This window comes from Streptomyces sp. NPDC055749 (assembly GCF_053617235.1).
The window spans coordinates 1-96,163 of record NZ_JBSHFH010000030.1; the positions used below are offsets into that span (position 1 = coordinate 1).

Annotated in this window: 98 protein-coding genes and 4 pseudogenes; 52 read left to right on the forward strand and 50 right to left on the reverse strand. The window is 69.3% G+C overall.

What is annotated here, in order from left to right; all coding sequences use genetic code 11:
- Positions 1-84: 84 nt before the first annotated feature.
- The 11 genes from pstB to mshD form a co-directional block, all read right to left on the reverse strand.
- Positions 85-861 (reverse strand): phosphate ABC transporter ATP-binding protein PstB, encoded by a 777-nt coding sequence (gene pstB, locus ACWGO0_RS22185; protein WP_453537550.1) that lies wholly within the window; start codon positions 859-861, stop codon positions 85-87.
- A 40-nt stretch (positions 862-901) separates the two neighbouring features.
- Positions 902-1,984, reverse strand: coding sequence for a phosphate ABC transporter permease PstA (gene pstA, locus ACWGO0_RS22190; protein ID WP_453537553.1), 1,083 nt, complete (start codon positions 1,982-1,984; stop codon positions 902-904).
- Positions 1,981-2,973, reverse strand: a complete 993-nt coding sequence (pstC, locus tag ACWGO0_RS22195) for a phosphate ABC transporter permease subunit PstC (protein ID WP_453537556.1) — start codon at positions 2,971-2,973, stop codon at positions 1,981-1,983. Before pstC ends, pstA begins: the two co-directional genes overlap by 4 nt.
- A 150-nt stretch (positions 2,974-3,123) precedes the next feature.
- On the reverse strand, positions 3,124-4,260 hold the full coding sequence (gene pstS / locus ACWGO0_RS22200) for a phosphate ABC transporter substrate-binding protein PstS (protein WP_453537559.1): 1,137 nt from the start codon (positions 4,258-4,260) through the stop codon (positions 3,124-3,126).
- A 231-nt stretch (positions 4,261-4,491) separates the two neighbouring features.
- The gene (locus ACWGO0_RS22205; RefSeq protein WP_453537562.1) at positions 4,492-4,902 is read right to left on the reverse strand and encodes an NUDIX hydrolase; all 411 of its coding nucleotides are present in this window, start codon (positions 4,900-4,902) and stop codon (positions 4,492-4,494) included.
- The gene (locus tag ACWGO0_RS22210; RefSeq protein WP_453537565.1) at positions 4,899-5,927 is read right to left on the reverse strand and encodes a CHAD domain-containing protein; all 1,029 of its coding nucleotides are present in this window, start codon (positions 5,925-5,927) and stop codon (positions 4,899-4,901) included. Before ACWGO0_RS22210 ends, ACWGO0_RS22205 begins: the two co-directional genes overlap by 4 nt.
- Positions 5,914-8,166, reverse strand: coding sequence for an RNA degradosome polyphosphate kinase (locus tag ACWGO0_RS22215; protein WP_453537568.1), 2,253 nt, complete (start codon positions 8,164-8,166; stop codon positions 5,914-5,916). The genes ACWGO0_RS22210 and ACWGO0_RS22215 overlap by 14 nt, the downstream gene beginning before the upstream one ends.
- 253 nt (positions 8,167-8,419) lie before the next feature.
- A complete protein-coding gene (locus tag ACWGO0_RS22220) occupies positions 8,420-9,397 on the reverse strand; it encodes a hypothetical protein (protein WP_453537571.1) in 978 nt (325 codons plus the stop codon).
- On the reverse strand, positions 9,394-10,299 hold the full coding sequence (locus ACWGO0_RS22225) for an ABC transporter ATP-binding protein (RefSeq protein WP_453537574.1): 906 nt from the start codon (positions 10,297-10,299) through the stop codon (positions 9,394-9,396). Before ACWGO0_RS22225 ends, ACWGO0_RS22220 begins: the two co-directional genes overlap by 4 nt.
- The gene (locus ACWGO0_RS22230; protein WP_453537577.1) at positions 10,296-10,706 is read right to left on the reverse strand and encodes a GntR family transcriptional regulator; all 411 of its coding nucleotides are present in this window, start codon (positions 10,704-10,706) and stop codon (positions 10,296-10,298) included. Before ACWGO0_RS22230 ends, ACWGO0_RS22225 begins: the two co-directional genes overlap by 4 nt.
- A 96-nt stretch (positions 10,707-10,802) precedes the next feature.
- A complete protein-coding gene (gene mshD, locus ACWGO0_RS22235) occupies positions 10,803-11,738 on the reverse strand; it encodes a mycothiol synthase (protein ID WP_453537580.1) in 936 nt (311 codons plus the stop codon).
- A 297-nt stretch (positions 11,739-12,035) separates the two neighbouring features.
- Between mshD and ACWGO0_RS22240 the strand changes: the two genes are divergently transcribed.
- Positions 12,036-13,841 carry a bifunctional metallophosphatase/5'-nucleotidase gene (locus tag ACWGO0_RS22240; RefSeq protein WP_453537583.1) on the forward strand — a complete coding sequence of 602 codons (1,806 nt, stop codon included), beginning with the start codon at positions 12,036-12,038 and terminating at the stop codon, positions 13,839-13,841.
- Positions 13,842-13,880: 39 nt separating this feature from the next.
- Here ACWGO0_RS22240 and ACWGO0_RS22245 read toward each other — a convergent pair whose 3' ends face one another.
- The 5 genes from ACWGO0_RS22245 to ACWGO0_RS22265 all read right to left on the reverse strand — a co-directional run bounded on the left by ACWGO0_RS22245 (position 13,881) and on the right by ACWGO0_RS22265 (position 19,182).
- Complete coding sequence (locus ACWGO0_RS22245) at positions 13,881-15,332, reverse strand: sensor histidine kinase (RefSeq protein WP_453537586.1); 1,452 nt, start codon at positions 15,330-15,332, stop codon at positions 13,881-13,883.
- Positions 15,329-16,060: a response regulator transcription factor gene (locus tag ACWGO0_RS22250; RefSeq protein WP_453537589.1), complete on the reverse strand. Its 732-nt coding sequence runs from the start codon at positions 16,058-16,060 to the stop codon at positions 15,329-15,331. The genes ACWGO0_RS22245 and ACWGO0_RS22250 overlap by 4 nt, the downstream gene beginning before the upstream one ends.
- Positions 16,061-16,153: 93 nt before the next feature.
- A complete protein-coding gene (locus ACWGO0_RS22255) occupies positions 16,154-17,194 on the reverse strand; it encodes a S1C family serine protease (protein WP_453537592.1) in 1,041 nt (346 codons plus the stop codon).
- Positions 17,195-17,307: 113 nt separating this feature from the next.
- The gene (locus tag ACWGO0_RS22260; protein WP_453537595.1) at positions 17,308-18,351 is read right to left on the reverse strand and encodes a LacI family DNA-binding transcriptional regulator; all 1,044 of its coding nucleotides are present in this window, start codon (positions 18,349-18,351) and stop codon (positions 17,308-17,310) included.
- A gap of 24 nt (positions 18,352-18,375) precedes the next feature.
- The gene (locus ACWGO0_RS22265) at positions 18,376-19,182 is read right to left on the reverse strand and encodes a response regulator transcription factor (protein ID WP_453537598.1); all 807 of its coding nucleotides are present in this window, start codon (positions 19,180-19,182) and stop codon (positions 18,376-18,378) included.
- A 256-nt stretch (positions 19,183-19,438) separates the two neighbouring features.
- On the opposite strand from ACWGO0_RS22265, the gene ACWGO0_RS22270 reads away from it, so the two are divergent.
- The 8 genes from ACWGO0_RS22270 to ACWGO0_RS22305 all read left to right on the forward strand — a co-directional run bounded on the left by ACWGO0_RS22270 (position 19,439) and on the right by ACWGO0_RS22305 (position 24,869).
- Positions 19,439-20,314, forward strand: coding sequence for an alpha/beta hydrolase family protein (locus tag ACWGO0_RS22270; protein WP_453537601.1), 876 nt, complete (start codon positions 19,439-19,441; stop codon positions 20,312-20,314).
- Between the two features lie 54 nt (positions 20,315-20,368).
- Positions 20,369-20,623 carry a MoaD/ThiS family protein gene (locus tag ACWGO0_RS22275; RefSeq protein ID WP_453537604.1) on the forward strand — a complete coding sequence of 85 codons (255 nt, stop codon included), beginning with the start codon at positions 20,369-20,371 and terminating at the stop codon, positions 20,621-20,623.
- A 10-nt stretch (positions 20,624-20,633) separates the two neighbouring features.
- The gene (locus ACWGO0_RS22280) at positions 20,634-21,905 is read left to right on the forward strand and encodes a hypothetical protein (protein WP_453537607.1); all 1,272 of its coding nucleotides are present in this window, start codon (positions 20,634-20,636) and stop codon (positions 21,903-21,905) included.
- 163 nt (positions 21,906-22,068) lie between these two features.
- Positions 22,069-22,758, forward strand: a complete 690-nt coding sequence (locus ACWGO0_RS22285; RefSeq protein WP_453537610.1) for an LmeA family phospholipid-binding protein — start codon at positions 22,069-22,071, stop codon at positions 22,756-22,758.
- Between the two features lie 191 nt (positions 22,759-22,949).
- Positions 22,950-23,030 (forward strand): putative leader peptide, encoded by an 81-nt coding sequence (locus tag ACWGO0_RS22290; RefSeq protein WP_350310325.1) that lies wholly within the window; start codon positions 22,950-22,952, stop codon positions 23,028-23,030.
- A 146-nt stretch (positions 23,031-23,176) separates the two neighbouring features.
- Positions 23,177-24,022 carry a sulfurtransferase gene (locus ACWGO0_RS22295; protein ID WP_453537613.1) on the forward strand — a complete coding sequence of 282 codons (846 nt, stop codon included), beginning with the start codon at positions 23,177-23,179 and terminating at the stop codon, positions 24,020-24,022.
- Positions 24,023-24,055: 33 nt separating this feature from the next.
- On the forward strand, positions 24,056-24,343 hold the full coding sequence (locus tag ACWGO0_RS22300; protein WP_453537616.1) for a DUF1416 domain-containing protein: 288 nt from the start codon (positions 24,056-24,058) through the stop codon (positions 24,341-24,343).
- A gap of 265 nt (positions 24,344-24,608) precedes the next feature.
- A complete protein-coding gene (locus ACWGO0_RS22305; RefSeq protein ID WP_453537619.1) occupies positions 24,609-24,869 on the forward strand; it encodes a DUF3099 domain-containing protein in 261 nt (86 codons plus the stop codon).
- Positions 24,870-24,884: 15 nt separating this feature from the next.
- Here ACWGO0_RS22305 and ACWGO0_RS22310 read toward each other — a convergent pair whose 3' ends face one another.
- On the reverse strand, positions 24,885-25,247 hold the full coding sequence (locus tag ACWGO0_RS22310; RefSeq protein ID WP_453537623.1) for a DsrE family protein: 363 nt from the start codon (positions 25,245-25,247) through the stop codon (positions 24,885-24,887).
- 107 nt (positions 25,248-25,354) lie between these two features.
- On the opposite strand from ACWGO0_RS22310, the gene ACWGO0_RS22315 reads away from it, so the two are divergent.
- The 6 genes from ACWGO0_RS22315 to ygfZ all read left to right on the forward strand — a co-directional run bounded on the left by ACWGO0_RS22315 (position 25,355) and on the right by ygfZ (position 30,422).
- A complete protein-coding gene (locus tag ACWGO0_RS22315; protein ID WP_453537626.1) occupies positions 25,355-26,185 on the forward strand; it encodes a hypothetical protein in 831 nt (276 codons plus the stop codon).
- Positions 26,182-27,054, forward strand: a complete 873-nt coding sequence (locus tag ACWGO0_RS22320; protein ID WP_453537629.1) for a hypothetical protein — start codon at positions 26,182-26,184, stop codon at positions 27,052-27,054. Before ACWGO0_RS22315 ends, ACWGO0_RS22320 begins: the two co-directional genes overlap by 4 nt.
- The gene (locus tag ACWGO0_RS22325) at positions 27,051-27,881 is read left to right on the forward strand and encodes a hypothetical protein (protein ID WP_453537632.1); all 831 of its coding nucleotides are present in this window, start codon (positions 27,051-27,053) and stop codon (positions 27,879-27,881) included. The genes ACWGO0_RS22320 and ACWGO0_RS22325 overlap by 4 nt, the downstream gene beginning before the upstream one ends.
- A 284-nt stretch (positions 27,882-28,165) precedes the next feature.
- On the forward strand, positions 28,166-28,738 hold the full coding sequence (locus ACWGO0_RS22330; RefSeq protein WP_453537635.1) for an FABP family protein: 573 nt from the start codon (positions 28,166-28,168) through the stop codon (positions 28,736-28,738).
- Positions 28,739-28,809: 71 nt separating this feature from the next.
- On the forward strand, positions 28,810-29,250 hold the full coding sequence (locus ACWGO0_RS22335) for a Fur family transcriptional regulator (protein WP_453537638.1): 441 nt from the start codon (positions 28,810-28,812) through the stop codon (positions 29,248-29,250).
- 206 nt (positions 29,251-29,456) lie between these two features.
- Positions 29,457-30,422: a CAF17-like 4Fe-4S cluster assembly/insertion protein YgfZ gene (ygfZ, locus tag ACWGO0_RS22340; RefSeq protein ID WP_453537641.1), complete on the forward strand. Its 966-nt coding sequence runs from the start codon at positions 29,457-29,459 to the stop codon at positions 30,420-30,422.
- Positions 30,423-30,468: 46 nt separating this feature from the next.
- Here ygfZ and dtd read toward each other — a convergent pair whose 3' ends face one another.
- Positions 30,469-30,918: a D-aminoacyl-tRNA deacylase gene (gene dtd / locus ACWGO0_RS22345; protein WP_453537644.1), complete on the reverse strand. Its 450-nt coding sequence runs from the start codon at positions 30,916-30,918 to the stop codon at positions 30,469-30,471.
- A gap of 114 nt (positions 30,919-31,032) precedes the next feature.
- Between dtd and ACWGO0_RS22350 the strand changes: the two genes are divergently transcribed.
- The 6 genes from ACWGO0_RS22350 to ACWGO0_RS22375 all read left to right on the forward strand — a co-directional run bounded on the left by ACWGO0_RS22350 (position 31,033) and on the right by ACWGO0_RS22375 (position 36,878).
- Complete coding sequence (locus ACWGO0_RS22350) at positions 31,033-31,749, forward strand: RsiG family protein (RefSeq protein WP_453537647.1); 717 nt, start codon at positions 31,033-31,035, stop codon at positions 31,747-31,749.
- Between the two features lie 56 nt (positions 31,750-31,805).
- Positions 31,806-32,783: an asparaginase gene (locus ACWGO0_RS22355; protein ID WP_453537649.1), complete on the forward strand. Its 978-nt coding sequence runs from the start codon at positions 31,806-31,808 to the stop codon at positions 32,781-32,783.
- 81 nt (positions 32,784-32,864) lie between these two features.
- Positions 32,865-34,115, forward strand: coding sequence for a GNAT family N-acetyltransferase (locus ACWGO0_RS22360; RefSeq protein WP_453537652.1), 1,251 nt, complete (start codon positions 32,865-32,867; stop codon positions 34,113-34,115).
- Between the two features lie 48 nt (positions 34,116-34,163).
- Positions 34,164-35,036 (forward strand): GntR family transcriptional regulator, encoded by an 873-nt coding sequence (locus tag ACWGO0_RS22365; protein WP_453537656.1) that lies wholly within the window; start codon positions 34,164-34,166, stop codon positions 35,034-35,036.
- A 98-nt stretch (positions 35,037-35,134) separates the two neighbouring features.
- The gene (locus ACWGO0_RS22370; RefSeq protein ID WP_453537659.1) at positions 35,135-35,851 is read left to right on the forward strand and encodes an HAD family hydrolase; all 717 of its coding nucleotides are present in this window, start codon (positions 35,135-35,137) and stop codon (positions 35,849-35,851) included.
- Positions 35,852-36,050: 199 nt separating this feature from the next.
- Complete coding sequence (locus tag ACWGO0_RS22375; RefSeq protein WP_453537662.1) at positions 36,051-36,878, forward strand: hypothetical protein; 828 nt, start codon at positions 36,051-36,053, stop codon at positions 36,876-36,878.
- 72 nt (positions 36,879-36,950) lie between these two features.
- Here ACWGO0_RS22375 and ACWGO0_RS22380 read toward each other — a convergent pair whose 3' ends face one another.
- Together ACWGO0_RS22380 and ACWGO0_RS22385 are read right to left on the reverse strand one after the other, a co-directional pair.
- Positions 36,951-37,724, reverse strand: a complete 774-nt coding sequence (locus ACWGO0_RS22380) for an ABC transporter permease (RefSeq protein WP_453537665.1) — start codon at positions 37,722-37,724, stop codon at positions 36,951-36,953.
- Positions 37,717-38,673, reverse strand: a complete 957-nt coding sequence (locus ACWGO0_RS22385; protein WP_453537667.1) for an ATP-binding cassette domain-containing protein — start codon at positions 38,671-38,673, stop codon at positions 37,717-37,719. The genes ACWGO0_RS22380 and ACWGO0_RS22385 overlap by 8 nt, the downstream gene beginning before the upstream one ends.
- A gap of 97 nt (positions 38,674-38,770) precedes the next feature.
- On the opposite strand from ACWGO0_RS22385, the gene ACWGO0_RS22390 reads away from it, so the two are divergent.
- Complete coding sequence (locus tag ACWGO0_RS22390) at positions 38,771-39,565, forward strand: TetR/AcrR family transcriptional regulator C-terminal domain-containing protein (RefSeq protein ID WP_453537670.1); 795 nt, start codon at positions 38,771-38,773, stop codon at positions 39,563-39,565.
- 237 nt (positions 39,566-39,802) lie between these two features.
- Here the strand turns inward: ACWGO0_RS22390 and ACWGO0_RS22395 are convergent, their stop codons facing one another.
- Positions 39,803-40,789, reverse strand: a complete 987-nt coding sequence (locus tag ACWGO0_RS22395) for a zinc-binding dehydrogenase (protein WP_453537817.1) — start codon at positions 40,787-40,789, stop codon at positions 39,803-39,805.
- A gap of 104 nt (positions 40,790-40,893) precedes the next feature.
- Between ACWGO0_RS22395 and ACWGO0_RS22400 the strand changes: the two genes are divergently transcribed.
- Positions 40,894-41,541 carry a TetR family transcriptional regulator gene (locus ACWGO0_RS22400; protein ID WP_453537673.1) on the forward strand — a complete coding sequence of 216 codons (648 nt, stop codon included), beginning with the start codon at positions 40,894-40,896 and terminating at the stop codon, positions 41,539-41,541.
- Between the two features lie 11 nt (positions 41,542-41,552).
- On the opposite strand, the gene ACWGO0_RS22405 is transcribed toward ACWGO0_RS22400, so the two are convergent.
- The 8 genes and pseudogenes from ACWGO0_RS22405 to ACWGO0_RS22440 all read right to left on the reverse strand — a co-directional run bounded on the left by ACWGO0_RS22405 (position 41,553) and on the right by ACWGO0_RS22440 (position 47,735).
- Positions 41,553-42,173 carry an HAD family hydrolase gene (locus tag ACWGO0_RS22405; protein ID WP_453537820.1) on the reverse strand — a complete coding sequence of 207 codons (621 nt, stop codon included), beginning with the start codon at positions 42,171-42,173 and terminating at the stop codon, positions 41,553-41,555.
- Between the two features lie 111 nt (positions 42,174-42,284).
- Positions 42,285-42,917 (reverse strand): annotated as a pseudogene (locus ACWGO0_RS22410) (HAD-IA family hydrolase); the annotation flags it as partial.
- Between the two features lie 59 nt (positions 42,918-42,976).
- On the reverse strand, positions 42,977-43,465 hold the full coding sequence (locus tag ACWGO0_RS22415; protein WP_453537676.1) for a TIGR03618 family F420-dependent PPOX class oxidoreductase: 489 nt from the start codon (positions 43,463-43,465) through the stop codon (positions 42,977-42,979).
- A 33-nt stretch (positions 43,466-43,498) separates the two neighbouring features.
- Positions 43,499-44,980 carry an MFS transporter gene (locus ACWGO0_RS22420; protein ID WP_453537679.1) on the reverse strand — a complete coding sequence of 494 codons (1,482 nt, stop codon included), beginning with the start codon at positions 44,978-44,980 and terminating at the stop codon, positions 43,499-43,501.
- 114 nt (positions 44,981-45,094) lie between these two features.
- Complete coding sequence (locus ACWGO0_RS22425; RefSeq protein WP_453537682.1) at positions 45,095-45,583, reverse strand: MarR family winged helix-turn-helix transcriptional regulator; 489 nt, start codon at positions 45,581-45,583, stop codon at positions 45,095-45,097.
- Positions 45,584-45,676: 93 nt separating this feature from the next.
- Positions 45,677-46,009, reverse strand: a complete 333-nt coding sequence (locus tag ACWGO0_RS22430) for a deoxyxylulose-5-phosphate synthase (RefSeq protein ID WP_453537685.1) — start codon at positions 46,007-46,009, stop codon at positions 45,677-45,679.
- A gap of 145 nt (positions 46,010-46,154) precedes the next feature.
- A complete protein-coding gene (locus ACWGO0_RS22435) occupies positions 46,155-46,535 on the reverse strand; it encodes a YciI family protein (RefSeq protein ID WP_453537687.1) in 381 nt (126 codons plus the stop codon).
- 210 nt (positions 46,536-46,745) lie between these two features.
- Positions 46,746-47,735, reverse strand: a complete 990-nt coding sequence (locus tag ACWGO0_RS22440) for an esterase/lipase family protein (protein ID WP_453537690.1) — start codon at positions 47,733-47,735, stop codon at positions 46,746-46,748.
- Positions 47,736-48,392: 657 nt separating this feature from the next.
- On the opposite strand from ACWGO0_RS22440, the gene ACWGO0_RS22445 reads away from it, so the two are divergent.
- Together ACWGO0_RS22445 and ACWGO0_RS22450 are read left to right on the forward strand one after the other, a co-directional pair.
- Positions 48,393-48,653 carry a hypothetical protein gene (locus ACWGO0_RS22445; RefSeq protein ID WP_453537693.1) on the forward strand — a complete coding sequence of 87 codons (261 nt, stop codon included), beginning with the start codon at positions 48,393-48,395 and terminating at the stop codon, positions 48,651-48,653.
- The gene (locus tag ACWGO0_RS22450) at positions 48,650-50,239 is read left to right on the forward strand and encodes a sodium/solute symporter (protein WP_453537696.1); all 1,590 of its coding nucleotides are present in this window, start codon (positions 48,650-48,652) and stop codon (positions 50,237-50,239) included. Before ACWGO0_RS22445 ends, ACWGO0_RS22450 begins: the two co-directional genes overlap by 4 nt.
- On the opposite strand, the gene ACWGO0_RS22455 is transcribed toward ACWGO0_RS22450, so the two are convergent.
- Positions 50,217-51,032: a class I SAM-dependent methyltransferase gene (locus ACWGO0_RS22455; RefSeq protein WP_453537823.1), complete on the reverse strand. Its 816-nt coding sequence runs from the start codon at positions 51,030-51,032 to the stop codon at positions 50,217-50,219. The two genes, ACWGO0_RS22450 and ACWGO0_RS22455, sit on opposite strands and share 23 nt — an antisense overlap.
- Positions 51,033-51,167: 135 nt before the next feature.
- A complete protein-coding gene (locus tag ACWGO0_RS22460; protein ID WP_453537699.1) occupies positions 51,168-51,833 on the reverse strand; it encodes a hypothetical protein in 666 nt (221 codons plus the stop codon).
- Positions 51,834-52,047: 214 nt separating this feature from the next.
- Between ACWGO0_RS22460 and ACWGO0_RS22465 the strand changes: the two genes are divergently transcribed.
- The 6 genes and pseudogenes from ACWGO0_RS22465 to ACWGO0_RS22490 all read left to right on the forward strand — a co-directional run.
- Positions 52,048-52,896, forward strand: a complete 849-nt coding sequence (locus ACWGO0_RS22465; RefSeq protein WP_453537702.1) for a TnsA-like heteromeric transposase endonuclease subunit — start codon at positions 52,048-52,050, stop codon at positions 52,894-52,896.
- Positions 52,897-53,120: 224 nt separating this feature from the next.
- The gene (locus tag ACWGO0_RS22470) at positions 53,121-55,121 is read left to right on the forward strand and encodes a transposase (RefSeq protein WP_453537705.1); all 2,001 of its coding nucleotides are present in this window, start codon (positions 53,121-53,123) and stop codon (positions 55,119-55,121) included.
- Between the two features lie 3 nt (positions 55,122-55,124).
- Positions 55,125-56,369, forward strand: coding sequence for an AAA family ATPase (locus ACWGO0_RS22475; protein WP_383072637.1), 1,245 nt, complete (start codon positions 55,125-55,127; stop codon positions 56,367-56,369).
- 8 nt (positions 56,370-56,377) lie between these two features.
- The gene (locus ACWGO0_RS22480; protein WP_453537708.1) at positions 56,378-57,622 is read left to right on the forward strand and encodes a TniQ family protein; all 1,245 of its coding nucleotides are present in this window, start codon (positions 56,378-56,380) and stop codon (positions 57,620-57,622) included.
- A gap of 93 nt (positions 57,623-57,715) precedes the next feature.
- Positions 57,716-58,894: an alpha/beta fold hydrolase gene (locus tag ACWGO0_RS22485; protein ID WP_453537711.1), complete on the forward strand. Its 1,179-nt coding sequence runs from the start codon at positions 57,716-57,718 to the stop codon at positions 58,892-58,894.
- 49 nt (positions 58,895-58,943) lie between these two features.
- Positions 58,944-59,063, forward strand: a pseudogene (locus ACWGO0_RS22490) (IS481 family transposase); the annotation flags it as partial.
- Between the two features lie 84 nt (positions 59,064-59,147).
- Here the strand turns inward: ACWGO0_RS22490 and ACWGO0_RS22495 are convergent.
- From ACWGO0_RS22495 to ACWGO0_RS22510, 4 genes are read right to left on the reverse strand one after another with little or no spacing between them, the layout of a single operon-like run.
- Positions 59,148-60,128 carry a hypothetical protein gene (locus ACWGO0_RS22495; protein ID WP_453537713.1) on the reverse strand — a complete coding sequence of 327 codons (981 nt, stop codon included), beginning with the start codon at positions 60,126-60,128 and terminating at the stop codon, positions 59,148-59,150.
- On the reverse strand, positions 60,125-61,162 hold the full coding sequence (locus ACWGO0_RS22500; protein WP_453537715.1) for a TniB family NTP-binding protein: 1,038 nt from the start codon (positions 61,160-61,162) through the stop codon (positions 60,125-60,127). The genes ACWGO0_RS22495 and ACWGO0_RS22500 overlap by 4 nt, the downstream gene beginning before the upstream one ends.
- On the reverse strand, positions 61,153-63,246 hold the full coding sequence (locus ACWGO0_RS22505) for a Mu transposase C-terminal domain-containing protein (protein WP_453537718.1): 2,094 nt from the start codon (positions 63,244-63,246) through the stop codon (positions 61,153-61,155). Before ACWGO0_RS22505 ends, ACWGO0_RS22500 begins: the two co-directional genes overlap by 10 nt.
- A complete protein-coding gene (locus tag ACWGO0_RS22510; protein ID WP_453537721.1) occupies positions 63,212-64,003 on the reverse strand; it encodes a TnsA-like heteromeric transposase endonuclease subunit in 792 nt (263 codons plus the stop codon). The genes ACWGO0_RS22505 and ACWGO0_RS22510 overlap by 35 nt, the downstream gene beginning before the upstream one ends.
- Before the next feature lie 266 nt (positions 64,004-64,269).
- Here ACWGO0_RS22510 and ACWGO0_RS22515 point away from each other — a divergent pair, with 266 nt between their 5' ends.
- From ACWGO0_RS22515 to ACWGO0_RS22525, 3 genes are all read left to right on the forward strand, one after another.
- Positions 64,270-64,782: a helix-turn-helix domain-containing protein gene (locus ACWGO0_RS22515; protein ID WP_453537724.1), complete on the forward strand. Its 513-nt coding sequence runs from the start codon at positions 64,270-64,272 to the stop codon at positions 64,780-64,782.
- Between the two features lie 28 nt (positions 64,783-64,810).
- Positions 64,811-65,413: a hypothetical protein gene (locus ACWGO0_RS22520; RefSeq protein WP_453537727.1), complete on the forward strand. Its 603-nt coding sequence runs from the start codon at positions 64,811-64,813 to the stop codon at positions 65,411-65,413.
- Between the two features lie 156 nt (positions 65,414-65,569).
- Positions 65,570-65,908: a DUF2516 family protein gene (locus tag ACWGO0_RS22525; RefSeq protein WP_453537826.1), complete on the forward strand. Its 339-nt coding sequence runs from the start codon at positions 65,570-65,572 to the stop codon at positions 65,906-65,908.
- 81 nt (positions 65,909-65,989) lie between these two features.
- Here the strand turns inward: ACWGO0_RS22525 and ACWGO0_RS22530 are convergent, their stop codons facing one another.
- From ACWGO0_RS22530 to ACWGO0_RS22540, 3 genes are all read right to left on the reverse strand, one after another.
- Entirely contained in the window at positions 65,990-67,363 is a 1,374-nt protein-coding gene (locus ACWGO0_RS22530) for a PP2C family protein-serine/threonine phosphatase (protein WP_453537730.1), read from the reverse strand.
- A gap of 326 nt (positions 67,364-67,689) precedes the next feature.
- Positions 67,690-68,751: a C40 family peptidase gene (locus ACWGO0_RS22535; protein ID WP_453537733.1), complete on the reverse strand. Its 1,062-nt coding sequence runs from the start codon at positions 68,749-68,751 to the stop codon at positions 67,690-67,692.
- Between the two features lie 246 nt (positions 68,752-68,997).
- Positions 68,998-69,825, reverse strand: a complete 828-nt coding sequence (locus ACWGO0_RS22540; RefSeq protein WP_453537736.1) for a class I SAM-dependent methyltransferase — start codon at positions 69,823-69,825, stop codon at positions 68,998-69,000.
- 259 nt (positions 69,826-70,084) lie between these two features.
- Between ACWGO0_RS22540 and mshA the strand changes: the two genes are divergently transcribed.
- The 3 genes from mshA to ACWGO0_RS22555 all read left to right on the forward strand — a co-directional run bounded on the left by mshA (position 70,085) and on the right by ACWGO0_RS22555 (position 72,938).
- Positions 70,085-71,437, forward strand: coding sequence for a D-inositol-3-phosphate glycosyltransferase (gene mshA / locus ACWGO0_RS22545; RefSeq protein WP_453537739.1), 1,353 nt, complete (start codon positions 70,085-70,087; stop codon positions 71,435-71,437).
- Positions 71,430-71,939, forward strand: coding sequence for a YbjN domain-containing protein (locus ACWGO0_RS22550; RefSeq protein WP_453537742.1), 510 nt, complete (start codon positions 71,430-71,432; stop codon positions 71,937-71,939). Before mshA ends, ACWGO0_RS22550 begins: the two co-directional genes overlap by 8 nt.
- A 213-nt stretch (positions 71,940-72,152) precedes the next feature.
- Positions 72,153-72,938, forward strand: coding sequence for a hypothetical protein (locus ACWGO0_RS22555; RefSeq protein ID WP_453537745.1), 786 nt, complete (start codon positions 72,153-72,155; stop codon positions 72,936-72,938).
- A gap of 42 nt (positions 72,939-72,980) precedes the next feature.
- Here ACWGO0_RS22555 and ACWGO0_RS22560 read toward each other — a convergent pair whose 3' ends face one another.
- The 3 genes from ACWGO0_RS22560 to ACWGO0_RS22570 all read right to left on the reverse strand — a co-directional run bounded on the left by ACWGO0_RS22560 (position 72,981) and on the right by ACWGO0_RS22570 (position 74,503).
- Positions 72,981-73,172 carry a hypothetical protein gene (locus tag ACWGO0_RS22560; RefSeq protein ID WP_453537828.1) on the reverse strand — a complete coding sequence of 64 codons (192 nt, stop codon included), beginning with the start codon at positions 73,170-73,172 and terminating at the stop codon, positions 72,981-72,983.
- An 86-nt stretch (positions 73,173-73,258) separates the two neighbouring features.
- Positions 73,259-73,507: a hypothetical protein gene (locus ACWGO0_RS22565; RefSeq protein WP_453537748.1), complete on the reverse strand. Its 249-nt coding sequence runs from the start codon at positions 73,505-73,507 to the stop codon at positions 73,259-73,261.
- Between the two features lie 84 nt (positions 73,508-73,591).
- The gene (locus tag ACWGO0_RS22570; RefSeq protein WP_453537751.1) at positions 73,592-74,503 is read right to left on the reverse strand and encodes a TetR/AcrR family transcriptional regulator C-terminal domain-containing protein; all 912 of its coding nucleotides are present in this window, start codon (positions 74,501-74,503) and stop codon (positions 73,592-73,594) included.
- Between the two features lie 117 nt (positions 74,504-74,620).
- On the opposite strand from ACWGO0_RS22570, the gene ACWGO0_RS22575 reads away from it, so the two are divergent.
- Together ACWGO0_RS22575 and ACWGO0_RS22580 are read left to right on the forward strand one after the other, a co-directional pair.
- Positions 74,621-76,267, forward strand: a complete 1,647-nt coding sequence (locus tag ACWGO0_RS22575; protein WP_453537754.1) for an MFS transporter — start codon at positions 74,621-74,623, stop codon at positions 76,265-76,267.
- A 169-nt stretch (positions 76,268-76,436) separates the two neighbouring features.
- A complete protein-coding gene (locus ACWGO0_RS22580; RefSeq protein ID WP_453537757.1) occupies positions 76,437-76,847 on the forward strand; it encodes a hypothetical protein in 411 nt (136 codons plus the stop codon).
- A 3-nt stretch (positions 76,848-76,850) separates the two neighbouring features.
- On the opposite strand, the gene ACWGO0_RS22585 is transcribed toward ACWGO0_RS22580, so the two are convergent.
- Positions 76,851-77,411: a dihydrofolate reductase family protein gene (locus tag ACWGO0_RS22585; protein WP_453537760.1), complete on the reverse strand. Its 561-nt coding sequence runs from the start codon at positions 77,409-77,411 to the stop codon at positions 76,851-76,853.
- Positions 77,412-77,630: 219 nt separating this feature from the next.
- Here ACWGO0_RS22585 and ACWGO0_RS22590 point away from each other — a divergent pair, with 219 nt between their 5' ends.
- Positions 77,631-78,392: a MerR family transcriptional regulator gene (locus tag ACWGO0_RS22590; RefSeq protein WP_453537831.1), complete on the forward strand. Its 762-nt coding sequence runs from the start codon at positions 77,631-77,633 to the stop codon at positions 78,390-78,392.
- 789 nt (positions 78,393-79,181) lie between these two features.
- Here the strand turns inward: ACWGO0_RS22590 and ACWGO0_RS22595 are convergent.
- Positions 79,182-79,385 carry a hypothetical protein gene (locus ACWGO0_RS22595; protein WP_453537763.1) on the reverse strand — a complete coding sequence of 68 codons (204 nt, stop codon included), beginning with the start codon at positions 79,383-79,385 and terminating at the stop codon, positions 79,182-79,184.
- A gap of 236 nt (positions 79,386-79,621) precedes the next feature.
- Positions 79,622-79,990 (reverse strand): annotated as a pseudogene (locus tag ACWGO0_RS22600) (helix-turn-helix domain-containing protein); the annotation flags it as partial.
- A 43-nt stretch (positions 79,991-80,033) separates the two neighbouring features.
- Between ACWGO0_RS22600 and ACWGO0_RS22605 the strand changes: the two are divergent.
- Positions 80,034-80,351, forward strand: a complete 318-nt coding sequence (locus ACWGO0_RS22605; protein ID WP_453537766.1) for a DUF6221 family protein — start codon at positions 80,034-80,036, stop codon at positions 80,349-80,351.
- A gap of 172 nt (positions 80,352-80,523) precedes the next feature.
- Here the strand turns inward: ACWGO0_RS22605 and ACWGO0_RS22610 are convergent, their stop codons facing one another.
- Positions 80,524-80,826, reverse strand: coding sequence for an Imm32 family immunity protein (locus ACWGO0_RS22610; protein WP_453537769.1), 303 nt, complete (start codon positions 80,824-80,826; stop codon positions 80,524-80,526).
- A gap of 229 nt (positions 80,827-81,055) precedes the next feature.
- Here ACWGO0_RS22610 and ACWGO0_RS22615 point away from each other — a divergent pair, with 229 nt between their 5' ends.
- Positions 81,056-81,325: a barstar family protein gene (locus tag ACWGO0_RS22615; RefSeq protein WP_453537772.1), complete on the forward strand. Its 270-nt coding sequence runs from the start codon at positions 81,056-81,058 to the stop codon at positions 81,323-81,325.
- A gap of 49 nt (positions 81,326-81,374) precedes the next feature.
- Here ACWGO0_RS22615 and ACWGO0_RS22620 read toward each other — a convergent pair whose 3' ends face one another.
- Positions 81,375-81,824, reverse strand: coding sequence for a hypothetical protein (locus ACWGO0_RS22620; protein ID WP_453537775.1), 450 nt, complete (start codon positions 81,822-81,824; stop codon positions 81,375-81,377).
- Positions 81,825-82,079: 255 nt separating this feature from the next.
- On the opposite strand from ACWGO0_RS22620, the gene ACWGO0_RS22625 reads away from it, so the two are divergent.
- Positions 82,080-82,346, forward strand: coding sequence for a DUF6959 family protein (locus ACWGO0_RS22625; RefSeq protein WP_453537778.1), 267 nt, complete (start codon positions 82,080-82,082; stop codon positions 82,344-82,346).
- 956 nt (positions 82,347-83,302) lie between these two features.
- Here ACWGO0_RS22625 and ACWGO0_RS22630 read toward each other — a convergent pair.
- Complete coding sequence (locus ACWGO0_RS22630) at positions 83,303-83,692, reverse strand: NUDIX hydrolase (protein ID WP_453537781.1); 390 nt, start codon at positions 83,690-83,692, stop codon at positions 83,303-83,305.
- A 22-nt stretch (positions 83,693-83,714) separates the two neighbouring features.
- Between ACWGO0_RS22630 and ACWGO0_RS22635 the strand changes: the two are divergent.
- The 3 genes and pseudogenes from ACWGO0_RS22635 to ACWGO0_RS22645 form a co-directional block, all read left to right on the forward strand.
- A pseudogene (locus tag ACWGO0_RS22635) lies at positions 83,715-83,942 on the forward strand (tyrosine-type recombinase/integrase); the annotation flags it as partial.
- Positions 83,943-84,382: 440 nt separating this feature from the next.
- A complete protein-coding gene (locus ACWGO0_RS22640) occupies positions 84,383-84,562 on the forward strand; it encodes a hypothetical protein (RefSeq protein ID WP_453537784.1) in 180 nt (59 codons plus the stop codon).
- A 1,561-nt stretch (positions 84,563-86,123) separates the two neighbouring features.
- Positions 86,124-86,741 (forward strand): NYN domain-containing protein, encoded by a 618-nt coding sequence (locus tag ACWGO0_RS22645; protein WP_453537787.1) that lies wholly within the window; start codon positions 86,124-86,126, stop codon positions 86,739-86,741.
- A 271-nt stretch (positions 86,742-87,012) separates the two neighbouring features.
- Here the strand turns inward: ACWGO0_RS22645 and ACWGO0_RS22650 are convergent, their stop codons facing one another.
- Both ACWGO0_RS22650 and ACWGO0_RS22655 read right to left on the reverse strand, forming a co-directional pair.
- The gene (locus tag ACWGO0_RS22650; protein WP_453537790.1) at positions 87,013-87,576 is read right to left on the reverse strand and encodes an AAA family ATPase; all 564 of its coding nucleotides are present in this window, start codon (positions 87,574-87,576) and stop codon (positions 87,013-87,015) included.
- Positions 87,573-88,331 (reverse strand): GntR family transcriptional regulator, encoded by a 759-nt coding sequence (locus tag ACWGO0_RS22655; RefSeq protein WP_453537793.1) that lies wholly within the window; start codon positions 88,329-88,331, stop codon positions 87,573-87,575. The genes ACWGO0_RS22650 and ACWGO0_RS22655 overlap by 4 nt, the downstream gene beginning before the upstream one ends.
- Before the next feature lie 234 nt (positions 88,332-88,565).
- Here ACWGO0_RS22655 and ACWGO0_RS22660 point away from each other — a divergent pair, with 234 nt between their 5' ends.
- The 5 genes from ACWGO0_RS22660 to ACWGO0_RS22680 all read left to right on the forward strand — a co-directional run bounded on the left by ACWGO0_RS22660 (position 88,566) and on the right by ACWGO0_RS22680 (position 93,707).
- Positions 88,566-89,162: a hypothetical protein gene (locus tag ACWGO0_RS22660; protein WP_453537796.1), complete on the forward strand. Its 597-nt coding sequence runs from the start codon at positions 88,566-88,568 to the stop codon at positions 89,160-89,162.
- Positions 89,159-89,830: an HNH endonuclease gene (locus ACWGO0_RS22665; protein ID WP_453537799.1), complete on the forward strand. Its 672-nt coding sequence runs from the start codon at positions 89,159-89,161 to the stop codon at positions 89,828-89,830. The genes ACWGO0_RS22660 and ACWGO0_RS22665 overlap by 4 nt, the downstream gene beginning before the upstream one ends.
- Positions 89,827-91,470 carry an ATP-binding protein gene (locus tag ACWGO0_RS22670; protein ID WP_453537802.1) on the forward strand — a complete coding sequence of 548 codons (1,644 nt, stop codon included), beginning with the start codon at positions 89,827-89,829 and terminating at the stop codon, positions 91,468-91,470. Before ACWGO0_RS22665 ends, ACWGO0_RS22670 begins: the two co-directional genes overlap by 4 nt.
- A gap of 250 nt (positions 91,471-91,720) precedes the next feature.
- The gene (locus ACWGO0_RS22675) at positions 91,721-91,942 is read left to right on the forward strand and encodes a helix-turn-helix domain-containing protein (RefSeq protein ID WP_453537805.1); all 222 of its coding nucleotides are present in this window, start codon (positions 91,721-91,723) and stop codon (positions 91,940-91,942) included.
- A 529-nt stretch (positions 91,943-92,471) separates the two neighbouring features.
- On the forward strand, positions 92,472-93,707 hold the full coding sequence (locus ACWGO0_RS22680) for a tyrosine-type recombinase/integrase (RefSeq protein ID WP_453537808.1): 1,236 nt from the start codon (positions 92,472-92,474) through the stop codon (positions 93,705-93,707).
- A gap of 78 nt (positions 93,708-93,785) precedes the next feature.
- Here ACWGO0_RS22680 and ACWGO0_RS22685 read toward each other — a convergent pair whose 3' ends face one another.
- Positions 93,786-94,547 (reverse strand): phosphoglyceromutase, encoded by a 762-nt coding sequence (locus tag ACWGO0_RS22685; protein ID WP_453537811.1) that lies wholly within the window; start codon positions 94,545-94,547, stop codon positions 93,786-93,788.
- Between the two features lie 206 nt (positions 94,548-94,753).
- On the opposite strand from ACWGO0_RS22685, the gene ACWGO0_RS22690 reads away from it, so the two are divergent.
- Entirely contained in the window at positions 94,754-96,088 is a 1,335-nt protein-coding gene (locus tag ACWGO0_RS22690; protein ID WP_453537814.1) for an MDR family MFS transporter, read from the forward strand.
- Positions 96,089-96,163 lie beyond the last annotated feature (75 nt).

Genomic DNA, 96,163 nt, shown 5'->3' on the forward strand with positions numbered 1-96,163 from the left:
GCCCCGCTCTCCGTGAGGAGAGCGGGGCGGACCCTTTGCCGTATGGGTGGCACCGCCATGCAGCACCCACAAGGCGTTCAGGGGTTATCCGAAGCGGCCGGAGATGTAGTCCTCGGTGGCCTGGACCGACGGGTTGGAGAAGATCCGTTCCGTCTCGTCTATCTCGATGAGGCGGCCGGGCTTGCCCACCGCCGAGAGGTTGAAGAACGCCGTACGGTCCGAGACACGGGCCGCCTGCTGCATGTTGTGCGTCACGATGACGATCGTGAAGCGCTCCTTCAGCTCACCGATCAGGTCCTCGATCGCGAGGGTCGAGATCGGGTCCAGGGCCGAGCAGGGCTCGTCCATGAGGAGGACCTGCGGCTCGACCGCGATCGCGCGGGCGATGCACAGGCGCTGCTGCTGGCCGCCGGAGAGCCCGGAGCCGGGCTTGTTCAGGCGGTCCTTGACCTCGTTCCAGAGGTTGGCGCCGCGCAGCGACTTCTCGACCGTGTCGTTCAGCTCGCTCTTGCGGTACTTGCCGTTCAGGCGCAGCCCCGCCGCGACGTTGTCGAAGATCGACATGGTCGGGAACGGGTTCGGGCGCTGGAACACCATGCCGACCGTGCGGCGCACGGTGACCGGGTCGACGCCCGGGCCGTACAGGTTCTCGTCGTCCAGCAGCACCTTGCCCTCGACGCGGCCACCGGGGGTGACCTCGTGCATGCGGTTCAGGGTGCGCAGGAAGGTGGACTTGCCGCAGCCGGACGGGCCGATGAAGGCGGTCACGGAGCGGGGCTCCACGGTCATCGAGATGTCCTCGATCGCCTTGTGGCTGCCGTAGTAGGCGGTGAGACCGCCGATGTCGATTCGCTTGGCCATGTGGATCACTGCTTCTTTCGGGAGGTCGCTGATGGCCGCGTCAGCGACCGGTCTTGGGGGCCTTCCAGCGGGCGATGCCGCGGGCCACCAGATTGAGGATCATGACGAAGGCGATCAGGACCAGTGCAGCGGCCCAGGCGCGGTCGTACGACGCCTCGCTGCCGATCTTGTACTGCTCCCAGATGTAGAAGGGGAGCGACGACTGGGCGCCTTCGAAGGGGTTCGGGTTGATCAGCTGGGCACCGAAGACCAGCAGCATGATCGGTGCGGTCTCACCGGCGATACGGGCGATGGCGAGCATGACGCCCGTCGTGATGCCGCCGATCGCGGTCGGGATGACCACCTTCAGGATGGTGCGCCACTTCGGGATGCCGAGTGCGAGGGATGCCTCGCGGAGCTCGTTCGGTACGAGCTTCAGCATTTCCTCGGTGGAGCGGACCACGACCGGGATCATCAGGATCGTCAGGGCCAGTGAGCCCATCAGGCCGGACGGCTGGAGTCCCGCCATCAGCATGATCGAGAGGATGAAGAGGCCGGCGACGATCGAGGGGATGCCCGTCATCACGTCGACGAAGAAGGTGACGGCCTTGGCCAGCGCACCCTTGCCGTACTCGACCAGGTACACGGCGGTCAGCAGACCGAGCGGGGCGGAGATCACCGTGGCGATTCCGACCTGCTCCAGGGTGCCGATCAGCGCGTGGTAGACGCCGCCGCCCGGCTCCGTACCGAGCACACCGGCCATGGAGTGGGTCAGGAAGTAGCCGTCCAGCACCTTCATGCCGCGGCTCACCGTCGTCCAGATCAGGGACGCGAGCGGGACGATGGCGAGGAGGAAACAGACCCAGACGATGCTGGTGGCGAGACGGTCCCTGGCCTGGCGCTGGTTCTCGACGACCGTCGTGGCGACGTACGAGATGGCCACGAACAGCAGCGCGGAGACCAGGCCCCACTGGATGCGGCTCTGCCAGCCGGCCGCCGAGCCGATCCCGATGCCGAGCGCGACCGAGACGAGGGCGAAGGCGGCCGGGGCCCAGCGGGGGAGAGTCCGGCTGCGCAGTGTGTTCTCGCCCGTGGGCGGAGTGGGCGTCGGGAGTTCCTGGACGCTCGTGTGTGTGGTGCTCATGCGTTGGCCCCCGAGTACTCCTTGCGGCGGGCGATGATGAGCCGCGCGGCGCCGTTGACCAGCAGGGTGAGAACGAAGAGGACCAGGCCGGAGGCGATCAGGGCGTCACGCCCGAGCTGGTTGGCCTCGTCGAACTTCGCGGCGATGTTCTGGGCGAACGTGCCGCCGCCCGGGTTGAGCACATGCAGCGAGATGAGGAAGCTCGGCGACAGGACCGTGGCTACGGCCATCGTCTCACCGAGCGCGCGCCCGAGTCCCAGCATCGACGCGGAGATCACGCCGGAGCGGCCGAACGGCAGCACGGAGAGGCGGATGACCTCCCAGCGGGTGGCGCCCAGGGCGAGCGCGGCTTCCTCGTTCATCTTCGGGACCTGGAGGAAGACCTCGCGGCTGACGCTCGTCACGATCGGCAGGATCATGATCGCGAGCAGGATGCCGACGGTGAAGAGCGAGCGGGCGACGCCGACCTCGGTCTTCTCGAAGATGTACGTCCAGCCGAAGAACTGGTCGAGCCAGAGGTTCAGGCCCTCCAGGTACGGCACGAGGAACAGGGCGCCCCAGATGCCGTAGATGATGCTCGGCACTGCGGCCAGCAGATCGACGACGTACGCGAGGGGCGCGGCCAGCCTGCGGGGCGCGTAGTGCGAGATGAAGAGGGCGATGCCGACAGCGATCGGAACCGCGATGGCCATCGCGATGATCGAGCTGACGACGGTGCCGAAGAGAAGGACCGCGATGCCGAAGACCGGCGGATCACCGGCCGGGTTCCAGTCGAAGGTGGTGAAGAAGTTGGCTTCGTCCTTCGAGACGGCGAGTACGGCGCGGTAGCTCAGGAACACGGCGATGGACGCCATGAGCACGAGCAGCAGAATGCCTGAACCCTGTGAGAGGCCCAGGAAGATCTTGTCGCCTGCGCGCCCGGTGGACCTGGCGCGCTTCTGTGGGGCCGGCGGGGCCGGTGGTGTGTCTATCGGTGTGATGGTTGCCATGCGTCTTTCCGGTCTGTGTGGGGGAGCGAGTGGCTCCCCTGGCGGCGGTGCACCGGATGGGTTGTGTAGGGCGGGCGGCGGGCCGGTCCGGAGAGGTGCGCCGGACCGGCCTGCCAGGTGTCGCTAGGTGTTGCCGGGTGCTGCGAGGTGTTACGAGAGACCGGCGACGGTCTCGCGGACCTTGGCGTTGATCTCGGTCGGGATCGGGGCGTAACCGGCGTCGGTCAGGACCTTCTGGCCCTCGTCCGATGCGGTGTAGGTCAGGAAGGACTTGACCGTGGAGAGGGTCTCGGCCTTGTTGCCGCTGTCGCAGACGACCTCGTACGTCACCAGGACCAGCGGGTAGGCACCCTCGGCCTTGGTGGTGTAGTCCAGGTCGAGCGCCAGGTCCTTGCCGGTGCCCTTGACCTTGGCGGCGGCGATGGCCTTGGACGCGTTCTCCGAGGTGGCCTTCACCGGGGCGGCGCCGCCGGTGTTGATGTCCACGGTGGTGATGGACTGCGAGGAGGCGTACGAGAGCTCGAAGTAACCGATCGAGCCGTCGACCTGCTTCACCTGGGCGGCGACGCCGGAGGAGCCGGACGCGGCCTGGCCACCGGGGGCCGGCCACTTCTTCTCGGCCTCGTACTTCCAGTCACTCGGCGCCGCGGCACCGAGGTACTTGCCGAGGTTCTGCGTGGTGCCGGAGTCCTCGGAGCGGTGGAACGCCTGGATCGCCTTGTCCGGCAGCTTGACGCCGTCGTTGAGCTTGGCGATCGCCGGGTCGTTCCACTTCTTGATCTTGTTGTCGAAGATCTTGGCGAGCGTGGAGGCGTCCAGCGTGAGGCTGTCGACACCCTCCAGGTGGAAACCGACGGCGATCGGGCCGCCGACCATCGGGAGGTTGATGCCCTGGCCGGTCTTGCAGATCTTCTTCGACTCGGCGACCTCTTCGGGCTTGAGCGCCGAGTCGGAGCCGGCGAAGCCGACGGTGCCCTGGTTGAAGGCGATGATGCCTTCGCCGGAGGAGGAGGACTTGTAGTTGATCTCCACGCCGGAGCAGGCGGCCATGTAGTTCTTGACCCAGAGGTCCATGGCGTTCTTCTGCGCACTGGAGCCGGAGGCCAGGAGCTGACCCTTGGCGCCGTCACACTTGATGTTCGACGCGGCGCTGGTCTTCTCGCCGGTGCCGCCGGTCTCGCTGCCAGTGTTGTTGTCCGAACCGCACGCCGTGAGGACCAGGGCGCCGGAGACGGCGAGGGCACCGAGCGCGGTGGCACGAAGCCGGTTCTTGCGCTGAAGCTTCACTTCGGGTGTTTCCTTCCAGGAGCCGCCGTGGTCGTTTCGTTCTACGACGGCGTGCGATGAGGAATGGTGCTGTGGCTTGGCGCCGCGCACCGTGTACGTCCGAAATTAGGCAGAACAGGTGAAGCCGCCTACGGGTCAGAGTGAACGGAAGGTGAACCGTGTCGGACGGGCTGGTTCTGCCGCCCGGATCACCGGCGAGTCACCGGCGGGACCCGGACTCGGACACTGTCCTCAGACGCGGGACAGGAAGGCTGTCAGCTGGGTTCGGTCACGGAGGTGGGTCAGCCGGTTGCGGGCTGCCACCGGGGAGAGCCACAGCACCCGGTCCACTTCGTCGTTCGGCGTGAAAGTGCCGCCCGTCGCCTCCGCCGCCCAGTACGCGACCTCTTTCGGGCGGCCGTTCACCTCGTACCGGGACGTGGGCAGGCCGGGACCCGGGGTGCAGTGGTGGCCGGTTTCCTCCAGGACCTCGCGCAGCGCGCCCGCCAGCGCCGTCTCGCCGCGCTTCAGCTTGCCCTTGGGGAACGACCAGTCGTCGTAACGGGGCCGGTGCACCAGGCAGATCTCCAGCCCCCCGTCGTACGGCGAGCGGCGCCACAGCACGCAGCCCGCCGCCAGCACGGGGCCGGCCGGCTCGCTCATGGGCCCGTCACGGCCGCCGTGTACGGCCAGGTCTCCCGGAACACACTGCGGGCCGCCTCCACCTCGTGCCGCTGGTCGGCGTGGAGCACCCCGAGTGCGTACGCCGTAGCCGGGGCGATCCGCGGTGTCCGGGCCGCCGCAGCCGCGGCCGAGGCCGCCTCCGCCGCGTCCCGGTGCAGGTCGAGCGCCTTCCCCGCCCCCGCCAGGACCGGATCGGGCGTGCCCCGCACGACCTCGTCGGCGTACCGGTGCAGCCGCAGCAGCAGACGGGCCTGATGCCAGGGCGCGTCCTGAGCCTCGTTGTACGGCTCCACCGCCTCGTCGGGCGGCAGGGCCGCCACCGCGACGAGCAGCCGCTTCTCGGTGCGTTCCGCCGGGTCGTACAGCGTCTCGGCGGCCGGAGCGGCGGCCGAGGCGGCCAGCGGTACGTCGGAGGCGAGCAGCGCGACGGCGTCGGCGACCGCGTGGAAGCGGGAGGAGCCGAGCGCCTGGAGGGCCGCGGAGTGGGCGCGCGTCCGGGCGAGGGTCAGCTGCCGTTCGAGGAGCGCCCCGGCCCGTGCCGCACCGACGCCGAGCGCGGCGCGCTCCTTGTCGGAGGCGGCGGAGGCGGTATCAGGGTTCCCGGTGGCGGAACGGGCCGCCGGCAGCGTCGTCCCCGACAGCCCGTGCAGCGCTTCGAGGAGCCGGGTCAGCCGCGTGGCGTACGCGTGTTCACGGGCCAGCGTGCCGGAGAGCCAGGCCAGTTCCGTACGGAGCTGGTCGGCCCAGCTCGCGTCGAGCACCCCCCGGAACGTGTGCAGCGACCCGCCGATCCGGCGGGCCGAGCGGCGCAGCGCACCGGCGGCCTCTTCCGCGCCGCGGCTGCCGCCGTCGGTCGGCGCGCTGTGCTCGCGGTGCAGCCGCAGGCTGCGCAGGAAGTCTCCGGCCTGCGTCTGGAGATACGGTCCGAGGACCGCTCCCGCGGAGAGTTCCGCGGGGAGTTCCGCGGTCTCCCGCGTCGTCGTCTGATGATCAGGGCGTCGCACGCCGGCGCCTCCGGGCGTCAATGAGCATCTCTTGTACGTGTCGCAACGGCTGCCCGTCCCCGTCGGTGGCGTGCCGCGTCCAGTTCCCGTCGGGACCGAGGTGCCAGGAGGAGGTGGTGTCCGCCATACCTGTTTCCAGGAGCCGGCTGAGGGCCGCGCGGTGGGCGGGGTCGGTGACCCTGACCAGTGCTTCGATCCGGCGGTCGAGATTGCGGTGCATCATGTCGGCGCTGCCGAACCAGACCTCGGGCTCGCCTCCGTTGCCGAAGGAGAAGACCCGGGAGTGTTCCAGGAAGCGGCCGAGTATCGAGCGGACCCGGATGTTCTCGGAGAGGCCGGTGACGCCGGGGCGTATCGCGCAGATACCGCGTACCCAGATGTCGACGGGCACGCCCGCCTGCGCGGCCCGGTAGCAGGCGTCGATGATCGCTTCGTCGACCATCGAGTTGACCTTGAAGCGGACGTACGCGGGGCGGCCCGCGCGGTGGTGGGCGGCCTCCTTGTTGATCCGGGCGACCAGCCCGTCGCGCAGGGACTTCGGGGCGACCAGCAGCCGGCGGTACGTCTCGCGGCGCGAGTAGCCGGAGAGCCGGTTGAAGAGGTCCGAGAGGTCCGCGCCGACCTGCGGGTCCGCCGTGAGCAGGCCGAGGTCCTCGTACAGGCGGGCGGTCTTGGGGTGGTAGTTGCCGGTGCCGACGTGCGAGTAGCGCCGCAGGGTGTCGCCCTCCTGGCGGACGACGAGCGACAGCTTGCAGTGGGTCTTCAGCCCGACGAGGCCGTAGACGACGTGGCAGCCGGCCTCCTCCAGCTTGCGGGCCCACTTGATGTTGGCCTGCTCGTCGAAGCGGGCCTTGATCTCGACGAGTACGAGGACCTGCTTGCCGGACTCGGCGGCGTCGATCAGGGCGTCCACTATCGGCGAGTCACCGGAGGTGCGGTACAGCGTCTGCTTGATCGCGAGGACGTCCGGGTCGCCCGCCGCCTGCTCAAGGAACGCCTGGACGGAGGTGGAGAACGAGTCGTACGGGTGGTGCAGCAGGACGTCCCGCTCGCGCAGCGCGGCGAAGATGTCGGGCGCGGATGCGGACTCCACCTCGGCCAGGTCCCGGTGGGTGCCCGCGATGAACTTGGGGTACTTCAGCTCCGGCCGGTCCAGCGACGCTATGCCGAAGAGGCCGGTGAGGTCGAGCGGTCCCGGCAGCGGGTAGAGCTCGGTCTCGGAGATCTTCAGCTCGCGTACCAGCAGGTCAAGTACGTACGGGTCGATGGACTCCTCGACCTCCAGGCGGACCGGCGGGCCGAACCGGCGCCGCATGAGCTCCTTCTCCAGGGCCTGGAGCAGATTCTCGGCGTCGTCCTCCTCGACCTCCAGGTCCTCGTTCCTGGTGACCCGGAACATGTGGTGGGCGAGGACCTCCATGCCGGGGAAGAGCTCTTCGAGGTGGGCCGCGATGACGTCCTCGATGGGGACGTACCGCTGCGGCGACGCCTCCAGGAACCGGGTCAGCAGCGGCGGCACCTTCACCCGGGCGAAGTGCCGGTGGCCGCTGACCGGATTGCGTACGACGACGGCGAGGTTGAGCGAGAGCCCCGAGATGTACGGGAAGGGGTGCGCCGGGTCGACGGCGAGGGGGGTCAGGACCGGAAAGACCCGCTGCCGGAAGAAGGTGAACAGGCGGGCCTGCTCCTTCTCGGTCAGCTCGGGCCAGCGGATCAGCTGGATGCCCTCGTCGGACAGCGCGGGGGCGATGTCCTGCTGGTAGCAGGCGGCGTGCCGGGCCATGAGTTCGCGCGAGCGCGTCCAGATGAGGTCGAGGACCTCGCGCGGCTGGAGGCCGGACGCGGAGCGGGTGGCGACGCCGGTGGCGATACGGCGCTTGAGACCGGCGACGCGGACCATGAAGAACTCGTCCAGGTTCGACGCGAAGATGGCGAGGAAGTTAGCCCGTTCGAGGAGGGGGGTCGCCGGGTCCTCGGCCAGTTCGAGGACCCGCTCGTTGAACGCGAGCCAGCTGCGCTCCCGGTCGAGGAAGCGTCCCTGGGGCAGTTCGTCGCCGTCCCGGTCGGGTTCGTACGCATCCGCGTCGGCGTCGAGATCGGGGTCCAGATCGGCTGCTGTGGAGAATCCGACGCCGTTGGAACCCGTGCCGGCGACGGCGCGGGGCCGGTGCGCGGCGAGTGAGCCGACCGACGGCTGGGCGGGCTGGACCGGGACCTCGGAGCTGGGCTGCTGGCTCATGGACCTATTGTTCCGCGTGGACGGCTCCTGGGGCGCGTCGGAGCCCGGAAAGATCGCGGAAGGCCCGTCGGACCCACGGGGTCTGCCGTTGCGGGGGGTGGGCACAGCTGGCTGCATCCCGTGAGGGTCGCAAGCGCTTCTGAATGGCTGGTAACGGCGACATGACATGCAGGCTGCGGTGTGCGGGTTTGGTGGGGCCGGGGTGGGGGCCCACCGTACGCCTCGCCCGGCCGGGCGAGGCGTACGGCCCTGATCAGCTGTGCAGGCGGCGCAGGGCGCGGAAGGCGAGGGCTACGGCGAGGGCGGCGAGGGCGAGCAGGATGCCGGTCTCCACGAGCTGGAGGGGCCAGAAGTGCGAGGTGGGGTGGTAGTCGAGGTAGCGCGATGTGACGTCGTTGCGGGCCAGGCACTCCTTGAGTTCGCTGGTCGGCTCCCAGCAGAGGTCGGGTGGCAGCCGAGTCCCACTGCTGGTCAGCCAGCCGTTCTCGACGACATATGCGTCGCGGGGGAATCCGTGGAAGCTCCTCAGCAGGTAGGCGTCCGTACGAACCGGCCAGAGACTGCTGCGTACGGTGCTCAGGGCGAAGACCACCAGGCCTGTGGCGAGCACGGTCACCGACATGGCGGCGACGGTGCGCCGCACCAGCAGCCCGGCGAGTGCGCCGAGAGCGAGCCCGAGCAGGGCGTATGCAACGGGTACGGTGCCGAGCGAGCCGTACACGAAGCGGTCGTACCAGGGGGCCTCCCGGTAGTAGCCGTTCTCGTTCTGCCACCAGAACCACGCGCAGGCGGCGGAGAGCACGGACGTCGCGGCCAGCGTCAGCACGGCAGGCGCGGCAAGTTTGGCGGCCAGCCAGCGGGCGGGCGAAACGGACTGGGTCCACGCCAGTTTGTGGGTGCCGCTCTCCAGCTCACGGGCGATCAGCGGGCCGGCTGCGAAGGCCCCTACGAGCGCGGGCAGGACGACCATCAGGAGCCCGGCCCATGAATGGGAGTCGTTCAGCCACAACTGGTTGTCGACGAAGTCGCGGACCGTCTGGTCGCACCCCGAGACTCTTTTCTCGACCGAGCAGCCCGTCGCGGCGAAGGTGTCAGCCGCATGATCGGTCCACAGCAGGACGCCGACCAGGGCAGCGATCGCCAGGAGCACCACCGCGCCCAGTGCCTGGAATGCCCGCCGGTGCTGCCGTACGACCACGCGGGCGGGCCCGCTCGGTATGAGGGTCTTCATGCGGACGCCACCGCCTCACGGCTCTCGCGCTGCGCGCTCGGCGTGAGCAGCGGCGGCGCGTCCGGGGAGCGGAGGTGGGCGAGGAGCAGTTCCTCCAGCGATGGTTCCGTCACGTCCCAGGCGATGTCGTCCACCGGGCCCTCCGTCCGTACGAGCGCGGTCAGCTGACGTCCCGTCGTGCGGGACTCGACAACCGTGTGCGGGGCGAGATCGCGGACCTGTCCGGTCAGGACCGCGTGCGCGGCGACGATGTCGTCCGTCTCGCCGCCGAGCCGGACCCGGCCGCCGTCGACCAGGAGGACGTAGTCGCACGCGCCCTCCAGCTCGGTGAGGATGTGCGAGGACATCACGATGGTGGTGGCGTGCTCGGCGGCCTCCGCCATCAGGACGCCCATCAGCTGGTGGCGGGCGAGCGGGTCGAGGTCGGCCATCGGCTCGTCCAGCAGCATCAGCGCGGGCCGCTTGCCCAGCGCCAGCGCGAGCGCGAGCCGGGTGCGCTGACCGCCGGAGAGGGAGCGGACCTTGGCGTCCTGCGGGAGGGACGAGGTGATGCGGCCGGCCGTGGGCGGATCCCAGCTCGCCGGGTTGAGCTCCTGGCCCGCCCAGAGCGTGTCGGCCACCGTGAGCTGCGGGTACAGCGGCTTGTCCTGGGACACGTACGCGATGCGGTCCCGCACCTCGCCCGGCGCGTCGGAGCCGAGCACGCGGACCGATCCCTCGGTCGGCCGGAGCAGGCCGGCCGTCAGCGCGAGCAGGGTGGACTTCCCCGCGCCGTTGGGGCCGACGAGGGCGCAGACCCGTCCGGCGGGCAGCCGGAACGAACAGTCGCGCAGCGCCCACCTGCCCGCCCCGCGGCCGTACTTCATACCGAGGCCGTTCGCCTCGATCGCGGCGCCTGTCATTGGTCCTTGTCCCCCTTGTATGTGCTGTCCAGTACGGCGGTGAAGAGCGCGCTCACGTCGTCCTTCTCCAGTCCTGCGGTGCGGGCCCGGCGGACCCAGTCGGCGAGCTCGGAGCGCAGCGGCGCGTCGGTGGCCGTGGCCGCGCTGCCGAGCGTGCGGCGGACGAAGGTGCCCAGCCCGCGGCGCGCCTCGACGAGGCCCTCGCGTTCGAGTTCGCGGTACGCCTTGAGCACGGTGTTGGGATTGATGGCCGTGGCCTCCACGACCTCGCGGGCGGTGGGCAGCCGGTCGCCGGGTTCCAACACGCCCAGGCGGAGGGCCTGTTTGGTCTGCTGGACGATCTGGAGGTACGTGGCGATGCCGCTGCGCCGGTCGATGCGGTACTCGACCGCTGCGGACTCTGCCATGTTCACCACCCTTTCACTAATTGAGTAGTGAAAGGGTGGCGTAAGGAAGGGGCGGCGTCAAGAGACGCCGCCCCCAGGGGTGTTGCAGGAGCCGGCTCAGGACTCCGTGCGGTACATCAGGTCCACCTCGTGCGTCACGAAGCCCATCCGCTCGTACACCTTCAGGGCCGCCACGTTGTCCGCGTCGACGTACAGCATCGCCGTCGGCAGCGCCTCGGCTGCCAGGTGGCGCAGGCCGATCGCGGTCAGCGCCTTGCCGAGGCCGCCGCCCTGCGCCTCGGGGAGGATGCCGACCACGTACACCTCGCCGATCTGCTCCTCGGCGTGCACCTTCGTCCAGTGGAAGCCGATGAGCTCCCGCCTGCCCTCCACCTCGCGTTCGGCGAGGAAGAAGCCCTTCGGGTCGAACCAGGGCTCGGCCTTGCGGTCGTCCAGGTCCCGCTGGGTCAGGGAGCCCTGCTCGGGGTGGTGGGCGAAGGCGGCGCGGTTGACCGCGAGCCAGGCCGCGTCGTCCTCGCCCGGGACGAACGTACGGATGGTGACACCCGGCGGCAGCGTCGGTTCCGCGATGAGCGATCCGGCCAAGGGGCGTCGGAGCTGGCGCAGTTCGCGGAAGAGGGAGAGGCCGAGCACCTGGGCCAGATGCCGTGCCGCGGACTTTCCGCCGTGCGCCCAGACCCGCAGCCGCTTGCCCGTCGCGGCGAGGAGCGCGGCGCCGAGCGCGCGGCCGTGCCCGTGGCCGCGGTGGGAAGGATGGACGACGAGCTCGGCGGCCGGTGCCTCGACGGGGTCGGTGTCCTCCAGCTGTGCGTACCCGGCGAGTACGCCGTCGATGGTGAGGAGGAAGTGCCGTACGCCTTCGCGGTGCCCGCCCCTGAGCTGAAGACGCCCCTGCTCGGAGACCGCCTGCCTGCCGTCGGTCCGGGTGGCCTCTGCGAGCAGGTCGAGGACGGCTTCGGCCAGCTCGGGGGTGAGCGCGTCGAGGGTGTGAATCTCGCGTCCGGGGGAGGGGAGGGGTACGTCTGTCGTCATGTGTACGAGCGTACGGCGGGCGGGGTGGGGGAGGTGGGGGTGCGGCGCGGGTCGGCACGCGTCCGTGGCCGCGCGGGGCGTACCGGCTGGTCGAGCGTCCCCGCGCCGTGACGTTTCTGCCCTGCTGTGTACGCCAAAGGGGGGATGTGCGGTGTTCGGCCCCGTACCGACCGGGAAGCAACCCGGTCGTAACCCGAAAACCCTGTCGCGCTACGCGCGTTGACTCTAGGCTGCGTCCGAAAAACTCTTCACCCTCTCCACATCTCCCAAACCTCCCGCTGAACTCAAAGGGGACCGATGTCAGCGACTCCGCAGAAGAACCGCGCGTCCCGGCGGGTGCTCGCCGCCGCGGCCGGTCTCGCCACCGTCGGCGCACTCGTCGCCGCGATGCCGGCCGGTGCCGATGACCGGGGCACGGACCACCACGGGTCCGGGCGCACCGTCGACGTGCAGCTGCTGTCCTTCAACGACCTGCACGGCAACCTGGAGCCGCCGGCCGGTTCGGCAGGCTCGGTCACCGAGAGGCAGGCCGACGGTACGACGAAGGCCATACCCGCCGGTGGCGTGGAGTACCTGGCGACCTCGCTGCGCACGGCGCGCGAGGGCCACCCGTACTCCGTCACCGCGGCCGGTGGCGACATGGTCGGCGCGAGCCCGCTGCTGTCCGGTCTCTTCCACGACGAGCCCACCATCGAGGCGCTGAACGGCCTCGACCTCGATGTTTCCGCCGTCGGCAACCACGAGTTCGACGAGGGCGCCACGGAGCTTGGCCGCCTCCAGAACGGCGGCTGCCACCCGGTCGAGGGCTGCTACGAGCAGGGCAAGACGTTCGAGGGCGCCGAGTTCCCGTACCTCGCGGCCAACGTGACGAACGAGAAGACCGGCAAGCCGATCCTCAAGCCGTACACGGTGTGGAAGAAGAACGGCGTCAGGATCGGCTTCATCGGGGTGACCCTGGAGGGCACGCCGAACATCGTCACGGCCAACGGCGTCAAGGGACTGGAGTTCCACGACGAGATCGAGACGGTCAACAAGTACGCCAAGGAGCTGGACCGCCAGGGCGTCAAGTCCATCGTCGCGCTGATCCACGAGGGCGGCGCCCCGGCCTCCACCGCGTACAACTACGACTGCGACAGCCCCGGCGCCGGTGACGGCATCTCCGGGCCGATCGTCGACATCGCCAAGGGCATCACGCCGAAGGTCGACGCCCTTGTCACGGGCCACACACACCAGGCGTACGTCTGCACCGTCCCGGACCCGGCGGGCAAGCCGCGCATGGTCACTTCGGCCTCGTCGTTCGGCAAGATCTACACGGACACGACCCTCACGTACGACCGCCGCACAAAGGACATCGTCCGTACGTCGGTGAAGTCCGCGAACCACGTGGTCACCCGGGACCAGGCCAAGGCCACCGACATGACGGCCCTGATCGCCCGCTGGAACACTCTCGCGGCGCCGATCGCCGGCCGCCCGCAGGGCTTCATCTCCGCCGACATCAACGGCCGCGGCTCCACGGTCCCCGAGAAGCCGCTCGGCAACCTGATCGCCGACGCACAGCTGGAGGGCCTGGCCCCGGCGGACAAGGGCGGGGCGCAGGTCGCCTTCATGAACCCGGGCGGTATCCGCTCCGACCTCGTCTACACGGCCTCCGGCAGTGAGGGCGACGGAGTGGTGACGTACGGCGAGGCGTTCACCGTCCAGCCGTTCACCAACATGATGAACGTCGTCGACCTCACCGGCGCGCAGCTGATCGCCGCGCTCCAGCAGCAGGTCAGCGGCTCCAACGAGGCGTCCCCGAAGATCCTCCAGGTGTCCGAGGGCCTCACCTACACGCTGGACATGACGAAGACGGGCGCGGCCCGCGTGGTCGTCGACAGCGTGAAGCTCAACGGTGCGGCCATCGACCCGGCGGCCTCCTACCGCGTCGCGATGAACGAGTTCCTCGCGGGCGGCGGCGACGGCTTCCCGGCACTCGGCCAGGGCACGAACAAGCTGGTCGGCGCGTCCGACCTGGACCTGTTCAACGCCTACCTGGCGGCGCACTCCACGGCCTCCGCGCCGCTGGCGCCGCCGGCCACGGGCCGGATCACGATCATCAAGTAACCGCGTTTTCCCACCCGATCGCCGGACGGGCTTGAGTCATCAAGCCTGTCCGGCGATCGTGCTCGGTGCGTCGGGTGGTGGCTGGGGGGCGCCCGGGAGCCGGATCGACGCCTCGGTGCCCGCGCCCCCGGCCGCCGGGCGCAGCGTGATCTCGCCGCCCGCCTGCTGGACCGTGCGCGCCACGATGGAGAGCCCGAGGCCCGAACCGGGGAGCTGGCGGGCCGACGGGGAACGCCAGAAGCGTTCGAAGACGTGAGGGAGCTCCTCGGCCAGGATGCCGGGGCCGTGGTCCCTGACGGTCAGCTCGCCCCGGTGCAGGGTGACCTCGACCGTGCCGCCCGGCGGACTGAACTTCACCGCGTTGTCGAGGACGTTGACGACCGCCCGCTCCAGCGCGGCCGGTTCCGCCCGTACGTACCAGGGAGCCAGCTCTTCCGTGATCGTCAGCTCGGGTCCGCGCAGCCGGGCCCGCTGCAGGGCGGTACGGGTGATGTCGTGCAGGGCGACCACCTGGAGGGGGCCGGGCTGGGCGGCGTCGGGGCGGGCCAGCTCCTGGAGATCGCCGATGAGGGAGGCCAGCTCGGTCATCTGCGCCTTGACGGAGGTCATGAGCGCCTTGCGGTCGTCCGGCGGGATGGCCCGGCCGGTCTCGTCGCTCCGGGCGAGCAGTTCGATGTTGGTACGCAGGGAGGTCAGCGGGGTGCGCAGCTCGTGGCCGGCGTCCGCGATGAGCTGCGCCTGCCGGTCGCGGGAGGTGGCAAGCGAGGCGGTCATGGTGTTGAAGGACCGGGAGAGCCGGGCGATCTCGTCCTCGCCCTCGACGGGGATGCGGACGGTGAGGTCCTCGGTGCGGGCGACGTGCTCGACGGCGTCGGTGAGCTCGTCGACGGGGCGCAGGCCGGAGCGGGCGACCCAGAGACCGGCGGCGCCGGCGCCGACCACGCCGATGCCGGAGACGATGAGGAGGACCCAGGCCAGGGTGGAGAGAGGGTTGTCGATCTCGCTCAGCGGGCGGGCCACGGAGACGGCGACCGTGCTGTTGGGCAGCAGGCTCTGGGCCCTGTCGGACGGCGGGTACTGGTAGGTGTAGACCCGCATCTCCTTGCCGTTCTCGGCCGTCGCGGAGTGCAGGGAGACCCGCTGCTCCCGCTTGGCCACCGCGATGTCGTCCCTGGTGGCCGGGATCTCGGAGGTCTCCACCGTGCGGCAGATCTTTCCGTCCGCGTTGATGATCTGCATGGTGTACGAGCCCGGGGGCGGTTGCCGGAGTGCGTTCGTCGCCCCCGCGCAGGCGGCGATCAGTTCCTGGACGTACTTCTCGTCGGCCGAGCCGCGCAGCGACTCGTCGAGCTGCTGCTCCAGCTGCGCCTTCGTCACGAACCAGCACGCCGCCGCCACGGCGGCCACCGCCACCGCCACCGCCGTGGCGACCAGCAGGGCGAGACGGGAGCGGAGCGGGAGGCCGCGGAAGCGGCGTACCAGACCCGTCACCCCTCCCCACCCCCCGCCCGCAGCGCGTACCCCACGCCCCGGACCGTGTGGACGAGGCGGGGTTCGCCGCCCGCTTCCGTCTTGCGGCGCAGATACATCACGTACACGTCCAGGGAGTTGGAGCTCGGTTCGAAGTCGAAGCCCCAGACCGCCTTGAGGATCTGCTCGCGGGTCAGCACCTGACGCGGGTGGGCCAGGAACATCTCCAGGAGCGTGAACTCGGTGCGGGTCAGCTCGACGCGGCGGGTGCCGCGTGTGACCTCGCGGGTGGTGAGGTCCATCCGCAGGTCGGCGAAGGACAGCACGTCCTCGTCGGGCAGGTCCGCGCCCTGCGCCGCCGCGTACGAGCTGCGGCGCAGCAGGGCGCGGATGCGCGCGAAGAGCTCGTCGAGCTCGAACGGCTTGACCAGGTAGTCGTCGGCGCCCGCGTCGAGGCCGGTGACCCGGTCCCCGACCGTGTCGCGGGCGGTGAGCATCAGGATGGGTGTGGTGGTGCCGGTCGACCGGATGCGGCGGGCGGCGGTCAGGCCGTCCATGCGCGGCATCTGGATGTCCAGGACGATCAGGTCGGGGGCGTACGACTCCGCCTTGGTGAGGGCGTCGTAACCGTCGACGGCGACCTCGGTGCCGTACCCCTCGAACGCGAGACTGCGCTGCAGGGCCTCGCGCACGGCGGGCTCGTCGTCGACGATCAGGATGCGCTGCGGATCGTCTTCGGCGGGGCTCATCGCTGGTCGTCCTCTTCTCGTTCCGGCCTCATCGGGGTGCTGTCAGCCTTGCACGGCCGTCGCGCGACGGCGTGCGGCGCGCTGCGGGCCGGGTCAGGACCCGTTGCCCGCCCGCAGGGTGTCCAGGTCGGCCTTGACGGTGTCGACGGGGATCGCGAAGCCGAGGCCCACGCTGCCCGCCGCCGAAGCGCCCGCGGCGCTTGCCGAACTCGGTGAGTACATCGCGGAGTTGATACCGATGATCTCGCCGTTCATGTTGATCAGCGCGCCGCCGGAGTTGCCGGGGTTCAGCGAGGCGTCGGTCTGGATCGCCTTGTACGTGGTCTTCGACGTACCCGTGTCCCCGTTGAACTGCTGCCCGCCGAACTCGAACGGCCAGTCACCGCCGCCCTGTTGCTGCTGCTGCCCTTGGTCCGGGTCTTCGTCCTTCGCTACCGTGACATCACGGTCCAGCGCGGAGACGATGCCGCTGGTGACGGTGCCGGTCAGGCCCTCGGGCGAGCCGATCGCGACGACCTGGTCGCCGACCTTCACCTCGGAGGAGTCGCCGAGCGAGGCCGTCTTCAGCCCGCTCGCGCCCTTGAGCTTGATGAGCGCGAGGTCCTTGTCGGGGTCCGTGCCGACGACCTCGGCCGTGTACTTCTTGCCGGTGCTGAGCGTGACCTCGATCTCGGAGGCGCCGGAGATGACGTGGTTGTTGGTGATGATCTCGCCGTCGGACGTGATGACGACACCGGAACCGGTGGACTGGCCCGCCGTCGACGTGGCACCGATCTCGACGATCGCGGGCGACACCGCCTCCGCCACGCCGGAGACCGTGCCGGCGCTGCTCTGCGAGACGGTCGTGCCCTGCACGGCGCCGCCGGATGCGGTGGGGTTCGAGCCGCCGTCGGTGAGCTGTCCGATGAGGGTCGCGGTGCCGCCGCCGATCGTCGCCGCCGCGATCGCCACGGCCGCCAGCAGTGCGACAGGACGCTTGACGCGGCGCCGCTCGGGCCTCGGCTGCGTGGGCTCGTACGGGGGCGGCGGCGGGTAAGCCGCAGCGTCGCTGCCGTACGAGTCGTGGCCGTACGAGTCGTGGCCGTACGAGGGGTACGTCGGGTACTCGCCGCTCGGGCGGTGGCTCTCAGTCATGTACACGAGCGTGTCCGGCGAATATGAGAGGACGCTGAGGGTGCCCTGAGAAGCCCGGCAGAACCCTGTATGCCCCATATAAGGGCCGCCATAAGGGCCGCCCCGTACGGGGACTACGGAGTCGGGGCCTTCGGCTCGCCGCAGCCGCACGACTGCCGGACCACCAGCGCCGAGGGGAACTGCTTCAGCCGCTCGCGGCGCGACCCCGCCACGCGCAGCGAGTCGTCGAGGACCAGGTCCACGGCCGCCCGCGCCATCGCCGGACGGTCGGAGGAGACCGTCGTCAGCGGCGGGTCGGTGAGACCCGCTTCCTTCACGTCGTCGAAGCCCGCCACCGCCAGCTCACCCGGCACGTCGATACGCAGCTCGCGCGCCGCGCGCAGCACGCCGATGGCCTGGTCGTCCGTGGAGCAGAAGATCGCCGGGGGCCGGTCGGGACCGGCGAGCAGCGCGAGGGCGGCCTGATAGGCGTCGTAACGGTTGTACGGGGCCTGGAAGAGCCGGCCATCCGTGGAGCGGCCCGACTCGTGCATCGCCCGGCGCCAGCCCTCGACGTGGTCCGCGACCGGGTCGCCGACCGCCGGGGTCGACTCCATGCCGCCGAGGCACGCCACGTACTCGTAGCCGTGCTCCAGCAGGTGGCGGGTGGCGAGCTGGGCGCCGCCGATGTCGTCCGTGACGACCGCGACGTCGTCGATCGCCTCGGGGCGCTCGTGCAGCAGCACCACCCGGGCGTCCCACGCCTCGATCTCGGCGGCGGCACGCTCGCTGGGGCCCTGGCTGACCAGGATCAGCCCGGAGACCCGCATACCGAGGAACGCCCGCAGGTAGTGGACCTCGCGCTCGTCCCGGTAGTCGGAGTTGCCGACGAGGACCATTTTCCCTCGTTCGGCGGCTGCCTGTTCGACTGCGTGCGCCATCTCCGCGAAGAACGGCTGACGGGCGTCCGGCACGATCATGCCTATGAGATCGGTCCGCCGCGACGCCATCGCCTGGGCGACCCGGTCGGGCCGGTACCCCAGCTCCTTGATGGCGGCGAGTACCCGCTCGCGCGTGGCCGGGGCGACCGGCCTGGGTCCGTTGTTGATGACATAGCTGACGACCGCGGTCGACGTCCCCGCCAGTCTCGCCACATCGTCCCGCGTCACCTTGGCCACGCGCGGCAGTCTACGCGGATGGACCTACCTGTTGGCAGGCCGGACCGGGGCTTCTTCCGTGAGCTGGGACTCCTCCGGCTGCTCCGAACGGGTGACGGGCTCGGCGGTGGTGTTCGCCGCCGCCTTGGCCTTGGCCTCCTCGGCCGCGGCACGCTCGACCTTCTCCGGTGCGACGAAGCGGTAGCCGACGTTGCGGACCGTACCGATCAGCGACTCGTGCTCGGGGCCCAGCTTGGCGCGCAGCCGCCGGACATGGACGTCGACCGTCCGCGTACCGCCGAAGTAGTCGTATCCCCAGACCTCCTGGAGCAGCTGGGCGCGGGTGAAAACGCGGCCCGGGTGCTGGGCGAGGTACTTGAGCAGTTCGAATTCCTTGAAGGTCAGGTCGAGGACCCTTCCCTTCAGCTTCGCGCTGTACGTCGCCTCGTCCACCGAAAGATCACCGTTACGGATCTCCATCGGGGAATCGTCGGACACGATCTGCTGACGGCCGGTGGCCAGCCGCAGCCGTGCCTCGACCTCGGCCGGGCCCGCGGTGTCCAGCAGCACGTCGTCGATGCCCCAGTCGGCGGTGACGGCCGCGAGACCGCCCTCCGTGACGACGAGTATCAGCGGACAGCCGGGTCCCGTGGACCGCAGCAGCTGACAGAGCGAGCGCACCTGCGGAAGGTCGCGGCGGCCGTCGATGAGAATGACGTCGGCACCAGGGGTGTCGACGAGAGCGGGTCCTTCGGCGGGGGCGACCCGCACGCTGTGCAGCAGGAGGCCGAGGGCGGGAAGCACCTCCGTCGACGGTTGAAGGGCATTCGTCAGAAGCAGCAGTGAACTCATCGCCGCCCACCTGCCTGGGTCGTCGGTCGATCGTGCACGATTTGCTCGCCCATTACGTCGGTCCTCCTCGTTCCCTGCGATGAGGGGCACTCCCGGGTCGGACCCGGGGGAGTAGTGCGGTAATGCTTCGTACTGGTGTGGCCCCGCGCCCTGGGGCCGCTGAGCTTGTTGAAACGTCTCCGTAACAACGCTTGGAAAGCACAAAAGGACCCGGGGGCTGCATTGCCCGGATCCTCTTCGAAGCAGAATAGCCCACATGCGTTCTGTCTCCGAGGGTCCGTTTCTGAGTTCTTCTGTTCCCTTGATCACGCAGGCTGCCCTGCGCACGACGTTGCGCACCGATGACGGGACCCGGATCGAGGCGGTGTACGAGCCGTGTACGGCGGGTGCCGGGCCCGCTTTCGGCGGGGCGGACGCCGGTACGGCGATCGTCCTCGCGCACGGCTTCACCGGCTCCGCCGACCGGCCCGCAGTGCGCCGTGCGGCGCGGGTGTTCGCGCAGCGTGCGGCCGTGATCACGTTCTCCTTCCGGGGGCACGGGAAGTCCGGCGGAGTGTCGACGGTGGGCGACCGCGAGGTCCAGGATCTGGCGGCGGCGGTCGCCTGGGCGCGTGAGCTGGGACATGAGCGGGTCGTTACGGTCGGCTTCTCCATGGGCGGTTCCGTGGTGCTGAGACATGCCGCGCTGTATACGGACCGCGGAGGCATTGCGGCGCGCAAGGGGCGCACTGAAGCGCACGAGACGGCGCACACGGATGCGGTCGTCTCCGTGAGCGCCCCCGCGCGCTGGTACTACCGGGGTACGGCTCCGATGCGCCGCCTGCACTGGATCGTCACCCGCCCGGCGGGCCGGATCGTCGGGCGCTACGGCTTCGGCACCCGGATCGACCGCAGGGACTGGGACCCTGTGCCGCTCTCCCCGGTCGCCGCCGTCCCGCTGATCGCCCCGCTCCCGCTGCTGATCGTGCACGGCGACCAGGACCCGTACTTCCCGCTGGACCACCCCCGGATGCTGGCCGATGCCGCGCGGGGCGGCGCCGAACTGTGGCTGGAGCGAGGCATGGGGCACGCGGAGAACGCCGCCGACGAGAGCTTGCTCACCCGCATCGCCGACTGGACGGCCGCGCGGTGACCGATGATGGACAGCTGACGCACGAGGGCTGACGCACGAGGAAAGGGTGGAGCCATGGCAGCGGGAACGATCCGCTACTGGGCCGCGGCCAAGGCCGCCGCTGGGACCGCGGAGGAACCGTACGCAGCGGCGACGCTCGCCGAGGCGCTCGAAGCGGTGCGCGAGCGGCACCCGGGCGAGCTGACCCGCGTACTGCAAAGGTGTTCGTTCCTCGTCGACGGGGCCCCCGTGGGGACCCGTGGGCATGAGACCGTACGCCTTGCCGAGGGCGGCACGGTCGAGGTGCTCCCGCCGTTCGCAGGAGGGTGAACCGCAGACCATGAGCAGCAGCGATCAGCAGTTTCCGTACGGTCAGCAGTACGCGTACGGGGACGGGCACCCGGGTACGGAGCCGCCGCAGGCGCCCTCCGGCGAGTACGCCGGTCAGCAGCACGCCGGTCAGCAGTACGCCGACCCGTACGCGGGGCAGTACGCCGACCCCGCTCCCGCACCGTACGACCCGCAGTCCGCCTGGCCGGCCCAGCAGGCGCCGCAGCCCGCCTCGCCCGCGGAGCACGGTCTGCCCGACCAGGGTGCGACGCAGACGTGGCAGGGGCAGACCTGGGACACCCAGTACCAGCCGACCGTGCAGCCCCAACCCCAGGCTCAGGCCCAGGCCGAGCCCCAGCCCCAGGTCCAGCAGTCACCGGTGCAGCAGCCGGGAGCATCGGGTTCCTACCCGCTGCCTCCCGAGGTGCCGGTCGCTCCGGTCGCCCCGGCCTCGGTGCCGGACAGCGCCGGGCGTGCGCCGGACGCCGCCACCTACAGCTCTCCCACCACGGTGGGCAACAGCCGGATCACCGATGCCCAGCGCGCCCGTGCCGAGGGACGCTCGCCGATCATCGCGCCGGGCATGCAGCCGGCCGGGATCACCGCGGGCCTCGGTCTGCTGCTCGCCCTCGGTGCGGCGATCGGGCCGTACGCCCTCCTCGTACCGCTCGTCCTGCTCCAGGCAGTGACGGCCGCCGGATGGTTCAGGCTCAACGGCATGTGGCCGGCCCGGCAGGGCATCGCGCTCGCCTTCATGGGCGGCCTTGCGGCCGATGTCGCTCTGCTCGCCGCGGGCCGCGAGAACGCCGCCGCGGCCCTCCTCGGCACGCTCGGCGTGTGGGTGCTGCTCACCGTGGTCCTGCAACTGCGCAGCCACGCGGGCGCCGACGAGCGGATGTCCGGGCTGATGGCCACCGTCGTGTCGGCGGCCCTCGCCGTACTCGCGGCCGGACATCTGGCGGCGATCCCGGACGCGGTGACCGTGGGTGGTGTGGCGGTCGCCGCCGCCGTTCTGGCCAGGGCGCTTCCGCTGCCGGGCGCCGCCTCGGTCGTCGTGGCGCTGCTCGCCGCCGCCGGTGCGGGCGTCGCGGTGGGCGGGTTCACCGACTTCGGCTCCAAGGGCGCGCTCCTCGGGCTCGCGGCCGGTGGCTGCGCGCTGATCGGGCTGCGGGTGGCCAGCTACGACTACCCGTCGAGGTTCGTGCACATGACGGCCGGGGTGGCGCTGCCGCTGACCGCCGCCGCCCCCGCGGTCTATCTGATCGGCCGCGCGATCGCCTGACCCCTTCGCCGCACCCGCTGCCGCCCGTCGCTTTCCGGCCGTTCGCCGGGGCTCGGGGAACCGACCGGGTGCCCCCGTTCGTCGATCACCCCGGGCGTGCCGCGCTGTCGCAGTAGGCTCACGCGCCACGGGGTCCGAGCGGTCAGGTGGGGGAGGAACAGGCATGCGTGCACTGCGGATACTGCTGATCATCGCGGTGGTTCTGGGCGGTGTGTTCGTCGTCGTCGACCGCGCCGCGGTGTATTTCGCCGAGTCCGAGGCAGAGGGCCGGGTGCGGTTCAGCGGTGCGGAGGCGGGCTCGACGGAGGTCTCCATCAAGGGCTTCCCGTTCCTGACCCAGGTGGCCGGTTCGGAGCTCGGCCAGGTCGACGTCAAGCTGACCGGCATCCAGGCGAGCGCCGCCGGCCGCACGCTCCGGATCAGTGAGATCAGGGCCCAGCTGCACCAGGTGACCCTGGGCGCGGGCTACTCCAGCGCCACGGCCGCCCGTGCCACGGGCACGGCCGTCGTCTCGTACGAGGACCTCACCGAGGCCGCGAACAAGGACGTCACCGTCGCCTACGGCGGCAACGGCAAGGTGAAGGTCACCGGCGAGATCAGCATCCTCGGCCGCACCCTCTCGCGCAGTGTGATCTCCACCGTCACGCTGGTCGACGGGGACACCATCCGGGTGCACGCCGACAAGGTTCCGGGCGAGGGCATCCCCGGTCTTGAGGGTCTGGTCCGTCAGAAGACGGACTTCGAGCGCAAGATCGGCGGCCTGCCGAACGGTCTGAAGCTCCAGAAGATCGAGGTGACCGAGAGCGGTCTGGAGATCTCGGTGACCGGCTCGGACGTCGCGCTCGCCGGATAGCGCCACATACAAGCCCGCGCCAGATAATGAGACGGTTGCGTCCGACCCGTAGATGACGGGCGTGCGCGAGCCGCCGGACGACCGCCCCCGCGCCTGCGCGGGGGCTTCTTCGTCTCACATCACGGATGATCGTGTCTCACAATCCGACACGACGGTGACATCTCCACCCGTACGTCCCTACGATCGGACCCATGAAGCGACAGGCGGATCTCACGAAGCGGCGGGCAGTAGACCTGTGCCGCGTCGCCGCCATGCTCTGTCGCACCTTCTGAGCGGGATCGCCTCCCGTTTCCCCCAGGCCCTTCGACCGTTGTCAGGGCCCGCCCCGTGCCTCCGTACACGCATCGCCGCCGTGCATCCGCGTGTACACCCCGCACATCGCACCACCCCGCCGCAGACTGCCCCGGAGGAGAAACACATGAGCCGCGCAGACGTCCTGGTAGACGCCGACTGGGTCGAGGCCCACATCGACGACCCGAAGGTCGCCATCGTCGAGGTCGACGAGGACACCTCGGCCTACGAGAAGAACCACATCAAGAACGCGATCCGGATCGACTGGACCAAGGACCTCCAGGACCCGGTTCGCCGTGACTTCATCGACCAGGCCGGCTTCGAGGAGCTGCTGTCGGCGAAGGGCATCGGCAACGACACCACGGTCGTCCTCTACGGCGGCAACAACAACTGGTTCGCGTCGTACGCCTTCTGGTACTTCAAGCTCTACGGTCACCAGGACGTCAAGCTCCTCGACGGTGGCCGCAAGAAGTGGGAGCTCGACTCCCGCGACCTCGTCGACGGCGACCAGATCCCGTCCCGCCCGGCCACCTCGTACAAGGCCAAGGCGCAGGACGAGTCGATCCGCGCCTACCGCGACGACGTCGTGAAGGCGATCGGCAGCCTGAACCTGGTCGACGTGCGCTCGCCCGACGAGTTCAGCGGCAAGCTGCTCGCCCCGGCGCACCTCCCGCAGGAGCAGTCGCAGCGCCCCGGCCACGTGCCGAGCGCCCGCAACATCCCGTGGTCGAAGAACGCCAACGACGACGGCACCTTCAAGTCGGACGAGCAGCTCAAGGCCCTCTACGAGGACGAGCAGGTCGACCTGGCGAAGGACACCATCGCGTACTGCCGCATCGGTGAGCGCTCCGCGCTCACCTGGTTCGTCCTGCACGAGCTGCTCGGCCAGGCCAACGTCAAGAACTACGACGGCTCGTGGACCGAGTACGGCTCCCTCGTGGGTGTGCCGATCGAGCTCGGCGCCAACAAGTAATCCCCCCGACCTTCGACCCCTCAGGAGACCAGCATGTGTGGAGCAAAGGCCGGCGGCCCCGACGCTTCGACGATCAAGCCCGGTGAGACCACGATCCAGGGCCAGGTGACCAAGGACGGCGAGCCCGTCACCGGTTACGTGCGCCTGCTGGACTCGACCGGCGAGTTCACCGCCGAGGTCCCGACCTCGGCGACCGGCCAGTTCCGCTTCTACGCGGCCGAGGGCACCTGGACGCTCCGCGCCCTCGTCCCGGGCGGCAGCGCGGACCGCACGGTCGTCGCGCAGACCGGAGGCCTCGCCGAGGTCGCCATCGCTGTGTGACGCGTAGGGCCTGTCCGGCGGATCATGGCCGGGGTCACGGCGTCTGGCACGGCACCTCGCGGCGTTGCCGAAACGCCCGAATAGCTCCGCTATTAGGACGCTCCGGCGCCTTGCGATGCACCGCACCAGACGCCGCGCCCTATCCGGCCCTGATCCGCCGGACAGGCTCTCGCGCATGACCGGCCGGAGGGCCGCACCCCAGGGGGTTGGACGCCACCTGAACAGGGGTGCGGCCCTTCGCGCCTTTCGGTCCTACCCTGGAGGCATGTACACACGGCGCCGCCGCGTCTACTTCCTGATGATGGGCGGATGCATCGTCCTCTTCGTCTCCGCCTGGGCCGTCGTGCGGCTCTGGTCGATGCCCGTCGCCGTCGGGATGTGCGTCGTCGCGATGGTCATTCCGCCGATCGCGGCGATGGTCGCCAACCGGCGGGGCCCGGAGGACCGTTGGTGGGACGATCCCTCCGGTGACCCGAAGTCCGACGAGTGGTGGGACGAGCTCGACGGCAAGAAGCGGCGCCAGTAGTTCGGTGGCCGGGACTCAGTACACGAGGGCCTGGACGCCGTCCCCCATGATCTCCTGCACGAAGACCTGCGCGCCCGCGATCCGTACGCCTTCCAGGACGTCCTTCTCGGAGATGTCGCGCCGCGCCGCGCACTGCGTACACAGGGTGATCCGGCCACCCGCACGGACCGCATCGACCAGGTCGGACAGCGGGGCGGAGTGCGGCAGCTCGAACTCGGCCGCGCGCCCCGGCAGGGCGAACCAGGCGGACTCGCCGGTCAGCCAGAGCGAGACCTCCACACCACTGGCGACGGCCACGGCCGCCACGGTGAAGGCCTGAGAACAGCGCTCGGGCGAATCGGCCCCGGCGGTCACCTTGATCACGAGCTTCTTCGGCATATGCCGAACTGTAATAGGCGGCCGTGCAACCTCCACGGGTACCCGCGGGTCAGTGGTGTGCGCAGGTAACGGAATCTGCGCCTCAAGGTCTCGTGGGGGGACCCATTTTGGAACTGAACGACACCATTTCGCCGCCTGAAGCCCCGCCCGAAGCCCCGCCCCGGCCGCCGGAGATTCCCACGGCCGCTCCGGAGCAGGCCACACCGCCGCGCCCGCGTCCGCGAGGCCGCACGACGCTGCTGATCGCCGCCGCCGCGCTGCTCGGCATCGCGGGCGGTACGGCCGCCGGTTACGGCATCCAGGCCGAACGTGCGCCGACGCCGCTGACCGCACTCTCGCAGCCGGGCCTCGCGTACCCGGCGAAGCCGCTGCCGGCGGACCAGGCCGCCGAACCATTGCCCGCCTCGCAGGACCACCGGGCCGTCACGGACGGCGATCTGCGCAAGGTGCTGCTCGCCAAGCCCAAGGGCTGGAGCACGCTCGACGACGTGGAGGTCCTCGACGGCTGGGTGAACCCGGGCGTCTACGCCGAGAAGTTCGAGGACGAGGCGGGGATGTTCGAGGAGCTCCTCACCACGGACCTGCGCCGCATCGCCGGTGCGAACTGGGAGCGCGGTCAGCGCGAGGTCCACATCCGGCTCGTCCAGTTCCGCAGCGGTACGGAGCTGGGGGCCGTCGATCACGCAGAGGGCCAGCTGTCCTACATGGACGGCACCGAGCACGGCGCCGGCAACGCGGGCCACGCCATCAAGGGGAGCGGCAACGGCCGCTACTACCTCTACCCTGTCAGGAACGAGGCGGGCTATCTGCCGCTCTACCGGGCCCGCGCCGTCGCCCAGCGGGGCGACGTGATGATGGAGATCGACGTCTACGACACCAAGCCGGTCGCCAAGAAGGACATCCGCGCCCTGGCCGAGCGACAGCTGGAGCGCCTGTGAACGACGACGTCAACACGCCCGGGGAGATCGCGGCCGTGACCGCGACGGACAGCCCGGAGGAGAGCCTTGCGGCGACCCCCGTGGAGAGCCCGGCAGAGGTCCCCGCCGCGAGCGGCCCGCCCGCACGGTCCGGCAAGGCCCGGCGCGTGGTCCTCGGGGTCCTGCCCTTCGTCCTGGTGCTCGGCGCCGTCGGCGGGGCCGCCGCGTACACGAAGTCCACCGTGGACGGGGCCGACCGGACCGTCAGCACCGCCGTCTGGCAGAAGCCGGACCGCGAGCCGGCCAAGGACCCGGCGGGCGACCCGCCCCGGGGCCGCGCCGGCACCGAGCTGAGCAAGCTGCTGCTGCCCGTCCCCTCCGGTTACCGGCTCGGCCCCGACCTGGGCGCCGACGGCAACGACAGCGAGACGAGCGGCAGGAAGGCCGCGGCGGCCATGAAGGAGTCGGGCCGTGGGCTCGCCGGAAAGCAGCGTCGCGAGCTGGAGAAGCGGATCGACCGGTACGACGTCCAGGGCATCGTGCAGCGTTCGTACACCGCGGACACCGACGACCTCGTCGTGGAGACGCAGCTCGTGAAGATGAAGGACCGCAAGGCCGTACGCGACCTGTACACCTTCCGGACCGGGCTGCTGGACTCCCTCGGCGTCCTCCGCGACGGCCCGAAGATCAAGGGCCACAAGCACGCCACGTGTTTCCTGATGCCCAAGGACGACAAGTCCGACCTCGACGGCATGCTCTGCGCCGCGTACGACGGCGGGGTGCTCGTGTCCCTTTCGGCGACCGGCAGCGAGCCGTTCGACAGGAGCGCCGTCGCGGAGCTGCTCAAGGACCAGCTGGACCACATCGCGTCCCCGGGGGAGTACGTATGACCGAGCCGACCGCCCCGATCGAGCAGCCGGCTGCCCCGGCCGCCGCGCCCGAATCCCCCGCACCCCGCAAGCCGCGCCGCGTGCTGCGCGCCGTCGCCCGCTGGACCGCCGCCGTGCTGGTGTGCGGTGGCCTCGGCACCGGGACGGCGTACGGCATCGCGTCCATGGAGCGCACCGATGTGCCCGGTCTCGCGACCGAGGGCGACGGTCGCTGGGCGTACCCCGAACTGGCCCTGCCCGCCCTTCCGTCCGGAGCGCCGAGGCCCCTGTCGCACGGCAACGTCGCCGGGGTGCACCACGCCGACCTGCGGAAGCTTCTGCTGCCTGTCCCGGCAGGGGCGACACAGGACAAGAAGCTGACGGGCGGCTGGGTGACACCCGCGCAGTACGCGGCCGAGTACCAGGCCGACAAGCGCGCCGACATCACCCGTACGCTCCGCGACTCCGCCCTGCGGCACATCGCCGCGCGCGGCTGGACGATGCCGGACGGCACCGAGTCCCGGATCTATCTGCTGCGGTTCAACTCGACCGCGTACGCGGAAGCGTTCCGCGACGACCTCCACGTCGGCGCGACCGCGGGCACCTCGCTCGCCACGGCGCCCGAGGTGGACTTCGACGAGAGCTGGTCGAGCTCGGGGCGGGTGCACGACACCGTGTCGTACGTGTTCAGCGAGAAGAAGCCGTACGGCAAGGAGCACGTCCGCCAGGCGTACACCGTCGCCGGTGACACCGTCGCCCTGATCGTGCACTCCAGGGACGGCAAGGCCGGCACCGAGCGGATCCCGTTCCACCAGTCGGTGATCCTGCAGACCCAGCTCCTCGGCTGAGGAGCTGAGTAGCTGAGGACCTGAGTAGCTGAGGACCTGAGTAGCCGAGGACCTGAACGAGAGGGCCGGGCCCCAACCCATTAGGCTGGGGCCCGGCCCCGTACTGCGGCCATATCGTTCGTTCCGAGGAGCTCCCGTGCTTGAGGCCTTCTTCTCCGCCCTGCTGATCCTGGTGTGTGTCGGCGTGCTCGCGTTCGCCGGTCTGACCGTGAAGAAGCTCTACCAGGGCCAGCGCTGACCCTCGCCGAACTCCGCCTCTCCCTCACAGATGGTCTGAGCCGCTCATGATCGAGATTCCGTCCGACCTCCATCCGGACCTGGTCCCGCTGGTCTTCCTCCTCGGCAACTGGACGGGTGCGGGCGTCTCCGACTTCCCCGGCGCCGAGAAGTGCAACTTCGGCCAGGAAGTCTCCTTCACCCACGACGGCCGGGACTTCCTGGAGTACGTCTCGCACTCCTGGGTGCTCGACGAGGACGGCAACAAGGTCCGGCCGCTGGAGAGCGAGTCCGGTTACTGGCGCGTCGACAAGGACCGCAAGGTCGAGGTCGTCATGGTCCGTGACCAGGGCATCGTCGAGATCTGGTACGGCGAGATCGCCGACAAGAAGCCGCAGATCGACCTCGTCACCGACGCGGTGGCCCGCACCGCGGCCTCCGGCCCGTACAGCGGTGGCAAGCGGCTCTACGGCTATGTGAAGAGCGACCTGATGTGGGTCGGCGAGAAGGCCACCCCTGACGTCGAGCTGCGCCCGTACATGTCGGCGCACCTGAAGAAGGTCGTCACCCCGGAGGAAGTCGCCGAGATGGCGAGGGGCCTCGGGGACCTGCCGGACGACGGCATCGCCTTCTTCAAGTAGATCGCGTTCCTCGAGCAGACGGAACGCCGGCGAATCCGGGGTCGGTGCTCGCCGCCACCTACACTGGGCCTGTGGTGAGCACCGACTGGAAGACCGATCTTCGGCAGCGTGGCTACCGGCTGACGCCGCAGCGTCAGCTTGTCCTGGAGGCGGTCGACGCGCTGGAGCACGCGACGCCCGACGAAATCCTCTCCGAGGTGCGCAGGACCGCCTCCGGCGTGAACATCTCCACCGTCTACCGGACCCTGGAGCTCCTGGAGGAGCTCGGTCTGGTCAGCCACGCGCATCTGGGCCACGGGGCTCCCACGTACCACCTGGCGGACCGCCACCACCACATCCACCTGGTCTGCCGGGACTGTACGAACGTCATCGAGGCCGACGTCGGCGTGGTCGAGGAGTTCACCGCCAAGCTGCGGACCACGTTCGGTTTCGAGACGGACATGAAGCACTTCGCGATCTTCGGCCGCTGCGCGGACTGCGTGGCGAAATCGGCCTCCGAGCCCGAGGCCTAGGGCCTGTCCGGCGGATCATGGCCGGGGTCACGCCGTCTGGCACGGCACCTCGCCGCGTTGCCGAAACGCCCGCATAGCTCCGCTATGAGGACGCTCCGGCGCCTTGCGATGCACCGCACCAGACGCCGCGCCCTATCCGACCCTGATCCGCCGGACAGGCCCTAGGCGCTCGGACCCGGTTTGCCCCCGGGCCGTAGGCTGGGCGCATGAAGAGCCCCTTGCTGTCCCTGCCCGGCGCCGTCCCCGCCGAAGGCCGCGACGAAGGTGTCGCCGGGCACTACGGCGACCTGTTCCGCGAACAACGCGCCCTCGCCGACGGCAACGGCTTCGTCGACCTGTCGCACCGGGGCGTCGTCACGGTCACCGGCGACGACCGGCTGGCCTGGCTGCACCTGCTGCTCACCCAGCACGTCAGTGATCTCGCGCCGGGCCAGGCCACCGAGGCCCTGATCCTCTCGGCGAACGGGCACATCGAGCACGCCCTCTATCTCGTCGACGACGGCGACACGGTGTGGATGCACGTCGAGCCGGACACGCAGGGCGAGCTCATCGCCTATCTGGAGTCGATGAAGTTCTTCTACCGGGTCGAGGTCGCCGACAGCACCGACTCGTTCGCCGTCGTGCATCTGCCGGCCGGCTCCATCGCCGAGGTCCCCGAGGGCGTCGCCGTACGGGAGACCCCGCACGGCCGGGACCTCTTCCTGCCGCGCGCCGACCTGGAGACGTACGCCGCCGCGCACGGCCCGGCGGCGGGCATCCTCGCGTACGAGGCGCTGCGCATCGAGACCCACCGGCCGCGCGTCGGCTTCGAGACCGACCACCGCACCATCCCGCACGAGCTGGGCTGGATCGGCACGGCCGTCCACCTCCAGAAGGGGTGCTACCGCGGCCAGGAGACGGTCGCGCGCGTCCACAACCTGGGGAAGCCGCCGCGCCGGCTCGTCTTCCTGCACCTGGACGGCAGCGAGGTGCTCCTGCCCGGTCACGGAACGCCGGTACGGCTGGCATCGGACGGTCCCGACGGCCGTCAGCTGGGCTTCATCACCACGTCGGCCCGCCACCACGAGCTGGGCCCCATCGCGCTGGCCCTGGTGAAGCGGAACGTCGCCGTGGACGCGGAACTGATGGCGGGGGACACGGCGGCGGCCCAGGAGACGGTCGTCGAGCCGTAGTTCTTCTACGCGCGAGTGTCCACCGTCGCTGCCGCACCCCGCTCGGCTACACCTCGATCAGTACGGTGAACGGGCCGTGGTTCGTGAGCGAGACACGCATGTCCGCTCCGAACCGGCCCGTCTCCACATGCGCGCCGAGTGCCCGCAACTGCGCCACCACCTCGTCGACGAGGGGCTCCGCGATCTCTCCTGGTGCGGCGGCGTTCCAGGTGGGCCGGCGGCCCTTCCTGGCGTCCCCGTAGAGGGTGAACTGCGAGATGACCAGAAGCGGGGCATTCACATCGGAGCAGGACTTCTCGCCCTCCAGAATGCGTACGCTCCAGAGCTTTCGGGCGAGTTGTGCCGCCTTCTCCGGGGTGTCCCCGTGGGTGACCCCCACCAGCACACACAGCCCCTCGCCGACGATCTCGCCGACGACTCCGGTCCCCGGCGGGTCGCCCGCGGCATCCGCCACGGTCACGGACGCGCCGTCCACTCTCTGTACCACTGCACGCATACAGACCAACCTATCTTGGGCTGAACGGGTACAGAGCACCTGCGTGGGAAGCATGCGGGGTGGCACCATGCACATGCCGGTGTGCCGACGCACCGGTCGAGGGGACGGAACAGCATGAGTACATATGGAGCCGGGCAGTCACCCGGTGCCGTACCGACGACCCGTACCGGCATCATGCGGCCACCCGTGCAGCGGAGCGGTGTCCCGCAGGGGCCCGGGCAGCAGGGCGCCGTCCCCGGACCGGGGCCGACGGCCACGAACCTACCCGTGTCCGGCCCCGTCTCCGGCCCCGTGTCCGTACCCGAACAGGCCATGGTGACCGGTGCCGGGGACGGGCTGTCCGCAGTCCGCGCGCAGCCCGAGTTCCGCGGTCTGCGTCTGCCGGAACTGCGTACGCTGCGCAAGGAGGCGCAGCGCGACGAGGCCGACCTCAGTTACGTACGCAGGCTGGTCCAGGGCCGCATCGACATCCTCAAGGCCGAGCTGGCCCGCCGCCGGGACCCGGAGTCCCCGGTGGTCGACCGGCTCTCGGAGATCCTCGCCGACACCCCGTCCCTGCACCGGTCGTCCGCCCGGCACGTCACCCTCACCACGCCGCGCAGCGACGAGTACCGGCAGCTGGCCGCGGAGACGCTCGCCGAGGTGGAGCTGTCCGATCTCGACGCCCGGACGGACGACGAGCTGCACACCGCGATGGGGCGGCTCGTCCGCTACGAGCAGCAGGTCTCCCGGCGCCGTCACCGGCTCCAGCGCACCGCCGACGATTGCAGCGCGGAGATCGCGCGCAGGTACCGTGACGGGGAAGCACAAGTAGACGACCTGCTCGCCTGAGGCAATCCTTCCGGGGGCGGGTCACCCGCCCGTTCCCCGGAAGGCCAGCAGCCACCATGACCTCCAGCGCCGTGTCCTCGCCCGTCATAGCCCCCGCCCGGCCCGTGCTGGCCGAGGTCGTACGGTCCGGCTTCGTCGAGGGCCTCCACCGGGGGTCGCTGGTCGTGCTGGCCGCCGACGGCAGTGTGGAGCACACGCTGGGGGACCCGGCCGCGCCCGTCTTTCCGCGCTCCTCCAACAAGCCGATGCAGGCCGCCGCGATCCTGCGGGCCGGACTGGAGCTCGGCGGGGAGCGGCTGGCGCTGGCCGCGGCGAGCCACTCGGGGGAGGGCTTCCACCTCGAACTCGTACGCAAGATGCTCGCCGAATACGGACTGACGCCCGAGGATCTCCAGACCCCGGCGGACCTGCCGCTGGACCCGGTCGAGGCCGAGTCGTATCTCGCGGCGGGGCAGGTCCGTGAGCGGCTCACGATGAACTGTTCCGGCAAGCACACGGCGATGCTCGCGGTCTGCGTACGGAACGGCTGGGACACGGCGAGCTACCTCGACCCGGCGCACCCGCTCCAGCAGCTGACCCGTCAGGTGGTCGAGGAGGCGGCGGGCGAGCCGGTCGCCTCGGTGGGCACGGACGGGTGCGGGGCGCCGCTGATGGCGATCAGCCTCGTGGGCCTCGCGCGGGCGTTCCGGTCCTTCGTACTGGCGGAGCCGGGCTCGGCGGAGCGGCGGGTCGCGGACGCGATGCGCGCGCACCCGGAGTACGTCGCGGGGACGCGGCGGCCCGACACGTGGCTGATGCGGGAGGTGCCGGGCACGCTGTCCAAGATGGGGGCGGAGGCGGTCCAGGCGGTGGCGCTGGCGGATGGCCGGGCCCTGGCCTTCAAGATCGACGACGGTGCGACGCGGGCGCTGGGGCCGGTACTGGCCCGCTCGCTGGAGCTGCTGGGCATCGACGCCCCGGTGGTCTCCCGGATCGGCCGGTCGCCGCTGCTCGGCGGCAGCGCCGAAGTGGGCGGGATCCGCGCGGCGTTCTGACGGCAGGGCCGCGTTTCGGTGCCCTTTCGGTGGCCCGTAATGCACGCGACATTCCCGCGGGACTGTGATTAGCGTGGGCTCATGAGCCTTGATCTCCGTACCGTCTCCGCGTCCGAGTTCCCCGAGTGGCTGAGGGCCGTGGGCACCGGTTTTCTGCGCTCGGCGGCGCCGGCCGAGGACGAGATCGAGGGGCGGCTGCCCCATATGGACCTGAGCCGGGTGCGGGGTGTCTTCGACGGTGAGCGGTGTGTGGCGACCTTCCGGTCGTTCGCGCAGGAGCTGACCGTCGTCGGCGGCGCCACCGTGCAGGCGGACGCGATCAGCGGGGTCACGGTGACGCCCACGCACCGCCGCCGCGGGCTGCTCGGCCGGATGATGGCGGCGGACCTGGCGGCGGCGAAGGAGCGGGGCGATGTGGTCGCCTCGCTGATAGCGGCGGAGTACCCGATCTACGGGCGGTTCGGCTTCGGCCCGGCTACGTGGACCACGGAATGGGAGATCGACGTCACGCGCGCCGCCCTGGACCCGCGCCGGCCGGTTCCCTCGGCGGCGGACGGCGGCCGGATCGACCTGGTGGAGGGCGCGGAGGTACGCAAGCTCGGCCCCGCACTCCATGACCGCCTCGCGGCCCGCACGCCCGGCGTGATCAGCCGCGACGAGCGCTGGTGGGAGCTCAACACGGGGGTCGGCGTGCCCGCGTCCGACGGATGGAAGGACCCCTTCTACGCGGTCTACCGCTCGGCGGACGGCGAGGTCGACGGGCTGGCGGTGTACCTGGCCGACGACAACTGGGGCGATGCGAAGCAGCCGCTGAACAAGGCGACGGTGAAGCAGCTGATCGCGGTGACTCCGGTGGCGGAGCGGGCGTTGTGGCACTTCATCTGCTCGATCGACTGGATCGCGAAGGTACGCACGGGCTACCGCGCCCCCGACGACCTGCTCCCCCTGCTCCTCCCGGACCCGCGCGCCGCCCGCATCGCGACCCACGCGGACTGGCTGTGGCTGAGGATCCTGGACGTCGCCCGTGCGCTGGAGGCCCGCACCTACGCGACGGATGCCACCCTGGTCCTGGACATCCACGACGCCTCCGGCCTCTCCGCGGGCCGCTTCCGCCTGGACGCCTCCCCGACGGGCGCCTCCTGCACCCCGACGACGGAGAGCGCCGATCTGACCCTGGACGTACGGGAGTTGGGGACGCTGTATCTGGGCGACGAGTCGGTACTGCGGCTGATGGACCTCGGCCGGATCGAGGAGAACAGGGCGGGCGCGGCGGCGGTTGCGGATGCGGCGTTCCGGGCGGGGCGGCGGGCTTGGTGCCCGGACATGTTCTGAGGGGATCGGCAACACCCTTTTGTCAGTGAGAAGTTGTAGCGTCGATCTGTGACTGCTGAGCGCACAGCCATGAACGGCGACCGGAAGTCCTCACCCCTGGAGGTGGCGGACGTTCTGCGCACGCGTATCCGTACCGGTGAGCTGAGGGCCGGTGATCGTCTCCCGACGCAGTCCGAGCTGGCAGCGGAGTTCGATGTCGAGCGGGGGGTGATCAGGCAGGCGCTCCGGCATCTCCAGATTGACGGCCTGCTCACTGCCGTCACCCGGGGCGCCCCGCCGAAGGTCGCTCAACCGGCGTACAACGAGACCCCTTTGCAGACGGCGGCAGGGCTCAGACCCCGGATTCAGGCCGCGTTCCAGGGAGATGCCGTGCGGATAGACGCGCTGTGTCTGACGGCCGAGTCGCTCACGCTCGCCCTGGCGGAACCCCTCCAGCAGATCAGGGCGGGAGGCTCGGCCCCGAGTAGCGTGCGGGTGCGCATACTGCTTCCGGCCCGCACGCTCGATCTGGCCTTTCCCCGTCGCGCGGAACCGGTGGAGAACGACCAGCTGGTCCATGACCGCTGGCTGCGACTGCGCAACTCGCAACTACAGGTGCTGAAGCACAATCTGGAGTCGCTGCGCAGCGCGCGAGGCATGGACGTCGAGGTCGCCCTGAAGGCGCTGCCCTTCACCCCGCCCGTGAAGCTCTATCTGCTGAACGGCTCCGAGGCGCTGTTCGCGTACTACACGGTGGCCAAGCGGGAGGAGCTGATCGACGGCAGCCGCGTCGAGCTCTTCGACGCGCTGGGCAGCGACTCGACACTCTTCCCCTTCGAGACGTCGGCGGGGGTGCGTGACCAGTTGTTCGTGGCGCAGTCCCAGGCGTGGTTCGACGGTCTGTGGAACACCATCGCGACCGATCTGGATCTCAGGTCCTGATGTCCGGTGCGTCAACTGACGCCTTCTGTAGAGGCATTAAGGCAGGATGAAAGGCCGAAGGTGCAGTTTGTCAGCCTGCCCTCGACGGACGGAGCGACATGACCGACCTGCGCGGCCTGCTTGCATCTGCCGAGTGTGTACTTTTCGACTTCGACGGCCCCCTGTGCCCGCTCTTCTCCCGCCATCCGGCGGACGGGGTGGCGGAGCGGCTCGTGGCGAGAATGCGGGAACTCGGGGCCGACCCGGCGGAATTGATCGGCCGGGAGGCCGGCCGGGACCCGCTGGCCGTCCTGCGTGCCGCCTCGGCCCGCGGCGTGCCGGTGGCGGCGGTGCGGGAGCTGGAACAGTTCCTCTCCCTGGAGGAGTGCGAGGCGGCGGCGAAGACCGAGCCGACCCCGTTCGCCCTGCCGCTGATCCGGCGTCTCGCGGACTCCGACTACCGGATGGCCGTCACGACCAACAACTCCCCGGCGGCGGTGATCCGGTTCCTCGATGTGTGGCGGGTGGCCGGACTTCCCGAGAAGCACATCCACGGCAGGACCCTCGACCCGGGACGTCTCAAGCCGGACCCGGACTGTCTGTACAGGGCGCTCGAATCGACGGGGACCTCGGCGGCCGACGCTCTGATGATCGGCGATTCCGTGGACGACGTGCACGCCGCCCGCGCCGCGGGAGTGCCGTTTCTGGGTTACGCGAGGAACGGCGAGAAGGACGGGCAGCTGCGGGCCGCCGGTGCGCAGGTCGTGCTGGGTTCGCTGAAGACGCTGCTCCTCGCTGTGCCCGACACGGTGCGCGGCCGGGAGCGAGGTCACTGACGCCCGGGCGCCGGACTCGCCCGGATCTGCGCATGAGGGTGTTGTAGACGCACCGCTGCCAGGTAGTTGGGTGCTGCAACATGCTGGCGGTCGTCCTCTTCCCTGTGCAGGGACCTTGCGGCAACATATTGGGTCCGTTACCAGGTGGCCGATTGGCTTGGGGGCCTTGGTGTCGAGTGATCCGTCGTTACGTCAGCGTATGTCTGACTTTCAAGAACGCGCCGAGGTGGCGGTAACGCGCTGGTTGTTGGTGGGCATCTTCGCCCTTGGTCTTGTGGCGCAATTCGTAAAACCCGTTGGAGACGCGCTGCAGGATAAGGCGTTCCTCGGTGGAGCGCTCCTCAGTCTGGTCGGTTATGTGCTCTACAGCTCCGTGCAGCGGCTGATCGTTTTGACGAAGCCGCCCGTTGAGAAGCGAGTGAGCGCGAGGGATCTCTCCAGAGACTTCGAGGACGCGTTTGCGGAACCCACCGTGAGCATCGATTTTATCGGCTTCACGGGAGAAACGGTCGTTGCCCAGATCTTTCCGGTGCTGGAGCGGTTGAAGAGTCACCCCGGTGCGGTGCGCAGGGTTGTTGTGCGGATGATTCTTCCAGATTTCTGGGAGTCGACTTCGCTTCCTGGGAGGATAACGCGTGAGGGCGTGGTCGAAGATGACCCTGAATTTCGCGCCTTCCTGCAGAGGAAGATAGGGGACTATCGAAACGACCTGATGCGCGTGAAGGGAGGGCTTCGTGATCGAGGTGTGGTCCACTTGGAAGTTGATTTCAGAGTCTTCCGGATGACGCCTGGTCTCAAGCTGTACCTGGTGAATGGTGATCTCGCGTTCGAGGGGTATTACAACAGGCTGGATAAGTCTGACTTTCCTGCCACCTCCGCCGACCGGAAGATTCTGGATCCGCAAGGCTATGATTCGATGCTCACCCGATGGCACCCGTCGGGTGGAAAAGATGCGATCCATGCCATCAAGGCGTGGCGAGAATATTTCGATGAGTTGTGGGTGCTCTCCCGCGAACCCGAGTGGTAATGGTCGCAAGTGATCCGCAGGATTGCATGACGGCCACCTACGCCCACTGGTTCCGGGACCGGCCTGCCCCGGTCACCGCGTCCGGACCCTGAACAGGACCCCCGACAGCCCCACCGCCACCAGCAGGATGCCCGCCGCCCAGGTCAGGGCGATCCACGGGGTGTTGCCCGCGGGCTGGTCCAGGAGGAGGGCGCGGAGGGATTCGATGGCCGGGGTGATCGGCTGGTGGTCGGCGAAGGCGTGGAGCCATGTGGGCATCGAGTCGATGGGGACGAACGCGCTGCTCGGGTAGGGCAGGAACGACATGAAGAACGTGAACCCGCCCGCCGCCTCCGGCGTGCGGGCGAGCAGGCCGATCGCCGCCGAGATCCAGGACAGGGCAACGATGTAGGCGAGCAGTACGGCGGTCACGGCGAGCCAGCCGGCCGGGGTGGCCGCCGGGCGGAAGCCGATCAGGAGGGCGACGCCGAAGACCAGCGTCGTGGAGACCAGGTTGCGTACGGTGCTCGCCGCCACGTGGCCCGCCAGAACCGCCGTGCCCCCGACGTCGAGGGAGCGGAAGCGGTCGATGATGCCGCCCTTCATGTCCTCGCTGACGGCCACCGCCGTGGTCGCGGAGCCGAAGCCGGCGCAGAGGAGCAGGACGCCGGGGACGACGTACATGACGTACGAGTCGTACTGCGCCCCCGTGTCGATCGCGCCGCCGAAGAAGTAGACGAAGATCAGCATCAGCATGATCGGCAGCATCATCGAGGTGATGACGGCGTCGATGTTGCGGCGGCTGATGCGCAGGCTGCGGCCGGTCATGACCGTGGCGTGGGCGAGGATTCCCGGTGCGTCAGACATGGGCGGGGACCTCCGTGGTGAGGGCGAGGAAGACGTCGTCGAGGGTCGCGCTGTGCACGGTGAAGCGCGCCACGTCCGTCCTGGCGGGGTCGATCTCGTCGAGCAGGGCGCGGACATGGGCCGCCGAGCCGTCCGTGGGGAGGCCCAGGGTGAGGGTCTCGGGGGAGTGGTGCACGGCGCGGCCCGCCAGCCGCAGGTAGGCCGCACTGTCGGTGAGGACGAGGTCGAGCCGGTGGCCGGAGATGCGGGACTTGAGGGCGTCGGGCGTGCCCTCGGCGGCGATCCGGCCCTTGTCGAGCACCGCGATGCGGTCGGCGAGCCGGTCCGCCTCCTCCAGGTACTGGGTGGTGAGCAGCACCGTGGCGCCGCGTTCGGCGAGGTCGCGGACGACCTGCCAGAGCTCCTGCCGGCTGCGCGGGTCGAGGCCGGTCGTCGGTTCGTCGAGGAAGAAGACACCGGGTTCGGGCGAGCCGACGAGCCCGGCCGCCAGGTCGAGGCGGCGGCGCATGCCTCCGGAGTACGTACGGGCGAGGCGGCGGGCCGCGTCCGTGAGGCCGAAGCGGACGAGGAGTTCGTCCGCGCGGCGGCGGGCGTCGGCGCGCGAGAGGCCGGTCAGGCGGGCCATCATCCGCAGGTTCTCCTCGCCGGTCTGGGTCTCGTCGACGGCGGCGAACTGGCCGGTCAGGCTGATCGCCCGGCGCACCTGGCCGCGCTCGGTGGCGATGTCGTACCCGGCGACGCGGGCGGTGCCGGAGTCGGCCTCGGTGAGCGTGGCGAGGATGCGTACGGCTGTGGTCTTGCCCGCCCCGTTGGGCCCGAGCAGCGCGAAGACGGTGGAGCGGCCGACGTGGAGGTCGATGCCGTCGAGGACCCGGACCGCGGGCTTTCCGTAGGACTTGGTGAGGCCGTGCGCCTCGATCGTGCCGGGCGGTGCCTTCGTATCACTCATGACCCGTCTCCCTGGCTTCCTTCTGCGTATGGCATACGCGTTATTGCGTAAGCATTACGCATAACTAGGATGGTGGTCAAGGAAAGGTGGGGTTCTGGTGGTTGAGAAGAAGGGCGCGGAGGGCGGTACGGGCCTGTCGGCCGGCATCGAGGCCGCCTGGGGGCTGCGCGAACGCCCGGTCAAGGGGCCGAAGCCGGGGCTGACCCTGGACCGCATCGTGGCCGCCGCCGTGGCGGTCGCGGCGGCGGAGGGCCTGTCCGCCGTCTCGATGGGCCGGGTCGCCAAGGATCTGGGGGCGTCGACGATGGCGCTCTACCGGTACGTCTCCGCCAAGGACGAGCTCTACGTCCTGATGCAGGAGGCGGCGATGGGGCCGCCCGCCCCGCTGCCCGCCCTGGAGACGGGAGCGGGCTGGCGCGAGGCGATCAGCCAGTGGGCGGTGGCGCAGCGCGAGATGTTCCACCGCAACCTCTGGATGCTCCGCATCCCGACCGCGGGCCCGCCCGCGAGCCCCCATTCGGTCGCCTGGTGGGAGCAGGGGCTCCAGGCGCTGGACGACAGCGGCCTTTCTGAGGGCGACAAGATCTCCGTCATTCTCCTCGTCGGCGGTTTCGTGAGGAACGAGGCGCTGCTGATGAGCGACCTCGCCGCAGCCGTCGAGGCGCGGGGCGTCCCCGCGCAGGATGTGATGGCCGCGTGGGAGCGCACCGTGAACCGGCTCATCGACCCCGTACGGCACCCTGCGCTCTCCCGGCTGATGGCGTCCGGGGTGGTGAGCGAGCCCGACGAACCGGACTACGAGTTCACCTTCGGCCTGGCCCGGCTGCTGGACGGCATCGACGTGCTCGTCCAGCAGCGGGCAGGGGAGCCGCAGGAGCAGGGGCAGGGCTAGGGCCTGTCCGGCGGACATGGCCGGGGTCACGCCGTCTGGCACTTCCCCGAGCTCTCGGCTTCGCTCGAGCAGGGGAGGCCCCATCCCTCGCGGCGTTGCCGAAACGCCCGAATAGCTCCTTCCCCAAGCTCTCAACTTCGTTCGAGCAGGGGAGACCCCATCTAGGACGCTCCGGCGCCTTGCGATGCACCGCACCAGACGCCGCGCCCTATCCGGCCCTGATCCGCCGGACAGGCCCTAGCGCGGGTCGGTGGTGAGCAGCGCCTTGCCCAGCAGGCTGCGCGCCTCGATCGCCGCGTGCGCCCGCCCCGCGTCCTCCAGCGGGAACACCTCCCCGACCACCGGCCGCAGCCGCCCGGCGGCGGCCTCCGCGAGAGCCAGACCCCCGAGCCGTACGTGCTCCGCGTCCGACAGCTGTACGTCCCCGATGCCGAGCAGCTTGATCGAGCGCCGCGCCGCCTCCCCGGGGTCCACGGGCGCGAAGTCGCCGGTCGGCGCCCCGTGCGCGGAGAACCGCCCGCCGTCCGCCACCAGCGGGAGGGCCGCCAGGCCCACCTGGCCGCCGACGCCGTCCAGCACCACATCGGCCGGGCCGCCCGCGTCAGCCAGGGCCGCACGGGTCCGCTCCGCCCAGTCCGCCACGGCCCCGTCGATCACGGTGTCGGCGCCCAACTCCCGTACCAGAGCGGTCTTCCGCTCGCCGCGGGCCACCGCCACCACATGGGCGCCCGCCGCGTGCGCCAGCTGGACCAGCAGGGTCCCCATGCCGCCCGACGCGCCGAGGACCAGGACCCGCTCGCCCGGCTTCGGGGCCGTCGACTCCAGCAGGGCCAGGGCCGTCACCCCGTCGTGGACGAGGGCCGCCGCCTCGCGCAGCCCGAGCCCGTTCGGTACGGGTACGAGCAGGTCGGCGGCGACCGTGGCCCGCTCCGCGTAGCCGCCGGAGAAGCCCACCGACGCGATCACCCGGCGCCCGGCCCAGGAGGCGTCGACGCCCTCACCGGTCGTACGCACCGTGCCGGCGATGCCGCCACCGGGCACGTACGGCACCCGGACGGGGAACACCTCGCTGAAACTGCCCGAGCGGATCTGCGTCTCCACGAAGATCGTGTCGACGTACGCCACATCGATCAGGACCTCGCCCGGTGCCGGGACCGGATCCGCCAGCTCCGCCGCGACCAGAACCTCCGGGCCGCCGAACTTCTCGACCAGTGCCACACGCATACGGATCACGCCTCTCCCGTGCCGGCGTCCGGTCGTTCCGGCGCCCTGGGGATCACTCTGGGACGTCAAGTCCACTTGAGGTCAAGGGCGTAGGCTAAGCAGTCATGAGCGGAGAGAAGTCCAGGTCCGGGACGGCGGCGCACGCGCCGGTCGGTCTGCGTGAGCGCAAGAAGCAACTCACCTATCAGGCGGTCTCGGACGCGGCGATCGCGATGTTCCTGGAGCGGGGCTTCGACAAGGTCTCGGTTGCGGAGGTGGCCGCCGCCGCCGACATCTCCAAGCCGACGCTGTTCCGGTACTTCCCGGCCAAGGAAGATCTCGCGCTGCACCGGTTCGCCGACCACGAGGACGAGGCCGCCCGGGTCGTCGCCGACCGCGCGGACGGCGAATCGCCGCTGGACGCGCTGCACCGCCACTTCCTCGCCGGGCTGGCGGACCGCGACCCGGTGACCGGCCTGTGCGACAACCCGGACGTCCTCGCCTTCCACCGCCTGCTGTACGGCACGCCCGCGCTGGTCGCCCGCCTGTACGCGTACCAGGGCCGCTCGGAGGCGGCGCTCGCCCGCGCCCTGGGCGACGGGGTCGCGGCGCGGCTCGCGGCGGGGCAGATCGTGGCCGTCCTGCGCATCCTCGCCGAGGAGAACTGGCGGCGGATCGACGCGGGGGAGAGCGCGGACCAGGTGTACGCGGGCGCGGTGGAATCCGCCGAACTGGCCTTCGTGCAGCTGAGGTCGGGGCTGGGAGAGGGGTAGGGGCTCGCGGGTCAGGCAGTCCGCGCCTTCTTGTGGGCGCCGTGCTCCAGCACCGCGCTCAACGGCCCGTGCAGATCGGCGGGTTCACGGAACAGCACACCCGTCATCCCCAGCGCGACGGCCGCGTCGATGTTCTCCTGCCGGTCGTCCACGAACAGGCACCGGTTCATCGGCACTCCCGCACGGGCCGCCGCCCTCTCGTAGATCGCCCGGTCCGGCTTCGCGACGCCCTCGCGGGCGCTGCTGACGATGTGGTCGGCCAGGTCGGAGAGACCCAACAGGGCCAGATCCTGTTCCAGTTGGACGGACGCGTTGGTGACCAGGACCAGCGGGACCCGGTCCCGTACCCGGCGCAGCAACGCCACCACCGCCTCGTCCGCCCGGAACGGGGCCCCGGCCAGTGCGTAAGCCAGCTCGTACGCCTGCACCTCGGTCACCCGGCCGGTGAGGTGGGGCACGATGGTGCCGGCCCACTCGTCCGGGGTGATCCAGCCGAGCAGCAGCGGCAGGTCCACCTCGGGGGCGTAGGCGATGTCCATCGTGGTGCCCTCGGGCAGGCCCGCGGCGCGCTCCAGGGCGGCCAGGTGCGTCGTGTCGTAGAAGCGGATCACGTTGTCGAGGTCGCAGAGCACCGCGTCGTAGGGGCGGTCGGCCGGTGAGCCCGCGCCGGCCGGCGCGTCTGCGCGGACCGTTGAGTCCGCGCCGGTTGCGGAGTCGGCACCGGTCGCGGAGCCCGTGCCGGTCCCGGAGCCCGTGCCGGTCGCGAAGCCCACGATGTCGTGGGTCGCCTCGCGCAGGCCTGTGAAGTGCCGGTGGGCGCCGGCCTGGGCGAGGGGCGCGTTCACCGACCAGACGGTCATCCCGGCCCGCAGTCCCGCCAGGACGCCGGACGGGGCGTCCTCGACGACGAGACAGTCCTCGGGCCTGGCGCCCAGCCGCTCGGCCGCCAGCAGATACGGCACGGGGGACGGCTTGCCCTCCTCGACCGAGGCAGCGTCCACGATCACGTCCGGCATCGGCAGCCCCGTACGGGAGAACCTGCCGCGCACCCGGTGCTCGTAGTTGGACGTCACCAGGGCCCACGAGTCGGCGGGCAGGGCGGCCAGCAGTTCCGCGGCGCCGTCGAAGGCCGTGTACTGGCCGGTCAGGACGTCCGCGTCCTCCAGCTCGTGCAGCAGCGCCAGGCACGCGGCGGGGTCGCGGTCCGGGGCGACCTCGGCGAAGGTCTCCAGGGGGCGGGTGCGCAGGGCCGTCCGGTAGACGTCGTCGGGGTCGAGCCCGTGCCGCAGCGCCCAAGTGCCCCAGACCCGGCGCTGGTTGTCGAGCGCGTCGACGAGGGTGCCGTCGACGTCGAACAGCACGTACTTCGCGGGCATCACAGATCTCCGTCCTGCTGCGTGGCTGAGCCGTCGAGTATGCCGGGGCCCTTCTCCGCTCACTCGGGCGCGGGTATGTCCAGGGCCGTTCCGTACAGGCGCGAGACGTGGATACGGATCACCACGCGGCGCTCCTCGACGAGCTGTTCCAGGAACGCCGCCTCGTCCGCAGGGCTGTCGAAGCCCGGTGTCAGGGAGAGCAGTTCACGGCCGACCGCGTCGCCGGGTGCGGTGGTCGCATCCGACACCTCGGCCTCGCCCTCGGCCACCGCGAAGGACCAGATGTCCGGTCCCTGGACGTGGAGCGCGGCACGGGAATTGGCGCGTATCAGACGGGACTTGAGCCGCTCGGCGGTGGTGGAGATCCGCACGGTGCGGGTCTCCTCGTCCCAGTTGTAGAGGACGGTCGAGAGGTGCGGATGGCCCGTGCTCCGGACGTTCGCGAGAACCCCGAACTGCTGCTCCCGGAGCAGTCGGGACAGCTCCGGCCCGGTGAGGGCGCGGGGCGCGGGCCCGCTCTTCTCTTCGGTGTTCGCCTCGTCGCTCATGGTCGTTGGTTCCTTTCGCTGGTACGGGGGGCTTCAGGCGTCGGTCGTGGGGCGCCGCAGTACGAGGAAGGCGACGGCGAAGGCAGTGACGAGCAGTCCCGTACCGACACCGAAGGCCAGGTGGTAGCCGCCGGTCAGGGCCTCGGCCCGGGTGTGGCCGTCCGCCCGGAGGCCGTCGGTGCGGGTGGCCGCCAGGGTGGACAGCACGGCGACGCCGAGCGCCATACCGATCTGCTGCGTGGTGTTGAAGAGCCCCGAGGCGAGCCCGGCGTCCTCATCGCCCGCGCCGGACATACCGAGCGTCGTCAGCGCCGGGAGCGCGAGTCCGAAGCCTGCGGCGAGGAGCATCACGGGCAGCAGGTCGGTGACGTAATTCGCCTGCGCGGGAAGGCGGGTGAGGAGCCCGAGCGCGCCGATCAGCAGCGCGATCCCGGCCAGCAGGACGCCGCGCTCACCGAAACGGGCGTTCAGACGGGCGGAGACACCGAGGGACACGGCTCCGATGATCACGGCGGCCGGGAGCATCGCCAGGCCGGTTTCGGCGGCGCTGTATCCGAGGACGTTCTGGAGGTAGAGGGCCACGAGGATCTGGAAGGAGAACAGGGCGGCCACCATCAGGACCTGGACCAGATTGGCCCCCGCGACACTGCGGGACCGGAGGATCCGCAAGGGCATGAGCGGGGTACGGGCGGTGGCCTGGCGGGCGACGAAGGCGGCGAGCAGGGTGAGTGCGAGTGCGCCGAGGCCGAGCGTGGAGGCCGAAGTCCAGCCGTACTCCTCGACCTTGACAACCGTGTAGATGCCGAGCATCAGACCCGCGGTGACGAGGAACGCACCGATGAGGTCGGCTCGCGCCGCGAGTCCGAGGCCGCGGTCGGCGGGCAGTACGCGCAGGGCGACGACGAGTGCGGCGAGCCCGATCGGCAGGTTGATGTAGAAGATCCAGTGCCAGTCGAGGGCATCGGTGAGAACGCCGCCGAGCACCTGGCCGATGGAGGCGCCCGCCGCGCCGGTGAAGGAGAACACGGCGATGGCTCTCGCGCGTTCCCGGGGGTCGGTGAAGAGGGTGATGAGGATGCCCAGGCCGACCGCGGATGCCATCGCGCTGCCGACGCCCTGGAGGAAGCGGGCGGCGATCAGTACGGCGGGCGAGGCCGCGGCACCGGCCAGCAGCGAGGCGGCGGTGAACACGGCGGTGCCGGCCACGAACATGCGCTTGCGGCCGATCAGGTCGCCGAGGCGTCCGGCGAGCAGGAGCAGGCTGCCGAAGGCGATCAGGTAGGCGTTGACCACCCAGCTGAGGCCGGCGGGGGTGAACCCCAGGTCGCCCTGGATGGCGGGCATCGCCACGGTCACGATCGAGCCGTCGAGCACGATCATCAGCATCCCGGTGGCGATCACTCCGAGGGCGAGCTTGCGGTTGCGCGGCGTGAGGGCCGGAGTGGAGGCCGGCGGGGAGGAGGGGCCTGGCGGGGCGGTGTGCGCGGGCGACGGGGCGGTGGCAGCGGCGGACATCGGTCGTCTCCTGTCGGTCGGGGCGATAAGAAGACCGTAGCAGATAGTTTTGTTGCAGACTATCTATCTCGGTCTCGCTTTCGGCCCGACCTGCGCGCCCTTCCCTCCCTCCGCCTACTTCTTGCTCTGACGGGCGCGCCTGACCGGCCCCGCGCTCTCCGCCGGAGTGGCGAGATGGCCGGTGGCCAGCTGATTGAGGGTCCGGAGGAGCGACTCGCGGTCACCCTCGGGGAGCACGTCGAGCGCGTCCTTGTGTACCTGGTCGACGATGGCCTGACTCCGTACGGCCAGCCGGGCGCCCTCCTCGGTGACCGCGATGATCCGGGCGCGCCGGTCGCGGCTGGAGGGGCGGCGCTCGGCGAGACCGGCGGCCTCCAGGGCGTCGACGGTCACCACCATCGTGGTCTTGTCCATGTCGCCGATCTCGGCGAGCTGGATCTGGGTGCGCTCCTCCTCCTGGGCGTGGACCAGGACGCAGTGCATGCGCGCGGTCAGCCCGATCTCGGCCAGGGCTGCCGACATCCGGGTGCGCAGGACGTGGCTGGTGTGGTCCAGGAGGAAGGAGAGGTCCGGTTCCTTGCGGGTGGGATTCATGGCGGTCATGCTCGCCAGCGTAACAATTGGGTTCGTGGCGGATCGTCCGCTAGAGGATGTTTTTCTGGGCGGGCTGGAGAACCGGAACCCAGGTCCCCGTACTCACGGCAGCTCGCGGCGCACGAGGGCGCGGGCGAACGGCTCCCCGGTGGCCTCGGCGTACGCCATGCGCTCCCGGACTTCGCTCAGTGTGCGCGGCCGGTAGCCCGGCCCACCGAAGCAGCAGTCCTTGTGGAAGCGGACCCCGGCGTGCAGCAGGACCGAAAGTGTTCGCCACGCCGCGGTGTCCCGCCGCCTCGGCGCGGCGAAGGCCGAACCGACGTGGATCAGCGGCCCGGCGCAGCGCGGGCAGACGCGTGCGCGGTCCCTGTCGTACACCTGCTTGTACGAGGCCCTGCACGGCAGGCAGACGTACGAGCTCTTCGCGTAGGGCATGGAGGTGAGGGTAGGCGGTGCGCAACCGTGCGATCGAGCGGTTTTCCGTTCCCTTTCCCGTTCCCTTTCCAGCTCCCGTTATTGCGCCGGCCGGCCCGGGTCCGCAAGCGGAACCCGGGCCCGGCGGTGGCGACCAGGGGCGGTCCTACTCGGCGCAGCCGCCGTTGGTGGTGTCCTCGTCGATCTGGCGGACCTCGGCGGACACGCTCCAGCTATCCGGGTGGAGCTGGAGGAAGCGGTTGGTCCATTCGACGGCCTCGGCCTTGTCCTTGGCCCGGATGATCGAGTAACCGCCGACGACTTCCTTGGTCTCGGTGAAGGGCCCGTCGGTGTAGCTGAGCTTTCCGCCGGACCAGCTGATCCGGGTGCCGTCGGAGGTCGGGGTGAGCCCGGCGGTCTCCAGCATGACCCCGGCCTTGGTGATCTCCTCAAGCAGCGCGCCCATGCGCTCACCGAACTCGGGGCCGGGGTCCTCGGTGGGGAGGTTCTGCTCGTCGATGCGGATCATCGTCAGGAAGCGCGGCATGGTGACTCCTCGGTAGGGGGACGGGGCGGGAGTTTCCCCGCCTCTCACCCTTGCGTCGAACGGGACACGCCAGGATCGACACGCGCCCGGAATTCGTTTCCGGTGACATCTCTCGATCTTGTGATGTGACGTGGCACATATGCAATATCGGTGTGCGGGCCTGCGCCACCGTGGCGGCGCAGGCCCGCACACCTTCCGGTCACCGTGAGGTCAGGAGGTGGCGTAGGCCCGCAGCGGTGGCTCGGTCCAGATCGTCGGGGTCGAGAGGAAGGTCGAGGCGAAGTTCGCTGCGACGACCGCGGTCGCCGCCGTGGCCTCGTGCGGCCAGACTCCGGGAAGGTTCACATCGAGGCACTTGCCGAACGGCAGGCGGCTGGGGACGGCCGTGCCTGTGTGCGACAGGGCGTCCACGACCAGCTGGTAGGTGAGGGCGTCGTACAGCATGCTGACGTGGCCGACGACGCGGCCGAAGCAGACGTCCTGGAGCGCGATGTTCTCGGCCCCGTCCAGGGGCACGGTCGTGAACGGGATGATCGCTTCGTCGGTACGGCTGTAGATGTTCGTGTACGAGATGGGGCCGGGGGTCTCGTCTCCTTGGTTGAGGGCCGCCAGGAAGTTCGAGCCCAGGCTGAACTGGTGGGGCGCGGCGGAGCACGGAATGACGCAGAAGAGATTGCCGCCGGCGATTCCGTGGTTGGGGCTGGCCAGGTTGACCATGTCGTCGACCTTGTTCTGCAGTCCGGGCCACCACTTCACGGCCCAGCGCAGCTGCATGTTGCCTTCGCTGTGGGCGATGAGGTCGACTTTGCGTCCGGTCGCGGCGTGGATCTTGTCGATGGCGTGGACGACGTACTCGGTGGATTCCTGGATGTCGCCCATCGACCGCCCGGGCAGGGTGACCCCGCAGACGTCGTATCCCGCGTCACGCAGCGCCGGAGCGTAGCCCCAGCCCCAGGTCTCGTCGTAGGTGGACGTAATGCCGTGGACCAACAGCACCGGCTCACGGTTCGGGTGCGTGAAGGAGGACGGACACTCCACGGACGCGTCGAGCGCGGCGACCGGGGTGTTCAGCGCGGGGCCGTCGACCGCGGCGGCCTGCGAGACCGGGCCGAGCAGCGCGGCGACGAACGCGCCCACCAGGGCGGGGACGAGGGTGCGGAACCGGCGTCGTTGACGCGGGGACTTCACCTGACTGTTCACGGTGACTCCTGACTGAAGGGGCCGTACGGGGATGCCCGCCCCGGCGCCCGGCGCTCGCTCGGCGCAGGGAGGGGAAGGGGGGATCCATCCGTGTCGGCCGCTGGGCCGCCGACCGGATCGGTGGCTCACCTTCATGGAGCCGCATCCGCCGAACAAGCCTTTGCACAGGGCTTCATGGCGCTCGCCCGGAGTCGTGTGGGTGGTCACAAGGGAGGCGCCGCGAATTGGGACGCGTACCGCATTCCAAGGTCGCGTCGGCCACGGAACCTGCCACGGCGACGTCTCGCCCGTACGGTCGGGCAGCCCGCGCACACGCTGTGTCCTCCCACAACGGGGTGGGCGCCCCGTGGGGCGGCGCACACGATCCGCGCACGCCACCCACCGTCGCCGTCCGTGCCCTGGACCGTCATTGCCCGTCCCCGCATGCTGCGGTCACCGGCCCGTCCATCCAGGTGCAGCGGGAACGGACCCCGTCCACGCGCTTCCGTCTCCCGGAGTTCACGATGACGTTCCCCGTCGACCCACACCCGCACCCGCACCCGCACCCGCACCCGCACCCGCACCCGCACCCCTCTTCGCACCCGCACCCCCCCTTCGCCGCACGGCCCGGCGGTCCTCCCGTCGGCCGCAGCGATCGCCGGCCGCCTGTTCGCCACGATGGGCCGGTCCGGACGCCGCTGGGCAGGCCGGGCCTGTGGCGGGTATCTGCTGCTGGCCGCGGCTTCCTCCGTGGCGCCGGACGTGCTGACCGAGCGAGTCGCCGGCCATCTGTCGTCGGCCCTGCTCCTGCTGTTCCCCCAACTCCTGCTGATGGGCTGGGCGTTGCTCGGGCATCATCGGGACTCGCGGCGGCTGGACGGTTCACTGTCCGAGTTCCGGCGGTCCCTGGATGCCGGAACCCGCCGGGAGGCGCGATGACAGCGGCGGCGGCGTTCGCAGCGCCGTTCGAGGCGCCGGGGGCGTTCTTCGTCGTCTCCATGGTGTTCCTGACCCTGTGCGGGTTCCTGTGGGTGATCACAGGGGCGGGAGAGGACGATGCCGCGATGTTCCCCTCCCGCGCCCGCCCCGGCCCGGCCTGGCGCTGCGGGCTGGTCATCAGCGGGGACAGCCTGTCCGCGGTGACCCTGATGGCTCTCGTCGGCCTGATCGCCCTCGCCGGATTCGACGGTGTGATGCTCTCGCTGGGGTGCGTCATGGGACTCGTACTCCTGGCGCTGCTGTTCGCGGAGCCGCTGCGCCGCGCCGGCGGGTACACCCTCGGCGATGCGCTCGCCCACCGCTTCCCCGAGCGTTCCGTGCGCCTGGCCGTCGGACTGGTGACGCTGTGCGTGTGCCTGCCGTACCTGGTGCTGCAACTGGCCGCCATCGGATCGCTGTCGGCCTTCGTCCTCGGGCTGACCAGCAGCGGTGCGAAGACCTCGTGCATCCTCTTCATCGGCTGTCTCGTCGTCTCGCTCGCCGTCAGCGGGGGTGTGCGCGGGACCGGTCGCCTCCAGCTCGCCAAGGTGGCGATTCTGCTGGTGGTGATGGCGGCGGCGGCCGTCCTGGTCCTCGACCGCTTCGACTGGAGTCCCGACCGGCTGCTCGGCACGGCCGCTTCCGGGAGCGGCCCGGGCGACGCGTTCCTCGGACCGGGCAATCAGTACGGCGGCGGCCCCATGGCCATGGCCAACCGCTTCGGTCAACTGATCACGCTGGCACTGGCGGTGTGCTGCCTGCCCCACATCACCATGCGCGTCCTCGCGGCCCCCGCGGGCCGGAAGACCCGGACGGCGATGCGCTGGGCCGTGGGGCAACTGTTCATGATCTCGGCCCTGCTGGTCGTGGTCGGCCTCGGCGCGGCGGCGGTCCTGGGAGGGACGGCGCTGAGCAAGGCCGACCCCACAGGCAGCATCTCGCTGCTCCTGCTCGCCGACACACTGGAACCCGACGGCATCCTGATGGCCGGCCTCTTCAGCGCCGTGTTCCTCACCGCCCTTGCCACCGTCGCCGACGTCATGCTCGCCGCGGCGGCCTCGGTGGTACGGGACATGCTGCCGCGCCACCCCCGGCCGGGGACGGAGGCCGTACCCGGCCAGGAGCGGCACGCCCGCTGGGCGGCGGCACTGATCGGCGCCCTCACCATCGCGCTGTCCGTTCCCGCCGCCGACTGGAACCTTCTGCTGCTCTCCACACTCGCCATGACCCTCGCCGCCTCCACCCTCGCGCCGGTCCTCGTCTACACCTTCCTGTGGCGCGGATTCACCGAGCGGGGCGCGCTCTGGACGATCTACGGTTCAACGGTCCTCACGCTCGCACTCCTGACCGTCTCGCCCCTGATCTCGGGCAGCCCGGCAGCCGCTTTCCCCCACGCCGACATCCAGCTGATCGCGCTGGTCAGCCCCGGCCTCGTCACGATCCCCTTCGGATTCGCACTCGGCTGGCTCGGCAGTGCACTCGACCGCAAGGCCACAGAGCGACAGCGGTACGACAACCTCGCCCTCACGGTCGCCGGAGGCCGCTGACCTGTTCCGGCTTGACCGCCAGCGTCGCGAAATAGTTCGACATGTATTGAGCGGATGCGTTGGATTGGTGCGGCGCTTCCGCGAAGCCGGTGAGGACGAACCCCGCGGCGAGTTGCCCGCCGATCTGGTCGGTGAGGGTGTGGCTGTATTCAAGAGGGGCATCCGCACCGAACTTCGCGGCGCGTTCCTCGGCGGAGTAGTGCGTGACATCGCTGTAGGGCAGCTTGTGCGCGACGATCAGCTCGCCGCGCTCGTCGAGCGCCTCGTGGTCGAACAAGTACACATCAGGGTTGAGGGAGCCCACGAGCAGAGTTCCGCCCGGTCGCAGGACGCGGAAGCACTCACGCCACACCGGTGCCAAGTCCGGTACGAACTGGTTGGAGACCGGATGGAATACGACGTCGAACGCTGCGTCGCCGAAGGCGCTGAGGTCGCGCATGTCGCCCAGGACGGTGCGTAGGTCGAGTCCGTCGCGCGCCGCCACCATCTCGTCCTGGCCGAGCTGCCGGGGTGAGTTGTCGAATACGGTGACCCGCGCCCCTGCGGCGGCGAGGATCGGACCCTGCTGGCCACCGCCGGAGGCCAGGCACAACACGTCCTTGCCGGTCAGGTCCGTCGGCAGCCAGGAGCGGTCGACCGGCTCACGCCCTATGAGGACAATCGACCAGTCGCCCGTGCGGGCGCGCTCGACATCCTCAGGACTCACCGGCCTCGACCACTCGTTGCCCTCTTGGACACACTTGTCCCAGGCTGCACGATTGTGGGCAACGGGGTCGACAACAATGTCCTGCACGTTCAACTCCCTGCTACAGCCAAGCGGACACCTGCGGTACTGACAGGTCGGTGCCGCCAGCCAACACGATTGCAGGGTGCGGGCTCAACGAAGTTTGCGGGCAGATTCGGTGGTGTTCGGCGATGGTGCCGGCGATCAGCCGCCGTGGAGCCCCCACTCGTCGAGGCCGCCGTACACGTGGGCTTCAAGGCATCGAGGAGCGTCCAAGCCGACGGCCTCGCCTCGGTAGAGGGCGATGAGCGAGTCCTTGCCCCGCCACCACGTGTCCGTCACGCCCTGCACTTCAGTCACTGGCTCGAAGCCGACGAGGTCCAATGACTCGACGGCCTTCCCCTTGATCCTCGTCACTGTCTTGGCCCAGCGACCGGCATGGGCGGCGAGCGCCAAGGATTCCACCCATCCGTCCGTGCTGGCATGCAGCGGTGTCCAGCGGTAGGCATCAATCCCGAACGCGCCATCGGGGCCGATCGTGAATCCGTAGGCCATGGACACCCGACCGCTTCCCGCCGAGAACGACCAGCCCTCAGCGGCCGAGCCCTCGGGACAATCGGCGCCCAGGATGCGCGGACCGCCCTCGTAGTACGGGGCAGGCGGCAGTGCAAGACCGCCCCAACGGTCCTGGAAGGCCGCGGCCCGGTCGATCTCCACGGCCGGGACCCCGTGCTCGATCCACCTCTCCCGGTGCTGCCCGAGGCCCTGCCGAGGAACACGAACGCCGTCCACCTCGACGAACCTTCTGGCCCGGTCGGTCAGGCCGGCAGGCGCGACCGGGATGGGCGATACGGGAGTGGCGGCCGTCATGGTGCCGGAGTCTAGTGGCGGGGTCCGGCTGTGACTCGCAGCGATAACTGTCACCGAGCGGTGGATCTGACCTGGTCCGCTCGGTCGAGTTCGCAGCGATAGTTGTCACTAATTGCTCGGGCTAGTTGTCACAAGGTTCGTGTTCGCAGTCGGGTTGTCACCAATTTCGAAGCGTGCTGGTGCGGGCGCCGTGGGGGTGCGTTTGCTTGAAGGCATGGCCGATGAGTACGGACTGCTGCCTGTGGCAGACCCTGAGGCGGGGGCGGTGTGGTCGCACCACTGCCGCTGGGACGACTTGCTCCTACGGGCGTCGGCTGTCTCTGGCCGTCAGGACCTGGATCTCGCGGATGGCTGGACTCGTCGTTGGGCGGTCACCTTGAACCTCGGAGGCGGCGAACTGATCGTGCCGGTCCGAGACCTTGCCCAGGTTCAACTTCCCGGGGTCGGGCCGGTTCGCTGGTTCTCGTGGCATCGGCGGCAGCGCCACCGGCCCGGGCTTCAGTACATGGTCAGCACAGGGCGGCATCACGGCTTCGAGAGTCTGGAGGAAGCGAAGGTCCTGCTCGCACTGGACTTCGCCGGCCAGGTGCGGGAGGTGATTCCGCAGCCCTTGAAGCTGCAGTTCCGGACCGGCGGCGGGCCGCGTGTCCATGTTCCGGACTTCCTGATGCTGTCCCGGGCCGGGGTGTGCCTGATCGATGTCCGCCCGCTCGACCGGGTGCGCGCGAAGGACGTCGAGTCGTTCGCCGCCGCCTTTGAGATGGCACTGGCCTGCGGCTGGGAATACGTAGTGGCCACAGGGTGGAGGCGGCACGTCTTCACCGGGCTGGACGCTTTGTCCTGCCAGCGCCGCCCGCTGCCCGATCCACTCGGGCTGCGCGCGGATCTCCTGGAACGGGCTCGGTCCCGGGTGACGTTCGGGGAACTCGTGGCGGCTTCCACGGTTCCGGTGCTGGCTCGGGCGGAGCTGCTGCACCAGCTCTGGCACCGTTCGCTCGGTATCGATCTTTCTGTCCCGTTGAGTGACCGCTCGCTGGTCGAGCCGGCGGGTGGGGCCCTGTGAGTCCTGCGCTGGTGCTTGATCTCGCTCCGGGGGCCGGGCTTGTCCTGGACGGGGTGGAGTGGACTGTTGAACGGCACGAGCCCCATCTGGGGCGGGTCGTGGTACGCGATTCGGTGGGAGCCCGGCAGCAGCTGACCTTCCGGTTCCTCGTCAACCATCCGGCTTGCCGACCGTCCTCGCGCACAGCGGCCGACGGCCCGGACCGCGGGCGGCAGCCCGCGTCCGTGGCTGATCTTCCGCCGGGGAGACTGGAGTTGGTCCGGCTGCGGATGGCCCACCTGCTGGAGGTGGGCACCGGGTTCCGCAGTGGGAATCCGGAGGATCCCGGGCCGGGGGAGCCGAGGCCGTGTTACGACCCGGCGATCACCACGCTGACCGAGCGGCGGTGGGCCAAGGTCGCCGAGCTGGCGGCGATGGACCGGCAGGAGGCCCGGCTGCTGGGACTGGACCGGGTCGGTTACCGCACGCTGATCCGCTGGGAGCGTGGCCGTGAGCGGTCCGGGCTGATCGGATGCGCCGATGACCGGTGGCTGCGGCCGGGCGGGCGTCGCCCGAGTATCGGCCCGGAGATCCGGGAGGCGATCTTCGCGGTCCATGCCGAACTGCAGGGCCGGTCCCGGGTCGGGATGGCCACCCGCACCCGCCTGATCCATCAGTACGTACGCGAGACCTACGGGCCCGACCTGCACGTCCCGTCTTACAACACGCTGCGGCAGGTCTGGCACGAGTGGTTTGGCCCCAGCGGGTCACGGCCGCGCAATCTGGGGGCGACTGATCTGCCGGTACGGTCCGGGCATGTGCTGGTCGACCGTCCCGGGCAGGTGGTCGCGCTGGACACCACGGTGCTGCCGGCGATGGTCCGCGAAGGTGTCTTCGGCGAGCCGGTCAGGGCCCACCTGACCCTCGCGCTGGATGTGTTCACCCATTCGCTCTGCGCTTTCCGGCTCACGTTGGTGTCGGACACCGCGGTGGACGCGGCGATGCTGCTGCGGGACGTGATGCTGCCACTGCCGATGCGGTCGGAGTGGGGGCCGGAGATGGAGTGGCCGTATCCGGGGCTGCCGTCCGCGCTGGTGGCCGAGTTCGCCGGCCATCCGGTGGCCGGGCTGCCGTTCTTCAGCCCGGAGACAGTCACCACCGACCACGGGTCGGTCTATCGCAACCACCACCTGGTGGAGGTGGAGCGGAAGCTGGGCTGCAACATCCTCCCGGCCCGGGCCCTGCGGCCTCCGGACAAGCACGCCGTCGAGCGGGCCTTCGGCGTGATCAGGACGCTGCTGTTCGAGCATCTGCCCGGCTACACCGGCGTCGACGCCGCCGACCGCGGGGCCGCCCCCGAGGATGAGGAGGTGCTGACGCTGGAGGAGATGGAACACCTCGTCGCCACGTGGATCGTGGGGATCTGGCAGCGGAGGCAGTTGGGCGAGTACGCCCCGGCCTGGGACGTGGGCGGCAGCCACAGCCCCAACACGCTGTTCGCGGCATCCTTCGAGCAGACCGGTCTGGGGCTGCGGCTGCCGCAGCCGGACCTCTACTACGAGCTGCTGCCGTCCCATCCCATCTCTGTGCTGCGAGAGCGCGGAGTGAAGATCAGGGGCCTTTGGTACTACGGCGACGCACTTGAGCCCTACCTGAACGAGCGCTCGACCCGGGGCGGGAAGTTCAAGGGCCGCTGGTGCGTCCACCGCGAACCGCGCGACCGCCGCACCGTGTTCTTCCAGGACCCCCTCACCCACGACTGGCACGAACTGCGCTGGACCGGACTGCCCCCGGTCGGCACGGTCCCCGCGTTCGGCGACCGACGGGTCTCCGAGCTACTGGCCGCCGCACGCGAGGCAGACATGCGGCCCCGCACGGATGCCGAACTGCTGCCCCTGCTGCTGGAGATCCTCGCCGCCCGGGCCCCGGTCAGCAGCTGGAAGACGGCCACCACCCGCGCCGAACGCATCAACCACGCCCGAGACGAGACCCAGGCTCGGGCCGCCGCCGAGGACCGGGCAGCTGCCCCGGTCCCCGTCTCACCCGTGACCCCCATGCTGCAGCGCGTCGAGCAAGCCGTCTCCGGCCTGGACGCCGAGCGCCGGCACCGCCGTGAGGAGGCGGTGATTACACGTCCCACCAAACCTGCGCGGTTGGGTGCGAGTTACCGTTCCGGCAACCTGTTCCTGCTGCCCGAGGACGACACCGACCGCCCCCAGCCCGACCCGCCGGACGAGGGAGCGTGAGCCATGGACGACCGTGCCACGGGCGGTGACGGTGAGGCGAGCATCGTCTCGTTCCTGAGGGCCGGACCGCCACCGGACCGGCTCAGCTTCGAGGGATGGCAGCGCTGGCGCACGACCCGCAGCGCGTTCATCCCGGCGCCCCGGCTGAGCCCGGACCAATACAGGGCCCTGCCCGCTCGCCGCCGGGCCTTGCACGATCTGCACCGCACCGCCTCGCACGTCAACCTCGGGCTGCAGGAGACCCCGATGAGCCGCCGGGTCACCACGCTGATGAGATCCCGCATCCAGAACAACGCATTGAACTTCACTCCTGGCACTCGTGACGGCCTGATGATCAGCGGGGGCGGCTACCAGGGCAAGACCGAGACGGCATGCGAGGCCGCAGCGGCCTTCGAAGACTTCTGGCGCGACCTCCACCAGCAGCTCAACCCCAACGCGATCGAGGGAACCCGAGACCTGTTCGTCCCCGTCGCCTACTGCCAGACACCGGTCAAGGCCACCCCGAAAGGGCTCTGCGAGGCGATCCTCGACTTCTACGGCGCCCCCTACGCCAAGACCCTCCGCGGCCTGATTCGCAGCGTCCGAGCCTCCCTGCACGACCACAACACCACCGTGCTGATCCTGGACGACATCACCCGGTTGAAGATGCACCGCGAGGACGACCAGGACACGCTCGACCTCATCCGCGACCTGATGTCCTTCAACGCCACCGTCATCCTCATCGGCGTCGACATCCCCGGCTCGGGCCTCCTGCGCGAAGGGCGGCCCGACCCCCGCACTGGCCAGTGGACCCTGCCCAGTGCGCGGCGAGGCCGCAGCGACCAGGCCGCGACCCAGACCGAACGCCGCTTCGACCTGGTCGATCTCGACCCGTTCACCTACGACACGCCTCAGCAGATCAACGCCTGGATCGAGCACCTGGCGGGCACCGAGGAACAACTCCGACTCCTCGGTGCCCGGGACGGCATGCTCACTGATGGCGACATGCCCGAATACCTCTTCCGCCGCACCGGAGGCATCGTCGGTCTGCTGCGGCGACTCGTCCAGGACGGCTGCACCCGCGCCATGGAAACCGGCCAGGAGGCGCTACATATCCCGCTCCTAGACGAGATCACCATCAACCTCGGCAACCTCCTTGACCGTGACCCGCAGGCCGGCGAAATCCCCGCCGTCCCTGCCAAGCCCGCTCCGAAGCGCCGCCAGAAACCCCGCAACACCGTCTTCGACAACAAGGCCGCGGGAAAGTGACGGTACGCATGCCTCAGCTCCGCCCGCTGCCCCGCAGTTTGGCCCCGCTCTCGGACGAAAGCCTCGTCGGCTTCCTTCTACGCCTGGCCCACCACAACAACGTCAGCCCCGGCACGATCGTCAATCGCACCGGGATGAGCGCCCACCGGACGGCGCTGATCGAGCACATCCCCCTCAGTCAGCAGTATCTGCAAACACCAGAACAAGCAGCCGAGTTCGCCCGCACCACCCGACTGCGCCCTGACGAAGTCCCCAACTTCTTCCTCGCCCCGTTCGGCTCCCGCTACGGCCCGCTCGACACAACTCTGATGCGCCGGTCGCCGAAACGGATTCTCCACAGCAACCGCGGCGTGTTCCGGCGCTGGTCACGGTTCTGCCCCCGTTGCCTGGCCGGTGACTCCGACGTCGAACGCGCCCACGGAGGCAGCTGGAAACGCCTCTGGCGGCTCCCTCCGGTCTTCGCCTGCACCACCCACCGCTGCCTGCTCCGCCATAACTGCTTTGAATGTGGACATCCCGGCCTGGAGGCCCAGGGCATCTCCCTCATCCCCCGAATCAAGGACGAAGACCTCCACCCCAACCAGTGCCGCACCGTCGTCGAAGGCCGACCGGGCCGCCTCAATGCCCCGATCTGCGGCGCCCGCCATCACCAAAGCCCCCCACCCACCTGCAGCGAAGCCTTCCTCGAAACAGCCCTCGCGCTCCAGGGAGAACTGCTTATCGCCCTGGGGCCCGACGGCCCACGAGAAGTGGGAAGCGTTGGCTGGATGATCGACACCAGTCAGTACTTCATCGACTTGCACACCGTCGCCGGCCTCATCACCCTGACCTGGCCAGCAGCCCAAGGCCTCGCCCTCAGTGACGAGCACGCCCGAATCCTTGAGCGCGACGCTCAGCTGAGGGAAGACCTTAGGGGCCGCCTTCACGCGGTCAGAGGCAAGTTCCACTACCTCCACGTGCTGACCGGCCCCGCCCCCGACTCCCGGGCCTACGTGGCAGCGACCGGCATTGCCCACCAGATCTTGAAGGGCACTGACCTACGAGCCTTGGAAATGCTCGCTCCGATCCATGCGCATCTGCAGAAGGTTCAGGGCCCTGTGAAGGCTGAGGGTGACAGGATGCGCAACTATCCGAAGAACTCTCCGCCGCTGAGGTCCCTCCTCACCCGCAGAGCCCCGATAACGGTCAAGGAAATTCGCCAGTACCCGGGAGCACGCGATCGTGAGTGGCTTCCTGCGCCGCTTGGCGACTAGTTGTGCTGACCGGAGAGGTTGATTGAGTTTGTCGAAGGCGGTCGGCTGACGATCGCTTGACCTGTACCGAGGTTCAGGGGCGAGGCTTGAGGCATGAGTGAGGCAGATGAGCTGTTTGGTATCGCGGAGGTATCGGCGTGGATCGGTCTGGAGCCCGACACGTTGCGGTACTTCGAACGTCAGGGGGTTGTACCGTCTCCACGGCGCGACAGTGCGGGGCGTCGCCAATACACGACGGCCGACGTCGAGCTGATCCGCATGCTGGTTCATCTCCGAGAGACGGGGATGCCACTGGCCGATATCGCGCAGTTCACAGGCGCTGACGACAAGGTGGCTGATCCGGCCAGGCTCCGAGTGGAGTTGCTGACGGCTCATCGCCGTCGCGTCCGCGATAGGCGCGAGGAGCTGGACCGTGCGCTCGACGTGATCACTCGGAAGATCGCGGACTTCAGTGATCGGATCACGAGTTCGGTGGACCTTCTCGACCGACCAGACTGCACGATTGCCTTCGGTGTCCAGGGTGAGGGGCCACTGCTGTTCCTCGTCGGGGCGCCGGCTGGGCGGGCCGGTTTCGCGGCGCTGGCGCATGAGCTTGCAGGCCGGTTTACCGTCGTCACCCACGATCCGCGTGGTATCGGTGCCAGCCGTGCGGTCCCAGGGATGGCCGCGCCCACGCCCGAGGTCCTTGCCGAGGACCTTGCTGCACTTGTCGACAGGTTTACCGGAGGGCCCGCCCTGTTCGTCGGTACCAGTGGTGGTGCCGTGACGCTGCTGGAGCTGGGCAAGCAGCATCCTGACGTGGTCGGCCGGGCCGTCTTGCATGAACCGCCCCTTGTGTCCCTCTTGGATGACGCAGACCTGACTGGCCGAGCCGCAGCAGCGTTCAAGGCTGCAGAGGCTGATCCTCAGCGGGCAGTGCAAGAGTTCTTTGACCTCAGCGGCGCTGCCCACCACACAGGACCAGATCAGACGCCTCCCGCCCATATGGCGCTACCCGAGCTACCGGTCGAGGAACTCGACAAGAACCGCTACTTCCTGGGGCGGATGGCCGGCCCCACGGTCTTCTACGTCCCCGACATCGAGGCCATCCGTCGCGTTTCGGTGACGCTGTGCGCTGGCTCGCTGAGCCATCACCAGATGGCGCGCCGGGCGACCCAAGCACTCGCTGAACTTCTAGAGCTACCTCTGATCGACATGCCCGGCAACCACCTCGGCGCAAGCGCCGAGCCGGCAGAGTTCGCTCACGTCCTCGGGCTCCTGCTCGAACCCTGAACACATCCCAGTGCCCCTCCTGGCCGAACGGCCGAGGAGGGGCCTTGCCATGTCGCACCGCAACGCCGCACTGACTCCGCGCCACCGCCTGAAGGTCGCACGACTCGTCGTCGAGGATGGGTGGCTTATCAGCGAGGTGGTCACTCGGCTCCAGGTTTCCTGGCCTACCGGTCCCTTCACGCGATTGATCAACGTCCCCGGTCAGTACAACTAGTGACAGATATCTCTGCGAAGTGACAGTTATTGTCCTGTCTCAGCTGAGTCCGGGCAGCGCGGCCGTCTGACCAGCAGTGCCCGGAGTTGGCTGAGACGTTCTGATCCGGGTTCGTCTCGGTTTTCTCCGGGCATTTAGGGATCCGTCATATGCAGCGATGGCTTCCTCGATGTGGAGAGCGGTCTCTCTCAGTTCCTTGAGGAACCACGGCTTGCTGCTTTTGCGGAGCACCTGTTCCTGTGGCAGGCGCCGGATGAACTCGGTCCTGAACTGAAAGTATCCGCTGTCTCCAGAGAGTGCGAGGGTCCTCCATCGGGGCGAGGCGTAGAGCGCGGTGGCTGCGACGACCTCGGGATAGACGGCGATGTAGCGGCGGGGGTCCCAGATCTCAACCTTGGGGTAACCGGCTCCCATGATGTCGAGGCGTCGGCGCCGGTCGCTTGGGCGGTATCCCCGTCGGACGACGGCGTCCCAGAGTTCGGAGCAGTGCTCGTAGCAGGCGTTGAGCACAGCGTGTCCATGTTTGCGTAGGAGTCGGTAGTGCCGTCGTTGGGCCTGGATCACGTCGGGAAGGGCGGTGACGTCGACCTGTTGCATGAAGTTCTCGGCGGATCGGCCGATCCAGATCTTGTGCTGGAGGCAGACCTGGTCGTGGAAGTGGGAGCTCCAGGCTGAGACCGGTGAGAAGACGGAGTAGTCCCCGATCCGGCGGGCGACGCAGAGCCGGCAGGGGGTGCTCACGGAGAGGTCAGGGCGATCGGCCAGGAACGGCTGCGGTTCTTGGCCGAGTTGGGGGATCGCGTGCAGGAGGGTGTCGCAGGACTGGCCGCTGGCGATGGCGAGTCGGGCTATGTAGTCCTGCCGGGACTCCAGCCAGGAACTCTGCGCCAGCACTCTCCGGGCCAGAATTCTGTTCGTGGTGCCGAGGCGTTCCAGGTAGGACCGTTCGCTTTCGCGTGGGAACGGGGTGACGGGGCGGGGAAGGGGCCTGGTCAGCCAGTAGTCGGTCGGCTCCCTCATCCGGCCCTCTGGCGGGAGGCGTTCTCACTGTTGTGGTCGATCCGGGTCTTCTTCAGCAGTGCCTGGGTGATGCGTTCACTCTGGTCGAGGATCGCGGTGATGGCCGCGGCGCGGATCAGGTGGGAGAGGCTTCCGATCATGCCGCCGGTGCGTCGGTGCAGGTAGTCGGAGAGATTCACCAGGGTCTGCGGCTGGTGGCGGTGGAGGCGCAGGGTGTCCTCCAGGGTGGCGATCAGTGATCGCCATTCCGCGTTGCGGGGAAAGGGGCCGGTGCGGACCAGGGTGCAGCGTCCGCCCATCTGGCGGCCTCGGATCCCGGTGAACACGCCGGACTGTTCGACGTCGATGCCGGCATAGACGAACGTCGCGGGCAGGTGCTCGGTGAAGTACTTCAGGTGGTCGGACAGGTCCTCGCCGGCGGTGGTGCCGTGGTTGAGGAGATGGATCTCGTCGACGAGCACGAGGTCCGTGCGGGCCTCGATCATCACTTGGCAGACGACGTTGGTGATGTCGATCGTGTTGTGGCGGGCTGAGACGGAGGGCAGGCCGAGGAAGCGGGCGAACTCGATGGCGAGTTTGCGGGGTGAGCCTTTGGGCGGGGCGGTCAGATAGACGACCGGGATTCCGTCGCTGTCGGGATGGCGCTGGCGGACGCGTAGTTCGTGGAGGCGACCGAGCTGCTTGAGCGCGGTGGTTTTGCCCGTCGTCTGCTGGCCGGAGACGATCAGGCCGCGCCGGGCTCCGGTTTCGCGCTGGTTGAGCAGGGTCAGCAGGCGCCCTTGATGGGCGATCTCCCGGACGGCCGAGGTGCGTACGACTTGAAGTTCGGAGTGGTAGAGGATGCGGGCATCGTCGTAGGTCTCCTGATCGGCAGGGCTCAGCGAACGCCACCGGTCTTCGGGCAGCAGATCGAAGACTGTCTGGTCGGCTTCGACGAACTGCCGCCAGCCGGTGAGCTGTGTGGTGGGATCACGCCGTGACTCCAGCAGGCCGGCACCACCACCTGTGTCCGGCTCCGGCATGTTCACCACCATTTCTCGGCCTCCTTGCGGGCATCGAAGATTCCGAGCGGGACGACGTCGGCAAGGACGCCCTCGTCTCCCTCTGCTTCTTCCGGTTCTTCCGGGCCGGGAGGAGGCGTCTCAACATGCTCGGCGGGAGTGGGCCGGGGCCAGGCAGGAGTATTGGTCGAGCGGGTGCGGGCGGCGACCTTGCGGTCCTTGCGGATGCGGCGGGCAGGCTTGTCCGGTGTGTCCTGGGGGCCGTCGGTGGCCCGGTCCAGGATGGCGATCGCGGCGTGGGCGATTTCCTCCTCGGTGACCGGGTCGGTGCCGCGTTCGGCAAGGACGCGGCGGGCGTGGTCCCAGGCCAGCTCTCCCATCGGAGTCGGTGCGGTGCGAAGGTGTCGCCAGATCGCTGTGATCCAGGTGCCCTCGCGGTGGTTGCGGACCCAGACGCGGGAGATGTCGTAGGGGTCGTGGCGGACCTCCCACCGCTTCCCGTCCTGTCCGGTGCCGGACGGCTGGCGGCGCCATGGCGTCAGCTCCGGGCTGTCGTAGGTGCGGTGGCGGAGGCGGACTCCGTAGGAGTTGATGGTCCGGAACTCCCTGGGCAGCAGGCCGATGTACTCCTCAGGACTCAACGGGACCGGGACGTGGCCGGCGGTAGCGACCAGGGCGGCGTACTTCTCGTTCGGAGTCATCGCCCGGCCGGGCATGAACGGGTCCCGCAGCCCGTCGTGCGGACGGTTCTGCCAGACGACGATCCACTCCTGGAGCAGTTCCTGGAGCTGATGGACTGACCAGAGCGGCCCGGCGCCCGGATCGCTGCCGCGGTGTTCCGTGCTGCGTCCCTTGTAGCCGGAGAGGTACTGGACGAACATCGTGGCCACCGAGCCCAGGGTCGACTCGACGTGCGGTTTGTCGGTAGGGGTGTCGGGGTGACAGGGCTGGAAGTCCACGCCCAGGGATCGGCAGGCCGTCCGGAAGGTGTCGGAGATGTAGGCCTTGCCTCGGTCGCAGACGATCGTCTCGGGGGTGATGACCGGGACGGCGGCAGCGTTGGCCAGCCGTTCGTCCAGCGCGGTCAGCGAGGCGTGCGGCAGTACCGACCGTGACATCCGCAGCGCGTCCGACCAGCCCGGCCGCATCGGCTCCGGGGTCATCGCCCGTGCCAGCAGCAGGGCGGCGTCGACCGCCTTCGTCGACGGCCGCAGCACGGCCGCCGCGAGCGTCCTGGTCGCGATGTCCACGATGCCCGTCAGCTCGACCGTGTCCAGGGTCCCGTCGTCATGAACAACCAGAACGTCCAGCGGAGTTGAGTCGATCTCCATCACCTCGCCCGGCCGTGCCACGGTGAGCTGGCCGAACATGCCGTCCGGCTGCTTGGCCAGCGAGCGCCGGGTTCGGGCCGAGCCCAGGGTGTGCCGGCCGGACGTGACCGCCGACAGGAGCCGGTAGAACGTCGCCCTCGACGGCAGCGGGACCCCGGGACCGTGTTCGGCCTCGACCAGTCGTTCCATCCGGCGTCGCAGCACCTGGGCGGTGACCGTGGAACGGCTGGTCTGCTCATCCACCACCCGCCGCAGGGCCTCGACGACCCGCCGGTCGGCCCGTCCTGTGCCGTCCGGAACGGCCCGCAGTCGCGGGTCGACCAGGCCGAGGACCCCCTCCTGCTCGAAACGGGCCCGCATGTCCTGCAGGACCGTGAGCGACACCGCCGTCCCGGACTCCGTCAGCTCGGCGACCTTGGCAAGCTCCCGCTGCCGCAGCGACTTCACCTCCGGGTCGTACTCGGGCCTCACCCGCCCGTCCGGAGCGTGGGCCGGGCGACCGGTGAGCATCTCCACCAGGTGGCGCTGCCACCACTCCGCCCGCCCCACAGCCTTGTCCGGCAGGCCCTCCAGGACCCCGGCGGCGGGGACCGTCACGCGTGGCGAGGCCGCCGTGAGCACCGTGAACCCATCGGACGCCAGCAGGTGCGGCAACAGCACCACGCTCGCCGACCGGCTCTCGTCGACGAGCCGGACCGCGGTCCCCTCCAAGGCCGTCACCGTGTGCAGGCGTTCGTCGAACCGAACCACATCACCCACCCGCAGCAGCCGCGGACGCATCGGCATAGCCACCTCCCGCCCTCACATCGGACAGCCGGACCGTCGTCCCCGCGGACAACAAAGCCGACTCGAAGTCGGCGGCGAACACCCGGCGCCAGAGCAGGTGATAGAGCACCGGAAGCACCGCGATCGGGTCACCGGCCTCACGGACCCCTTCCAGCAAGGGGGTGTCCTCGGCGAACACCGCCCGCAGACGGGCGGCAACCTCGGGGCGGTGCACTCGCGGATGCCGGTAGCCGGCCAGCCATCGGACGTTCGCTATCAGCACCGCATCCGGGGCTCCGACCCGCAGAAAGTCCCAGCCCACCAGCGAACAGGCCGCAGCCGTCGCGGCGAACTTCACCGCGTCACGCGGCTCGATCCGCTCATCCGGGCGGACATCCACCACCAGCCCCGTCCCGTCCGCGCGACGTACGAAGAAGTCCGGCGTGTGCCGGACCCGCTTGCCCTCCGGGCCCGTCCACGACAGCCGGAAGGGCTGCGAGGCCATCCCGGTCACCAGCGGATCGAAGTCCAGCAGCACCAGCCGGTCCCGCTCCAGCCACGACTCGAACCCCACGTGATCACAGCAGGTCGCCGACCAGTACCAGCCGCACCAGTTGTCCTGACCACGGAAAGCCGGGAAACGCCGCTCAGGCGGCACCTCCTCGAACCGGACCGGCCACAACTCGGCCAGCGTGCCCCGCTGCCGCACACCCGCTGCGGAGACGTACTCGACCTCGAAGTCCTCCGCGGACTCCGCAAGCCCCACCCGTTCTGCCACCCCGGCCTCCGGTACGACGCCGACCAGACGCTACGACCGTAAAACCGCCGTACCCGCAGTACCCGGAGAAGACTGAGACACCCCACAACTTGCCCGGACATGACCGAGACGACCACTCACATGCCCGGAGATCTCCGAGACTGCCCGGACATCACAGAGACGGGACAGTTATCGCTGCGAGTCACACCGGCCCGAGGCGCTGAGCGAGGAACACTTTTGCAAGCAGGCGCTTGCAAAAGTTAGCAAGGGTGTTGCAGTATCGAGTCATGGCATCACTCAACGTCGGCAGTCTCGGTGAGTACCTGCGTGAGCAGCGGCGCACGGCGCAGCTCTCTCTGCGGCAGCTCGCCGATGCGGCCGGGGTGTCCAATCCGTATCTCAGCCAGATCGAGCGCGGGCTGCGCAAGCCGAGCGCGGAGGTGCTGCAGCAGGTCGCCAAGGCCCTGCGGATCTCCGCCGAGACGCTGTACGTGCGGGCCGGGATTCTGGACGAGCGGGAGCGGGACGAGCTGGAGACGCGGGCGGTCATTCTGGCCGATCCGTCCATCAACGAGCGGCAGAAGAACGTGCTGCTCCAGATCTACGACTCCTTCCGCAAGGAGAACGGCTTCGAGGCCGAAGCCGCCTCCGAGGCCGATGCCGGCGACACAGGCGCCGATGCGCGCGCCGGTGACGTGGATCCGGGCGTCGTGGGCGACACAGTGGACTCTGGCACCGACGCGGATGCCCGCGGCCCCCGCACGGCCGGCGGCAGTGATGCACACACACCCTCAAGCTGACTTCTGATGATCCGGGAGGACCACAGTCATGGCCATCACCGATGACCTGCGTAAGACCCTCACCGACCCGACCCCCCTCTACTTCGCCGCCGGTACGGCGGACCTCGCCGTCGAGCAGGCGCGCAAGGTCCCGGCGCTGATCGAGCAGCTGCGGGCCGACGCGCCGGAGCGCATCGAGGCCGTGCGCAACAGCGACCCCAAGGCCGTGCAGGAGAAGGTGACCGCGCAGGCCAAGGAGGCGCAGGCCACCGTTCAGGCGAAGGTCACCGAGGTGATCGGGGCGCTCGACACCGATCTGAAGAAGCTCGGTGAGACCGCCCAGGACCTGGCGATGCGCAGCGTGGGCGTGGCCGCCGAGTACGCGGTCAGGGCCCGGGAGACGTACGAGAAGGTCGCCGAGCGCGGCGAGCAGTCCGTCAGGACGTGGCGCGGCGAGACCGCCGGGGAGATCGTCGAGATCGCCGCCGTCGTGGAGGCCGAGCCCAAGGCGAAGCCGAAGCCGAAGGCGGAGACCGCGGCCCCCGCGGCGAAGCCCGTACCGAAGCAGGCGGACGCCAAGGCCACGCCCGCCAAGAAGGCGCCCGCGCGCAAGCCGGTGGCGAAGAAGACCACGCCGCCCGCCGGTAAGTGACCGGGCGGGCAGCGAGGCGCCGGTGAACGGCCGGCGGGCAATGGCGGAGAACCGAAGAACGGGGACACGGACCGGGCACCCCTGCGGTGTCCGGTCCGTTCTCCCGGTAGCGTGGCCACGTTATGGCCGGTCTGACAGGCGGTGGGCACTGTGCTGATGCAGGGTTTCGCGGGACTGATGTCCCTCTTGAGCTTGGCGCTGATCCTCTTGAGCGGTTTCGCTCTGGTGGACGCGGCAATCCGGCGTGAGGACGCCTACCGGGCGGCCGACAAGCAGACCAAGCCTTTCTGGCTGATCATCCTCGCGATCGCCTTCGTCGTGATCTGGCTCTTCCCGATCATGTCGTTCCTGCCGATCATCGGGCTCATCGCGACGATCGTGTACATCGTCGACGTGCGGCCCGCCGTGCGGCAGATCTCGGGCGGTGGCGGCGGCGGACGCCGAGGCGGATCCAGCAGCGACGGGCCGTACGGTCCTTACAACGGCGGGCGCTGAGTATTCCTTCTGAAGCGGCGGGCGCTTGAGTACGCGTACCGAAGCGGCGGGCGCTTGAGTGCTTGTACTTGAGTGCTTGTACTAGAGCAGCGGGCGCCGCGCGCTCGCGGGTGCGGCCGAGCCGGAGCGGGGACGGGGGAGACTCCGTCCCCGCCGGCGTATGAGGGACTCGTCGCGGTCCAGCAGCAGGACCGCCACGTCGTCGGTCAGCTCGCCGCCGTTCAGTTCCTGCACCTGCGCGACCGCGGCCTCCAGGAGTTCCGAGCCGCCGAGGCCCTGATCCAGCTGGTGGTTGATCATGGCGACCATGCCGTCCTGGCCGAGGCGCTGCGTGCCGGTCGGGCCGACGCGTCCCTCGATGAGCCCGTCCGTGTACATCATCAGGCTCCAGGAGCCGCCCAGTTCGACCTGCCGGCGCGGCCAGCGGGCGCGCGGCAGCAGGCCGAGCGCCGGGCCGCCGTCCTCGTACGGAAGCAGATGCGCCGCTCGCCCCTGCCGGGCGATCAGCGGTGCGGGGTGGCCCGCGAGGCAGAGTCCGGCGCGGCGGCCGTCGGAGGAGATGTCGACGGTGCAGACCGTCGCGAAGATCTCCTCGCTCTCCCGCTCGTGCTCCAGCACCTGCTGGAGCGTGGAGAGCAGTTCGTCGCCGCAGAGTCCGGCGAGCGTCAACGCCCGCCAGGCGATGCGCAGTTCGACGCCGAGCGCCGCCTCGTCCGGGCCGTGGCCGCAGACGTCGCCGATCATCGCGTGCACCGTGCCGTCCGGCGTACGGACCGTGTCGTAGAAGTCGCCGCCGAGCAGCGCGCGGCTGCGCCCCGGCCGGTAGTGCGAGGCGAAGCTCAGGTCGGAGCCCTGGAGGAGGGGCGTGGGCAGCAGGCCGCGCTCCAGCCGGGCGTTCTCCTGGGCGCGCAGCCGGGACTCGGTCAGCTGTTGCTGGGCGATGTCGGCGCGCTTGCGCTCCACGGCGTACCGGATGGCGCGGCTCAGCAGCCGGCCGTCGAGCTCGCCGCGGTAGAGGTAGTCCTGGGCGCCGACCCGTACGGCTTCCGCCGCCAGCTCGGCGTCGTCCTCCGCCGTCAGCGCGAGTACGGCGTGGCGGGGCGCCATCCGCAGGACGTGCTTGAGCGTGGCGAGGCCGTCGGCCGCCGCGGGGGTGAGGTCCCCGTCGGGGCGCGCCTCGGCGCGTACCTCGCCGCGTGCCTCCGCCCGGGTTTCCGAGCCGATGGGCAGGGCCAGGTCCAGCAGGATGCAGTCGACGTCGTCGGTGAGGAGGCGGCCCGCCTCGGTGAGGTTGCGGGCCGTGCGGACGCGCACCCTGGTACCGGCGGCGGACGGCAGCTCGGGGACGCCGAAGGTGCCCGTGGGGTCGGCCTCGATCACCAGGAGGGTGAGGTCGGCACCATAGGTGGCCTCCGCAGCGGGCACGGCACGCTGCTGCGGTACGGGTACGGGCATCGGTTCGGGTTTCCTTCCCTCCCCCCGAGGGCGCGGCGGGACGACGATCGACGACCCGCCAGACGGGGACGATAGCGGTCCCTGGCAGGGGAACGGAATGGCGAACGGCAATCGGCCTCCGTCATATGCGCAGTCATAAGCCGCGTCCTGTCACGGATCCGGCGAGATGTACGCACCCGGACCGGGGTTGCGGGCCATGACAAACATCACCCGCTCCCCGGGTGGCCGCGTGGTCCTGCTCACGTCGGGGCCCGGGGGCGGGGTGGTGTGGGTCACGCGTGGCTCGTGCCGAGGTCATGCGTGAATCGGGGCGCCCGCACGCCCGCCTACTTGTCCGGGCGGACCACTCCGAGGATCGCCATGGATCCCGCACCCGCCAGCGTGACGTTCCGCCCGGGGCGCGGCGCGTGGACGATCGCGCCGTCGCCGACGTACATCCCGACGTGGCTGGCATCCGCGTGGTAGATGATCAGGTCGCCGGGGCGCATGTCCTCGATGGCGATGCGCGGGAGCAGGCGCCACTGTTCCTGGGACGTACGCGGGATCGGACGATCCGCCGCCGCCCAGGCCTGGGAGGTCAGCCCCGAGCAGTCGTACGAACCGGGGCCCTCGGCCCCCCACACGTACGGCTTGCCTATCTGCGCGGACGCGAAGGCCACGGCCTGCTTGCCGCTGGCGCTCGCCTCGCGATTGATGTCGCTGATCGCTCCGGAGCCGAGCCAGGCGGTCTGCGCCTTGTACTCCGCCTGCTCCTCCAGCTTGAGCAGCCGCGCCCGCTCCTCCTTCGCCAGCTGCGATTCGAGCTTCTTCGCCGCCGCGATCTGGGAGTTGATCTTCTTCTTGGCCTTGGCCTGCTGGATACGGTTGGCTTCGAGCTTCGTCCAGTTGATGCTCGCGTCCTTGGTGTACGTCTCCAAGTCTTCCTGGGTTCGGGTCAGTTCGGCGAGGATGCCCTTGGATGCCTGCTGGCCCTGCCTGACTTGGTTCACCCCGTCCAGGAAGAGCTGGGGGTCGTCGCTGAGGACCAGCTGGGTGCCGGGCGGCAGTCCGCCGTTGCGGTACTGCTCGCGGGCCTGGGCGCCCGCCGTGTTCTTCAGCTCGGCGATCCTCGCCTGACCGTCGACGATGGCCTTGGCGAGCTTGATGATCTCCTTGGACTGCTTGGCCGTCTGTTCCTCGGCCAGGTTGTACGCGTCGGTGGCCGCGCCCGCCTTGCGGTAGAGGGTGTCGATCTCCTCCCGCACCTCTTCGAGACTCTTCTTCGGCGCCGCCGGGGCGGTGGGGGCGGGCTCGGGCAGTGGCGCGGCCATGGCCTGGACCGGCGCGGCCAGCACCGCCAGCGCGCAGACCAGTGTGATCGCGGCAGCGGCACAGTGGCGTCGGTTCACGAGCTCCCCCTCCGGACAGACAGCAACAAAAGCTCCGGACCATCAGATGGCGGACATCTGACTTACCGTCAGTAACGTTCAGGCAACTTCGCGATCGTGCCATGTCGTCCCGTAAAGCAACAGAGGCAGACACCACCTGACGCATCACATGGAGAACACGCGGTTTGCCGCCCCCGACGTGTAACACGAACAGTGCCCCGTCCAGGTTCCCGGAGTCCCTGGATCCGGTCCTCTGCGGTCCTCCGTTCAGTGCGTGTTGGGCCGCAGGGCATCCCAACGCACCGTGATTTCACCCTGCCGCCACCGCCGCGCCCCGTCCGTCAGCGGCCAGTCCGCGGAGAGCGCCCGCGCCGTCGCGATCCAGCGCTGCCGGGCGCCCAGTGAGGCGTACGGGGATGCCGTCGCCCACGCCCGGTCGAAATCGCGCAGGAAGGCGTGGACGGGTTCGCCCGGCACATTGCGGTGGATCAGCGCCTTGGGGAGGCGTTCCGCGAGATCGGAAGGGCGCTCCAGCGAGGCCAGCCGGGTCGCGAACGTGACCGTGCGCGGGCCCTCCGGGCCCAGCGCCACCCACACGTGCCGCCGCCCGATCTCGTCGCAGGTGCCCTCGACGAGCAGTCCGTCGGGTGCCAGCCGCGCGCAGAGCCGCCGCCACACCGCGTCGACCTCGCCCTCGTCGTACTGCCGCAGCACATTCGCCGCCCGGATCAGGGACGGCCGCCGGGCTCCGGTGCTTCCGGGCGCGGACCCCGTCCCGGCCCCGGACCCCAGCGGGATCTCGAAGCCGCCGTGCACGAAGGTCAGCCCCTCGCGTTCGTACGGCTTCGCCGCCGCCACCCGCTCCGGATCGATCTCGATGCCGACCACCGCCGTCCGCGGCTCGGCGGTACGCAGGCGTTCCAGCAGCTCCACGGCGGTCCAGGGGGCCGCCCCGTAGCCGAGGTCGACGGCGACGGGGGAGTCCGAGCGGCGCAGGGCGGGGCCGTGGGTCGCGGCGATCCAGCGGTCCATACGGCGCAGCCGGTTGGGGTTCGTGGTCCCGCGGGTGGCGGTGCCGATGGGGCGCTGGCGCATGACAGCGAGCGTATGCGAAGCCGTAAAGGGGGAAGACGGTCGGCCGGGGCTGGTCAGTGGCGGGCTCGGGGCGGGTCAGTGGGAGATCCGGAGCGGGTCGGTGGCCGCCCCGGGTGGTTCCCCGGCCGTCACCGCGCCGCCCCGCAATGGTCATGGTTCGGTAAAGCGGAATGAACTGCTGCGCTTCGCTGTTCTGGGTCTTCGTAGGGACCCGTGAGCCCCTGCGAAGCTATGCCTTGAGTGAGGAGGACCGGACGACGTGAGCCAGTACGTCTCTCGGCTCGGCGGCAGTCGTGTGGCGCCGCGCATCCGGTTCCCCGGAGGCTTCCCCGGCACGCACCGCAGGCCGCGGCGCATCGCGATGCTGTCCGTGCACACCTCCCCGCTGCACCAGCCCGGTACCGGCGACGCGGGCGGCATGAACGTGTACATCGTGGAGCTGGCCAAGCGCCTCGCCGCGATCAACATCGAGGTCGAGATCTTCACCCGGGCCTCGGCCGGCGCGCTGCCCCCGTCGGTGGAGCTGTCGCCCGGCGTCCTGGTCCGGCACGTCGACGCGGGGCCGTACGAGGGTCTCGCCAAGGAGGAGCTGCCCGCGCAGCTCTGCGCCTTCACGCACGGCGTGATGCAGGCGTGGGCCGGGCAGCGCCCCGGCTACTACGACCTCGTCCACTCCCACTACTGGCTCTCCGGCCAGGTCGGCTGGCTGGCCGCGCAGCGCTGGGGCGTTCCCCTCGTCCACGCCATGCACACCATGGCGAAGGTCAAGAACGCGGCGCTCGCCGATGGCGACACCCCCGAGCCCGCCGCCCGGGTCATCGGCGAGACCCAGATCGTGCGCGCGTCCGACCGGCTCATCGCGAACACCGCGGAGGAGGCGGACGAGCTCGTCCGCTTCTACGAGGCCGACCCCGGCAACGTCGCCGTCGTCCACCCCGGCGTCAACCTGGACCGTTTCCGCCCGGCGGACGGCCGCGCCGCGGCCCGCGCCCGCCTCGGACTGCCCCAGGACGCCTTCATTCCGCTCTTCGCCGGCCGTATCCAGCCGCTGAAGGCCCCCGACATCCTGCTGCGGGCCGTCGCGGTGCTCCTGGACCGCGAGCCCTCGCTCCGTAACCGAATGGTCGTACCCGTCGTCGGCGGGCCGAGCGGCAGCGGGCTCGCCAAGCCGGAGGGCCTGCAGAAGCTGGCCGCGCGGCTGGGCATCGCCGATGTCGTACGGTTCCACCCGCCGGTCGGGCAGGACCAGCTCGCCGACTGGTTCCGGGCCGCGTCCGTGCTGGTCATGCCCTCGTACAGCGAGTCCTTCGGCCTCGTCGCGATAGAGGCGCAGGCGGCCGGCACCCCGGTCGTCGCGGCGGCCGTCGGCGGTCTCCCGGTGGCGGTACGGGACGGGGCCAGCGGCTTCCTGATCCCCGGGCACGACCCGGCGGCGTACGCGGGGGCACTCGCCCGCTTCGTGGACACGCCGGAGCTGGTCGGCCGGATGGGTGCGGCTGCCGCCGCGCACGCCCAGTCGTTCGGCTGGGACACGGCGGCTTCGGCGACATCCGATGTGTACACGGCAGCGATGTACGAGCATCGCCGTCACGTACGCTCGCACCATGGCTGACGTACCCGACGAAGCAGCAGTGGCGCAGGTCATCGAGGCGACGCTGAACGACGCGGAGCTCGAATGGGAGAGCCCGGAGCCCGGCAACTATGTCGTGAAGCTGCCCGGCACGCGCAAGCTCTTCACCACCTGTTCCCTGCTCGTCGGCAAGCACTCCCTCTCGGTCAACGCCTTCGTCATCCGCCATCCGGACGAGAACGACGCGGCCGTGCACCGCTGGCTGCTGGAGCGCAACCTCCGCCTCTTCGGAGTGAGTTACGCGGTCGACTCCCTCGGCGACATCTATCTGGCCGGCAAGCTCCCGCTGTCCGTGGTCACCCCGGAAGAGCTGGACCGGCTGCTCGGCACCGTCCTCGAAGCGGCCGACGGATCGTTCAACACCCTTCTTGAGCTGGGCTTCGCGAGCGCGATCCGCAAGGAGTACGCGTGGCGGGTGTCGCGCGGCGAGTCCACGCGGAATCTGGACGCGTTCGCCCACCTCACCCAGCGCCCGGCGGGCTGACCCGCCCGTACTCGCGCCCGCACGCGCCTGCACTCGCGTCCGTATTCACAGAGTGATCACAGGCACGTCACAATCGCGCCCGGCGACTGGCCAAGCCGAACATCGGACTGGTGTCCGAATCTAGAGTGTGACGCATTGCGACGGCCATCCCGTACGGCACTGAACTGCCGCTCCGGGCAGGGGCCGTTGTTCCCTGAGACGGAGAGATGAACCATGCGCGCCACCGCCGTACGCCGTACCGCCCTCGCCGCTTCCGTGGCGGCCCTGACCCTGCTGGCCACGGCCTGCGGCGGCTCGGACTCCAGCAGCAAGGGTGGCGAGGGCAAGGGCGGCGCCAAGGAAGGCGCCGCGGGCAAGCCCGCCGTCAAGGCGCTGACCGCCGCCGAGCTGGAGAAGGCGTCCCTGGCCCAGGGCGACGTCGAGGCCCACAAGGTCACGAAGGCCGGTCCCGAGGACTCCGTCGCCGCCGACGACGTCTCCACCGACAAGGAGGAGTGCGCCCCGCTGGCCCGCGCGTTCTACGGCGCCGAAGAGGGCAAGCCGGCCGCCACCACCAAGCGCAGCGTGATCAGCGAACCCAAGGTCGAGCCCGGCGACATGACCGAGGAGAACGCCGAGGACGCGCTCACCTCGGCCTTCGACGTGACGTCCACGCTGCTGTCGCTCTCCTCCTACGACAGCGCGACCGCCGAGGGCAACATCGCCGTACTCCGTAAGGCCGCGACCGACTGCGCCGACGGTTTCAGTATCACCACGTCGGGAGAGACGCAGAAGATCACCAAGATCACCGAGGAGAAGGTGTCGGGCGGCGACGAGGCCCTCGCCTGGACACTGGCGGGCGAGCAGGACGGCGAAAGCACGCAGCTGTCCCTCGTGGCGCTGCGCCAGGGCGGCACCGTTGCCACGTTCACGTCGTTCAACCTCGCGGTGATGAGCGGCAAGGGCACCATCGAACTGCCGGCGGCCGTGGTCGCGGCCCAGGCGGCGAAGCTCGCCTGACCTCCACCGGTTCCTCGGTTCCGCTGTTCGGCGGTACGGGGTTCAGGGCAGCGGTACGAGCCTCACCACGGTGACGGTCAGGACCGACCCGGAGACGTAATAGAGGACGATGGCGCCGAGCACGGTCGCCTCACGGCGGTCGTGCTCGCTCTTGACCGGGGACGACCCGTGTCCGTACGGATCGCGGCCCAGCGTGCGGGCCATCGCGTCGCGGAACGGATCGATGTCCCGCATCTTGGCGAGGGTGTCGTCCGCCGGGGGCGCGTACGAGATACGGAACGCGGCGGCGCCCGGCCGGCCACGGTCCTTGCGGTGGCGGCTCAAGAGATCTGCCGCCTCTCGGCCTCGTCCTGCGCCAGCCGGAGCAGGATGCCTTCGGCCTCCGGATCGGGAACGGCCTCCAGCATCCAGTGCCGCATGACAGCGTGGATCTCGTGCACCCCGGCCTCGTTGATCGCACGGTCGAACTCCGTGCGTCTGTCCTCGGGCAGGGCGATGCGGATGGACGGGATGCTGTTGGGCACGTCGACTTCGGTGCCGCCGACGAAGGTCTTCAGAGGCTCGCCCATGATCGTTCTCCCCGATCTCCTTGCTCTCCACGCCCGTTCGCGTGTGTCCACGGGCGTGTCAGGGACAGTCCACGTCGCGCACGATCATAGGGTCGCGGTCCGGTCGGCGAGCACCTGGACGCCGTCCAGGATGCGTTCGAGACCGAACTCGAAGAGTGCGTCCAGTTCCAGGTCGAACTGGTCGGGTCCGAAGAGCGTCGAGAGGACCGGAAAGGCGCCGGATGTCTGAATGGCGTCCATCTGCGGCTCGTTGGACGCCATCCACTCCTCCGGAGTGATGCCGGTGTCCTGACGCGCCTGCGTTTCCAGCTCCATCGCCATCGCGATTCCCTGGGCGAAACCGAGCAGGGTGAGATGCGTGTGGAGCTTCTGGGCGGGGGTGAGACCCAGTCCCCCCAGCGCGGCCAGAACGCGTTCCGTGTACATCATGGCGTGGGGCGAGGCCATCGGCCTGGTGAGCGCGGCCATCGCCCTCGAAAGCCAGGGGTGACGCTCGTACCGGCTCCACAACCACCGCGCCTCCAGGGCGAGCCGATCGCGCCACGAGGCGGGCGGCGGACCGGCGGGCTTCTCCATGAACACCGATTCCGACATCATCCGTACGAGCTCGGCCTTGCTCGGCACATGCCGGTACAGGGCCATCGTGGACGTACCGAACTCCGTGGCGAGACGGCGCATCGAGAGGGCCCCGAGCCCCTCCGCGTCGACGAGTTCGATCGCCGTACGGGTGATGCGCTCGCGGCTGAGCCCCTGGCCGGGCGTGGCCCTGCCCTCCCGTCGCGCCTCCGCCACCACGGTCCCGACGCCGGGCACGACCCGTACCAACCCCTCCTGCCGCAGCGCCCCCAGAGCCTTGGACGCGGTGGCCATCGCCACGCCCCACTCCTGGGTGATGCCCCGGGTGGAAGGGACGGGGTCGCCGGGCGCGAGCTCTCCCGAGGCGATGCGCCGGCGGATGTCCCCGGCGATACGGAGGTAGGGCGGATCGATGGCCATGGCGGCACTGTACTAGTGCACCGAACCACTGTCTGCCCAGTTGAGAAGGGGCTGCGGACCCAGGTGCACTAGGCAGCTGTTTGCGGTGTACGCAGCGACCCGCTTCCGTAACACTTCATGAAGACGAACGCATTCACGGAGACACCGGCCGACCCTCCCGCCGGCCCGCCCATCGGCCCCCGCGCGGGCCGAAGGGAATGGACCGCCCTCGGCGTCCTGATGCTGCCCCTGCTCCTCGTATCGATGGACATCTCGGTCCTCTACTTCGCGATCCCGTACGTCAGCGAGGACTTGACGCCGAGCGCCACCCAGCAGCTGTGGATTCTCGACATGTACGGCTTCGTGCTCGCCGGGCTCCTCATCACCATGGGCGCGCTCGGCGACCGGATCGGGCGCCGTACCGTGCTGCTCGTCGGAGCCGTGGTGTTCGGCGCAGCCTCGGTGGCCGCCGCGTACGCCCAGTCCGCCGAGGCTCTCATCGCCGTACGCGCACTGCTCGGCCTCGGCGGCGCCGCGCTGATGCCGTCGACCCTCGCGCTGATCCGCAACCTCTTCCACGACGCACGCCAGCGCGCCAAGGCGGTGACGGTCTGGACGGGCGTCATGACGACGGGCGTCTCCTTCGGACCGGTCGTCAGCGGCGCGCTGCTCGAACACTTCTGGTGGGGCTCGGTCTTCCTCATCAACCTGCCCGCGATGCTGCTCCTTCTCGCCCTGGTCCCGTTCCTCGTACCGGAGTTCAGGTCGAAGGAGCGCGAGCCGTTCGACCTGCTGAGCGCGGTGCTGTCGCTGGCCGCGCTGCTCCCGGTGATCTACGGCATCAAGGAACTCGCCCGCCACGGCTACGCCCCCCTGCCCGCCCTCGGCATCACCGGCGGGCTCGTGCTCGGCTACGCCTTCGGCCGCCGCCAACGGCGCCTGGCCCACCCGATGGTCGACCTCGGACTGCTGAGGCAGCGTGCCTTCGGCGGCGCGGTCGGCGCGAACCTGCTGGCGATGACCGCCACGGTGGGCATGGCGGTCTTCTTCACGCAGTACCTGCAGTCCGTCCTCGGCATGGGACCGCTCGAAGCGGCCCTGTGGAGCCTGATGCCGGCGGTGGGTGTCGCGGTGATGGCACCGACCGGAGCGGTACTCGCGCAGCGGTTCGACCGGGCGTACGTCATGTGCGGCGGGTTCCTCGTCTCCGCCTGCGGCTTCCTCTGGCTGACGCAGGTCGACATGGACTCGCCCCTCTGGTTCACCCTCACCGGCGGCGCCGTCTACGCGGGCGGCCTCGTCGCGGCCATGACCCTGGCCAACGAACTCGCCCTGGGAGCGGCCCCACCGGAGCGCGCGGGCTCGGCGGCGGCGGTCCTCGAATCGGGCCAGGAACTGGGCGGCGCCCTGGGCATGGCGGTCCTCGGCTCGATCGGCGCGGCGGTGTACAGCAACGACATGGAGACCACCCTCCCCCCGAACCTCCCGGACGCGGACGCGGTACGCGAAACCCTGGGCGGCGCAACGGCGGTCGCCTCCCACCTCCCGCAAGCCACGGCGGACGCGGTCCTGACGGCGGCCCGCGAGGCGTTCACCCACGGGATGAGCTACGCGGCGGTGGGAGCGGCGGCAATGATGGCCGCCGCCGCAACCCTCTCGCTGGCGCTGCTACGGGGAACGGCGGGCGCAGCCGGCCCCGCCGCCACCACCCCTGCCCCCCACCTCGACGGCGCGAAGCAGTCGGCGGACACCGGCAGCACGCGCTGTCACGAGATCGCGGACTGAGCGTTGCGTGCAACGCTCAGTCGCATCCGCGAAATACCTGTCCGGACCAGTCGCGGGCCCTGCTCGTGGGGCCCTGCTCGCTGGGCCCTGCTCGCTGGGCGCCGGTACTTGGGGCGAACTGAGTATGTGCGCCCTGGTCGGTTCCGGCGTGAGCAGGGACGCTTGGACCATGCGACAAGGACCGATGAAACTCGTACCCCAGGTGCTGGCGATCCCCGTGCTGACTGCGGTGACACTCGCGGCATGGGCCGCCTGGCTGGGCTGGGACCAGCACCGTGACGTACACCCCGACGGTTCGACGACCGGCCCGTACGAGGCGTGGCAGGTGATCGGGCTGGTGCTGACCTTGCTGGCACCGGTGTGCTGGGCGGCATCCCGACGGTACGTCGCAGGCGCCGTGCTCGGTACGACGATCGGCCTGACCGCCGCCGCGTTCGTCGACTGGTCGGACGACTCCAGCGGCCTGTTCATGGTCGGCGTGTTCATGGTCATGATGGGGAGCTTCTTCGTGACCGCGGCCGTCACCGCCGTGATCGTGTCCGTGACACGGGACCGGGGGCCCCGGACAGCCGCCTCTTAGTTCCTACGCTCCTGCAACGGGGTGGTAGCGCACATCGACCTCGGCAAAGGGCTGCGAGCCGTGGGCGTGCCGCAGCCGGACCGGCCGGCCGCCGGGGTTGTCGAAGAACCGGATGCCATCACCGAGCAGGATCGGTGCAACGTGCAGGTTGATTTCGTCGATCAGGCCGCGTTCGAGCAGCTGTCGGCCGATCGTCGGGGAGAGGACTTCGAGGTTCTTGCCGCCGGCGGCCTCCAGCCCGATGCGTACTGCCTCGGCCACGTCGCAGTTCAGGAACGTGACGCCGTCGGCGGGTGTGGCGTCCTCGGGGTGGTGGGTGAGGACGAAGATCTGGCCTTTCCAGTCCTCGCTGTAGGGCCGGGCGCCCGGGTCACGGTCCCAGCCGTTCCGCCCGCCCAGGACCGCGCCGGTGGTCTCGACGTACTCCTCTTCCACGCCGTCGCGGCCGGTGACCCCTGTCAGCCAGTCCATGGCGTGGTTCGGGCCCGCCACGAACCCGTCCAGCGACATGCTGAAGTGAAGAAGGACCTTGCCGGCGGCCTGTTGCGGTTCGATGTCGATCATCTGGAACTCCTTCGTTCGTCGCGCCGGCGCGAAAGCACCCGCTACATGGCAGACCGGACGGACGCCCAGAACTCATCGCCGCTGCGCTCCCCGCTGGGTACGGCCCCACTCTTTTGCGGGGTTGCAGTTGTCGCTGCGGCAGCTTCTACCGTCCTGAACAGGGCCGGAGAGACCGGCCTGGTGACGCGATCGTGAGGGAGACGGGCGATGGACGCGGCGATGGACTGGCCTATCGCGGAGGTCGCACGCATGTCGGGCGTGACCGCCCGGACCCTGCGGCATTACGACGAGATCGGCCTGCTGCCGCCGGCCAGGATCGGAGCCAACGGTCACCGCTACTACGAGGAGCACCAGCTGCTGCGGCTGCAGCAGATCCTCGTACTGCGGGCGCTGGGCGTAGGACTTCCCGAGGTCGGCCGGATCCTGGCTGAGCAGATCGACGAGGTGGATGCCCTGCGCGGACACCACCGCAGACTGCTCGCCGAGCGTGACCGGCTCGAAGCCCTGGCCGCCACCGTCTCCCGCACGATCGCCGAACTGGAGCAGTCCAGGAAGGACGGCACACCCATGACCGCCATCAACCGACCGGAGAACCTGTTCGAGGGCATCCAGCCCTCGCAGTACCAGGAAAGCCTGCGTGACTTCCCCGCGCATGCCGAGGAAGTCGCCCGAAGGGTCGCGGGGATGACCCCACAGGACGTCGAGGCCGCGCAGCGCGAGCGCACGACACAGATGATCCTGCTGGCCGACCTGATGGCCGCCGGCAACCCGGCTGACGCCGAGCCCGTACAGGCCCAGATCGACGCCCAGTACCAGGCCTTGACCGAACTGCGACCCGTGTCCGCCGAGGAATACAGCGCCATCGGACGCTCCTGCGTGGACAACGAGGCATGGCACGCGGCGTACGAGGCGATCGCACCCGGCCTGGCCGCGTACCAGCGGGACGCCATCGAGGAGTACGTCACCACCCGGCTCAGCTGACCGAGACCGGACCGGCCACGCGAACCATCCTCTTCGCGCCCCACCGCACCGACGGCGGCCACTTCGCAGCAGAATGCCCCCACCACGCGGAAAACCCGCGGGTGGGGGGCTTCTTCGGCTCTGCTTACTTCTTCTTTCCATGGTCGGGGGGCCCGTTTTTCGGCCCTGGTCAGAGGGCCGGACACCCCAACTGACCTGGGGTTGGGCGGTCGTTTTCGGTCGCCTCTGGTTACCCTCGGAGGGCCCAGACGGGGCCCAGGAAGGGCCGTCGGCTTACTGGTGGGCAAGAGCAAGAAGGGCCACCCTTCGGGTGGGCGACTTTCCGGGCGCCCTCGCTGGGGAGCTCTCAGCGGCTCGTGTGCGGCTGCGGGCATCGCCCTCATTGGAAGGCACCGGGCAGCCCTGGTGCCGGGCTCGGATATGTAGGCGTCCCGTAGAGCGTCGCAGGCCCCCAGCGGAGGTTCGGTCCCTGCGAGCGTGATAGGCCGCGAGAGGTTCCGTGGCGACACAGCGTGATCACAGTTTCGCTATTCGCGCGCGCACGCGTAGAGAGCCGTTGAGGAAACCGGGAAACCGGAAACTCCGTCACTTCCTGCGATGTCGACGGCTTGTGGCGGTGTCCGCCAGAACTTGAGGGCACCAATCGCCCGGCACGGTGTGTTGGCTTTGTCCACGAGAACGAGGATTTGGCTCACATCGCTATTCCGTGAAGCGGCCGGAAACCCAGTTCCGGAGGCCGGCGGGGGACGTACGCCTTTGCCGGTCGCAGCCCTGCTCTCCAGACAAGGGTCAGCGGTCGGTCCGGGAGAGGACTCCGCTGACGGAAGCGGACAAGGGCTCTCGTTTCGTGCGGGGCAGCGGTACCTCGGTCAGTGTGCCGTCATAGATCATCCACAGGCCGAAGCAGTCGTCGTCCTCGTCCCGGATGAACTGGATGACCCAGGTGCAGCACTCCTCGGACGGCATGGACACGGCGAACACGCCGTCGTCCACACGCGTGAAGATAGTGTCCGCAGCACTCTCTCCCTCTTAAGGGCGTCACCGCAGGTCAAGACAGCTCCTAAGGGTTAGGTGATGTGGACGCTAACCCTCGAAAGGCTGCGACTGAACACCGCGGCGGAACCAACCACTTAGCGGTCCAGTTCCACCGCGAGCTCGAGCGGTGGCGGGGACATGGAGCGTGCGACGGCTGCGATCGAGGCCGCTCGGGCCTATCAGCAGGCCCAATTGGACTGCTCGGCGATGGTGTGGTCGCGGGTGGGCACCAGAGTGCCGTCCACGATGAGCACAGTGTCTCTACGGAACCGCTTGCGCGGTTGCAGCGCGAGCGGCGGGCCGAGGTGATCGATGATGCGGTCGGCCGCGGACTTCGAGATATTGAAGAGTGGGGCGAGCTGGCACATCGTCAGGTTTGTGCGCCAGTAGGTCGCGACAAGCAGCACCGGGTCTTCCAGCAGAAGGGCACGGGCGGCCCTTGCGGACCTGATCTGCACTCTCGCGGCGCAGCGCAACCACCAACTTGCCGAAACACGCGGGCTCAGTCCCGGGAACGGGGCTATCCAGGACGGCTTCGACGCCGTAATCACACCAGACGCCACAAGATCGTTTCATGGTGCCCAGCACAACGTCGAGAATGCTCTTATGACTGAAAAACTGGTGAGGTTCCTTGTGGCGCGGCTGGATGAGGAGGCCGACTTGGCCCGGCGCTGCGACGGTGATGGATGCGGGGAGTGGTCTGCCCACGGACACACGGTCGACTTCTGTCAGGTTGACCTCTCCGGATTCCACCCAACGATTGCTCTGCATGTGGCTCTGCACGACCCGGCCCGCGTCCTGCGCGAGGTCGAGGCCAAGCGGCGCATACTGGCCCGTCACGCCCGCGACCCCTGGCCGTGCCACGACCTGCGCGACCTTGCCTCGCCTTACACCGACCATCCCGACTTCCCCGCACGGGCCTGAAGCGGCGCAGCACACGAACAGAGGCCCCACTAAGGCGGCGTGCTGGACCGAGCGTCGCCCTCTGAAGATCGTTTACGGGACAGCCCTTAGTTGGACGCGCTGCGACACGTATTCGGCAGGGCCAATGACTGGCTTTGCACTTGGTTCCCGAAGATGCCTGCCCCCACGCATGTCACTCGTCGTCGCTGCGTTCCAGGACCAAGCCGACGGACCCGTCCTCTAGGCCGTTGCTGTCCTCCAGGTGCAGGTGGCTCCCGTCCGGAACACCGTCCCGGGCGAGCGTGAGTAGATGGCTGGCCAGTGTTCTGAGCCCTGCGGCGTTTGCCTCGATGACGACTTCGCCACCAAGATTCCGCACCTCGATGCGCGCGTCCTCGTCCCAGGTGAAGACCTGCGCGACACCATCGGTCGTGGTTGTGACCCGGGTACTGGTGGACGGCGCGCTACTGCGTTCGGAGACCATGTTCCAAATCATGCCGGTTCCTTCGATGCCGCTTACGCCGGAGAATGGGTGCCGAGACCACTTCTCGGTAAGCCTTGCACCAGTGAGGCACTCGTTTGAGCTGGCCAGGAGGCGCACGACTGCACTGAGCCCGACGACGCGCGCCTGAGACCTGACGCACCCCGATTGACCGGGGTCGACCGCTCGTTCTGGCACGGATCTGGCACGCGAGCCTCTGCTAGCACGTGCAAGGATCGCAAGCATGCTTACCATCGACGTCAGTTCTGTGACCGACGAGCGCGGACTGCATGCAGCACTTGCGCAGGCACTGCACTTTCCTGGCTTCTACGGCATGAACTGGGCCGCATTTTGGGATGCGATCACCGGCCTGGTCCAGCTCCCAGACCATCTGCGCCTCGTAGGCTGGGACCACCTGAATAAACATGTCCCGCGCGGGGCCAACATGCTCCGACAGGCGCTCGACCGGTATCAACAGCAGTCCCGGCCACAGTTCTTCGCCGAATACGCGTAGAGCACCATAAGCCCATGGATCCGGGCTCACAGGGCACCACTAGCCCTCACTACCAAGACAGTCGCGGGTCCTGCTCATGCTCGGGAGAGTGTGCGGGCAACTTCCTTGCGTCTGCCCCGTCCGTGCGCCACAGGCACCCGGGATCGGGACTGTCGGTTCTCCATGACGGCGGCGGGACGTGGACCCGCTGTGTGCGCGGGATCGGCACTTCGGCTAGCACGCCGTCCTGGAACATCCACAGCCCGAAGCAGTCGTCTTCTTCGTCGTGGAGCATGACCTGGACACACTCGGGCCGGTTCCACGGCAGCGCCTCCAGGTCCGCGAGGACCCCGCGGCGCTGATTCCACCGGAAGAACTCGACGTACCAGCCGCCCACGAACCATCCGGGTATCTGCTCGAAACTGCCGTGCCAGGTGCGCGCCTCGTCGGGCCGTGTCAGCGGCTCCATCACCTCGTCCTCGTACTGTGCCAGGACGAGGACCTGTGCCATTCTGCTCATGAGCGCATGTCACCTTGTGGAGTGACCCCCTGGCAAATCAGTTTCGCCACACGCCGTTCAAGGCTCTCGATTCCGACACCGAGTCTGGATCGATGCAGGACAGTGCTCAGCATCCGGTTCTTGAGCTGCGACACCCGCTTTGTAAGTTCGACCGGGCCTGCCTGACAGCGCATTTGGCCGCGCAAGGCCCGGCCAGTCACGACCGGCCAACGCCGTACCTGTCTGCTGTCGTTGATGTCAGGTTGGATGGCGTTCATGGAACGTGTCGAGGCTGAGCTGTTCACGGACGGCGGGAATAACGCGGTGGTGCGCCTGCCCGGTCGACGGTTCCCCGGTGTACTGATCCCGGGTGACTCTCTCTCCATCCTTCGCAGCGACGTCGCCAAAGTGGTGGAGGCTTGCGAACAAGGTGACGTCGCTGCGGCCTGCCAAACCGCCGGCCTTCTCCTGGCCGACCTCGACGCGCTGCTGACGCGCTACTCCGCTGCGTTGGACGCGCACGAGATCCCGCGGCCGTACTGAGGACACCAACACCTGAGCTTGGGAATCACTGATCGCTTGAGGGGATGACCTGAGGAAACGACCCCATCTAGGGTGAGTTGAGTCGTGTCTGCCTGGCTGATAGTGACCGCAGGTGACCGGTTGTTCTGGTGCCAATCTGGTGTGCTCCAGCTTGTTCTGAGTGGCCAGGCCGGGCTTAGAACTGGCCAAGCCACCAGCGCGCCTCCAGGCTGTCAGCCGGGATGACCTTGGCCCTTGCCAAAATCTTCTCGTCGAGGGCACGGACGAGGGCGCGCAACTCACGCGCGCTCTTCTTGGGCAGTGCGTGAAGCACGGCTTCGAGCTGCCCGCGGAAGCCGGCGCCGTAGCACCCGCACTCAGGGAGGCCGCAATCAGGACCCATGCGTGGGTCTACAAGTTGCCGGAGAGGGCCGTGGGCAAGGACCTTCCAGTGCCAGAACGCTTCTTCCGTAGCTTCGGGCCAGAAGCGGGTCCGCTCCAGCCGACGCAAGTCGGCCGTGCAGGACCCTGAAAGGTGATCAATCAATGGGTACCGTCGCCGCCTCAGGGGGCGGGTGGGGAGGTCGCCCCGCAGGGCTGACGGGCGCCTACGCGGCATTGCCCCTTCGGTTGTCAGTCATGCGGGCAAGGTACAGAGCCAGGCGTCGGGTGGCTACCGCGTATTCCGGTGGCTGAAGCCTTGAGCTTGGGAAGCTGGATCGCTGCTTTGTAAGCCTGGCGTCGATCACGGACACGTTCTCGCTGGTCGCCACACGGGATCCGAACTGGGGAGGTGGCTAAAACCGTGGAGCCGACCGCCCCAGCCACAGAGGGTTTTCCCACCTCTGCCCGCTGGTCGCTGCCCGCAGCGCGCCCGCCTGGCGCGGCCAGCCGGGGGCGGAGACATGAGGCAGGCCGCGCCGCTGAGGCGGCGCGCGCCCGCGCCGTGCGCGGGTCTTGATGAAGTAGGGAAAGTTCTATCGGGCTGGCGTCAGGCGCTTGCCGTCATGGCTCCGAATGTGGGGCCCGTTCCCGTCGAGTGCGTCCAGTAGCCGGACCGTGTAGACCTCGGACATCCACTCGACGACCTCGTCCGGCGTAAGCCAGCCGACCGCGGTCGATTCGCTGGACGTTCGCTCGCTTCCGTCGGCGGGCTTGCATCGGAAGACCAGGGCCACGATGCCCCGCTTGGTGTTCTTGTAGACCCCAGTGAGCTCGTTCACCTCGACGTGGATACCCGTCTCCTCCAGGACCTCGCGCCGAACGCCCGCCTCCGGGGCCTCGTCGAGTTCGAGTACGCCGCCGGGGAGCTCCCAAGTGCCGTTGTCGGCACGGCGGATCGCCAGGAGCGGTCCGTCCTCGCGCACGATCACTCCGGCTCCGGCGGTCGGCGCTCCGCACGCCGAGTCTCGTGAGAACGGCATGCACGCGATGCGGCACTTCTACGCGTCGGTGCTGCTAGACGCAGGGGAGAACGTCAGGGCGCTGCCCGAGTACCTCGGGCACTCGGATCCTGGCCTGACGTTGCGCGTGTACGCCCACCTGATGCCGTCCAGTCAAGAATGCACTCGAAAGGCAATCGAGCACGCATACGAAAATTCAGAGCGTGGAAACTGAACTCTGGCAGTCCAGCAAGGCTCACAAAATGAGCACACGGCTTGAATCAGCGCACGGAAACTCGGCATCCTTCCACGGATGGGTAGTTCCATCCATGGAAGGAAGCTTACAGTTTATCGAAAAGAAATCCTGGGAGGCAGAAGGTCGCTCGAACATCTATCCCTGACCAGGGACGATCCCTTCCTGGGGAGGGATGTTCGAGCCGTCCAAGCTGTACAACAAGGCGTTCATCCAGTGAAATGAATCAATGCCGACCTGCGGAAATCTGCGACTTTTCTACTGTGGCTGTAGAAGCCATGCTTCTAGCTGCACGTTTGTCTGTGAAGCCGAGCTGTGCGAAAGTCTCACCACATGCGAATGCCGCCCGTGCATGGGCGGCATTCGTTTCTATTTCCGCACTCGGAATCCCTAGCCAGGAACCAATCGCAGATGGAGGCCTCATGGTCCCACGCACAGGTGTCACCCTCGACATCTGTCCTCGTGACTTGCCGCTCGCGCTCATCGGCACAGCTGGCGGCGCGCTCGCCTTGTGGGCTGACGCCCCCGCAGAGATCGCCGTCCCCGTGGCGCTGCTGATCGTCCTCGACATCCGCATCCACCGCTGGAGCCCACGCGCCTGACGGCTCGTTGAGCATCTGGCGGCCCACAGACGGCCCAGCCCACCGAAAAGCCCCCCACCACGCGGAAAACCCGCGGGTGGGGGGCTTTTTCAGCTCTGCTTACTTCTTCTTGCCCTGGGTCTGGGGGGCCCGTTTTTCGGCCCTGGTCAGAGGGTCGGGCACCCCAACTGACCTGGGGTCGGGCGGTCGTTGTTGGTCGTTGTTGGTCGCCCCTGGTCACCCTCGGAGGGCCCAGGCGGGGCCCAGGAAGGGCCGTCAGCTTGCTGGTGAGACAGAGCAAGAAGGACCACCCTTCGGGCGGACGATTCTCGGGCGCCCTCGCTGGCAAGCTCTCAGAGGCTTGTGTGCGCCTGCGGGACTCGGACAGTTGACGGATGCCTTCCAAGAGGGGGCGTCGCCCTCATTGGAAGGCATCGGATAGCCCCTGATGCAGCGCTCGGATAGCTAGGCGGCCCGTAGAGCGCCGCAGGCCTTCAGTGGAGGTTCCGGCGCCCTGTGGGCGAGATGGGCCGCGAGAGGCCCCGCGACGACGCAGCGTGACCCAAGTTTCGCTGATCGCGCGCGCACGCGTAGTGAGCCGTTGAGGAAACTGAGAAACCGGAAACTTCGTCACTCCCTGCGAGGACGAAGACTTGTGGCGGTGTCTGCCAGAGCCCGAAGGCACCACTCGCCCGGGGGTGTGGTGGCTTCCCCGCCGCGAGAGCCGCTGAACAGCAAGAGGAGCACGCCCGGCCGGGTGCTCCTCTTGCTGTTCAGCGGCACGCCGCCCGCCCCACTGAAAAGCCGTTCGTAGCCACGGCAGAGCGGCAGAGGGCATCGGTGCTTGAGGACGTCCGGCCCCGCCCCCTCCTGGGTGGCTCACCGAAGCTTTTCAGTGGCGCGGGGGCATTCCGCTTAGCTCTCACCCCACCTCTTACTAGAGAGTTGAGGGAAGACAGCGTCCGTAGCGTCCACACGTGCACCCATATAGGCCCTGACCTGCACAGACACTGCGGACGCTAAACAAAATGTGTAGCGTCCGCCAGTGTCCGCAGAGTCCGCAACCCTCGCTCTGCCTTAAGGGCATCACCGCAGGTCAAGGCGTCTCTTAAGGGTTGGGTAGTGCGGACGCTAACCTTCGACGCAGGGCTACTGAGGCATCAGGACGGACTCTTCCACTTAGCAGCCCAGTCGTGTCCCTCGTCCTCTGGGAAGGGGCCACCCCGCCACGTGTGGACGGTGGCCGGCCTCTTCGCCTCCCGGCCCCGTAACACTCTCCGTCGATGCGCCACTGAGGCCAGGATGTGGGGCGAGCGCCGCGCGCTTGCGGCTGTGGCAGCCAGCGCGGCGTTTTGCTGGTCTAGCTGCCCTCCAGGCGTGTTGACGCAACGGGTGGGTGGCTCTAAACTCATCGCATACCCCGCCGGGTCCGCAAGGCCCTGGTTCGACGGCCCCGTAAGGGGCCGTTTTTGTTTGCACAGGTAGGTAGTGCGCGATCAGGCGAGTAGAACCCGGGCGCCCTCCGGCCGCCGGAGTGACGAACCAACGCTCACACCTCCGCACCTCGGGAGGGGAAGCCAGCGTGGCCGAGCTGATCGTCTATGTCGATGGGTTCAACCTGTATCACGGCCTCCATGAAAGGTACGGGCGCAAGTTTCTGTGGCTTGACCTGGAGAAACTGGCCCAGACGTTGCGACCGCAGGATCGGCTAGCGAAGGTCAAGTACTTCACAGCTCCCGTCATGAACGACCCCGGAGCTCTCAGTCGGCAGGACGCCTACTTGCAGGCCCTGACCGCTCATAGCGGTACAGCAATCGAGATCATCAAAGGCCGCTACCAGTCCAAGCAGAAGCAGTGCCGGAAGTGCGGTTCTCAATGGACCCAATACGAGGAGAAGGAGACCGACGTCAACATAGCGGTCTCCTTGGTCGCCGACATTGCAACGAAGACTGCCACGGCTGCGATGCTCATCAGCGCAGACAGCGATCTCTCGCCAGCGGTACGAAAGGCAAGGAGCCTGGGGCCAGGGACCCACATCATGGCTGCCTTCCCTCCTAAGAGGTTCTCGAATGAGCTGAAGAAGTTGATGCCCGCCTCATTCTCCATTGGCCGCGGACGGTTCTCGGGTGCACAGCTCCCCGCTAAGGTCCTCGACCCCGTGACGGGCCATGGCATCGAGCGACCAGCGAAGTGGGTCTGAGGTCCAGTCTGCGCCGCACACGCGGTTGCTCCCTGCTGACCAGACCATCGCCCGTGGCACCTTCGGTCGATGCACCGTGGCGGCCAGCACGCCCGGCGGTCGCCGAGCGCTCGCGCAGCGAGCTGCCAAGGAATGTGCGGCTTGGCCGCTCCGCAGATCGCCCTTCTGGCGAGAGGGAGCCCCGGATTGGTCGCTAGACCTAGCACCCACCCCCGCTAGGTCTAGCGCCGCCGCTAGCGGCGAATCAGGGTGCTGAGCTGCGGTCTAGCGTCTAGCGGTCCTGAAGCCGCGCCGCTCCTTCCAGCGCTTTCAGTACGGATTCGGGATCGCCGTCGTAGACGATGTGGGGCTCGTGGGGCTGAGGCGGGACGAATCGGGCACGGTAGCGGATCAGGTCGTTCTCGGCGAAGTAGATCGCGTTCGGATCTGCCTCATGCTGCACGTTCCGCCTGTTCACGCGCGACCAGAGCTCTTCGTGACTTGCCTCCAGGTAGACAAGCACCGTGATTGCGCCGGCATCCGTCGCGATCGATCGCCATCGAGCCCGATCGTCCGGCGTCCAAAAGCCGTGATCGACCACTACGTTCTGCCCAGCCTGAAGGGCCTCGCCGAGGTCTGCGGAGATGTCTTCGAGGACCGGGCGCTCAAGGGTCGGGAACGTGCCCCGGGGGAAGTCGACGCCGTAGACGCCGTGTCGGCGCCACATCTCCTCGTCCGGGCACAGCCTGGCGAAGCCGCGGGCCGTCAGTACTCGGGAAAGGGTTGTCTTTCCCGAGCCGGGGAGCCCTGCCATCAGCACGCAGAACGGCCGGGCGCTGCTGTCGGCGTCGATCACTGGGTGACTTCCGATTCCGTCTGCCACGTGCGGCCGGGGCTGCCGAGGTCGACGCCGTACTCCACGACGGTCTCCGCGCTGTCCACGAACTTCGCCGTCATCACGACTACTGGTCCCGTCGCAGCCATCGCGGGATCCAACTCCAGGAGCGAAGCATCGTCCGGCGTCAGCAGACGTGCGGACGCGGTGTCGACCCGGTGGGTGATAGGTCGGCCGGTTGCCTGAGCGATGAGCTGGAGTGAAGTTCCCCCGGTCAGCCGCTCGCTCTTTGCCAACTGCGGCACCAACTTCCCGTACTGGGCAGGGATCCAGGAAGTGGAGTGGGCGACGATTCCGTGTCGGTCGCGGTACACGCGACACCGCCTGACGACGTCCGATCCAGGCTCGATATCCAGTGCCCTGGCCACGTCGGCAGGCGCCGGCACTACTGAGGCTTGGTGAGAGTCGGACCGCTCGCCGGATCCCCAGCTTGACCCGCTGCGGCGCCCTCGGTCCTGACGCTGAGATCCAGACGACATCGGAGAGGGGCGGTCCAGCACTTCCGTCCCGATGCCATGAATGCCCCGGACAAGACCCTCACTCCGCAGCTTCCGCAACGCCTTCTCGGCAGTCGCGGTGCTGACCTGCCACTCCTGCGCGAGGTTCTTGATGCTCGGCAGAAGCGAGCCCGGCGACAACTGGCCTGACGTGATCACCTCCGCGTAGTGCGCGGCGATCTGCGCGTACGGCGCTCGATTGTCGGCCTGCTCCGACATCTCTCAGCTCCCTTGTCTCCGTGGATGACATCCCTAGCGTACCGCTTGACACCCTAGGGTGCCCTAGGGAACCCTAGGGATGTGCCCACCGGTCGATTCGATCGATCGGAGAGTGCTGCACCCGGCTGCGTGGGGTGCGGATGCGAACGAAGTCCTGGCTCGCCAGGAACAGCAGGGAGCGGCTCCCTACCGCCAAGCAGTCAGCCGCTCCCCGACCCTCAAAGGGGTAAGTCCATGATGCCTGGAACCTTAGTGAAGCCGCTCGTGCAGGTGCCGGTTCAGTCCGGCCAGATGGTGCGAGTGCAGGACCTGACCGGCTCGGAGAGGGCGGTTGCCCTGTACGCGTCGGACATGCCGTCGGGGCGCCGTCGCCACTCGTCGGAGCAGGTCCGTGAATGGATCGTGCAGGGCGTCGAGCGGCTGGGTGCGGCGGAGATCCGTCGTCGGGGAGAGTTCTTCTACGGCCACCGGTTGCTGGAGCTGAGCGGCCTGGTCACCCCGCAGATTCAGCAGCGGCACGAGCAGCGGTTCCCGAAGCGGGGCCGTCTGAACGTGGCCGACCAGGAGTCCGCCAACAGCGTCTTCGGCGACCGCATGAGTGAGGAGACCAGGCTCCGCAACGGAACCGCTGCGGTCGACGGCGACTGCCCGTGCAGGGGTACGCGTTGCATCCCGACGTTCTACGACGATGACTGCGGGCCCGTCGACATGCTGTGCCCGGTCCACGCGCGGGCGGAGATCCGACGCCACCGCGCGGGATACCGGCAGGGCGTTGACCTGCGTGACGGCCTGCGTCACACCGAGCGTCACGCCGGGGAGCTGCGTCCGTGAGCGTCCGTCACCTGACCGCGTCCCGTCGGCGCCAGCGCAAGGAACAGCTCGCCAGGCGCCACGGTGCCCGATGCACGTACTGCCTTCGGCCGTTCGCTTCCCTGCGGGAGGCGACGCTGGACCACATCGTGCCGCGCTCGCTCTTTCCGACCTGGTCGGTGGTTCACCTGACCCTCGCGTGCGGGCCGTGCAATCACGCGAAAGCCGACCGGCTGCCGCTGTCCATGGCGCTCCTGCTGGTGTGGTCGACGACAGGGAACCGAGGGACCTTCCACCCGGTGGAAGAGGTGGAAGTTCACGGCTTCCACCCCGCGTTCACCGACCCCCAGAGCGCGTTCACCGCGAGTGCCGACCGTGTCCCCGATCGCGACGGGGTGAGCGGGAATCCGCTGGTCGAGTCGGGTGGAAGACGGGTGGAAGCCGACCCGACTTCCACCCCGTCCACCTCGGTCGACTGGCGCCTGCTGGCCCGACTCGCCCACGCCCGCCAGTCGATCGCCGTACCCCGTGAACAGTCCGGTGAACGCCGTGAACAGTCGACCCCTGGTCAGGCGATTCACCGCCAGACAGCGAGACGTGCGGTGCGCGTCGGTCGACTCGAACACACCCGCCGGACGCCCCGACTGAACACTTGTGAACAGCCGACCGATCGAGGGGTGAGCGCATGAACACCAGCACCCAGCGCGTGAACGGACAGGCCCGACCGATCGACCCGATCGACCCGATCGCCCCGACCGAGTCGGCCGACCGACCGGCCGTGAACAAGACCCGACCGGCCAAGCAGCCGACCGAGGACGGCGGCAAGAAGCCGTCTGCGGCAGTCCGGCTCGTGGCCATGGCCCGCGATCAGTACACGTTCGTCATGTCGACCGACGGCCGTCCCTACGCGGTCGCGATCGACGGCCCGAACCTCGCCCTCCCGCTGCGTGGCCGCACCGGTCTGCGCCAGCGCCTGGCCCGTCTGTACGCCGACACCTTCGAAGGGGACGTGGCATCACAGTCCGCGCTCGCCGACGCCATGACGGTCCTGGAAGGCATCGCCGACTCCAACGACCCAGTGCCGGTGCACCTTCGGGTCGGACACGACGACGCGGGAACGCTCGTGGTCGACCTCGGCACGGCCGACGGGCGGGCGGTGACCCTGTCGGCCGGCGGATGGCACGTCGTTGACCGCTCGCCGGTTCTCTTCCGGCGGTCGGGGGCCATGGCGCCGATGCCCACCCCGATCCTGGTCGGGGACGGCCTGTCGAAGCTTCACGCGCTGCTCAACATGGACGACTCCACGTTCCGTCAGCTCGTGGCGTGGCTGGTCGCCGCATGGATTCCGAAGATCCCCCACCCGGTCCTGACGTTCAAGGGCGAGCAGGGCACGGGCAAGTCGAAGACGGCGCAGATGGTCGTGAACCTCATCGACCCCTCACCCGCCTCGAAGCGGTCGCAGCCGCGGGACATCAAGGCATGGTCCGCGCAGGCGTTCAACTCCTGGGCCCTGTGCCTGGACAACATCAGCACGATTCCGCCGTGGCTCTCCGACACTCTGTGCAAGGCCGTCACCGGGGACGGGATCGTGGACCGGGCCCTGTACACCGACGACGACGTCGTCGTGCTCTCCTTCCGCCGCGTGCTCGCCATGACGACCATCGACGCCGGAGCTCTCGCGGGGGACCTCGCCGAACGGCTGCTGATGCTGGATCTCCAGCTGATCGACGAGGAGCGGCGCCGGACCGAGGAGGAGTTGGACGACGCGTTCGAGGCGGTGCGTCCGTCCGTCCTCGGATCGCTGTGTGACCTGCTGGCCACCGTGCTCGCGGTGCTGCCGTCTATCCGGCTGGCGTCCATGCCGCGCATGGCTGACTTCGCCCGTGTGCTCGCGGCCGTCGACCAGGTCATGGAGTGGAACACGCTGGACGACTACCTCGCCGCATCGGCGAACGTCGCCGGAGACGCGTTGGAGGGCGACCAGTTCGGCTCCGCTGTCGCGGCCCTGGTCGAGCAGGCCGGAACCTGGACCGGCACCGCCGCCCAACTCCTGGAGCAGGCACAGCCGCCCGGGGGTGTCCGGCCGCAGAACTGGCCCAAGGACGCCACCCGCGCGGGTGGCAAGGTCAAGCGCCTTGCCCCGCTGCTGCGGTCCATCGGGATCACCGTGGACGACACGCAACGTAGCCGCGACCGGCACCGGTCCAAGCTCCTGATCCTCACCCGGACCGACCCTCCCGACGAGTCAGCGTCCGCACCGCCCGAGCCCACCCTGTGGCCGGAGGTGGCCTCCATCGGGCCGGACCAAATGGTCCCTGACCAGTACTGACGCCGCCGGAACACCACCGGGCCGGGCCGCCGAATAGCGGCCCGGACGCGTCACCCGCTGCGGACGCTGAAGCCGTCCAGCGTCCGCAGCGTCCGCACCAGCGTCCGCGCCTCTCACCTCAACTGACCTGCACTAACAGATGGGTGCGGACGCTGGGGCGCTGCGGACGCTGCAATACATCAACTCTCTAGGACGGCGACCGGCACCACTCCCACGCACCGCACCACGGACACGAGGAGTCACCACCGCCATGGCCACCGACCCGCGCGCGACCCTCCGCGCAGGACTCCCGGACCGCTACCTCACCCCCGAAGACCTCGCCGCAATGCTCGTCCTGCCGATCGAGACCGTCTATCGCTGGCGCAAGCAGCGCATCGGCCCGCCCGGTTTCCGCGTCGGCCGGCACGTTCGCTACGACCCCGCTGCAGTCCGCGCCTGGATCGACCAGCAGACCGACCGCGACACCGCCTGACCACCCCGAGGTAAAGCCCACCCTCTCTACCCGGGAGTTCCCGGCGACCCGCCCACTGAGGCGCCGCCGGGGCTCCACCCGCCCCTCGCCGGTAGAGGGGCCCCTTTACCCCGGTAGAGGGGGAGGTAAGGGCCCCCGACCTGCGAGGTAAGGGCGGTAAAGGGGGGCATCGCACCGTGCCCCACGGCGTCACAACACGTCTGGCTCACCGCCTTTGTGGCTGCCGCCCGGGATTCGAACCCGGGGTTCCGCATCCGGGCGAACCGGCGTACGGAGTCCTTGGCCGCTAGACGACGGCAACCCGAACGCACCCTACGCGGGTCAGGGAGGCAGCGCCTCGCCCGCCAGGGAGGCAGGGAGAACTCCCTGACCGCCTCCCTGACCCACCTCCCTTGGCCTGACCAGCGCAAACAGCTTCCAGGGAGGCAGGGAGGCGCAGTCCAGCACACCCGAAACACACCCGCAGAGCAGCTCACCTAGCGGCACCCGCAGCATCCCTGACGCGTGTTCACGAAAGGACACACCTCACATGGCAGGCAGCATCCAAGACCGTTGGTTCCGGACCGAGACCGACGACGACGGCAAGACCGTCCGAGTTAAGACGGACCGGCACGGGACCGGTATGCGCTATCGGGCGCGCTACTTCGCGCCCGACGGCAAGCGCAAGAGCAAGTCCTTCGCCGACGGGCAGAAGCGCCTCGCCGAGCAGTGGCTCAGCAGCATCAGCGCAGATGTGGCCCGAGGTCAGTACATCGATCCGAATGCGGCCCGGACGTCCTTCCAGGAGTTCGCCGAACAGTGGCTGGCGAGCCAGAGCGGCGATCCGAACACCCGGGCCTCGATGCAGTCGCAGCTCAAGTTGCACGCCTTCCCGCGCATCGGGACACGTCCGCTGGGCTCGTTCCAGCCGAGTCACATGCGCGAGTTCGTGACGCAGCTCGAAACATCCGGCATGTCTGGCTCGTACGCCCGCGTCATCTTCTCCAACGTGCGGGCCATCCTGAGCGCGGCCGTCGAAGACGGCTGTCTGCCCCGGAACCCTTGCCACTCGCGCACGGTGACGCTCCCGGAGATGGGCGCGCGGCGGGTGGTCCCCTGGCTGCCGGAACGGGTCTTCGCCATGCGCGGAGCCCTGGCCGAGCGGTTCCGCCCTCTTGTCGACGTCGGCGCCGGTTGCGGCCTGCGACAGGGCGAGATCCTCGGTCTGTCGGTCGACGAGCTGGACTTCGACAACGAGGTGCTTCACGTCGTCCAACAGCTCAAGCTGAGCCTGAGTCAGCCCGTCTTCGCTCCGCCGAAGGGTGGCAAGCTGCGGGACGTGCCGCTGCCCGAGCCTGTGGCCGACGCGCTCAAGGCGCACATGAAGCGCTTCCCGCCGGTAGAGATCGCGCTGCCGTGGATGCGCGCTGGCGGACCGCCTGTGACCAAGCGCCTGATCTTCACCGGCCCGCTCGGTGGGCACGTCTGGCGCACGTCGCTGAATGAGGACCACTGGAAGCCAGCACTCGCCAAGGTCGGCGTCATTCCGGTAGCGAAGAGCCGCGAGTACGCCGCCGCTCGGGAGCACGGTATGCACGCGCTGAGGCACTTCTACGCCTCCGTACTGCTGGACGCCGGAGAGAGCATCAAGGCCGTCAGCGAGTACCTGGGGCACTCCGATCCGGGGCTGACGCTGAAGGTGTACGCGCACCTCATGCCCAGTAGCCGGGACCGCGCCCGAAAGGCTCTCGGCAAGGCTCTGCGGCCGGACGAACCTCTGCACTGAGGGCCCAGCGTGGGCCCAGAACAAAGAACAGCCCCTGACCTGCACCATAAGTGCAGGTCAAGGGCATGATCACTATTCCTACTTCTTCTTGCCCTGGTTCTTCACTGCCTCGATCGCCGCCTGTGCGGCGTCCGGGTCCAGGTACGTGCCACCCGGGTTCAGGGGGTGGAAGTCGGCGTCCAGTTCGTAGACGAGCGGGATGCCGGTCGGGATGTTCAGGCCCGAGATGTCCTCGTCGGAGATGCCGTCCAGGTGCTTGACCAGGCCGCGGAGGCTGTTGCCGTGGGCGGCGACCAGGACGGTCCTGCCGTCGAGGAGGTCGGGGACGATGCCGTCGTACCAGTACGGCAGCATGCGGTCGACGACGTCCTTGAGGCACTCGGTGCGCGGGCGCAGCTCGCTCGGGATCGTCGCGTAGCGCGCGTCGTCGGACTGGGAGAACTCCGTGCCGTCCTCGAGGGCCGGCGGCGGGGTGTCGTACGAGCGGCGCCAGAGCATGAACTGCTCCTCGCCGAACTCGGCGAGCGTCTGGGCCTTGTCCTTGCCCTGGAGGGCGCCGTAGTGGCGCTCGTTCAGGCGCCAGGAGCGGTGGACCGGGATCCAGTGGCGGTCCGCGGCTTCCAGCCCGAGCTGGGCGGTGCGGATCGCGCGCTTCTGGAGGGAGGTGTGCACGACATCGGGGAGCAGGCCGGCGTCCTTGAGCAGCTCACCGCCGCGGACCGCCTCCTTCTCGCCCTTGTCGGTGAGGTCTACGTCCACCCAACCGGTGAACAGGTTCTTCGCGTTCCATTCGCTCTCGCCGTGGCGGAGGAGGATCAGCTTGTACGGTGCGTCGGCCATGAGCCCGAGCGTAATCGAACCCGTGCGGCCCGCGCGCGCCCGGTCACAGAGCGGACGGGAGGGGGTGGGGGAGGGGGCGCGGGGGTTCCGATTGACGGTCGGCGTCAATCGAGTGGCGGACGGAAAACCCCGCTTCGTAATATTCGGATTGCCATCGGACCACTTACGGTCCACACCCAATCCGTACGTCCCCGGGGGGAATCCGCATGTCTGTCGACGGGCTCAGAAGGGCCGCACGCGAGACGGTCTCCGGTCTCCCCCGGGAGTTCTGGTGGCTGTGGACGAGCACGCTCGTCAACCGCCTCGGGGCGTTCGTCGCCACCTTCATGGCGCTCTATCTGACCCTGGACCGGGGGTACTCCGCCTCGTACGCCGGGCTCGTCGCCGCGCTCCACGGGCTCGGCGGTGTCGTCTCCTCGCTCGGTGCCGGCGTGATGACGGACCGGCTGGGGCGCCGGCCCACCATGCTGATCGCGCAGGTGTCGACCGCGCTGTCCGTGGCGCTGCTCGGGTTCATGGTGCACCCGGTGGCCATCGCCGGGGTCGCGTTCCTCGTCGGCATGGCGAGCAACGCCTCGCGGCCCGCCGTGCAGGCGATGATGGCCGACATCGTGCCGGCGAAGGACCGGGTGCGGGCGTTCTCCCTGAACTACTGGGCCATCAACCTCGGCTTCGCGATCTCGTCCGCCGGTGCCGGGTTCATCGCCGAGTACAGCTATCTCGCCGGGTTCATGGGCGAGGCCGCGATGACGCTCGTCTGCGCCGTCCTCGTCTTCATGAAGGTGCCGGAGTCACGGCCGGAGAAGGCGCCCGTCGCGCCCGGCGGGAAGGAAGCGGTGGCGGACGACGTCCGGCTCTCCACCGTGCTGCGCGACGGTCGGTTCATGAGCGTCGTCGGGCTGTCGTTCGTGATCGCGCTGATCTTCCAGCAGGGTTACGTCGGGCTGCCCGTCGCCATGGGGGCCGACGGATTCTCCGCCTCCGACTTCGGTACGGCGATCGCCGTCAACGGTGTGCTGATCGTGGCACTCCAGATCCCCGTCACCCGCTTCATCCAGTACCGCGATCCGCGCAAGCTGCTCGTTATCTCGTCGCTGCTCGCTGGGTACGGATTCGGGCTGACCGCGTTCGCCGGATCGATCGGCGTGTACGCGGTGACGGTCTGCGTGTGGACCCTCGCCGAGATCATCAACGCACCGACCCAGACGGGCCTGGTCGTCCAGCTCTCGCCGGCCCATGGGCGCGGGCGCTACCAGGGCATGTACACGATGTCCTGGTCGGCGGCGGCCCTGGTCGCCCCGCTGATGTCCGGCTTCGTGATCGACCGGTACGGCGCCGAGTGGCTCTGGGGCGCCTGCGCCGTACTGGGTACGGTCGCGGCGGCGGGGTACTGGCTGCTGACGCGCAACCTGCCCATGGAGGGCCAGGTGGGGGAGGCGGCGATCGTGGAGAGCGGGGCGCCCGCGACGGCTGTCGCACCGGTGCCGGTGCCGGTGCCGGTGAAGGCGGAGGGGGCTGAGGCCGGGCGGGTCGTCGGCTGACCGCGGATCGTGCGGTGCCGGGCGGGGCGCGGGTGAGGGAGCAGCGCGGTGGTGTTCCGCGACGGAGCCTTCCGT

Excerpts from the sequence above, each read along its gene's own strand:
- pstB (WP_453537550.1), bottom strand. The coding sequence starts at position 861 with ATGGCCAAGCGAATCGACATCGGCGGTCTCACCGCCTACTACGGCAGC.
- pstA (WP_453537553.1), bottom strand. The coding sequence starts at position 1,984 with ATGAGCACCACACACACGAGCGTCCAGGAACTCCCGACGCCCACTCCG.
- pstC (WP_453537556.1), bottom strand. The coding sequence starts at position 2,973 with ATGGCAACCATCACACCGATAGACACACCACCGGCCCCGCCGGCCCCA.
- ACWGO0_RS22205 (WP_453537562.1), bottom strand. The coding sequence starts at position 4,902 with ATGAGCGAGCCGGCCGGCCCCGTGCTGGCGGCGGGCTGCGTGCTGTGG.
- ACWGO0_RS22215 (WP_453537568.1), bottom strand. The coding sequence starts at position 8,166 with ATGAGCCAGCAGCCCAGCTCCGAGGTCCCGGTCCAGCCCGCCCAGCCG.
- ACWGO0_RS22220 (WP_453537571.1), bottom strand. The coding sequence starts at position 9,397 with ATGAAGACCCTCATACCGAGCGGGCCCGCCCGCGTGGTCGTACGGCAG.
- ACWGO0_RS22225 (WP_453537574.1), bottom strand. The coding sequence starts at position 10,299 with ATGACAGGCGCCGCGATCGAGGCGAACGGCCTCGGTATGAAGTACGGC.
- ACWGO0_RS22230 (WP_453537577.1), bottom strand. The coding sequence starts at position 10,706 with ATGGCAGAGTCCGCAGCGGTCGAGTACCGCATCGACCGGCGCAGCGGC.
- mshD (WP_453537580.1), bottom strand. The coding sequence starts at position 11,738 with ATGACGACAGACGTACCCCTCCCCTCCCCCGGACGCGAGATTCACACC.
- ACWGO0_RS22240 (WP_453537583.1), top strand. The coding sequence starts at position 12,036 with ATGTCAGCGACTCCGCAGAAGAACCGCGCGTCCCGGCGGGTGCTCGCC.
- ACWGO0_RS22250 (WP_453537589.1), bottom strand. The coding sequence starts at position 16,060 with ATGAGCCCCGCCGAAGACGATCCGCAGCGCATCCTGATCGTCGACGAC.
- ACWGO0_RS22255 (WP_453537592.1), bottom strand. The coding sequence starts at position 17,194 with ATGACTGAGAGCCACCGCCCGAGCGGCGAGTACCCGACGTACCCCTCG.
- ACWGO0_RS22265 (WP_453537598.1), bottom strand. The coding sequence starts at position 19,182 with ATGAGTTCACTGCTGCTTCTGACGAATGCCCTTCAACCGTCGACGGAG.
- ACWGO0_RS22270 (WP_453537601.1), top strand. The coding sequence starts at position 19,439 with ATGCGTTCTGTCTCCGAGGGTCCGTTTCTGAGTTCTTCTGTTCCCTTG.
- ACWGO0_RS22275 (WP_453537604.1), top strand. The coding sequence starts at position 20,369 with ATGGCAGCGGGAACGATCCGCTACTGGGCCGCGGCCAAGGCCGCCGCT.
- ACWGO0_RS22280 (WP_453537607.1), top strand. The coding sequence starts at position 20,634 with ATGAGCAGCAGCGATCAGCAGTTTCCGTACGGTCAGCAGTACGCGTAC.
- ACWGO0_RS22285 (WP_453537610.1), top strand. The coding sequence starts at position 22,069 with ATGCGTGCACTGCGGATACTGCTGATCATCGCGGTGGTTCTGGGCGGT.
- ACWGO0_RS22290 (WP_350310325.1), top strand. The coding sequence starts at position 22,950 with ATGAAGCGACAGGCGGATCTCACGAAGCGGCGGGCAGTAGACCTGTGC.
- ACWGO0_RS22295 (WP_453537613.1), top strand. The coding sequence starts at position 23,177 with ATGAGCCGCGCAGACGTCCTGGTAGACGCCGACTGGGTCGAGGCCCAC.
- ACWGO0_RS22300 (WP_453537616.1), top strand. The coding sequence starts at position 24,056 with ATGTGTGGAGCAAAGGCCGGCGGCCCCGACGCTTCGACGATCAAGCCC.
- ACWGO0_RS22305 (WP_453537619.1), top strand. The coding sequence starts at position 24,609 with ATGTACACACGGCGCCGCCGCGTCTACTTCCTGATGATGGGCGGATGC.
- ACWGO0_RS22310 (WP_453537623.1), bottom strand. The coding sequence starts at position 25,247 with ATGCCGAAGAAGCTCGTGATCAAGGTGACCGCCGGGGCCGATTCGCCC.
- ACWGO0_RS22325 (WP_453537632.1), top strand. The coding sequence starts at position 27,051 with ATGACCGAGCCGACCGCCCCGATCGAGCAGCCGGCTGCCCCGGCCGCC.
- ACWGO0_RS22330 (WP_453537635.1), top strand. The coding sequence starts at position 28,166 with ATGATCGAGATTCCGTCCGACCTCCATCCGGACCTGGTCCCGCTGGTC.
- ygfZ (WP_453537641.1), top strand. The coding sequence starts at position 29,457 with ATGAAGAGCCCCTTGCTGTCCCTGCCCGGCGCCGTCCCCGCCGAAGGC.
- dtd (WP_453537644.1), bottom strand. The coding sequence starts at position 30,918 with ATGCGTGCAGTGGTACAGAGAGTGGACGGCGCGTCCGTGACCGTGGCG.
- ACWGO0_RS22350 (WP_453537647.1), top strand. The coding sequence starts at position 31,033 with ATGAGTACATATGGAGCCGGGCAGTCACCCGGTGCCGTACCGACGACC.
- ACWGO0_RS22355 (WP_453537649.1), top strand. The coding sequence starts at position 31,806 with ATGACCTCCAGCGCCGTGTCCTCGCCCGTCATAGCCCCCGCCCGGCCC.
- ACWGO0_RS22360 (WP_453537652.1), top strand. The coding sequence starts at position 32,865 with ATGAGCCTTGATCTCCGTACCGTCTCCGCGTCCGAGTTCCCCGAGTGG.
- ACWGO0_RS22370 (WP_453537659.1), top strand. The coding sequence starts at position 35,135 with ATGACCGACCTGCGCGGCCTGCTTGCATCTGCCGAGTGTGTACTTTTC.
- ACWGO0_RS22375 (WP_453537662.1), top strand. The coding sequence starts at position 36,051 with ATGTCTGACTTTCAAGAACGCGCCGAGGTGGCGGTAACGCGCTGGTTG.
- ACWGO0_RS22380 (WP_453537665.1), bottom strand. The coding sequence starts at position 37,724 with ATGTCTGACGCACCGGGAATCCTCGCCCACGCCACGGTCATGACCGGC.
- ACWGO0_RS22385 (WP_453537667.1), bottom strand. The coding sequence starts at position 38,673 with ATGAGTGATACGAAGGCACCGCCCGGCACGATCGAGGCGCACGGCCTC.
- ACWGO0_RS22395 (WP_453537817.1), bottom strand. The coding sequence starts at position 40,789 with ATGCGTGTGGCACTGGTCGAGAAGTTCGGCGGCCCGGAGGTTCTGGTC.
- ACWGO0_RS22400 (WP_453537673.1), top strand. The coding sequence starts at position 40,894 with ATGAGCGGAGAGAAGTCCAGGTCCGGGACGGCGGCGCACGCGCCGGTC.
- ACWGO0_RS22415 (WP_453537676.1), bottom strand. The coding sequence starts at position 43,465 with ATGAGCGACGAGGCGAACACCGAAGAGAAGAGCGGGCCCGCGCCCCGC.
- ACWGO0_RS22420 (WP_453537679.1), bottom strand. The coding sequence starts at position 44,980 with ATGTCCGCCGCTGCCACCGCCCCGTCGCCCGCGCACACCGCCCCGCCA.
- ACWGO0_RS22425 (WP_453537682.1), bottom strand. The coding sequence starts at position 45,583 with ATGACCGCCATGAATCCCACCCGCAAGGAACCGGACCTCTCCTTCCTC.
- ACWGO0_RS22430 (WP_453537685.1), bottom strand. The coding sequence starts at position 46,009 with ATGCCCTACGCGAAGAGCTCGTACGTCTGCCTGCCGTGCAGGGCCTCG.
- ACWGO0_RS22435 (WP_453537687.1), bottom strand. The coding sequence starts at position 46,535 with ATGCCGCGCTTCCTGACGATGATCCGCATCGACGAGCAGAACCTCCCC.
- ACWGO0_RS22445 (WP_453537693.1), top strand. The coding sequence starts at position 48,393 with ATGGGCCGGTCCGGACGCCGCTGGGCAGGCCGGGCCTGTGGCGGGTAT.
- ACWGO0_RS22450 (WP_453537696.1), top strand. The coding sequence starts at position 48,650 with ATGACAGCGGCGGCGGCGTTCGCAGCGCCGTTCGAGGCGCCGGGGGCG.
- ACWGO0_RS22460 (WP_453537699.1), bottom strand. The coding sequence starts at position 51,833 with ATGACGGCCGCCACTCCCGTATCGCCCATCCCGGTCGCGCCTGCCGGC.
- ACWGO0_RS22465 (WP_453537702.1), top strand. The coding sequence starts at position 52,048 with ATGGCCGATGAGTACGGACTGCTGCCTGTGGCAGACCCTGAGGCGGGG.
- ACWGO0_RS22475 (WP_383072637.1), top strand. The coding sequence starts at position 55,125 with ATGGACGACCGTGCCACGGGCGGTGACGGTGAGGCGAGCATCGTCTCG.
- ACWGO0_RS22480 (WP_453537708.1), top strand. The coding sequence starts at position 56,378 with ATGCCTCAGCTCCGCCCGCTGCCCCGCAGTTTGGCCCCGCTCTCGGAC.
- ACWGO0_RS22485 (WP_453537711.1), top strand. The coding sequence starts at position 57,716 with ATGAGTGAGGCAGATGAGCTGTTTGGTATCGCGGAGGTATCGGCGTGG.
- ACWGO0_RS22495 (WP_453537713.1), bottom strand. The coding sequence starts at position 60,128 with ATGAGGGAGCCGACCGACTACTGGCTGACCAGGCCCCTTCCCCGCCCC.
- ACWGO0_RS22500 (WP_453537715.1), bottom strand. The coding sequence starts at position 61,162 with ATGGTGGTGAACATGCCGGAGCCGGACACAGGTGGTGGTGCCGGCCTG.
- ACWGO0_RS22505 (WP_453537718.1), bottom strand. The coding sequence starts at position 63,246 with ATGCCGATGCGTCCGCGGCTGCTGCGGGTGGGTGATGTGGTTCGGTTC.
- ACWGO0_RS22515 (WP_453537724.1), top strand. The coding sequence starts at position 64,270 with ATGGCATCACTCAACGTCGGCAGTCTCGGTGAGTACCTGCGTGAGCAG.
- ACWGO0_RS22520 (WP_453537727.1), top strand. The coding sequence starts at position 64,811 with ATGGCCATCACCGATGACCTGCGTAAGACCCTCACCGACCCGACCCCC.
- ACWGO0_RS22525 (WP_453537826.1), top strand. The coding sequence starts at position 65,570 with ATGCAGGGTTTCGCGGGACTGATGTCCCTCTTGAGCTTGGCGCTGATC.
- ACWGO0_RS22530 (WP_453537730.1), bottom strand. The coding sequence starts at position 67,363 with ATGCCCGTACCCGTACCGCAGCAGCGTGCCGTGCCCGCTGCGGAGGCC.
- ACWGO0_RS22540 (WP_453537736.1), bottom strand. The coding sequence starts at position 69,825 with ATGCGCCAGCGCCCCATCGGCACCGCCACCCGCGGGACCACGAACCCC.
- ACWGO0_RS22550 (WP_453537742.1), top strand. The coding sequence starts at position 71,430 with ATGGCTGACGTACCCGACGAAGCAGCAGTGGCGCAGGTCATCGAGGCG.
- ACWGO0_RS22555 (WP_453537745.1), top strand. The coding sequence starts at position 72,153 with ATGCGCGCCACCGCCGTACGCCGTACCGCCCTCGCCGCTTCCGTGGCG.
- ACWGO0_RS22560 (WP_453537828.1), bottom strand. The coding sequence starts at position 73,172 with ATGCGGGACATCGATCCGTTCCGCGACGCGATGGCCCGCACGCTGGGC.
- ACWGO0_RS22565 (WP_453537748.1), bottom strand. The coding sequence starts at position 73,507 with ATGGGCGAGCCTCTGAAGACCTTCGTCGGCGGCACCGAAGTCGACGTG.
- ACWGO0_RS22570 (WP_453537751.1), bottom strand. The coding sequence starts at position 74,503 with ATGGCCATCGATCCGCCCTACCTCCGTATCGCCGGGGACATCCGCCGG.
- ACWGO0_RS22575 (WP_453537754.1), top strand. The coding sequence starts at position 74,621 with ATGAAGACGAACGCATTCACGGAGACACCGGCCGACCCTCCCGCCGGC.
- ACWGO0_RS22580 (WP_453537757.1), top strand. The coding sequence starts at position 76,437 with ATGCGACAAGGACCGATGAAACTCGTACCCCAGGTGCTGGCGATCCCC.
- ACWGO0_RS22585 (WP_453537760.1), bottom strand. The coding sequence starts at position 77,411 with ATGATCGACATCGAACCGCAACAGGCCGCCGGCAAGGTCCTTCTTCAC.
- ACWGO0_RS22590 (WP_453537831.1), top strand. The coding sequence starts at position 77,631 with ATGGACTGGCCTATCGCGGAGGTCGCACGCATGTCGGGCGTGACCGCC.
- ACWGO0_RS22605 (WP_453537766.1), top strand. The coding sequence starts at position 80,034 with ATGACTGAAAAACTGGTGAGGTTCCTTGTGGCGCGGCTGGATGAGGAG.
- ACWGO0_RS22610 (WP_453537769.1), bottom strand. The coding sequence starts at position 80,826 with ATGATTTGGAACATGGTCTCCGAACGCAGTAGCGCGCCGTCCACCAGT.
- ACWGO0_RS22615 (WP_453537772.1), top strand. The coding sequence starts at position 81,056 with ATGCTTACCATCGACGTCAGTTCTGTGACCGACGAGCGCGGACTGCAT.
- ACWGO0_RS22620 (WP_453537775.1), bottom strand. The coding sequence starts at position 81,824 with ATGAGCAGAATGGCACAGGTCCTCGTCCTGGCACAGTACGAGGACGAG.
- ACWGO0_RS22625 (WP_453537778.1), top strand. The coding sequence starts at position 82,080 with ATGGAACGTGTCGAGGCTGAGCTGTTCACGGACGGCGGGAATAACGCG.
- ACWGO0_RS22640 (WP_453537784.1), top strand. The coding sequence starts at position 84,383 with ATGGTCCCACGCACAGGTGTCACCCTCGACATCTGTCCTCGTGACTTG.
- ACWGO0_RS22655 (WP_453537793.1), bottom strand. The coding sequence starts at position 88,331 with ATGTCGGAGCAGGCCGACAATCGAGCGCCGTACGCGCAGATCGCCGCG.
- ACWGO0_RS22660 (WP_453537796.1), top strand. The coding sequence starts at position 88,566 with ATGATGCCTGGAACCTTAGTGAAGCCGCTCGTGCAGGTGCCGGTTCAG.
- ACWGO0_RS22670 (WP_453537802.1), top strand. The coding sequence starts at position 89,827 with ATGAACACCAGCACCCAGCGCGTGAACGGACAGGCCCGACCGATCGAC.
- ACWGO0_RS22675 (WP_453537805.1), top strand. The coding sequence starts at position 91,721 with ATGGCCACCGACCCGCGCGCGACCCTCCGCGCAGGACTCCCGGACCGC.
- ACWGO0_RS22680 (WP_453537808.1), top strand. The coding sequence starts at position 92,472 with ATGGCAGGCAGCATCCAAGACCGTTGGTTCCGGACCGAGACCGACGAC.
- ACWGO0_RS22685 (WP_453537811.1), bottom strand. The coding sequence starts at position 94,547 with ATGGCCGACGCACCGTACAAGCTGATCCTCCTCCGCCACGGCGAGAGC.
- ACWGO0_RS22690 (WP_453537814.1), top strand. The coding sequence starts at position 94,754 with ATGTCTGTCGACGGGCTCAGAAGGGCCGCACGCGAGACGGTCTCCGGT.